This is a genomic window from Klebsiella sp. TF21-TM, from assembly GCF_019753495.1.
Taxonomy (GTDB): Bacteria; Pseudomonadota; Gammaproteobacteria; order Enterobacterales; family Enterobacteriaceae; genus Klebsiella; species Klebsiella quasipneumoniae.
In genome coordinates this window covers 57672-158797 of record NZ_JAIJYL010000013.1, presented here as the reverse complement: position 1 = coordinate 158797, position 101126 = coordinate 57672, and the positions used below count along the sequence as shown (strand labels likewise).

The following is a 101126-nucleotide window of genomic DNA, read 5'->3' as shown; positions in this document are numbered from 1 at the left end:
TCAGCAACGGCCCGCAGGGCGAGCCACGTAGTGGCGAGTCATCCTCTATCACCGACCAAATTCAAAAAGCCTGCTCAATGAGCAGGCTTTTTTGCATCTGTAGCCAGTGAGGATGAGAACCTCCGGGGGCAGGAGGTTCGACTCGAGCGGAGCGAGAGAACGTTGCGTCAGCAACGGCCCGCAGGGCGAGCCACGTAGTGGCGAGTCATCCTCTATCACCGACCAAATTCAAAAAGCCTGCTCATTGAGCAGGCTTTTTTGCATCTGTAGCCAGTGAGGATGAGAACCTCCGGGGGCAGGAGGTTCGACTTGTGTTCCGTAGGCCCGCGCAAGCGCAGCGCCGCCGGGCATCATCAGCGCGCTACAGGCCAAAAACCCCATCAAAATCACAAAAAACGTCTTTATCCCCATTTCCAGCCAGCTGTTCGCTATTTTGTGACATCTTCCATTGCATTTTTTTATCGATGAACAGATCTTTTTTCGCGAAGCTTATGGCTAAATGCAGCATTTTCCGCTGTGCGTTTTAACGTTCACGCTATTAATCGCTCACATATTGGTCACATAGTAAGAAATTTTTCTCATTTGCTGGCATTGTTTCCCACTGGGTGTCGCACCTTAATAAGGTCTTTATTCTGCATATTCGCCTGTAGCATAAATTTCTCTGCTGAAAATAGCGTCTTGAAGTTTTTTTAATCTTTGCCTGCCGTTTCTCACGCTGGATGTAAAACCCGGCTGGCTGTATTGACGTTTCCCCATTCTGTTGACAGATTGTAGGGCATGAGGGGCATTTCATGGAGAATCCGTACTGCAACTCAGTCGTTTTTGCGAAAGGAATCCCCATCTCTCTCTACGCCTTCGGGCACCACCGACCGGACCGGGTATATTCTAAATAGTTCGCGCTGCGGGAAGGCGGCAAGTTTGCGAATCCCCAGGAACATAGATAACGATGTGACTGGGATAATCGAGCGCAGCCAACGCATCCGTGGTTCGAAATATGACGAATAAAAATAAATAAAGGTCTGGCGGATATATGCAAACAACATCACAGTTTTGGAGCAGAATAATGAGTATTTCCTTGAAGAAATCAGGGATGCTGAAGCTTGGTCTGAGCCTGGTCGCCATGACCGTCGCCGCCAGCGTGCAAGCGAAAACCCTGGTTTATTGTTCAGAAGGCTCGCCGGAAGGCTTTAACCCACAGCTCTTCACCTCTGGCACCACCTATGACGCCAGTTCCGTACCCATCTACAACCGCCTGGTCGAATTCAAAACCGGTACGACGGAAGTTATTCCGGGACTGGCTGAGAAATGGGAAGTTAGTGCGGACGGAAAAACCTATACTTTCCACCTGCGTAAGGGCGTGAAGTGGCAGGATAATAAAGACTTTAAACCAACCCGTGACCTGAACGCCGATGACGTGGTGTTCTCCTTCGATCGACAGAAGAATACCAATAACCCGTACCATAAAGTTTCTGGCGGCAGCTATGAATACTTTGAAGGGATGGGGTTACCAGACCTGATTAGCGAAGTGAAGAAAGTGGACGATAAAACCGTCCAGTTCGTCCTGACCCGCCCGGAAGCGCCGTTCCTCGCTGACCTGGCCATGGACTTCGCTTCCATTCTCTCTAAAGAGTATGCCGACAATATGCTGAAAGCCGGCACGCCGGAAAAAGTAGACCTCAATCCTATCGGTACCGGTCCATTCCAGCTGCTGCAGTACCAGAAAGATTCCCGCATTCTGTATAAAGCCTTCCCGGGCTACTGGGGCACCAAGCCGAAGATCGATCGTCTGGTCTTCTCCATCACCCCGGATGCCTCCGTGCGCTACGCCAAGCTGCAGAAAAATGAGTGCCAGGTGATGCCGTATCCTAACCCGGCGGACATCGCGCGCATGAAGGAAGATAAAAACATTACCCTGCTGGAACAGCCGGGTCTGAACGTCGGTTATCTCTCCTTCAACACCGAGAAGAAACCGCTGGACGATGTGAAAGTTCGTCAGGCGCTGACCTACGCGGTTAACAAAGAAGCGATCATCAAAGCGGTTTACCAGGGCGCAGGCCAGGCGGCGAAGAACCTGATCCCGCCGACCATGTGGGGCTATAACGACGACGTCAAAGACTACACCTACGATCCGGAGAAGGCGAAGCAGCTGCTGAAAGAAGCGGGCCTGGAAAAAGGCTTCACTATCGACCTGTGGGCGATGCCGGTACAGCGTCCGTATAACCCGAACGCCCGCCGTATGGCGGAGATGATCCAGGCCGACTGGGCCAAGATTGGCGTCCAGGCCAAGATCGTCACCTACGAGTGGGGCGAGTATCTGAAACGCGCGAAAGCGGGCGAGCACCAGACCGTCATGATGGGCTGGACCGGCGACAACGGGGATCCGGATAACTTCTTCGCGACCCTGTTCAGCTGCGCCGCGGCGAAAGACGGCTCCAACTACTCGCGCTGGTGCTATAAGCCGTTTGAAGATCTGATTCAGCCGGCCCGCGCCACCGACGACCACAACAAGCGTATTGAACTGTACAAACAGGCTCAGGTAGTGATGCATGACCAGGCTCCGGCGCTGATCATCGCTCACTCCACCGTTTACGAGCCAGTGCGTAAAGAAGTCAAAGGCTATGTGGTGGATCCGCTGGGTAAACACCACTTCGATAACGTCTCTGTCGAATAATAAGCACGATGCCTGACCCCCTCTCCCCGTGTGGGAGAGGTGGGGGGCGTATTCCCGCTATTCCGGGGAATGCTTTTGTGAGCAATACAGACGCCCTGTCGCCAGGCGGGGCGTCACTAGAGAGAATCCGGGTTATGTTGCAGTTTATTCTCCGACGTCTGGGACTTGTCATCCCGACATTTATCGGTATCACCCTTCTCACCTTTGCCTTCGTCCATATGATCCCCGGCGATCCGGTGATGATTATGGCGGGCGAACGTGGTATTTCCCCCGAACGTCACGCGCAGCTGCTGGCCGAAATGGGCCTTGATAAGCCGCTGTGGCAGCAATATGCCCACTATATCTGGGGCGTGCTGCACGGCGATTTAGGCATCTCGCTGAAAAGCCGCATTCCCGTGTGGCAGGAGTTTGTCCCACGCTTTAAAGCCACCCTTGAGCTGGGCGTCTGCGCGATGATCTTCGCCGTCGCCGTCGGCATTCCGGTGGGCGTGCTGGCTGCGGTAAAACGCGGCTCCATCTTTGACCACACCGCGGTGGGCCTGGCGCTGACCGGCTACTCGATGCCTATTTTCTGGTGGGGCATGATGTTGATTATGCTGGTTTCGGTACAGCTGAACCTGACGCCGGTCTCCGGGCGCATCAGCGATACGGTGTTCCTTGACGATACCCTGCCGCTGACCGGCTTTATGCTGATCGACACCGCCATCTGGGGCGAGCAGGGCGACTTTATTGACGCCTTAATGCATATGATCCTGCCCGCCATCGTGCTGGGCACCATTCCGCTGGCGGTGATCGTGCGTATGACCCGGTCGTCGATGCTGGAAGTGCTCGGCGAAGACTACATCCGTACCGCGCGCGCCAAAGGCCTGACCCGGATGCGGGTGATTGTGATCCACGCGCTGCGTAACGCGATGCTGCCGGTGGTCACGGTGATTGGCCTGCAGGTGGGCACGCTGCTGGCGGGCGCCATCCTGACGGAAACCATTTTCTCATGGCCTGGTTTAGGCCGCTGGCTGATCGACGCGCTGCAGCGTCGCGATTATCCGGTGGTGCAGGGCGGGGTGCTGCTGGTGGCGACGATGATTATCCTCGTCAACCTGCTGGTCGACCTGCTGTACGGCGTGGTGAACCCGCGTATCCGGCATAAGAAGTAAGGGGCCATCATGTCACAAGTTACTGAAAATAAAGTTATCGCTGCACCGGTGCCCATGACCCCGCTGCAGGAGTTCTGGCACTATTTCAAGCGCAATAAAGGGGCGGTGGTTGGTCTGGTGTACGTGGCGGTGATGATCATTATCGCCGTGTTCGCCAACTTCCTCGCCCCGTATAACCCGGCGGATCAGTTCCGTGATTCGCTGCTGGCGCCCCCGTTCTGGCAGGAGGGCGGCAGCCTGGCGCATCTGCTCGGCACCGACGACGTGGGCCGCGATATTCTGTCTCGCCTGATGTATGGCGCGCGCCTGTCGCTGCTGGTGGGCTGCCTGGTGGTGGTCCTGTCGCTGATCCTCGGCGTGGTGCTCGGCCTGGTGGCGGGCTATTTCGGCGGGGTGGTGGACTCGATCATCATGCGCGTCGTCGATATTATGCTGGCGCTGCCGAGTCTGCTGCTGGCGCTGGTGCTGGTGGCTATCTTCGGGCCCTCCATCGTCAACGCCTCGCTGGCGCTCACCTTTGTGGCGCTCCCGCACTATGTGCGTCTGACGCGCGCGGCGGTGCTGGTGGAGGTCAACCGCGACTACGTGACCGCCTCCCGCGTGGCGGGCGCCGGGGCGATGCGCCAGATGTTCGTCAATATTCTGCCTAACTGTCTCGCGCCGCTGATCGTTCAGGCGTCGCTGGGCTTCTCTAACGCCATTCTCGACATGGCCGCGCTGGGGTTCCTCGGCATGGGCGCGCAGCCGCCGACGCCGGAGTGGGGCACCATGCTCTCCGACGTATTGCAGTTCGCACAGAGCGCCTGGTGGGTGGTGACCTTCCCGGGCGTGGCGATCCTGCTGACGGTGCTGGCATTTAACCTGATGGGTGACGGTCTGCGTGACGCGCTCGATCCCAAACTGAAGCAGTAAGAGGTTCGAGATGGCGTTATTGAATGTAGATAAATTATCGGTGCATTTCGGCGATGAAAACGCGCCGTTCCGCGCCGTGGACCGCATCAGCTATAGCGTGAAACAGGGCGAAGTGGTCGGCATCGTCGGGGAGTCTGGATCCGGTAAATCCGTCAGCTCGCTGGCGATTATGGGCCTGATTGATTACCCCGGCCGGGTGATGGCGGACAAACTGGAGTTTAACGGCCGCGATCTGCAGCGCATCTCTGAAAAAGAGCGGCGCCAGCTGGTGGGGGCGGAGGTGGCGATGATCTTCCAGGATCCGATGACCAGCCTCAATCCGTGCTATACCGTCGGCTACCAGATTATGGAAGCGATTAAAATCCATCAGGGCGGCAATAAGCAAACCCGCCGCCAGCGGGCCATCGACCTGCTGAACCTGGTGGGCATTCCCGATCCGGCGTCGCGGCTGGACGTCTATCCGCATCAGCTTTCCGGCGGGATGAGCCAGCGCGTGATGATCGCGATGGCCATCGCCTGTCGGCCAAAACTGCTGATTGCCGATGAACCGACCACCGCGCTGGACGTGACCATTCAGGCGCAGATCATCGAGCTGCTGCTGGATCTGCAGCAGCAGGAGAATATGGCGCTGGTGCTGATCACCCACGACCTGGCGCTGGTGGCCGAGGCCGCGCATAAAATTATCGTTATGTATGCCGGTCAGGTGGTGGAGACTGGCGATGCGAAGGATATTTTCCGCGCGCCGCGCCATCCATACACCCAGGCGCTGCTGCGCGCGCTGCCGGAGTTCGCCCAGGATAAAGCGCGTCTGGCGTCGCTGCCGGGCGTGGTGCCGGGGAAATATGACCGTCCCAACGGCTGCCTGCTGAACCCGCGCTGCCCCTATGCTACGGATAAATGTCGTAGCGAAGAGCCGGCGCTCGCGGATCTCACTGGCGGCCGCCAGTCTAAATGTCACTACCCACTCGATGATGCCGGGAGGCCTGGATTATGAGTACGCAAAAGGCCGCCACGCCACAACCGCTGTTGCAGGCCATTGATCTGAAAAAACACTACCCGGTGAAGAAGGGGTTATTCGCCCCGGAACGGCTGGTGAAGGCGCTGGACGGCGTCTCCTTTACCCTTGAGCGCGGTAAAACGCTGGCGGTGGTGGGGGAGTCGGGCTGCGGTAAATCGACCCTCGGTCGTCTGCTGACGATGATTGAAATTCCCACCGGCGGCGAGCTCTATTATCAGGGGCAGGATCTGCTTAAGCACGACCCGCAGGCGCAGAAGCTGCGGCGGCAAAAAATCCAGATTGTGTTCCAGAACCCCTACGGTTCTCTGAACCCGCGTAAAAAAGTGGGGCAGATTCTGGAAGAGCCGCTGCTGATTAACAGCAGCCTGAGCAAAGAGCAGCGCCGCGAAAAAGCGCTGGCGATGATGGCGAAAGTGGGCCTGAAAACAGAGCATTACGATCGCTATCCGCATATGTTCTCCGGCGGTCAGCGCCAGCGTATCGCCATTGCCCGCGGGCTGATGCTCGATCCGGACGTGGTGATTGCCGATGAGCCGGTCTCCGCGCTGGACGTTTCGGTACGCGCTCAGGTGCTGAACCTGATGATGGATCTGCAGCAGGATTTAGGACTGTCCTACGTGTTTATCTCCCACGACCTGTCGGTCGTCGAGCATATCGCTGATGAAGTGATGGTGATGTATCTCGGCCGCTGCGTGGAGAAGGGCACCAAGGAGCAGATCTTTAACAATCCGCGTCATCCATACACCCAGGCGCTGTTGTCGGCGACGCCGCGTCTGAACCCGGACGATCGTCGCGAGCGGATTAAGCTGACCGGCGAGCTGCCGAGCCCGCTGAATCCGCCGCCGGGCTGCGCCTTCAACGCGCGCTGCCGCCGGCGCTTCGGCCCTTGCACCCAGCTTCAGCCGCAGCTGAAGGATTACGGCGGCCAGCTGGTGGCCTGCTTTGCCGTCGACCAGGATGAGAATCCGCAAAAGCCCCACGCCTGATGGCACGCTCCCGGTCCGATGACCGGGAGCTTCTCTCCCGCCGGAGATGAAATCCGACGATATCGCCTTTTATCGCAGTGAATGCCACGCTCTCGGAGCATTCTTCGTCGATTATCCGAAAAAATAAGACTTTCAGTCCATTTTTATAGAATTAAAGAGAAATTAAAATGGTTCAGGTTTATTCTTTCGCTTATCTGACGCTATGATTCTATCATCGCGAAATACCTTTATATAAAAACGAATGGGAAGCGCGGTGGTTGCGGGGCTTGAGGATGTACGCATACCTAAAAAATGGGGCTATTCTTCTCAAAGGGAAATGTTAGTGTAGCGATACTTCTGCCGTGGAATCACACCGAAAATCAAAATCTAAACTATTATAACCCTGTCAATCGTGTGTATTGGTACGTCTCCACCGGCGCTTTTTCTGCCATACCAGAGACGTCACGATATTTTAAATATACCCAGAAAATAACAACAAACTTAATATGAAATTTTTAAAATCATGAGGTTATCAATGAACCATTATGATGATCTGCAGCGCTTTCAGGAAAAAACGCGGACGCAAAACCTCAAATTTCAGGATCTTTCATCGCAAGCCGCTACGCGGGAGCATGGAGACTGGGCGATCCTCAATCAGCTGAATCCCGGCGCAGAGAAACCCTCTTCCCTGGCGCTGGGAGGCTCGGTCTCCGCGCCGTTGCCGCAGTCGGTGCCTGCGGATCTGTTCCGCCAGGTAGAGGCGGCCGTAGCAGCGGCGCCAGCCTCTGATCCTGTTGCGTCTGCCGCGCCAGCGGCCCCGCAGCCGGTCGTGGAGACCGCCGGAGCCGCGCCGGAGCCGGTCAGGCAGGAGCCTGCGGTGGCCCCTGCGCCTCCCATCCCGGCGCCTGAACCGGCAATGGCTCCGCCGCCGAGAATGGCCCCCCGACCCGCGCCCGCCGCCGAGAACTATGCCCATCTGTTCGCGGCGAAAAGCGCAGAGCCGGTGACGAAAAATAAAGACCAGCCTTTGAAATCACTTCTGGAAAGGATCGCAACATGCCGTTGATTTGCGTCTGTTCACCGAAAGGTGGCGTAGGGAAAACGACCCTGGCGGCCAATTTAGCCTATGCGCTGGCGCGGACCGGCAGCAAAGTTCTGGCGCTGGATTTTGACGTCCAGAACGCCCTGCGTTTGCATTTTGGCGTGCCGCTGAACGATGAGCGCGGCTACGTGGCGAAGGCGCTGGAAATGCACGACTGGAGCCAGTGCGTGCTGAGCGCCGGCAGCAATATTTTCGTCCTGCCGTATGGCGAAGTGAGCGAAGCGCAGCGTCAGGCGTTTGATGAGCAACTGACTCACAACGACCATTTTCTCCAGCGCGGTCTCTCCGCGCTGCTGAATTATCCCGGGCTGATCACCATCGCCGATATGCCGCCAGGGCCTTCGCCGGCGCTAAAGGCGCTGACGGGTCTGGCGGACCTGCATCTGATCCCGCTGCTGGCGGATACCGCCTCGATGTCGACCCTGGCGCACGTGGAAAAACAGCGCCTGACCGGCGCGGCGCTGAATGACAAGCATGGGCACTATTTCGTCATTAACCAAAGCGATAGCCGTCGCCAGGTCAGCCGGGACGTCACCAGCCTGATGGAAGAAAAACTGGGCGAACGACTGCTTGGCATTGTCCATCGTGATGAAAGCGTGGTGGAGGCCAATGCGTCGCAGAAGTCGATTCTGGACTTTAACGCCTCCTCGGCAGCGGCCTTCGATATTGAAATTATTGCTAAAAAAATATCTTCGCTGTTGGGTATCCATATTGGCGATGGCACGGTGCACAGCCAGCCACGCATGTCAGGGCTTTAACTTATTGCAGGGCTGCTGAATGAAAAAATCTCTTTTTTGGTTGCTGGCGCTGGTGCTCTCTCCGGTCGCCGTGCTGGTAGTGATCACGCCGATGGACAGCCAGAAGCAGTACATCTTTGGTCTGCTGAGCATTGGTATTCTGTTTCTGATGGGTTTCAGCAAACGGAGCAGCATCTCGGTGATTATGGTCGTCGCTTCGCTGCTGATGTCCACCCGTTACATGTATTTTCGCCTCACGCAGACCCTGCACTTCAACTCAGCCATTGAAACCATTCTCGGCATGGGGCTCTTTCTGGCGGAAGTCTATATCTGGGTGATGCTGCTGCTTAACTATCTGCAGACGGTCTGGCCGCTGAAGCGCGGCATTGTTCCGCTGCCGGATGATATGAGCAAGTGGCCGACGGTCGATATCTATATTCCGAGCTATAACGAACCGCTGGAGGTGGTGCGTGACACCGTCCTCGCGGCACAATGTATTGATTATCCAAAAGATAAAATGAAAATCTATCTTCTGGATGACGGTAAGCGCAGCGAGTTTGCCGTGTTCGCCGCCGACGTCGGGGTGGGCTACATCACCCGCAACGACAACAAGCACGCCAAAGCGGGGAACCTCAACCACGCGCTGACCCTGACCCAGGGAGAGCTTATCTGCGTCTTCGACTGCGACCACGTCGCCACGCGCGTGTTTCTGCAGGCCACCGTCGGCGGCTTTCTGAAAGATCCGATGCTGGCGCTGGTGCAGACGCCGCACTACTTCTATTCCCCGGATCCGTTCGAGCGCAACCTCTCCGTCGGGCGCAATATCCCGAACGAAGGGATGCTGTTCTATGGCCCGATTCAGCAGGGTAACGATAACTGGAACGCCACCTTTTTCTGCGGCTCCTGCGCGGTGATCCGCCGCGAGGCGCTGGCGCAGATCGGCGGTTTCGCCGTCGAAACGGTCACCGAGGACGCCCATACGGCGCTCAAGTTCCAGCGCCTTGGGTGGAAATCGGCCTTTCTCGATATTCCGCTGGCGGCTGGCCTCGCCACCGAGCGCCTGGTGGTGCACGTTATCCAGCGTACCCGCTGGGCGCGCGGGATGACGCAGATTTTTCGCGTCGATAACCCGCTGTTTGGCCGTGGGCTGACCTTCCAGCAGCGCTTGTGCTATCTCAGCGCCATGCTCTACTACCAGTTCGCGCTTCCGAGGGTGGTGTTTGTCACCGCCCCGCTGGCTTACCTGCTGTTTAACCTCAATATTATTTACTCATCAGCGAGCCTGATCGTCTCTTATGCGCTGCCGCACCTGTTTCTCGCCATCTACGTCGGTTCGCGAATGAACGGCCGCTATCGCTACAGCTTCTGGGGGGAAATCTACGATATTGTGCTGGCTTTCCACCTGGTGCTGCCGACCCTGGTGACGATGATTTTCCCCAAGCGCGGCAAATTCAACGTCACCGATAAGGGCGGCCTGCTGGACGTCGGGTACTTCGATTTCACCGTGGTGCGCCCGCATCTGGTGGTGGCCTGCCTGCTGGCGCTGGGGGTGATCGTCGGCATCGTCCGGGCGATTGGCCATGACTACTTTGGCTCGGACCCCAACGTTATCGCCCTCAACGTCGGATGGGGGATCTACAGTCTGATCTTCCTGCTGGCGGCGATTGCCGTAGCGCGCGAAACGCGGCAGGTGCGCAAAACCATTCGTATCGATGTCGATATTCCGGTGGTGATCCATTACGCCAGCGGCATCGTTTCCCGCAGCCATACCGAGGATCTGTCGATGGGCGGCTGCCGCGTGGTGGCGCCGGATACGCGCCATCTGGAGGATGATATCGAAGAGATTGAGCTGATCCTGCAGTCCGGGGCTATTTCGATCCCGGCGCAGCTGGTCACCTCTGACGAGCGCTTCCTGCGCCTCAAGTTTGATGAAGATATTCCGCTTTCGCGCCGGCGTGAACTGGTGCGCGTGGTGCTGGCCCGCGCGGATGCCTGGATTAATCCGCCGCGCCCGCAGGATAACCCGTTCCGCTCCTTCTTCACCATTTTACGCTGCGTGTTCGAACTGTTCTGGCTGACGTGGAAAACCCGTCGCAGCCAGCGCAATCGGGCAACAGTGGCGAAAACGGCGCAGGAGGATGGCACGTTATGAAGCGATTAACGACGCTGGCGCTGCTGGCAGGGATGCTCTCTGCGCCTGCGCTGCACAGTGAAGAACCGGGCGCCGCCGCCCCGCTGAGCTTCCCGCAGCTCAACGGCGCGGCGGACAGCGAGCCAGGCGACGAACCCCCGGCTGCCTCGCCGGAGGAGGGCGCCTCTCCGGCAGCCCCCGCCACCGACGGCGATGCGGCGGCGACGGCCCCTGCGCCGGAGATGCCGGACTTACCCCCGCCGGTGAGCGGTACGGCCGCGCCGGAGGTCATTCCTGTCGCCCCGGTCTGGGGAGGCGACCTGAATCTGGCGCAGATGGGGATGCCGGACGGCATTATCCTCAGCGGCGGTCAGCGGCAGGGGGGCGTCAGCTTTACCCTGCCTTCCGATCAGGTGGTGATCCATTCGCAGCTCAGCCTTGCCGTTCGCGTATCGCCGGAAATGGCGAGCCGCAACGCCACCCTGCAGCTGATGCTCAACGGGCAACCGCTCGGCACCCTGCCGTTGGGCGCCGATGGCGAGGATGTCTCCCATTATCAGCTGGATATCCCGCCCGCGCTGATGGTCTCCAGCAATAATCTGAGCGTGAAGATCAACGATGGCGATACCCTGCAGTGCCAGCGTGACATTCATGATTCGTCGCGGGTCACGGTGCTGCCCACGTCGCATTTCAGCTGGGAAAGCCAGCAGTTGAACATCAGCGACGACCTGAGCCACTTCCCGCGTCCCTTCTTCGACAGCATGCAGATGACGCCGGCGGACATCGCCGTTTCCTATGGAGCGAAGCCGTCGGCCGACGTCTTCAGCGCCGCGGCGCTGGTCTCCTCCTGGCTGGGTATCCAGGCGGACTATCGCGGCATCGCCTTCAGCGCGCTGCGCGACCGCCTGCCGGAACGCCATGGCATCGTGATTGGCCATCCGGGCGAGCAGGTGGGCGGTATGACGCTGCCGGAAACCGATAAGCCGCTGCTGCGCATCATCGCCAATCCCGCCAATCCGGCCTATAAACTGCTGTTGATCGTCGGCAAAAACGATACCGCGCTGCGCATGGCAGCCTGGCGGTTAACCCGCGGCAACTTTGCGCCGCAAACCGCGACGCTGGATGTCGAGCCGCAGACTATCCCGGTTGGCAAAGCGTATGATGCCCCGCGCTGGATCCCCACCGATCGTCCGGTCAGGCTCAGCGAACTGCTGCGTAAGGATCAAAGCCCGACCGTCAGCGGCGTCTGGCATGAACCTTTACGTATCGCCTTCCGCGCCGCCCCGGACCTCTATCTGTGGGATGGCGAGACGATCCCGCTGCAGGTTGGCTACCGCTTCCCGTCGGAAAACTGGATCAATGAGGATAAGTCCCTGCTGAGCGTCACGCTCAATGGCACCTTCCTCAACAACCTGCCGATGAACAAGCAGGGGCCGCTGGAGAAAGTCTGGCGCCACCTCGGCGGGGATGCGCGCCAGGAGCGCTTTACCATCCCGCTGGCCCCCTACCTGATCTACGGCGATAACCAGCTGTCGATGTACTTCAATGTGGTGCCGAAGGACGATGTTCCGTGCCAGGTGCTGCTGAATAACAATATCAAGAGCCGCATCACTGACGACTCCTGGATTGATTTGAGCAAGACGCGACACTTCTCGCTGCTGCCAAACCTCTCCTATTTCGTCGGCGCCTCGTTCCCCTTCTCGCGGCTGGCGGACTATTCGCAAACGACGCTCCTGCTGCCGGCGGAACCGTCTGAGACCCAGGTGGCGACCCTGCTGAATCTGGCCGCGCGCTCCGGGAATGCGACCGGCACCGCGCTGGCGAATAACCGCGTCGTTCTCGGGATGCCCAACGGCGGCGGGGATTTGCAGTCGCTGCGCGAACGTGACGTGCTGGCGGTCACCGCTCTCGATCAGCAGGCCTTCAACCAGAGCCTGCTGGCCGATTCACCCTACCGCCCGGTGGATAATGTGCTGAGCGTCCGCGAGCCCGATCTGTGGCAAAAAGCGCAGCGCCGGCTCACCGGCGACTGGACCTCCGCCAGCCTCGACGCCGATCGCTACTTCTCGTCCAGCAGCGCCTGGCGCGGGTTTATCAGCTATCGTTCGCCGTGGAACCCCGCCCGGCTGGTGGTGGTGGCGATGGCCAGCAATGATGATCAGCTGGCGCGACTGAAAAACGATCTGGACTCACCGCGCATCAACGCCGGGATCCGTGGCGATACCGCGGTGATCACCAGCGATAACGGGGTGCGCAGTTTCCAGGTGAGTACGCCGTTCCCCAGCGGTCAGATGCCGTGGTACATGATGGCGGTCTGGTATGCCAGCCAGCACTCCGGTTTCCTCGCCCTGCTGGGGCTGATTGCCACCTCGATAATGGGACTGGCGCTGACCGCGATGTTTAAACGTCACGCCCGTAAGCGTCTGGGTTCGGGGGATAACCAATGAAAAGAAAGATAACGATAACGATGAAAAGCTCCCGGCGGCTCACCACATTCTGCCTCACCGGCGCCCTGGCTCTCGGCGCCTCTGGCGGCGCGCTGGCGGCGGGTAACGACGCGGCGCTGCAGGCGCTGTTCGCCCAGGCCAACTATTGGCATGAGAAATCCCATGACGAGCTGGCGATGGAGTCCCTGCAGAAGGTGCTCTCGGTGGATGCCAACAACACCCAGGCGCTGTATCTGATGGCGCTCTGGTCGCAGCAGGGCGGCGATATGCAGGCGGCGGCGCAGTGGCGCGCGCGGCTGGCGAAAGCGGCGCCGGATAGCCCGGGCCTGCAGGATCTGGACAACGCCAAAAAGATGTCGCAGGTGCCGCAGGGCCAGCTCAGCCTGGCCCGCCAGCAGGCGCGCGGCGGCAATATCCCCGGGGCGCTGGCGACCTGGCGCAGCATGTTCAATGGCAATACGCCGCCCGCCGGGCTGGCGGCGGAATATTACCTGACCATGGCCAGCGACAAATCGCTTTATCCGCAGGCCATCAGCGAACTGCGGCAGTACGTGGCGCAGCATCCGCAGGAGAACGCCCCGCGGGTGGCGCTGGGCAAAGCGTTAACCTGGCGGGAAGAGACCCGTCGGGAAGGGATCGCCCTGCTCGAACCGATGGCCAGCGGCAATAAAGAGGCGGACAGCGGCTTGCGTCAGGCCTTGCTCTGGCTGGGCCCGCAGGCCGGGGATGAGCAGTATTACGATACCTGGATGCAGCGGCATCCGCAGGATAGCGAAGTTCAGAATTACTTTCGTGAACGGCGCAGCGGTCAGGCGCGCGGCCAGGGCTACGCCAATCTCAACAGCGGCAATACCGCTGCCGCGAAACAGCAGTTTGAAGAGGTATTGCAGACCAACCCGCAGGATGCCGATGCGCTGGCGGGCATGGGCTATATCGCCCAGCGCAGCGGCGACTACCAGGCCGCGTCACAATATCTGAGCCGGGCGGCGGATCTCGGCGGCGACGCCTCGGCGACCCGCCGTCAGCAGGCGGCCGATGCCTTGTTCTACGGCCAGCTGGCGCAGGCCCAGCAGGCCTATAAGCAGGGCAATATCAGCCAGGCGCTGGCGCTCTCCGCGCCGCTGGCGCAGCAGAGCGGGGCGCGGGGCGCCTCGGCGAAGCTGTTTCGCGCCGATGTGCTGCGGCATAACAAAGATTTACCCCAGGCCGAGCAAACGCTGCGCTCACTGTTAAACGACGATCCGCAGAATGCGGCGGCGCGGGAAAACCTCTACTACGTGCTGCGCGAGCAGAATAAATCCGCCGAGGCGCAGGCGATGCTGCAGACGCTGCCGCAGAGTCTGCAGCAAAAACTGCAGCCGCGAGTGGTGGCCGGCGTCCCGGGCGACGCCCTGCGCCGTCAGGCCCAGGCGCAGGTCAGCAGCGGTAACCCAGCCGGCGCCATTGCCACCCTGCGCCAGGGCGTCGCCCGCTATCCGGACGATCCCTGGCTGCGTCTCGATCTGGCCCGACTGCTGCAAAAATCGGGTAACACCAGCGAGGCCTCTTCGCTGATGTCGGCGGCCTATCGCCCCGGCGCCAGCAACAGCGCGCTGTATGCCGCCGCGCTGTTCGCCAGCGAAAACGGCGCCTGGCAGCAGGCGCAGACGCTGCTGTCGCGCATTCCCGGCGGCAGCCAGACCAGCGACATGCGCGATTTACGTCAGCGGGTGAACTACAACCTGCAGCTGGTGACGGCCGAAAACTACCTGGCGCAGGGCAATACCATCGCCGCCAGCAATACCCTGCGGGCGATGGCCTCTACGCCGCCGAAAGCCCCGGCGGACGCCGGCAAGCTGGCGCGGCTGCTGGCCGAGAGCGGCGACCTGACCACCGCGGTATCGCTGGTGCGCAACAATATCAGCGGCGGGGTGTCCGGCAACGCCGGCGATTACGCCGATCAGATCGCCGTCCTGAACCAGGCCGGGCTGACCGGCGAGGCGCAGAACCTGATCAGCAATCCGCAGCTGCAGGCCAGCAGTACGCCGACGCAGCTGGCGAGCATTCGCAATGGCTATGTGATCAACGAGGCCGATCGCCTGCGCGAGCAGGGCAATTACGCCGCGGCGTATGACAAGCTGATCCGCGCCATGCAAAGCGATCCGCAAAACACCGATCTGATGTTCGCCATGGCGCGGCTGTACCAGAGCGGCAAAATGAACAAAGAGGCCGGGGTGGTCTATGACTACCTGATGACGCGCGATACGCCGAACCAGGATGCGCGCGCCGGGGCCATCGACGTGGCGCTGTCGGCGGGGAACAACGATCGCGCTGAACAGCTGGCCGGCGGCTTGCGTCAGGATAACTCCCCGGATCGCCTGCTGCTGCTGGCGAGAGTGGCGGAGGCCCAGGGTCATCATCAGCAGGCGATGACCTACCTGCGCAGCGCCCGCGGCAAACTGCTGGGCATGCAAAGCACCAACAGCAGCGAAACGCCGACCGTCGGCGGGGTGCTGGCGGCGGATAACCCCTTTATCGGCGTGTCGCAAACGTCGGCGCCGACGCGGACGGCCTCCGCCTACGGCCAGTATATGCCGTGGCAGGTCGCCCAGTCGGCCGCCGCGCCCGGCTCCTCGCTGCCGGGGATCCAGCGCACCGATTTGCCGGTGGACACCGCCCAGACGCGGATGCTGCGCCAGGTGGACACCATGATGGAGTCGCTGCAGGAGAAAACCGGCAGCTGGCTGCAGGGGGGAATGGACGTGCGCGGACGCGACGGCGAATCGGGCACCAGCAAGCTGACGGAGCTCAGAACGCCGCTGACCTGGTCCTCCTCGCCGTTTGGCGACTCGCGCTTTGACTTTACCGTCACCCCGGTGTCGTTAAACGCCGGGACCGCCAGCGGCGACGCCTGGCGTCGCTACGGCGCCAACCCGCTGGCCAATGCGGTCTCCAATATGGTGAGTACCGCCACCAGCGAGCAGGCGGCGATCGCCGCGATGACCGAGGCGGAGCGGACGGCCTATTTTGCCAGCAATCCGGGCGCTGAGGCGTTAAGCGGCCTCGGCACCCTGAACGCGGCGGATTTCAATCCGACCACCATCAGCGGGATGGAAAACCTGGCCAAGCTCGGGAGCTATGATTCGGGGCAGGTGGCCAGCTATCTCTCCTCGTCCAGCCGCAAGCCGAACGTTGACCAGACCAGCGGCTCGACCGATTCGCAGAAGGCCAACGGCGTCGAACTGGCGCTGGCGCTAAGCGGCGACGATTACCGGGTCGATATCGGCAGCACGCCGCTGGGCCAGGATCTTAATACCGTTGTCGGCGGGGTGAAATGGTCGCCCAAGCTGACCAACTATCTGTCGCTGATCCTCACCGGCGAACGCCGCTCGCTGACCGACAGCCTGCTTTCTTATGTCGGTCTGAAGGATGCCTATTCCGGGAAAAACTGGGGGCAGGTGACGAAAAACGGCGGCACCCTGCAGCTGAGCTATGACGACGGCGATGCGGGCTTCTACGTTGGCGGCGGCGGATACAGCTATCTCGGACAGAACGTCGCCAGCAACACCAGCATCAATGCCAATGCCGGGGTCTATCTGCGGCCCTATCATGACGAATACCGCCAGCTGCAGGCCGGGTTGAGCATGAGCTATATGGATTACTCCAAAAACCTCAGCTACTTCACCTATGGCCAGGGGGGCTACTTTAGTCCGCAAAACTACGTCAGCGTGTCGCTGCCGGTCAGTCTGACGGAGAAATATGATAACTGGACCATGAAGCTCGGCGGCTCGGTGGGCTACCAGTCTTACAGCCAGGATAAGAGCGCCTATTTCCCGACCAATTCGGAGTGGCAGCAAACCCTGGAGACGGCGGTAAGCAACGGGTTTGCCAAGGAAGCCTACTATTCCGCGACCTCGAAGAGCGGCATCGGCTATACCCTGCGCGCCGGGGCGGATTACAAGGTCAACAAACAGATGACGCTGGGGGGCCAGATTGGCTATGACACCTTCGGGGATTATAACGAAAGCACCGCCGGGCTCTATATTCGCTATATGTTAGGAGATCATTGATGATGACGGAGAACAATAACCCGGTGGTGATGACCTGGTTTCAGCAGCAGCAGACGCCTGCCGGATGGTTCGATCTGTTGATTATTATGGTCGAAGGTATGCTCAATAATGCCGGCGAGCTGGAGAGCCAGCCTTTCCTGCGTCAGATGGGCGCCTCGCTGGCGGAGACCCATCCGCTGCCGGCGTCGGAGACCGTGGGGGAGCTGGAGGCGAATATCAACCGGCTGCTGACCCATTTCCACTGGGGGGTGGTGACCATCGACGTCGGCGAGGACGGCCTGCGCCTGCGCCATCAGGCGTTGCCGGTCAGCCGCGACGACGCGGGGCGCGTGCGCTGGTGCAACGCGTTCTGTGCCATACTCGAGGGGTTATATTCTCGCTGGCTGCAGAGTCAGGGAGGCAGTGCTCACGTGATATTGCAGCGTGAGCGGGTGTTCTCCGTCTCTGACGTTCAGTTTCTTTACTACCATCCATAAAGAGTGAATTTATGCCCCTGCGTGCTTTAGTGGCGGTGATAGTGACAACGGCAGTGATGCTGGTGCCCCGGGCGTGGGCGGATACGGCATGGGAGCGCTATAAGGCCCGTTTTATGATGCCGGACGGTCGTATCATTGATACCGCCAATGGCAATGTGTCGCATACGGAAGGCCAGGGCTTCGCCATGCTCCTGGCGGTGGCGAATAACGATCGCCCGGCGTTCGACAAACTGTGGCAGTGGACGGACAGCACCCTGCGCGACAAGTCTAACGGGCTGTTTTACTGGCGCTATAACCCGGTGGCGCCGGACCCGATCGCCGATAAAAACAACGCCACCGATGGCGATACCCTGATCGCCTGGGCGCTGCTGCGCGCGCAAAAGCAGTGGCAGGACAAGCGCTACGCGACGGCCTCCGATGCCATCACCGCCTCCCTGCTGAAATATACGGTGGTGACTTTCGCCGGTCGCCAGGTGATGCTCCCGGGGGTGAAGGGGTTCAACCGCAACGACCACCTGAACCTTAACCCCTCCTATTTCATCTTCCCGGCCTGGCGCGCTTTTGCGGAGCGGACGCACCTGACCGCCTGGCGGACATTGCAGAGTGACGGGCAGGCGCTGCTGGGGCAGATGGGCTGGGGGAAATCGCACCTGCCCAGCGACTGGGTGGCGCTGCGGGCGGATGGCAAGATGCTGCCGGCCAAAGAGTGGCCGCCGCGGATGAGCTTCGATGCGATCCGTATCCCGCTGTATATCTCGTGGGTCGATCCGCATAGCGCCTTGCTCGCGCCGTGGAAAGCCTGGATGCAGAGTTACCCGCGTCTGCAAACCCCGGCGTGGATCAACGTTAGCACTAACGAGGTCGCCCCGTGGAATATGGCCGGCGGCCTGCTGGCGGTGCGTGATTTAACGCTTGGCGAACCGCAGGAAGCGCCGCAGATTGACGACAAGGATGATTATTACTCCGCCAGCCTCAAGCTGCTGGTCTGTCTGGCGAAACAGGATCAGCGCTAGCGCGGTGATGGCTTTGCAGGCCTCTCAGCCCGTATGCCTGCGGGCTGAGAGGGAAGAGCAGGAACGTCTCACGATGTCAGGCCGCCAGCATGGGCGGCCTTGTCGCTTATTGCGGATAAGGCACCCAGCTTCCGCCATTCAGCTGGACATACGGCTTGCCCTGATACTGGATAACGATGGCGTTGGCGTTTTCGGACACCGCCGCGCTCTGCGGCAGGTTGGCGACATACTGCTGCCAGTTGACGCTCTCTTCGCTGAACATTTTGCCGTCGAGGGCGCGCACCACCAGCTCCGACACCGCCAGGTAGCTGCTGGGCTGATCGATGATAATCGGCGCGCCTTCATGCGGCGCCTTCATGCCGAAGAATTTCACCGCCGTCGGGACGTTAGTGATCGACGGGCTCGGGATATCACGCAGGCCAGACACCTGCATCTTATCGCCCTTCAGCGCGCCGCCGTGTTCCGGCACCACCACCACCATCACCTTCCGCCCCGATTTTTCCAGCTCGGTGAAGAAGTTATCCAGGTCGTCAAACAGCTTTTGCGCGCGCACTTTGTAGTCCGCGGTTTTGCTTTGTCCCGGGAAGTGGTTGCCGTCATGCAGCGGCAGGGTGTTATAGAAGGTGGCGCTCCGCGGATTGCTGCTGGCCTCTTCGGTCTTCAGCCAGCGGTTGAGGACCGCCAGATCCTCGTACACCGGCGAGCCGTCAAACGCCTGCAGGCTGACCGGCAGACCGCTCTGGTCCATCAGCGGGCTCTGCATGCCGCCCAGTGAACGCAGCTCTTTCAGGAAGTCGCCGAACAGGCCGTTGTGGCCGAGCATCAGCTGCTGGTTGAAGCCGAGTTTCGCCAGGTTTTCAAACAGGTAGCAATCGGCGCCGGACGGCTGATACAGGTTGGTATGCGACAGCTGGCCGCAGCTGGCGCGCAGCAGGCGCACCGCCGCCGGTCCGCTGTAGGAGGTTGCGGAGTTAAAGTTTTTGAAGACGATATCGAAATGCTTCCACAGCGGGTGGTCCATCAGCCCGGCGGCTTCAATATCCGACCAGGAGAGCGAGCAGATATTGATCACCAGCAGGTCAAACGGCTGCGCATCCGCCGGCAGCTGGTCCGGGAACGGCGTCTTGCGCTTCTGCTCGGCGGCATAGAAACCGTTCAGCCAGTTGGTGAGGTTGGCCGAGGTCGGCGGCTCGGTCTGCGGCGGAATATCGCTGCTGGCCGGGCTGGCCGGGCTGGACGCGGCGCCAGCGGCGGCGTTGGTCCCGACGTTGGCCGGCGCGGTGGCGGCGGCGGTGGTGGGCTGACCGGCAGGCCAAATGGTAAAGGCCGGCAGCAACGGGCTGACCGCCTGCCAGACGACCATCGCGGAGACAAACACGGTAACGCGCAGCCACTGGCTGATAAACAGCCATAGCACCAGTAAAACAAAGAAGGCGCCGACCATGCTCCAGTTGATAAAGCGGACAATCAGATCCCAGATATAGCTGGCGCTGAAGCCGGCGATTTGCGAGCCCTGGCTAAGCAGCGTCTCCGGCCCGGGCAGCCAGGTATCATGCCAGAACAGCGCGAAGCCGAGCGGAATGGCGATCCAGTGGCGGATGCGGTGCAGCTTTTCACGCGGGATCGGCACCAGCAGAAAGGCGAGAAACACCAGGTTCAGCATCGGGTGGAAATTGAGATACCCGGCCCACAGCAGGGCAAACTTGACCAGAAAGTATAAGTTCCAGCCGCCAAGGCCGCGCCAGTACTGCCAGAGCGGAAGCGGTGCCGCGGTCGTTTTTTTATTTGTCATTTATTCGCTTTGCCTTGCTTAACCGTTGTTCCCCGGCGTAATACCCCTGCCGGTTTCACGTAACGGGGTTTAAAGAACATCAATCTTAACGTCGTGCGGATCCGGCGCTGATAGTGGCGCGTCAGGTAGCCCAGCGGAAAAAACAGCAGGGCGCAGAGCACCACCAGTTGCAGAATATCGGCGATAGACATCATCAGGCTTGCTCCTCACGGGTGGTTAACCGGTGTGGTTCGGGATAGCGTCGCCAGTGGCGTCCATCATGGGTGGCGTTGATGGTTTCGTTTTTACCGACCGAGAGGGGCAGCGGCGTGTTCCAGCGCGCCGGCTCGACGCCGCGCATGATCACGATTTCCGAGAGGATCTGTTTGTCTTCAAACCACACCATACGGTTAGAAAAAATATCGCCGGTCGGCAGCGGGAAAATATGATTTAGCGCGGTGTCGAGGTCATTGATTCGGCAAAATGATAAGAACAGCACCAGCCGGTTATTGCCGATGGTCATGATGTCGCCCATCCGGTTGGGTTTGCATAACGTCAGCGCCTGCTCGACGCGCAGCCCCGGCGCCGGGCGCAGGGCCACCATCACGCCTTTGCTGTCGGCCGGCAGCAGGGTATTGGTCATCACGTTGTGCACCGCTTCGCAAAAGGCGTCCCATTTCTGATAGCCCCGCAGCTTTAACGGCTGGCTCCAGGTGAGCAGGGTGGCAAAATCTTCCGGGATACGCCGGGAGAACTTTTGGTTCTGTACGCTTTCAATCAGCGTCAGGCAGCGGGAAAGCGACGCGCTGTTGGGGATCACCAGGCTGGCGCCGCTGCTGAGCAGCAGCCGCTCATCGGTCGCGCGCAGGCTGGGGGTTTGTTCGCGGACAATAATTTTCAGCGCGGTGCCGCGCTGACGACGCAGGGTATGAATATAGCGCCCCAGCTGTTCAATTTGCGTATTCTGGGTAATGGAGAAGAGGATCGTCGCCGCCTGCGCAGTGCGCCCGGCGTTGAAGACCTCGTCATTGGTATCGAACAGGGTCCAGTATTCCGAGAGCGGCGGGGCGCCTTCGAGGACGCGCACATGGCTGAGGATCGCTTTTTCGTCGCTACGCGGCTGCACGCTGGTTTCAGCATCCTGCGCTAATCGCCAGCCGGCGTCGTCGTGTTGCACCATCAGCTGCTGCTGGGCGCTGATGCCTTTATCGCTTCCCCACCAGGCAATATCAAAAAGATGGCGGTCGCCCTGGTAGCGAATACTTGCCAGACCGGAAAGGGATCGGTACGCGCGTAATAACGGGGTGAGCTGCCGATCGATATCCTGGGCGGGATTGATCGCTAAGAACGTGCAGCGATGATATTGCGCCCAGCGACTGGTTTTTTCCACCCAGGCGCATAACTTTTCATTATTTATATTTTGCCAGGCATTTTCAGCGCATAGCAGAATAAACAAATAATTGCCAGGCTCGAGGGAGCAGACTAAATCACGATGTATTTCTTCCAGCGCCTCCGGGCGATTCGGCAGGGTAAACAGCGCGATATTATTCGGGCCATGAATGCTATCTAATGAAATGATATCATCAGGTTTATCACCCATGACCAGCGCGGCAACTTTGCTGTTTTTCGCCTGCGCGGCCAGCGTCTGATTAACCAGACTGACGGCATCGGCATAACGGTCAACGTTGAGCCACCATACCCCGCCGACCGGCATATGGCACACTTCATCCCATAATGATGAAATACCCAAAGTAAATACACTATCCACGGCATCCCTCGTGCGCCCTGATTCACACTGGATAAGTTTACTAGCGAAACTGACAGAGTAAACCTAACATTGAAATTAAAGGTCATCAGTTTTAGCATGTACACCTGCTTTTTAAGGAAGCGCTGTATACGTCCTCTGGTTTAATAATAAATTTCGAACGGACAGAGATATGCCAGCAAAAGATCCTGTCGTACCCACGGACGCCACGCTGGGGTACACCTTTCAAAATGATTTTTTGGCGCTAAGCCGGGCATTTTCCCTGCCGGATATTGCTTATCATGATATTTCGAGGCGTGAACAGCTGAACGCAGCGCTGAAGCGCTGGCCGCTGCTGGCAGAGTTTGCAGAGAAAAAATAAGGAAGCCGGAGATGGCTATTCTGGGATTACAGGGCGTGCGCGGGGGAACTGGCGTCACGTCCATTACGGCTGCACTCGCCTGGGCGCTGCAATTGCTCGGTGAAAGCGTGCTGGCGATCGACGCCAGCCCGGATAATATGCTGCGCTTTTTTTTCAACACCGATATCCATCATCAGGACGGCTGGGCCCGGTCGCTGCTTGACGGCCGTGACTGGCGCGACGCGGGTCTGCGCTATACGCAACATATCGATCTGCTGCCGTTTGGCCAGCTCAGCGCGGGCGAAAGAGAAAACGTCGACCAGCTGCTGCCCACCCTGGGCGCGATGACGGAGGCGGTACAGCAGCTGCAGGGCCAGTACCGCTGGCTGCTGCTGGATCTGCCGGCGGGCTATTCGCCGTTGACCCGCGAGCTGCTGACGCTCTGCGACCGCTCGCTGGTGGTGGTCCATCCCGACGCCAACAGCCATATCCGTTTGCACCAGCAGCCCTTTCCGGCCAACAGCGATATTCTGATTAACGATCTGCGGGTCGGCAGCCAGCTGCAGGAAGATCTCTATCAGCTGTGGCTCGAGAGCCAGCCGCGGATCCTGCCGGTGACCATTCACCGCGACGAGGCGATGGCCGAGTGCCTGGCGGCGAAACAGCCCCTTGGGGAGTATCGCCAGGACTCTCTGGCGGCGGAAGAGGTGCTGACCCTGGCGAACTGGTGCCTGATCCACTATGCCGGCGGGAGGCCGGTATGATCCGCCTCAGCACGCTGCTGTTGGCCCCGCCGGTGGGGGAACGGCTGCGCGCGCGCTATGACGACTACCGGCAGCATGGCGCCTCCTGGCTGTCGGCGTCGCTTGGCTGCCTGTGGGCATCGCTGGTCTGGGCGCTCATGCCGCTGGAGACGCCGCGCTGGCAGGCGATTCTGGCGCACCATGACACCTATTTCCCCCATATTAATCCGCACCGGCCACGGCTCCTGGATCCGCTGCGCTATCTGTTGCAATCCCTGTGGCTGCTGGCGACCCGCGTGCCGGAGCCGGAGAAAAAGGTCAACTGGCGTTCGCTGGCGGCGCTGGAAGGGGTGCACGGTCGCTACGCGCAATGGATGGAGAAACTGCCTGAGCAGGTTAACGCCCGCACCCGCCATCTGGATAAACAGAAAGAGCTGGCGCACCTCAATCCTAAACTGCGCCGGGCAATCCTCGGAGTGGTGACCTGCTGCTCGCTGGTGCTGGCGCTGATGTGTATTACGCAGCCCTTTAACCCGCTGTCGCAATTTATCTTCCTGATGCTGCTGTGGGGCGTGGCGCTGCTGGTGCGGCGCATCCCCGGCCGCTTCTCGGCGCTGATGCTGATCGTGCTGTCGCTGACGGTCTCGTGCCGCTATATCTGGTGGCGCTACACCTCGACGCTGAACTGGAACGACCCGGTAAGCCTGGTGTGCGGGATTATTTTGCTGTTCGCCGAGACCTACGCCTGGGTGGTGCTGGTGCTGGGCTACTTCCAGGTGGTCTGGCCGTTGAACCGCCAACCGGTGCCGCTGCCGGAGGACATGGATCTGTGGCCGACGGTGGATATCTTCGTCCCCACCTACAACGAAGATCTCAACGTGGTGAAAAACACCATCTATGCCTCGCAGGGCATCGACTGGCCGAAGGACAAGCTCAACATCTGGATCCTCGACGACGGCGGACGGGAAGCGTTTCGCCAGTTTGCCAAAGATGTCGGGGTGCACTACATCGCCCGTACCAGCCATGAGCACGCCAAGGCCGGTAACATCAACAATGCGCTGAAATACGCCAAAGGGGAGTTTGTCTCGATCTTTGACTGCGACCACGTGCCGACGCGCTCGTTTCTGCAGATGACCATGGGCTGGTTCATGAAAGAGAAAGAGCTGGCGATGATGCAGACCCCGCACCATTTCTTCTCCCCAGACCCCTTTGAGCGCAACCTTGGCCGTTTTCGCAAAACGCCGAACGAAGGCACCCTGTTCTACGGCCTGGTACAGGACGGGAACGATATGTGGGACGCCACCTTCTTCTGCGGCTCCTGCGCCGTGATCCGCCGCGGCCCGCTGGATGAGATTGGCGGCATCGCCGTCGAAACGGTGACCGAAGATGCCCACACCTCGCTGCGCCTGCACCGGCGCGGCTACACCTCCGCCTATATGCGTATTCCGCAGGCGGCGGGGCTGGCGACGGAGAGTTTGTCGGCGCACATTGGCCAGCGCATCCGCTGGGCGCGCGGCATGGTGCAGATTTTCCGTCTCGATAACCCGCTGTTTGGCAAGGGGCTGAAGCTGGCGCAGCGCGTCTGCTACGCCAACGCCATGCTCCACTTCCTCTCCGGTATTCCGCGCCTCATCTTCCTCACGGCGCCGCTGGCCTTTTTGCTGCTCCATGCCTATATCATTTATGCGCCGGCGCTGATGATCGCGCTGTTCGTGCTGCCGCATATGATCCACGCCAGCCTGACCAACTCGAAGATTCAGGGCAAATACCGCCATTCGTTCTGGAGTGAAATCTACGAGACGGTGCTCGCCTGGTATATCGCGCCGCCCACCTTTGTGGCGTTGATTAACCCGCATAAAGGCAAATTCAACGTCACCGCGAAGGGTGGGCTGGTGGAAGAGGAGTATGTCGACTGGGTGATCTCCCGGCCCTATATCTACCTCGTGCTGCTCAACCTGGTCGGCGTCGCGGTGGGGATCTGGCGCTTTATATACGGCCCGGAAAACGAAATTCTCACCGTCTGGGTGAGTATTGTCTGGGTGTTCTACAACCTGATTATTCTTGGCGGCGCGGTGGCGGTCTCGGTTGAAAGCAAGCAGGTCCGCCGGTCGCATCGTGTCGAAATGAGCATGCCGGCGGCCATCGCCCGCGATGACGGCCATCTGTTCTCCTGCACCGTTCACGACTATTCCGACGGCGGCCTGGGGATCAAAATTCACAGCGACGCGCAGGTGCTGGAGGGGCAGAACGCCAGGCTGCTGCTCAAACGGGGACAGCAGGAGTATGTCTTCCCGGTGCGGGTCGCGCGGGTAAACGGCAACGAAGTGGGATTGCAGCTGCTGCCGTTGACCAACCAGCAGCATATCGATTTTGTGCAGTGTACGTTTGCCCGCGCCGATACGTGGGCGCTTTGGCAGGATAGCTTCCCGGAAGATAAGCCGATGGAAAGCCTGCTGGATATCCTCAAGCTGGGATTCCGTGGTTACCGTCACCTGGCGGAGTTTTCGCCGCCGTCGGTGAAGGTCATTTTCCGCGCGCTCACCTCGCTGGTGGCATGGATAGTGTCGTTTGTACCCCGACGCCCTGAACGCGCCGCGCCGACGCTCTCCGCAGACCCGGCAATGGCTCAACAATGATGATAATGCGATGAAAAGAAAACTTTCCTGGATGTGTGCAGTAGCGGTGGGCATGTGCAGCTGGTATCCGCTGGCCTCTTACGCGGCGCCGGCCGCCGTGGTGAACCCGGCTCCTGGCGTTCAGCCGCAGGCGGCCACCCCGCCCGCGCCGGTGACGATTGGCGAGCCGACGGCGACCCTCGCCGAACCGACCGCTCCGGCGGTGGTCGCCGAGAATATCCCGCAGCGGGAGGTGAAGCTGACCTTTGCCACCATCGCGCCGCCTCCGGGCAGCATTGTGCTGCGCGGCTCACGGCCTGACGCCTCGGTCGAATTCGGCATGCGCAGCGATGAGCTGGTCGCCAACGCGCTGCTCAATCTGGAATATACCCCGTCGCCCTCGCTGCTGCCCGTGCAGTCGCAGCTGAAAGTCTATCTCAACGATGAGCTGATGGGCGTTCTGCCCGTCACCAAAGAGCAGCTGGGGAAAAAGATCCGCGCGCAGCTGCCGATTGACCCGCTGTATATCACCGACTTCAACCGCATACGGCTGGAGTTTGTCGGCCACTATCGCGATGTCTGCGAAAACCCGGCCAGCAGCACGCTGTGGCTGGACGTCGGGCGCGAAAGCTATCTGGATCTCACCTACCAGTCGCTGAAGGTGCATAACGATCTGTCGCACTTCCCGGTGCCGTTCTACGATCCGCGCGACAACCGCCCGCTGACGCTGCCGATGATTTTCCCGGGTTCGCCGGCGGTGGCCCAGCAGCAGGCGGCGGCGATTATCGCCTCATGGTTCGGCAGCAAGGCCGGCTGGCGCGGCCAGCAGTTCCCGGTCTATTTCAACGAACTGCCGGATCGTAACGCCATCGTCTTCGCCACCAACGACAAGCGTCCGGATTTCCTGCGCGATCATCCGCCGGTCAACGCGCCGACCATCGAAATGATCGACAACCCGAACGATCCTTACGTCAAGCTGCTGGTGATTTTCGGCCGCGATGATAAAGACCTGCTGCTGGCGGCGAAGGGGATTGCCCAGGGCAATATTCTGTTCCGCGGCAGCAGCGTCACCGTGGACGGCATCAAAACCCTGCAGCCGCGGCAGCCATACGATGCGCCAAACTGGGTGCGCACCGACCGCTCGGTCACCTTTGCTGAGCTGAAAACCTATGAACAACAGCTGCAGTCCAGCGGGCTGGTGCCGGATGCCATCACCGTGGCGCTTAACCTGCCGCCGGATCTCTATTTGCTGCGGGCCAACGGCATCGATATGGATCTGAAATATCGCTACACCATGCCGCCGGTGAAGGACAGCTCGCGGATGGATATCAGCCTTAACGACCAGTTCCTGCAGTCGTTCAGCCTTAACAGCTCCCAGGACGTGAACAAACTGATCCTGCGCCTGCCGGTGCTGCAGGGGCTGCTGGACGGCAAATCGGAGGTCACCATCCCCGCGCTGCGTCTTGGGGCGGTGAACCAGCTGCGCTTTGACTTCCAGTACATGAACCCGATGCCCGGCGGCTCCATCGACAACTGTATTACCTTCCAGCCGGTGCAGAACCATGTGGTGATCGGCGACGATTCGACCATCGACTTCTCGAAGTATTATCACTTTATTGCGCTGCCGGACCTGCGCGTCTTCGCCAATGCCGGCTTCCCTTACAGCCGAATGGCTGACCTCGCTGACACCCTGGTGGTGGTGCCGAAGGCGCCGACCCAGGGCCAGGTGGCGACGCTGCTGCAGGCGCTGGGCGGCATCGGTTCGCAGACCGGCCTGGCGGCGATTAATCTGCAAATGACCGACGATGGCAACCAGATCAAGAATAAAGACGCGGATCTGCTGCTGATCGGCGCGATCCCCTCGTCTCTCAAGGACGATACCAAAATCAACCTGCTGGTCGAGGCGACCAAAAGCTGGGTGAAAATGCCGATGCGCCACTATGACCTGGCGAGCATTTATCCCGATGACGAGGCCCGCACGCCCAACACCCGCACCGACATCACCTCTTCCGGACCGATGGCGGCGGTGATTGGCTTCCAGTCGCCCTACAACGATCAGCGTAGCGTGGTGGCCCTGCTGGCCGACAGCCCGCGCGGTAATGAATTGCTGACCAACGCCCTCAACGACAGCGGTAAGCGGGCGGCGATGTTTGGCTCGGTGGCGGTGATCCGCGAATCCGGCGTCAACAGCCTGCGGGTGGGCGATGTTTACTATGTCGGCCATCTGCCCTGGTTCGAGCGCATCTGGTTCGCGCTCTCTAACCACCCGATACTGCTGGCGATCTTCGCCGCGGTCAGTATCGTGCTGCTGGCGTGGGTGCTGTGGCGCATGCTGCGCATTATCAGCCGCCGCCGCCTTAGCCTGGATGATGAATAAACGATGATGAAAGTACTTTGCGGCGCGGTGCTCTCCGCGCTGGTACTGGCGGCGGGCCAGGCGAGCGCCGCTTGCCAGTGGCCCGCCTGGGAGCTGTTTAAGAAAGCGTACGTCAGCCCCGAGGGGCGGGTGATCGACCCCAGCGATGCGCGCAAAATTTCCACTTCCGAAGGACAGAGCTATGGCCTGTTCTTTGCCCTGGCGGCCAACGATCGCGCGGGGTTCGACAAGCTGCTGACCTGGACGCAGAACAACCTGGCGGAGGGCGACCTGCGGCAGCATCTGCCGGGCTGGCTGTGGGGGAAAAAGGACGACGAACAGTGGACGCTGCTGGACAGCAATTCGGCATCCGACTCGGATCTGTGGATAGCCTGGGCGCTGCTGGAGGCGGGGCGCCTGTGGCAGCAGCCGCAGTACACCGAGACCGGGAAAGCGCTGCTGGCGCGGATTGTTGACGAAGAGACGGTGGCGGTGCCGGGCCTTGGCACGATGCTGCTGCCGGGAAAAGTCGGTTTTGCCGACGACAGCGGCTGGCGGTTTAATCCCAGCTATCTTCCGCCGCAGCTGGCCACCTATTTTGTGCGTTTTGGCGCGCCGTGGCCCACCCTGCGCGACACGAACCTGCGTCTGCTGCTGGAGACCGCGCCGAAAGGCTTTACCCCGGACTGGGTGCGCTATGAGAAAGGGAAAGGCTGGCAGCTGAAAACGGAGAAGCCGCTGATCGGCAGCTATGACGCGATTCGCGTCTACCTGTGGGTGGGCATGCTTCATGATGGCGATAAGCAAAAAGCGCGTCTGCTGGCCCGCTTTGCGCCGATGGCGGCGCAGACCACGGAACAGGGGGTACCGCCGGAGAAAGTGAATATCGCCACCGGTAAAACCAGCGGCCAGGGGCCGGTGGGCTTCTCCGCGGTGATGCTGCCGTTTTTACAGAACGACGAGGCCCGGTCGGTGCAACGACAGCGCGTCGCCGATAACTATCCCGGCGCGGATGCCTACTACAGCGCGGTCCTGACGCTGTTCGGTCAGGGTTGGGATCAACACCGTTTTCGTTTCACTGCGGGTGGCGAATTACAACCTGACTGGAACCAGGAATGCGCAAGCTCTCACTAAGTTTACTCACGCTGTCCCTCGGCGTTGCGCTGCTGCCGTTAGCGCAGGCGGCGACGACGCCCGCCCAGGAACATCTGCTGGAGCAGGTGCGCCTCGGCGAGGCCAGCAATCGTGAAGACCTGGTGCGCCAGTCGCTATACCGTCTGGAGCTGATCGACCCCAACAACCCGGACCTGATTGCCGCGCGGATGCGCTATCTGCTGCGCCAGGGGGATACCGCCGGGGCGCAAAAAGAGCTGGAGCGACTGACGAAGCTGGCGCCGGATTCCCCTGAGCTGAAGGCGTCGCGCAATGAGATGAAAAGCAACACCGGCGAGGGCCGTCAGGCGCTGCAGCAGGCGCGACTGCTGGGCGTGGCCGGGAAGGTCGATGAAGCCATCGCCGCCTATGAAAAACTGTTCGGCGGCGTGCCGGATGATGTCGATGCCGCTATTGAATACTGGACGCTGGTGGCGCGCCTGCCGGCCCGTCATAGCGAAGGCGTCAGCCAGCTGAAAAAACTGAACGCCAGCGCGCCGGGCAACGTCAGCCTGCTGACGGCGCTGGCGAAGCAGATGTTTGCCGATAACAAACCGCAGGAAGGGTTCGCCTATCTGGCGGAAATGGCCCGCTCAGCCTCAGGACGCGGTATCGCCGCCGATATGTGGTTCAGCGAAGTGAAAAGCATGCCGGTGAGCAAAGCCAGCGTGCAGGCGTTGCAGCAATTCCTGCTGCAGTTTCCTACCGGCTCGGTGGCGGCGAACGCCCGCGTCCTGCTTGACCAGCAGCAGGCGCAGCTGCAGGATCCGACGTTCCGCGCCCGCTCGGAAGGGCTGGCGGCGGTCAAATCCGGAAATACCTCGCAGGCGGTGGCGGATCTGCAGAAAGCCGTTCAGGCCGACAGCCGCGACAGCGATGCGGTGGGCGCCCTCGGCCAGGCCTATTCCCAGCGCGGCGATCGCGCGCGGGCGGTGGCCCAGCTCAATAAAGCGATTGCCATGGATCCCGACAGCCCGAATCGTGGCAAATGGGACAGCCTGCTGCAAACCAACCGCTACTGGCTGCTGATCAAGCAGGGGGATAACGCCCTGAAGGCCGGTCAGCTTTCACAGGCGCAGAATTATTATGCCCAGGCGCAGCGGGTCGATCGGACCGACAGCTATGCCGTGCTGGGGCTGGGCGACGTCGCGGCGGCGCGCAAGGCGTCGGCCGCGGCGGAGCGCTATTATCAGCAGGCGTTGCGCCTGGATCGCGGGAATAATCTGGCGGTGCGCGGCCTGGCCAACCTCTATCGCGCTGAATCGCCCGAGAAAGCCAGCGCCTGGATCGCTGGTCTTCCTGCCGCCCAGCGGCGCAGCATCGATGATATCGAACGCAGCCTGAACAACGACCGGCTGGAGAAACAGGCGCAGGCTCTGGAGAGTCAGGGCAACTGGGCGCAGGCGGCGGAAGTTCAGCGTCGGCGCCTGGCGCTGGATCCGGACAGCGTGTGGATAACCTACCGTCTGGCGCGGGATCTGGTCAGCGCCGGCGAGCGCCAGGAAGCCGATGCGCTGATGCGGGCGATGGTCAACCGCCAGCCGCAGGATGCTGAACGGATCTACGCCTCGGGGCTTTACCTGTCGGGGAACGACCAGGACGATCTGGCGCTGGCGCAAATCGCCGCCCTGCCGCGCAGCGCATGGACGGATAACATTCGTGAACTGGAGGCGCGTCTGCAAAGCGACCGGGTGCTGCGCCAGGCGAACCAGCTGCGCGACAGCGGCGAGGAAGCGCAGGCGATCGCCCTCATCAAACAGCAGCCGGCCTCGGTGCGCTATGACCTGACGCTGGCCGACTGGGCCCAGCAGCGCGGGGACAACCAGACGGCGATTGCCGACTATCAGCGGGTGCTGCGTCAGGAAGCCGACAACGGCGATGCGCGCCTCGGCCTTGCGGAAGTCTATCTGGCCGAGGGCGATAAACAGGCCGCCCGGGCGCAGGTCATGCAGCTGAAAGGCGCAGAGGCCGAATCCATGAATATGCAGCGGCGGGTCGCCCTGGCGCGAGCCGGCCTTGGCGATACCGCTGACGCCCAACAGATTTTTAACCAGATTGTGCCGCAGGCGAAGGCGCAGCCGCCCTCGATGGAGAGCGCGCTGGTGCTGCGCGATGCCGCGCGCTTTGCCACCCGGAACGGGGAGCCGCAGCAGGCGCTGACCCACTACCGGGAGGCGATGGTGGCCTCCGGCATCACCCCCGCACCGCCGCAGGATAACGATACCTTTACCCGGCTGACGCGCAACGACAGCCGGGATGACTGGCTGAAGCGCGGGATCCGCAGCGATGCTGCCGACCTTTATCGCCAGCAGGATCTGAACGTCACCCTGGAACACGACTTTTGGGGATCCAGCGGCACCGGCGGCTATTCCGACCTCAAGGCGCATACCACCATGCTGCAGGTGGATGCCCCGCTGGCGGATGGCCGGATGTTCTTCCGCACCGACCTGGTCAATATGGATGCCGGCAGCTTTTCCACCCACAGCGACGGGAGCTACTCGCCCAGCTGGGGCACCTGCGGGGAGATCGCCTGTACCAGCGGCAGTAAAAATCAGACCGACAGTGGGGCCAGCGTGGCGGTCGGCTGGAAGAATGACACCTGGAGCGGCGATATCGGCACCACGCCGATGGGCTTCAATGTCGTCGATGTGGTCGGCGGCCTGAGCTACAGCAGCGACGTCGGGCCGGTGGGATACACGGTCAACGTGCACCGGCGTCCCATCTCCAGCTCGCTGCTCTCCTTTGGCGGGCAGAAAGACAGCAACAGCCATACCGGCACCACCTGGGGCGGCGTTCGCGCCGACGGCGGCGGTGTGAGCCTCAGCTATGACCGGGGCGAAGCGCACGGTATCTGGTCCTCGCTGGGGGCCGACTCGCTGACCGGTAAAAACGTGGCGGATAACTGGCGCGTGCGCTGGATGACCGGCTACTACTATAAGGTGATTAACGAGAATAATCGTCGCGTCACCGTCGGCCTCAACAATATGATCTGGCACTACGACAAAGATCTCAGCGGTTACACCCTCGGCCAGGGCGGCTATTACAGCCCGCAGGAGTATCTCTCGTTCGCTGTGCCGGTGACCTGGCGTCAGCGCACGGAGAACTGGTCCTGGGAACTCGGCGGATCGGTCTCATGGTCCCATTCGCGTACCCAGACGCAAGCCCGCTATCCGCTGCTGAACCTGATCCCGTCCGACTACCGGCAGCGCGCCAGCGAACTGACGGAGGAGGGCGGCAGCAGCCAGGGATTCGGTTACACCGCCAGAGCGCTGGTGGAGCGGCGGGTGACCAGCAACTGGTTCGTTGGCGCCGCGGTCGATATTCAGCAGGCGAAGGACTACACCCCGAGCCATGCGCTGCTTTACGTGCGCTATTCGGCGGCCGGCTGGCAGGGGGATCTGGATATGCCGCCCCAGCCGCTGGTGCCTTACGCCGACTGGTAGCAGAATAGGCTGAATTACGTCACAGAGCACCACTCCACGGCGCGCTTCGCGTATACTCGTGAGGCGTTGCCCACCGTCGGCCGCCGGGGAGGTCTCTCCGGCGTCTGCGCCACCGCGCGGAGCTATCCCGTCACTTCATCCCTCGCGGGCGTGGGCGAAGGATTTAAGTATATAATCAGCCTGAAACGACCGGGATTGAAGGATTAATGCCGGGTATGCATTCAGTATCAGTGGAGAACACCGTTGCGCGTCAGCCGTTCACTTACAATCAAACAGATGGCGATGGTCGCGAGCGTGTCCATGGCCTTTGTATTGGTTTTTTGCACTATTTTGCTGTTTCACTTTGTGCAACAGAGTCGCTTTACCACGGCCACGCAGTTAGAAAGTATCGCGCGATCCGTTCGCGAACCGCTGTCTGCGGCTATTCTGAAAGCCGATATTCCGGAAGCGGAAGCCATTTTAAGCCGTATCCAGCCTGCTGGCATCGTCAGCCGGGCGGATGTCGTCTTGCCCAACCAGTTCCAGGCGCTGCGGATGCGGTTTATCCCTGAGCGGTCGGTGCCGGTGACCATCACCCGGCTGTTTGAGCTGCCGGTGCAGATTTCGCTGCCCATTTATTCGCTGGAGCGGCCGGCCAACCCGCAGCCGCTGGCCTATCTGGTGCTGCAGGCTGACTCCTATCGCATGTATAAATTCGTCATGAGCGCCCTTGCTACGTTAGTGACTGCTTACTTACTTCTGGTGCTGATGCTAACGGTGGCGCTCACCTGGTGCATCAACCGGCTGATGGTTCGCCCCCTGCGGCGTATCGCCCGCGAGCTGAACGATCTCTCCCAGCAGGAGCGTCTTGGCCATCAGCTGACCCTCCCGCGCCTGCACCATGACGACGAGATCGGCATGCTGGTGCGCAGCTATAACCGCAACCAGCAGAGCCTGGTGCGCCAGCATGATGAGCTGTCCATCCAGTCGACCCGCTTCCCGGTCTCCGAGCTGCCGAATAAAGCCTTTTTGCTGGCGATGCTGGAGCAGACGGTGGCCCGCCCGCAGAGCGCCGCGCTGATCGTCGTCGCCTGTGAAACCCTGCAGGACGCCGCCGGCGTGCTCAAGGAGAGCCAGCGCGAAATGCTGCTCCTGACGCTGGTGGAGAAGCTGCGCGCCGCGATCCCGCCGCAGATGGTGCTGGCCCAGGTAAGCGGCTATGACTTCGCCATTCTCGCCGATGGCCTCGCCGAATCCTGGCAGGCGGTGACGATAAGTAAGCAAGTGCTCACTATTATTAATGAACGTTTACCGCTGCATGGTCTGCAGCTGCGGCCCTACGCCAGCGTCGGGATCGCCATGTTCCACCCCGGGCTCAGCGCCGAACAGTTTTACCGGCGCGCGGTCTCGGCCGCGGTCACCGCAAGACGCAAAGGTAAAAATCAGATTGAGTTCTTCGATCCCGAGCAGATGGAAAAGGCTCAGCGCCGCCTGATGGAAGAGCACGAAATTATGACCGCCCTCGACAACCAGCAGTTCGCGATCTGGCTGCAGCCGCAGGTGGCCTGCGCCAGCGGCGAGCTCTGCGGCGCCGAGGTGCTGCTGCGCCAGCGGCAGGCGGATGGCAGCTGGTCCCTACCGCCGGCGCTGATTGAGCGCATTGAGTCCTGCGGGCTGATTATCCCGGTCGGCTACTGGGTGATGGAAGAGGCCTGCCGCCAGCTGGCCGCCTGGCAAAGCCAGGGCATTATGCTGCCGCTGTCGGTCAATGTTTCCCTGCTCCAGCTGCTGGAGCACGACCGTGGCGAGGAGATGCTGAAGCTGATCGCCCGCTACCGCATTGCGCCGGGCACCCTCATCCTTGAGGTGACGGAGAGCTGCCGGATGGACGATCCGCAGGATGTGATGGCGCGGTTGCGGCCTCTGCGCGAGGCCGGCGTGCGGATTGCGCTGGATGATTTTGGCATGGGTTATGCCGGGTTGCACCAGCTGCAGCAGATGAAGGCTCTGCCGGTGGATATTCTGAAAATTGATAAGGTATTCATCGATATGCTGCCGGAGGATGTCAGCATGGTGCCGGCGATAATCCAGCTCGCGCGCGGCCTGTCGCTGCGCATTGTGGCGGAAGGGGTGGAAACGGAAGACCAGTCTCGCTGGTTGCAAGCCGCCGGCGTCGAGGTGCTCCAGGGCCACCTGTTCGGTTGCGCTTTACCGCAGGAGGCGTTCAGCGCCCGCTATTTATCTCCGGTCCGCGAAGATGCAAATTTGTAAATGTTTTGTTGACTTGTGCGAGTCAGCTCAAAGATTTTAACAATCGCGTTGCACTTTCGGCGTTAGTTATTTCTGAAATGTTTCCAGGGTGTTATTTTTAAGCCACAGACGTCAAATATCCCTTCTTGCTCTGTGGTTATTCCCAAAGGACACCCTATGAAAACCTCTATCTTTAAAAGCCTCTATGTCCAGGTTCTGACGGCCATAGCGATCGGTATTCTGCTGGGCCATTTTTACCCGGAACTGGGCGCGCAAATGAAACCCTTCGGCGACGCCTTCGTTAAGCTGATTAAAATGGTGATTGCTCCGGTTATCTTCTGTACCGTCGTGACGGGGATCGCCGGAATGGAGAGCATGAAAGCCGTTGGCCGTACCGGGGCGGTGGCGTTGCTCTATTTCGAAGTGGTCAGCACCATCGCGCTGATTATCGGTCTGGTTATTGTCAACGTGGTGCAGCCGGGGGCCGGGATGAACGTCGACCCGTCGACGCTCGATGCGAAAGCGGTGGCGGTGTACGCTGAGCAGGCGAAAGACCAGGGGGTGGTGGCCTTTTTACTGGATGTGATCCCGGGCAGCGTCATTGGCGCCTTCGCCAGCGGCAACATCCTTCAGGTTCTGCTGTTCGCCGTTCTGTTTGGCTTTGCCCTGCATCGTCTGGGCAGCAAGGGCCAGCTGATTTTCAACGTCATTGAAAGTTTCTCGCAGGTCATCTTCGGCATCATCAATATGATCATGCGCCTGGCGCCGATCGGCGCCTTCGGGGCCATGGCCTTCACCATCGGTAAATATGGCGTCGGCACCCTGGTGCAGCTGGGCCAGCTGATCATCTGCTTCTATATCACCTGTATCCTGTTCGTGGTGGTGGTGCTGGGGTCAATCGCCAAAGCCACCGGCTTCAGCATCTTTAAATTTATCCGCTATATCCGCGAAGAGCTGCTGATCGTGCTGGGGACCTCTTCATCCGAATCGGCGCTGCCGCGCATGCTCGACAAGATGGAGAAGCTCGGCTGTCGTAAATCGGTGGTGGGCCTGGTGATCCCGACCGGCTATTCGTTCAACCTCGACGGCACCTCTATCTATCTGACGATGGCGGCGGTCTTTATCGCCCAGGCGACCAACAGCCATATGGATATTTTCCATCAAATCACCCTGCTGGTGGTGCTGCTGCTCTCCTCGAAAGGGGCGGCGGGAGTGACCGGCAGCGGCTTCATCGTGCTGGCGGCGACCATCTCGGCCGTCGGGCATTTGCCGGTGGCTGGCCTGGCGCTGATCCTCGGTATTGACCGCTTTATGTCCGAAGCCCGTGCGCTGACTAACCTGGTGGGTAACGGCGTCGCCACGGTGGTGGTCGCGAAATGGGTTAAAGAACTCGATGCCAAACAGATGGATGATGTGCTGAATAACCGTGTTCCCGCGAACAAAACGCACGAATTATCCTCTTAAATCCTCCTCTTAGGCCCGTACTCCCTTGCTGGAGTACGGGCTCCTGCGCATAATTAGAGGTCATTTCCGCCCGGCGGGAATGACACGAAATGATTATTTTACGTTGTCATGCGACATTTTCGTCTCCGTGTGGTCTAACCGACGTATTTCACTCTCACTTTTTTCGGCAGCCCGTCAGTGGGATGCTGTTGTAACCAGGAATGTTCATCAGGGGTTCACATGCAGGGCACAACAATTAAACTCTTAACGGGCGGTTTGCTGATGGTAGCGGCGGCCGGTTATGTGCAGGCAGAAGCGCTCCAGCCTGATCCGGCCTGGCAACAAGGGACCTTAGCGAATGGGTTGTCGTGGCAGGTGCTGGCCACGCCGCAGCGTCCCAGCGACCGTATCGAAGTCCGTCTGTCCGTGAATATTGGCTCGCTGAGCGAAAGCACTCAGCAGAGCGGCTTCAGCCGTTTTATTCCCCGTCTGGCGTTGACGCAAAGCGGCAGCCTGCCGACGATGCAGGCGCGCTCGCTGTGGCAGCAGAGTATTGACCCGAAGCGTCCTCTGCCGCCGGCCATCGTCTCCTACGATTACACGATGTTTAATCTCAGCCTGCCGAATAACCGCAACGATCTGCTGAAAGAGGCGCTGAGCTGGCTGGCGGACGCCAGCGGTAAACTGACCATTACGCCTGAATCGATCAATCACGCGCTGCAGGGCAACGACATGGTGGCGACCTGGCCGCTGGATACCAAAGAGGGCTGGTGGCGCTATCGCCTCAAGGGCTCCACCATGCTGGGCCACGATCCCGCCGCGCCGCTGAAGCAGCCGATCGACGTGGCGCATCTGAAAGACTTTTATCAAAAATGGTACACCCCCGACGCCATGACGCTGATCGTGGTGGGTAACGTCGACAGCCGCAGCGTCGCTGAGCAAATCAGCAAAACCTTTGGCGATCTGAAGGGCAAGCGGGAAACGCCCGCGGCGGTGCCGACCTTATCGCCGCTGCCCACCGTGCCGGTCAGCATCATGACCAGCGCCGTGCGCCAGGACAAACTGTCCATCATGTGGGACGCCCCCTGGCAGCCGATCCGCGACTCCGCGGCGCTGCAGCGCTACTGGCGCGACGACCTCGCCCGCGAAGCGCTGTTCTGGCACGTGCAGCAGAGCCTGAGCAAAAATAACGTCAAGGATATTGGTCTTGGTTTTGACTGCCGGGTGCTCTATCAGCGCGCGCAGTGCGCCATCAATATCGAATCGCCGGGCGAGCGCCTGAATAACAACCTGAGCGTGGTCTCGCGCGAGCTGGCGAAAGTGCGCGACAACGGCCTGCCGCAGGAGGAGTTTGACGCGCTTATCGCTCAGAAAAGCCTCGAGCTGCAGAAGCTGTTTGCCACCTATGCGCGCACCGATACCGACATTCTGATGAGCCAGCGCATGCGCTCCCTGCAAAATCAGGTGGTGGATATCGCGCCGGAGCAGTACCAGAAGCTGCGTCAGGAGTTCCTCAACTCCCTGACGGTGGACATGCTGAACCAGTACCTGCGTCAGCAACTGTCTCAGGATATGGCGCTGGTGTTGCAGCAGCCGAAAGGCGAACCGGAATACAACATGAAGGAGCTGCAGGCCACGTGGGAAAAACTGATGGTGCCGAGTCCGGCGACCGCAGCGACCAGCGGCAGCGCCGATACGGTTGACGCCCACAGCGAGGCCAGCGACATCCCGTCGGGGCAGTAACCTGACGCCTCTCCGGCGCGCCAGCGGCGGCCGGAGAGCGCTTACAGGTGAGGATTATTGCGGCATTGCTTCCCGGGGGATGATCGCCCCGCGATACTGGATCACCGTACTGGCGGTCAGATGTCCGCGTCTGGCGGCGGATTCAGCATCGCCGCCGGTCAGGCGCACGGCCAGATAGCCGGCGCTGAAGGAGTCGCCGGCGGCAGTGGTATCCACCACTTTCTCTTTGGCCAGCTTGACGGCCGGCACTTCCCGCAGCGGTTGCCCGCTCACCGAGACCAGGCAGGCATCCGCTCCGCGCTTCACCACCACCTCTTCCACGCCGGCGGCGTGGGTGCGGGCGATCACCTCGGCGACCGGTTTTTCCCCCCACAGCGCGTCTTCATCATCGAGGGTCAGAAACGCGATATCGGTGCAGGCGAGCATCTCCTGATAGACCTGCTGCGTCTCCGCCTGGCTGGCCCACAGGCGCGGGCGATAATTGTTGTCGAAGATCACCTTGCCGCCGTTGCCGCGGCACTCACGCAGCAGCGTGAACAGCCTGGCACGACTGACCGGGCTGAGAATGGCGAGGCTGATGCCGCTCAGGTAGAGATAGTCGAACGTGGCCAGCTCTTCGCAAATCGCCCCCGCGCGATCGCTCTCCAGCCAGAATTTTGCCGCCGCCTCGTTGCGCCAGTAGTAGAAGGTGCGCTCGCCGGCGTCATCGGTTTCAATGTAATACAGCCCCGGCAGGCGGTCGGCCATCCGCTGGATCAGGCTGGTGTTGACGTTTTCCTGCTGCCAGCTGTCGAGCATCTGCTGGCTGAACGCATCGGTTCCCAGCGCGGTGACGTAGTGGACGCTCAGCGCGCTGGCATCCGTCTGCCGCGCGATATAGACCGAGGTGTTTAAGGTATCGCCGCCAAAGCCGCGGTTAACGGCCCCGTTCTTCTCTGACAGCTCAATCATGCATTCGCCAATGACGGCAATTTTTTTAGACATAGCCAGAACCTGCAATGGAATCGATATAAGCGCTAGTGTGCGCTGCGCTGTTTTGCTGGTCAATCATATTAAAACATCGTTCCATTATTTTTTTGACCTGACGCGCGTAATGTGACGAAAAGCGCATTTCCAGGAGAAACGCCGCTTTTTGACTATATTCAGGACTGACGTGATGCAAAAGGAGCGGAGTAGGGATGAGCAGAACCCGTAAAACGTTGGTTATCATCACAGGAACGATACTGTTGCTGATCGTTCTCTTCTTTATCGTGTTGGCCACCTTCGACTGGAACCGGCTGAAGCCGACGATTAATCAGAAAGTGTCTGCCGAGCTGAACCGCCCGTTCGCCATCCGCGGCGATCTCGGCGTGGTCTGGGAGCGGCAGCCGGAAGAGCGCGGCTGGCGCAGCTGGATCCCGTGGCCCCATGTGCACGCGGAAGATATCGTGCTGGGCAACCCGCCGGCCATTCCCCAGGTGACCATGAGCCACCTGCCGCGGGTGGAGGCGACCCTCGCCCCGCTGGCGCTGCTGAGCAAAACGGTGTATCTGCCATGGATCAAGCTGGAACAGCCCGACGTGCGGCTGATCCGCCTGGCGGAAGACAACAATAACTGGACCTTTCAGCTGGCTGGCGATCAGCGTGCCGCGGGGGACAGCGCCCCCTCCAGCTGGTCTTTCCGCCTCGATAACATTCTCTTCGATCGCGGGACTATCGCCATTGATGACAAGATCACCCGCAGCGATATCACCATCCTCGTCGATCCCCTCGGCAAACCGCTGCCGTTCAGCGAAGTCACTGGCACGAAGGATCGGCATAGCGCGGCGAAACCAGGCGACTACGTCTTTGGCCTGTCGCTGAAGGGCCGCTATAAGGACCAGCCAGTCACCGGCAACGGTAAAATCGGCGGCATGCTGGCTCTGCGCAGCGCAAGCACGCCTTTCCCGCTGCAGGGCGACTTCCGCTCCGGCAATACGCGGGTGGCGTTCAGCGGCACGGTTAGCGATCCGCTCAACGTCGGCGGCATTGACCTGCGGCTGAAATTCGCCGGCGATTCGCTGCGCGATCTCTACGACCTGACCGGCGTGCTGTTGCCGGAGACGCCGTCGTTCTCCACCGACGGCCGTCTGCGCGCCGACTTTAAGCAGAAAAACAGCATGCGCTTTGACTATCAGAATTTTAACGGCCGGATCGGCGATAGCGACATTCATGGCTCTCTGACCTATACCACTGGCAAACCGCGGCCGAAGCTCAGCGGCGACATGGAGTCGAAGCAGCTGCGGCTGGCGGATCTCGGGCCGTTAATCGGCGTCGACTCCGGCAAAGGGACGAAGAAAAGCGCTGCGCGCCAGGCGGGCGATCGGCCGCAGCCGGCGGGTAAAGTGCTGCCGGCGGACCGCTTTGAAACAGATAAATGGCAGGTGATGGATGCCGATGTGCGCTTTAAGGGCCGGAGAATTGAGCACGGCGGTACGCTGCCGATCAGCGATCTGGCGACCCACGTGATCCTGGAGGATGGCGACCTGCGCCTGCAGCCGGTGCGCTTTGGCCTGGCCAACGGGTCGATTGCCGGCAGCGTGCACCTGCAGGGCGATAAAAAGCCGCTGCAGGGTGAGGCCAATCTGCAGGCGCGGCGACTGAAGCTGAAGGCGCTGATGCCGAACGTCGAGATGATGCAGAAAACCCTCGGCGAGATGAATGGCGACGTTCAGCTGCGCGGCAGCGGCAACTCGGTGGCGGCCCTGCTCGGCAACAGCAACGGCAACCTGAAGCTGCTGATGAATGACGGCCTGATCAGTCGCAACCTGATGGAAATTCTCGGCCTTAACGTCGGCAACTACCTGATCGGCCAGATTTTTGGCGATGAGGAGGTTCGGGTGAACTGCGCGGCGGCCAATATCGACGTGACCAACGGCGTCGCCCGGCCGCAGATTTTTGCCTTCGATACGGAAAACGCGCTGATCAATGTGACCGGGACCGCCAGCTTCGCCTCCGAGCAGCTGGACCTGACCATCGATCCGGAAAGCAAGGGCTTCCGGGTGATCACCCTGCGTTCCCCGCTGTATGTTCGCGGCACCTTTAAATCGCCGCAGGCGGGGGTGAAGGCCGGGCCGCTGATTGTCCGCGGCGCGGTAGCGGCGGCGCTGGCTACTCTGGTGACGCCGGCTGCCGCGCTGCTGGCGCTGATATCCCCGGCGGAGGGCGATAGTAACCAGTGCCGGACCATATTGTCGCAGATGAAAAAGTAGGGGAGAGCCCTGGCGCCAGCGGCGTCAGGGCGAAGGATCACAACGACTGGTGGCGGGTCTCGTGGGTCAGCAGCAGGGCGATCAGCGTCAGCGCCGCCATCGCCGCCAGATAGGTGCCGACCGCCGCGAGGCCATAGTTGCCCTGCAGCCAGGCGGCAATGTACGGCGCGACCGAGGCGCCGAGGATCGACGACACGTTATAGGAGAACGACGCCCCGGTGTAGCGCACTTCCGTCGGGAACAGCTCCGGCAGCAGCGCGCCCATCGGGCCAAAGGTCAGTCCCATCAGGCTTAAGCCCAGCAGCAGGAAGGCAAAGACCAGCAGCGGGTTACCGGAACCCAGCAGCGGTTTAAAGGCGAACAGGGCGAACAAAATAATCATCGTGGTGATGATAATCATGCTCTTACGACGACCAAAGGCGTCCGCCAGCAGGCCGGCGATCGGCACCATCACGCCAAAGCCAATCACCGCCATCATCAGCATCCACAGTACTTCGTTACGCGGCAGGCCCAGGCCATTCGGCGCCGCGCCGGTGCTGAAGGTCATCGAGTAGACGGTCATGATGTAGAACAGGGTATAGGTTGCCAGCATGATGAAGGTGCCCAGCACCGTCACGCGGACGTGTTTGGTCAACAGGGTACCCAGCGGGATTTTGACCTGTTTTTTCGCCGCCGCCACTTTGGCGAAGACCGGGGTCTCATGCAGCGAAACGCGAACATACAGACCGATGATCACCAGCACCGCGGAGAAGATAAACGGCACGCGCCAGCCCCACTCCATAAACTGCTGATCGGTTAACAGCCAGGAGAGCAGCAGGAAGGTGCCGTTGGCGAAGAAGAAGCCGATCGGCGCGCCCAGCTGCGGGAAGGAGCCATACAGGGCGCGCTTGCGCGCCGGGGCGTTTTCCGTTGCCAGCAGCGCTGCGCCGCCCCACTCCCCTCCGAGGCCAAGTCCCTGACCGAAGCGCGCCAGCGCCAGCAGCATCGGCGCGACAATGCCAATGCTTTCATAGCCGGGCAGCAGGCCGATCACCACAGTGGAGATCCCCATGGTTAACAGCGAGGCCACCAGGGTGACCTTCCGGCCGACGCGATCGCCGAAGTGGCCGAACAGCGCGGAGCCGATTGGCCGGGCGACGAAGGCGATGGCGAAGGTGGCCAGCGACTGCAGGGTGGCCGCGGCGGCATCGCCCTGCGGGAAGAAGATATGCGGGAAGACGATGACCGCGGCAGTGGCATAGATGTAGAAGTCGAAAAACTCAATGGCGGTGCCAATGAGCGAGGCGACAACGACTTTATTGCGTGAGTTGACCGGGGCGGTTTCCTGCGTGTTTTCGAGTGTGGTGGCTGTGGCTTGCATAGATCTTTCTTATTTTTGCGCGAACGAAAAGCCATATAGCCACAGCCACCGGGACATTTCAATCTGTAACAAACGCGGAAAATGAGCAAAAAAGAGGCAAAAAGCGGATAATTTTTACGCCAGAAAAAATAGTTCTATGAAATGCTTCACACAATTAAAAAGATAGAGAATAAAACCAGTTTTTCGTTAAATAAAAGTTACGTCCTGGATTTATCTGCTGAAATCAAGCGCGAGGATGAATTTTGCCTCTTTTATTCATCCTCGCAATACCTCAGCGGTGGGTTTTGCCCGGCATCCGCCGGTCGTCTTTATACTCCGCGGTGGCGATCCACGCGGCGCAGAACAGCGTCAGGCGGGCAAAGAAATAGAAAAAGGCCATCAGCCCCAGCACCGATCCGAACGCCGCCCCGGAAGGGGATTTCACCAGCGCCGGCAGCGTCCAGGTCATGACGATTTTGATGATTTCAAAGCCAATCGCCGCGATAAGCGTGCCGCGAAACAGGGCTTTGCGCCGCGGACGGTGGCGCGGCAGCCGCCAGAAGATCCAGAAAAAGAGCAGATAGTTGGCAAAAATCGAGATGGCGAGACCGATCAGCCGCCAGGCGGGTTTCAGCCATTCAATATTGTCCAGATACAGCGCGGAGATAATCAACTGCTGGGCGGAACCGGCGACAGAGGTGATCGACAGCGTAATAATCAGCGCCACCAGCAGACCGATCAGCGAGATAAGATCGCGGAAGTATTTTATCCAGATTTTCTCCTCGTCCTGCGGCCGGCGCTCCCAGACGTCGCGCGACTGAGCGCGGATCGCTTCGCGCAGGTTGCCCATCCAGTTAATACCGGAATAGAGCGCCACCAGCAGGCCGACGAGGCCGACGGCGGTGCGCTGCTGCACCGCGGTGTTGATGGTGTTTTTCAGCGTCGCCGCCAGCGTCGGGTCGCTGACGTTTTGCAGAATTTTGTCGAAAATGTCCTGCAGCAGGGTCGGATGCCAGGCCAGCACGAAGCCGGCGGCGGCAAACGAGACCATCAGGATCGGGATCATCGACAGGAACGAGAAGTAGGTGATGGCCGCGCCGAACTGATTGCCCAGCCGGTCGTTGAAGCGCTCTGCGGCGCGTATCAGGTGGGCGACTACCGGGTTGCGCTGCACTTTGGCCGCCGTTCCGGTGACGGTCTTCAGCGCCTGGCTGGCTTTTTGCCCGACGGCCGTGTCATTGAGAGCGTCGAGGGGGCTTTTGTTTTTCTCCGGCTGCGTGTCCGGTTCCTGTGGGGGGCGTCGATCGTCGTTTTCCGGCGTCATACGTGATTTCTTCCTTTTTTACCGCGAGATTCAGCAAAAAGTATACCTTAAATGCCGTATCCTGCAGGAACGCATCTGCCCGCCCACCGTTCACCCTCCGCGCGGATCAATCGACGTAATCTTTCATCAGCCCGCCCAGCCACTCCATAAACAGATGCACGCGGCGGGAGAGATTGCGCCGGTGCGGGTAGATAAGCGAGACCGGCAGCGGCTCAGCGCGGTACTGGGGCAGGATCTCAATCAGTTCGCCGGCGCGTAACGCCTCGCGCACGCCGGTGCGTGGCACCTGAATAATTCCCAGCCCGGCGATACAGGCCGCCTGATAGGTTTCCGTGCTGTTGACCGTCAATATGCCGCCGCTTTTTACCCAGCGCACGGCGCCGTCGATCACCACCTCGAAGCCGGAAGGACGGACCCCGAGGGTGCTGGCGTAGTGGATCAGGGCATGATCCGCCAGATCCTCCAGGGATTGCGGGTAGCCAAAACGGGTCAGGTAGTCCGGGCTGGCGCAGTTAATTTGCGTCAGCTTGCCCAGCGGGCGGGCGATAAGCCCGGAGTCTTTGAGCGCGCCGACGCGCACCACGCAGTCAAACCCCTCGCGGATCACGTCCACCAGCCGGTCGCTGCTGCTCAGCTCCAGTTCGATGCCCGGATACTGCTGCAAAAAAGCCGGCAGGTGCGGGATCACCAGCTTTTTGGCAAAACCGACCGGCATATCCACCCGCAGCCGGCCGCTGATGCTCGCCGGATCGTGCTGGAACATACCGTCCAGTTCGTCGAGGTTGCTCAGCAGATCCTTCGCCCGCTCGTAGTAGACCATCCCATCCTGGGTGAGCTGAACCCGGCGGGTGGTGCGGTGCAGGAGGCGCACGCCAAGATGGCTTTCCAGAGCCTGAATCTGCCGCGAGACGCTGCCTTTCGGCAGCGCCAGGGTCTCGGCGGCGCGGGAGAAACTCTCCAGATCCGCTACGCGAATGAATAACTGCATTGCATGAATTTTATCCATGCCGATGGCCTATTGTTGTTGTGAATGAAACAGTAAAACGTAATGTAGCGTATTTATTGTTTCACTGGCAGTTAATAAGCTAGAACACAATCACAACGCAACCTGAAAGGGGTCTTCTGATGACACAACGTATCGCTTTAGTGACCGGCGGCAGCCGCGGTCTGGGTAAAAACGCCGCGTTGAAGCTGGCGGCGAAGGGAACCGACATTCTTCTGACCTATCACAGCAACCGCCAGGCGGCGCTCGAGGTGGTGGCGGAGATTGAGCAAAAAGGAGTGAAGGCGGCAGCATTGGCGCTGAACGTCGGCGATCCTTCAACATTCGACGCTTTCGCCAGCGAGGTGGCGCAGGTGCTGGCGCAGAAGTGGGGACGCACCACCTTTGATTATTTACTGAACAACGCCGGGATCGGCCTCAACGTCCCCTTCGCCGAGACCAGCGAAGCGCAGTTTGACGAGCTGATGAACATCCAGTTCAAAGGCCCGTTTTTCCTGACCCAGCGGCTGCTGCCCCTCCTGCAGGACGGGGGGCGGATCCTCAACGTTTCCAGCGGCCTGGCGCGCTTTGCCCTGCCGGGCTATGCGGCCTACGCCGCGATGAAGGGGGCGATGGAGGTTCTGACCCGCTATCAGGCGAAAGAGCTGGGCGGACGGGGGATATCGGTGAACATCATCGCGCCGGGGGCAATTGAGACCGACTTTGGCGGCGGGGTGGTGCGCGATAACGCCGAGGTGAATCGGCATATCGCCGCCCAGACCGCACTGGGGCGCGTCGGGCTGCCGGATGATATCGGCGACGCCATCGCCGCCCTGCTCAGCGATGAGCTGGCGTGGATGAACGCGCAGCGCGTGGAAGTCTCGGGAGGGATGTTCCTCTGAACCCCGCTGTCGTCAGACCGTGAGCGGCGGTGCGCTAGGGCGCATCGCCCTCCGCGCGCAGCCGACCAAACAGCCAGTCGTTGTGCCAGCGCCCGTTGAGCCAGTAGTTCTCCCGCAGCTCCCCCTCCAGTCGGAACCCGGCTTTGAGCAGTAACTGCTTGGACGCCTCGTTGCCGGCGGTGACGCTGGCGGTCAGGCGGCGGACGCCGCCGGTAGTGAAGGCGTAGTCGCACAGCGCGCGCAGCGATTCGTAGCCGTAGCCACGCCCCTGCGCCGCCGGAGCGAAGAGAAAGCCGACCTCGGCAATGTCGCGCTGATGATGTTGGTAACCGGTGAGGCCGAGCGGGGTATGGGTCAGCCTGTCGCGCACCACCAGGCACAGCCAGTGTTCATCCCCGGGCGTCCACGGCGGCAGCCGCGAATCGAACGCCTCGCGGATGGCCGCCTGCGGCCTGGGGTCGGCCACGTAAAGCATGACCTGCGGATCCTGCTGCAGGGAAAGAAAAAACGACCAGTCGTCCAGCTGCAGCGGTGAGCAGCGCAGGCGCGGCGTCAGAAGTTCAGGCATAAGCGTCATTCCGGGCAGGGCGAATCCTCTGAACATAGCAGGAGAAGGCCGCCGGGAACAGCCCGACTAGGTTGGCTCGCCGTAGAGGCCAATCAGCCGGCGCACGACGCCGTTGGTCCAGCCGAAGCCATCCTGCAGGGGATACTCCCCGCCGCCGCCCTCATGCGGAACGCCGGTGGCGATGTGGTATTTCTCAATCAGCTTGTGGTGCTGCTTGTAGAAGTGGTTGACCGTCTGCAGCCAGCTCCAGGCGATTTCATCGCCCAGCGGATCCTGGCCGTAGCGTTTAAATCCCTGCACCGCCATCCACTGCAGCGGCGCCCAGCCGTTGGGTTTATCCCACTGCTCGCCGCTCTCGTATTCGGTGGCCATGATCCCGCCGGGGGTGAGCAGGCGGGCCCGAACCGCATCGGCAAGGCGTTCCGCCTGTTCGTGGGTCGCCAGGCCGACGTAAAGGGTGACAATGCTGGCGGCGGAAAACAGCGCCAGCTGTTCGCGGCGCCAGTCATAATCGCGAAAACAGCCGTTCTCATCGTCCCACAGATAGCGGTTAACCGCCGCCCGCCGATCCTGAGCCTTCTGGCGGAAGGCCGCTTCCGTCTCGCGATCGCCCTTCAGGCCGGAGAGGTTGGCGATGGTCGTCTCCAGCTTGAACAGGAAGGCGTTCAGGTCGATGGGGATAAACTGCGTGGTGCGAATACTGGCCAGTCGCGTGATATCCCGCAGCCAGCGGCTGGAGTAGTCCCAGCCGGACGCGGCGCCCGCCCGCAGGTCGCGGTAGACTTCATTGGCCGGCCGTCCCGAGTGTCGGGCGGTCTCCACGTCCTCGCGCCACGATTCATCCCGCGGCGTGTCCCGGTCGTCCCAGTAGCGATTGAGCAGGGAGCCATCCGGCATGCGCACCACGTGCCGATACGCCTGATGCGGGATCAGCGACTCGGCGCCGTCCATCCAGAAGGCATGCTCCATCTTCAGATGATCCAGATAGCGCTTCGCGCCACGCACGCCGTCCTCTTCAAAGAGTTCGACCATCAGGGCGAACACCGGGGGCTGCGAGCGGCTGAGGTAGTAGGTGCGGTTGCCGTTCGGAATGTGACCGTAGGTTTCAATCAGCCAGGCGAAGTTATCGGCCATGCATTTCAGCAGATCTTCCCGGCCGCTCTCCGCCAGCCCCAGCATGGTGAAATAAGAGTCCCAGTAATAGGTTTCGCTAAAGCGACCGCCGGGCACGATATAGGCCTGCGGCAGCGCCAGCAGCGATGACCAGGGGATATGATCCTGAGGCTCGCGGGTCAACACCGGCCATAGCTTATCGATATGCTCTTTCAGCGTCAGGCTGGGGTCGGAGGTGTAGACGTCGGTATGGCTCTCCGGCAGCCAGAAATTATCCTCAACGAACTGCCGCAGGTCGAAATCGGGCTGGCGTTTGACCTTCCGGTAGTTCCGCAGGATGTCCAGCGGGTCGTGTTTCGGCGCGCAGTCGGGAAAAGTTTTGCTGTCGGCAAAAATGCGTGATTTCTGCACGTTGGTAAACAGCTCAAGATAGCGATCCGCCGGGGTGAGGGCATCGGAGGCCGGAAGCCCCTCGATCACCTCAGGCTCCGGTTCAGCGTCAATCATCTCATCCAGCTTTAATTCGTACGGATCGGCTTCGTAGCAGGGATCGATGTCGATCCTTAACTCGTCGTCTTCAACGTGGCGTAATTTCTGGCTGAACATAGCGATACGGACCTCCGGATAGCGTGAGTTCGCGGCCGGGCGTACCCGGCCTTGTCTTTTAAGCGTAGACAGTCGCTTCGGTGAGTGTGAAGTAAACTGTGCGTTAGATCACGCTTTTCCGCCTGCAGGGGACGCCGTGATTTCTAATTAACACGTTGATAAATAATAAATAAGTCCGCGATTAGGTGAAGATAAAATTCGGAGCATTCATTATGCAACAAAATTTTATCCCGGCGCGCTCACTCCCACGCCGCCTCCAGCATCTCCAGCAGCTGTTCGCTGCTCAGGCTGACCGGATTAGCCTTCATCGACGAGGAGGTGCTGGCGGCCAGCGCCGCCGGCTCCAGGGCGTCGCGCGCCACGCCGAGGTCGCGCAGGGTGCCGAGACCGGCGCGATGGCTCCATTCCCGCAGACTGTCCCAGACCCGATCCGCCGGGACCTCCAGCCCCTCGGCCAGCCAGCGGCGAACGTCGTTGAAGCGCTGGCGCAGGGCGGGGTCGTTTATCTGCGACTCATTCAGCGCCAGCCCAAACGGCAGCAGGCTGCCGCATAAGGCGCCGTGCGAGGCGCGGCTCAGGCCGCCCAGCGGGCCGGCGAGGCCGTGGATCACCCCCAGCCCGGCGTTCGCCAGCGCCACTCCGCCGCACAGGCTGACCCAGGCCATCTCGTCGCGGCTGGCCGGGCACTCTTTTTCCATCAGAACTTTCAGCGCGCGGATGCCGCGCGGGATCGCCTGCTGACAGAGGGCGTCGGTGAAAGGGGTGGCCCGGCTGCAGAGCCAGGGCTCGATCACCTGGGTCAGGGCGTCGAGGCCGGAGCTCAGGGTGATGCTGCGCGGCGCGTTGTCGGTTAGCGCCGGGTCGACAATGGCCAGGTCAGGCAGCATCCGGTCGTCGCGCAGGCTCACCTTCCGCTGCTGTTCCACGACGTTGATCACCGCGTTTTTAGTGACTTCCGCGCCTGTGCCCGCGGTGGTGGGGATCGCCACGAACGGCAGCGGGCTGGCTTCCAGCTGACGGCCGGTTCCCACGACTTCCAGATAGTCGATCAGCGGGCCGGTGGCGGGCGCCAGCGCCGCAATCGCCTTACCGGCGTCAATCACCGCGCCGCCGCCGAGGCTGACCACCGCCCTGATCCCTTTCTTGCGCGCCAGCTGGACGCCCTGCTCAATATCGATAAGCCAGGGTTCGCGGCTTATCGCCAGCGTCGTGACCGCCAGCTGCAGCGCCTCCAGCTGATGGCGGAGAAACGCCGCCCGCTGCGGGCTGGCGCCATGCACCAGCAGAACAGGACCGCCCTGCTGCGCCAGCCAGGGGGCGGCGCTCTGGGCCTGACCGCGGCCAAAACGAATATTTGCAGGCATCAAAACGGTAAAAGGGGTCAACATGTCGGGTTCCTTTTCGGCAAACAGGCTGGAATCAACTATACACATTATCCAGCGCTCTGCCTTGTTGCTGGCTGGCAATAGAGTAGAGTGAATGAACTCTCTTTTATGGCTGAGGAATCGCTGACGATGCTAACAATTCTGGGCAAACGCTCTTCAATCAATGTACGGAAAGTGCTGTGGACCTGCGAGGAGATCGGGCTGGCGTACCAGCAGGAGGATTACGGCAGCGGGTTTAAGCCCCTGGACACCCCCGAATTTCAGCGCCTGAATCCTAACAGCCTGGTGCCGGTACTGCTGGACGATGACTTTGTGCTCTGGGAGTCGAACAGTATCTGCCGCTATCTGGCGCGAAAAGCGGAGCGCTGGGATCTGCTGCCCGCCGAGCCGCAGCCCGCCGCCGAGGTGGAGCACTGGATGGACTGGCAGGCGACCGAGTTCAATAATGCCTGGCGCCATGCTTTTATGGGGCTGGTGCGTAAAGATCCCCGCTTTCAGGATCCGGCGGCGATTAAAGAGAGCATTGCCGCCTGGACCCACTGCGTGCGCATTGTCGAAGCGCAGCTGCAGCGGACCGGGGCGTGGGTCGCCGGCGAGCGCTTCACCCTGGCTGATATTGTGCTGGGCCTGTCGGTGCATCGCTGGAAGATGACGCCCTTTGCCCATCCGGAAATGCCGGCCGTGGAGCGCTGGTATATGGCGCTCAATCAGCGCCCGGCGTTTATGCGCCATGGAAATAACGGCGTGGCGTAGCGAACGGGCCAGGGCCTTATCGATTTTTCAGCGTATTCGCTTTGCACTGGTGGGGTAATGCCGCTACGATCCCGCGTCTATTTTTTATCCCATCCCAAATAACGTGTGGCAGGCAGGTGCAGTTTGAAAAAACGGTTAGGCCTTGTGCTACTGGCATTACTGTTGATTTCAGGCTGTTCCGGCACGCTGTCGCAAATGAGCCCGCCCAGCAATGAAACCAGTCTGACAGGGCGCAACGGTCAGCGGCTTTCCGTCGATGATTATGTCAGGCATTACATGCGCGAGAAGCAGGTCAGCGGCATGGTGGTGGCAATTATTCATCATAACGGCCCGGCGGAGTTTCACTGCTTCGGCGTGACCGATGACCAACATCGCTACCCGATAACCCCGCATACGCTGTTTGCCCTCGGCTCGCTGAGCAAAGGGGTTACCGCCGAAGTGGTCACGATGCTGGTGAACGAGGGCCGTTTCCACTGGCACGACACGCTGCAGACCCTGCTGCCGCCGGGTACCGCGCTGAGTGAGGATGCCCGTAAGATAACCTTGCTGCAGCTGGTGACGCATACCTCAGGGCTGCCGCGGCAACCGATGAATATGCTGTCGCTTGAGCACCTGCTGGCCTATCTCAACGATGGCGAGAACTTCTACCATGAGCTCGATGCCGATGGCGTACTGAGTTATCTGCAGAATTTCCAGGCCCCGGCGGAACCGGCGCCGAGTTACTCCAACCTCGGCTACGCGATCCTCGGCTATCTTCTCCAGTACCAGACTGGCGAATCGATTGAGACGCTGGCCTCGCGGATGATCTTCCGCCCGCTGGGGATGGGGAACACCAGCTTCCTGCCGCAAACGCTGCGTGATTATCCGTGGCGGGCGCTGGGCCATGCTGGCGATCAGCCGAAATTTAAACCCCGCGGCGCGCTGACGCCGGACTGGCAGTTCCGTCATAACATGGTCGGCGCGGCGAGTTTGTACAGCGACGCCGGGGATCTGATTCACTATGCCCGCGCCCACTTCGCGCCCACCGGTCAGGCGGCGCTGGATCAGGCGTTCCGCGACGTTAGCGTCGACTATTATCCGCGACGGATTGAAGCGGCGAATATCGCCTGGGTAACAGACACGTTCGGCGAGCAGCAATTAACCTATCAGGTGGGATACATCGGCGGCTATTCGAGCTATATCGGTTTTGATAAAGCGAATCAGAATGCGGTGGTGGTGCTGCAAAACAGCTTTAACTGGAGCAACTATATCGGCCACCAGATCCTGCGTCACCTGGCGGCGCAATAAAAAAGCCCCGTCCGGAGACGGGGCTGCGCGCCTTAGCGCATGGTGACAAACTCTTCTGCCGCCGTTGGGTGAATGGCGACGGTGTTGTCGAAGTCTTTTTTGGTGGCGCCCATCTTCAACGCCACCGCAAAGCCCTGCAGCATCTCATCCATCCCGAAGCCGATGCCATGGATACCGACAATCTTCTCTTCCGGGCCGACGCACACCAGCTTCATGCGGCACGGCTGGCGGTGCGAGGTGACGGCGGTGTACATCGCGGTGAAGGAGGATTTGTAGACCTTCACGGCGTCGTCGCCATACTGCTCGCGCGCCTGCGGCTCGGTTAAGCCGACGGTGCCGATAGGCGGGTGGCTGAAGACCACGGTCGGAATGTTGTTGTAGTCCAGATGCTCTTCCGGTTTGTTGTTAAACAGGCGTTCGGAGAGACGACGGCCTGCGGCCACGGCCACCGGGGTCAGCTCAACGGCGCCGGTGTTATCGCCCACGGCGTAGATGCCCGGCACGCTGGTGTTCTGGAACTTATCGACGACGATGTAGCCTTTATCGTCAGTTTTCACGCCGGTAGCCGCCAGGTTGAAGTTATCGGTCGCCGGTTCGCGGCCAATCGCCCAGATCAGGCAGTCAACGGTCTGGCTGCGGCCATCTTCCAGCTCAAGGGTCAGGCTGCCGTCGGCATGCTTCACCACCGCTTTCGGGATGGCGTTGGTATGCAGCTGCGGGCCTTCGGCGTTCATCACTTCCACCAGCGTTTCGACGATCAGCGGATCGAAGCTGCGCAGCGGCGCGTGCTTGCGCACGAACAGGTGGGTTTCAGCGCCGAGGCCGTTAATCACCCCCGCCAGCTCAACGGCGATGTAGCCCGCGCCGACCACCGCCACGCGCTTCGGCAGCGCCGGCAGTTCGAAGAAACCGTCGGAATCAATACCGTATTCCACGCCCGGAATGTTCGGGTGGCTCGGACGGCCGCCGGTGGCGATCAGGATATGATCGGCCGTAATGGTCTCGCCGTTCACTTCCACTGTGTGGGCATCGACAAAGCGCGCAAAGCCTTTAATCACGTCGACGTTGTTCTTACCCAGCACGTTGTCGTAGGAGGTATGAATGCGATCGATATAGGCGCTGCGGCTGGCGACCAGCTTCTCCCAGTCGAAATGGTTGATGGTGGTATCGAAACCGTAGTCCGGGCCGTACAGATGAATCGCTTCGCGGATCTGCGCCGCATGCCACATCACTTTTTTCGGCACGCAGCCGACGTTGACGCAGGTGCCGCCCAGCGCTTTGGCTTCAATCAGCGCGCACTTCTGGCCGTACATGGCCGCACGGTTAATCGAGGCGATACCGCCGCTACCGCCGCCGATGGCGAGGTAATCATAATGTTTGCTCATGCCCATATGTCCTTAATCGTTGATTGCCGCGATTGTAACGCGAGGCGTAAAAGGTTCCACCGATGGTTGCGATTACTCCGGCACGATCCAGCTGACGGTCGTGTGACCGGTACCGGCCGGCACCAGCTTGCTGTGCAGCCACGGCAGCACATTGTTCATCTGCTGCTCCAGCTTCCACGGCGGGTTGATGACGATCATCCCGGAGGCGGTCATGCCGCGCTGGTCGCTGTCAGGACGTACCGCCAGCTCAATCTGCAGAATCTTGCGAATGCCAGTGGCTTCTAAGTCTTTGATCATGCGTTTGATCTGCGCGCGCAGCACCACCGGGTACCACAGCGCGTAGGTGCCGGTGGCGAAGCGTTTGTAGCCTTCGTTAATTCCGGTCACCACCGCCTGATAGTCGGTTTTAATTTCGTACGGCGGGTCGATCAGAATCAGACCGCGGCGCGAGACCGGCGGCAGTTTGGCTTTCAGCTGCTGGTAGCCATCGGCTTTATCGACGCGCGCGCGGCTGTCTTTCTGAAACTCGGCGCGCAGCAGCGGGAAGTCGCTCGGGTGCAGCTCGGTCATCTGCAGGCTGTCCTGCTCGCGCAGCAGCTGGCGGGCGATCAGCGGAGAACCCGGGTAGTAGCGCAGCTGGCCGTTACGGTTGAAGTGTTCGACCACCGAAATATAGGGCTCAAGCTCTGCCGGCAGGTCGTCCTGCTGCCAGATGCGGGCGATGCCTTCGAGATACTCGCCGGTACGCTCGGCGTGCTCGCCGCTCAGCTGATAGCGGCCCGCGCCGGCGTGGGTGTCCAGGTAGAGAAACGGTTTTTCTTTCTCTTTCAGCGCTTCAATGATCAGGCTCTGAACGGTGTGTTTGAGGACGTCGGCGTGGTTGCCTGCGTGAAAGCTGTGGCGATAACTGAGCATGGATGCAGAGATTCCGGGAAATAAACAAGTTAACCGATAGTTTACCGCAGATCGGCCGAGATTACCGCTGCGCCGCCGCGCTGTTTCATTTCTGCCAAAAGCGTTGCAAAACATAACACTGTCATAAAAGCGTCAAACGGCCGCGCTAGCGTCGGAGACAGGCAAGGTAATTGTTTGAATAAAAGGAAAAATAATGAAAAAGCAACTCTCGCTGCTGGCCGTCGCGCTGCTGCTGGCGCAACCGGTTCTGGCTAAAGACATCCCGCTGAACAGGGCGGCGGCCGTCGCCAATAGCGTGACGCCGGCTGCCTCCAGCCAGGCGTATGACGATCTTGAGCAACAGGCGCTGGCGCAGTTGCGCCACGCGCTGCAAGGGGATGCCGCGACGCTGACCCGCGATCGGCTGGCGCACACGAAACAAAACAAAACCCAGGCCGATACCGCCTGGCTGAAGGCCAGCGGCTACGACTTCCAGACACGGGCAAACCAGCAGGCGGATATTGCGCTATTGTCGGCGTTCAGCAGTCTGCCGGAGACCGTCGTGAAGCAGAACCTGGCGACGGTGACCGCCATCAACCGCGACGCCGTGCAGACCACCCGCCGTCAGGCGCTGGCCGATGCGCAAGGGATTAGCTACCTCTATTTCCTCAGCGACGCGCTGGGGCCTCGTCTGGGCAACGCGTTTCTGACCGCCTATGACCAGGGCGCGCTGGGGAAAGCGGCGGCGCTGATCAAAGCCTCGGAAGTCAGCACCGGCGAGGCGAAAAAGCACTTCCACAATCCGCGGCCGTTCCTGGTCCAGGGCAACACCATTCACCTGGTGCCGGACGACGTGGTGGTGAAGGATAACCAGCCCTATACCGCCGACGGCGGCTCGTTCCCCAGCGGCCACACCAACACTGGCTATACCGATGCGCTGCTGCTGGCGGCGATGATCCCGGAGCGCTACGACGCGCTGGTGGCGCGCGGCGCCCGCTATGGCTACTCGCGCATTGTGCTGGGCGTCCACTATCCGCTAGACGTGATCGGCTCGCGGATGGTGGCCGAGCGCAACGTGGCCCATTATCTTAACGATCCGCGCTACCGGGTATTATTTAACGAAGCCCGCGATCAGCTGCGCGCCGCGCTGGCGAAAGCCTGCGGTACGTCGCTTGCCGAGTGCGCGAAGAGCAGCGTGAAAGACGATCCATGGCGCGATCCGGCGATGCATGATTTCACTCGTTTCGCCATGACCTACGACCTGCCGCGGCAGAAGGGGCCGCAGCCGCGCCTGCAGGCGCCGGAGGGGGCGGAAGTGCTGCTGGAGGCTGCTCTGCCGCAGCTGTCAGCGGCCCAGCGTCGGGCGCTGATGGTCAACACCGCGCTGCCGGCGGGCTACCCGCTGTCCGGCGCCACCCCCGAACAGCAGTTCTGGCAGCGGCTGAATTTGTCGGCGGCCTGGGAGATGGCGCAAAAAAGGCATTAATGCGGTTTCCGGCACGCTGCGCCGCGTGTCGCGCTTTTCCGGCAACGGGCGGACTTATCGCAGCAATACCCAGGCTGACGCACCGCCCGTCATTGAAATTCCCCCAACTATCCCCCATTCTAGATCTCATGCATAAGCGCCGGACGCGCGCTTCACTCACCCTTTTCAACAGGACAGCGCATATGACCAATCCATTACTGACGCCTTTTTCCCTGCCGCCTTTTTCTGCGATCAAACCAGAGCACGTGGTCCCAGCGGTCACCAAAGCGCTGGAGGATTGCCGGGCCGCGGTGGAAAGCGCAGTGGCGCACGGCGCGCCGTATAGCTGGGAAAATCTTTGCCAGCCGCTGGCGGAAGTGGACGATGTGCTGGGACGCATCTTCTCGCCTGTCAGCCATCTCAATTCGGTAAAAAACAGCCCGGAACTGCGTGAGGCCTACGAACAGACGCTGCCGCTGCTCTCCGAGTACAGCACCTGGGTCGGCCAGCATGAAGGCCTGTATAAAGCCTACCGCGATCTGCGCGATGGCGATAACTACGCCACGCTGAATACCGCGCAGAAAAAAGCGGTGGATAACGCGCTGCGCGATTTCGAATTATCCGGTATTGGCCTGCCGCCGGAGGTGCAGAAACGCTACGGTGAAATCGCCGCGCGCCTCTCTGAGCTGGGCAACCAGTACAGCAACAACGTCCTTGACGCCACCATGGGCTGGAACAAGCTGGTGACCGACGTCGCCGATCTGGCCGGTATGCCGGAAAGCGCGCTGGCCGCCGCTCAGGCGCAGGCCCAGGCCAAAGAGCAGGAAGGATATCTGCTGACCCTGGATATCCCGAGCTACCTGCCGGTGATGACCTACTGCGACAATCAGGCGCTGCGCGAAGAGATGTACCGCGCCTACTCCACGCGCGCCTCCGACCAGGGGCCAAACGCCGGTAAATGGGATAACAGCCCGGTGATGGCGGAGATCCTCGCCCTGCGCCACGAGCTGGCGCAGCTGCTGGGCTTTGACAGCTACGCCTTTAAATCCCTCGCCACCAAAATGGCGGAGGATCCGCAGCAGGTGCTCGACTTCCTCACCGACCTGGCAAAACGCGCCCGTCCGCAGGGCGAAAAAGAGCTGGCCCAGCTGCGCGCTTTCGCTAAAGCCGAGTTCGGCGTCGAAGAGCTGCAGCCGTGGGACATCGCTTACTACAGCGAAAAACAGAAACAGCATCTCTACAGCATCAGCGATGAGCAGCTGCGCCCCTATTTCCCGGAAAACAAAGCCGTTAACGGTCTGTTCGAAGTGGTGAAGCGCATTTACGGCATTACCGCCAAAGAGCGTACCGATGTCGACGTGTGGCATCCGGAAGTGCGCTTCTTCGAGCTGTATGACGAACACAACGAGCTGCGCGGCAGCTTCTATCTCGACCTGTATGCCCGCGAGCACAAGCGCGGCGGGGCGTGGATGGACGACTGCGTCGGCCAGATGCGTAAGCTGGATGGTTCCCTGCAGAAGCCGGTCGCCTACCTGACCTGTAACTTCAACCGTCCGGTCAACGGCAAACCGGCGCTGTTCACCCACGACGAAGTGATCACCCTGTTCCACGAGTTCGGCCACGGTCTGCACCACATGCTGACCCGCATCGATACCGCCGGGGTTTCCGGCATCAGCGGGGTGCCGTGGGACGCGGTCGAGCTGCCAAGCCAGTTTATGGAAAACTGGTGCTGGGAGCCGGAAGCGCTGGCCTTTATCTCCGGTCATTATGAAACCGGTGAACCGCTGCCGCAGGCGCTGCTGGAGAAAATGCTGGCGGCGAAAAACTACCAGGCGGCGATGTTTATTCTGCGCCAGCTGGAGTTCGGCCTGTTCGATTTCCGCCTGCACGCGGAGTACAAGCCGGAGCAGGGGGCGAAAATCCTTGAGACCCTCGCGGAGATTAAAAAGCAGGTCGCCGTGGTGCCGGGCCCAACCTGGGGCCGCTTCCCGCACGCCTTCAGCCATATTTTCGCCGGCGGTTACGCGGCGGGTTACTACAGCTACCTGTGGGCTGACGTGCTGGCGGCAGACGCCTTCTCACGCTTCGAAGAAGAGGGGATCTTCAACCGTGAAACCGGTCAGTCGTTCCTCGATAACATCCTGAGCCGCGGCGGTTCTGAAGAGCCGATGGTGCTGTTCAAACGCTTCCGCGGGCGCGAGCCGCAGCTGGATGCGATGCTGGAGCATTACGGGATCAAGGGTTAAGTCTGCGGTGAAGATCTGCTTAATTGATGAAACGGGCGCCGGAGACGGCGCCTTATCTGTTTTAGCCGCCCGCTGGGGGCTGGAGCAGGATGACGATAACCTGATGGCGCTGGTGCTGACCGCTGAGCATCTGGAGCTGCGTAAGCGCGATGAGCCCAAACTCGGCGGTATCTTCGTCGATTTCGTCGGCGGGGCGATGGCCCACCGGCGCAAGTTTGGCGGCGGCCGCGGTGAAGCGGTGGCCAAAGCGGTCGGTATTAAAGGCGATTATCTGCCGGATGTCGTCGATGCCACCGCCGGATTGGGGCGTGACGCCTTTGTGCTGGCGTCGGTCGGCTGTCGCGTGCGGATGCTGGAGCGTAATCCGGTGGTCGCCGCGCTGCTCGACGATGGCCTGGCCCGCGGCTATGCCGATGCGGAAATCGGCGGCTGGCTGCAGGAGCGGCTGCAGCTGATCCACGCCTCCAGCCTGACGGCGCTGACCGATATTACACCGCGTCCGCAGGTGGTCTACCTCGACCCGATGTTCCCGCATAAGCAGAAAAGCGCGCTGGTGAAGAAAGAGATGCGCGTCTTTCAGTCGCTGGTGGGGCCCGATTTAGACGCCGATGGCCTGCTGGCCCCGGCGCGCCAGCTGGCGACCAAACGGGTGGTGGTGAAGCGCCCGGATTACGCGCCGCCGCTGGCGGAAGTCGCCACGCCGAACGCGGTGGTGACCAAAGGGCATCGGTTTGATATTTACGCCGGCACGCCGGAGTAATATTACGCCGTGGTGGTATCTCCCGGATAGCGGCGCAACGCGCCTTATCCGGGCTACCGCATTGTAGCCCGGCTCAGCGTAGCGCAAGCCGGGAACCGTAATATTTGAACAAACGGCGCCAGTGCGGATCGGCCATCTTAAACGGTTACTCGGCGCTGGCCGGGGTATTAATCATCCGGTTCAGCCACGGCACCATCAGCGCCATCACTACCGTGACCCCCAGGGTCACCAGGCCAATTTTACTGAACACGCTGGTGTAAACGGGCAGCGTCTGCAGCGGGTCGGTGATATTTTCCGGCACCGCGGTGAAGGTCGCCACATAGCCGCCGAGCAGGAACGCGGCGGCCTGGGTCAGGAACCACATCCCCAGAATAAAGCCCATCAGATGCTGCGGCACCAGCGCGGCGACCATCGCCAGCCCCAGGGCGCTGATCAGCAACTCGCCCAGGCTCTGGAACAGATAAACCAGCACAATAAACCACGGCGAGGTTAATCCCTGGGCGTCGGCGAACCACATCCCGGCGGCCGCGGCGGTAAGGAAGCCCAGCGCGCAGAGGAACATCCCGAGGGTAAATTTCACCGGCATGGTCAGGTCTTTACCCTTGTGGCCGAGATGGGTGTAGATCGCCGCCAGCACCGGGCTGGCCACCACCACCCAGAAGGGGTTCAGGGCCTGGAAACTGACCGGGTTGATGGTAAAACCCAGGATCTGATGATGGACGTTATTGATGGCGAAGAAGTTCAGCGAGGTCGGCATCTGGGCGTAGAGAATGTAAAACAGCACCGCCTCGATCATCAGGATAAAGGCGACGAACATTTTGTTGCGCCCGGTTTTATCAAGGCGAAACGCCTCGCGGAAAAAGAACGCAATGACCACGACCGACAGGACAATCAGCACCAGGTTGGCGATCATCACGTTATGCATCAGCCAGGCGCAGAGAAAAATCATTACCACCGTACCGGCCAGCACCAGCGCCAGATTGCGCAGGCTGAGGGGGCGATGATCGGGCTCGGAACCAATCTCTTTCACCATCCCGCGGCAGGCGAGGTAGACCAGCAGCGCGATAATCAGCCCCGCGCCGCACAGGTTATAGGTCACCGCGTAGCCAAACTTTTCCGCGATCACCGGCGCCAGCGACAGCGACAGCAGCGAACCGATGTTTATCGACATATAAAACAGGGTAAACGCCCCGTCGAGACGGGCATCCTTCGGCGGATAGCATTTTGACAGCAGGCTCGCCGGGTTGGCTTTAAACAAACCGTTGCCGACGGCGATGGTGCCGAGGGCGATAAAGATCAGCTGCGGTTTCAGCAGCGACATCCCGGTCATAAAGTAGCCGATGGCCAGCACAATCGCGCCGAGCACCAGCGTGCGTTTGGTCCCCAGCAGATGGTCGCCCACGTAGCCGCCGATGGAGATCAGCCCGTAAACCAGCGCCGCGAAGGCGCCGAAGGTGATAAAGGCCTGTTCCTGAGAGAAGCCCAACTGTTTAACAAAGAAGACCGCCAGGATCCCCTGAACGCCGTAATAGCCAAAACGTTCCCAGAGCTCCACAAAGAAGATCATAAAGAACGGACGAGGTTGCTGCAGCAAGCCCGTAGGTGCAGTTGTATTCATATTCCTTCGCCTTGTATTACTTTCCCAAAAAGTATGAACGCGTATGCCAGAACGCGCCGAAAATGTCTGATAACTCGCCATGCTGCGGTTATTGGCTTATTGAATAGATTATTATATAGATGTTTTAGTGAATAACTGGTTGATCACACTAATTGAATGGCTTTTTTATGGAGTTAAGCTCTATTGTCTGGCGAGGCGGAAGCGAAAATAAAAACGCCCGCAGCGGCGGGCGTCTGGCATGACACAACGGGACGGTTATTCGTCTTCTTCGTCGCGTAGCGGGACAATCAGCATGTCGACATGGACGGTGTTGATCAGCTGACGGGCAGAGGACATCAGCTTGCTCCAGAAGTCCTGATGGTGGCCGCAGACCACCAGGTCCATATCATATTTTTTAATCGCATCGACCAGCACCTGGCCCAGGTCGCCGCTGCCGCTCAGGGTCTCGGTGATCGGGTAGCCGGCGTTGGTCGAGAGCTCGGTCAGCGCGTGATGGGTCTCTTCGGAGATGCGTTTTTGCATGTCGCCGAGGTTCACGTCAATCAGCCCGGTGTAGAGGTCGGAGTAATTCACATCCACGTGGATCAGGGAGACTTTCGCGTTATACGGGCGGGCCATAGAAACGGCTTTTTCAACCAGTACTTTACTCTCCGGGGACAGGTCTACTGCAATCAGAATATGTTTGTAAGCCATAGTGTTACTCCTTCCATAAGTTTGTCGATGACCATTGGACCTGACAGCTGGCGCTGCCGTTTCGCCCGCGTCCTGCGTGCTACATTCGCGGGAGGGTAGCCTTTAAGGACTTCATTGTAGAAGATATTTCTTACCTTATAGCGCCCCCCGCACTCCGTCAATGCACTGGGTTCACCTAAAAGTTAAACAAATTTATCCGTCTTACGTATTGATAACGAATAACCTTGTGGTAAAAAAATTAATGGATCTCCTACACTATTTAATGAGCCGGTCGGAAAAATAAATGTGATCGGAATCGCACTCTTTACGGTATTGTCGTCGGTTATTTGGGGAGCGGTAGCCGCGGAGGGTTTCTCCGTGGGCGGGTCGCCGGGGAGGAGGTATGATCAGCACTATTGCGCTGTTTTGGGCCCTGTGTGTCGTTTGTGTGGTGAATATGGCACGCTACTTCTCATCGTTGCGTGCATTATTGGTTGTGCTACGTGGTTGCGATCCCTTGCTCTATCAGTACGTCGATGGCGGCGGCTTTTTTACCTCGCACGGGCAGCCCAGCAAACAGATGCGCCTGGTGTGGTATATCTATGCCCAGCGCTACCGTGACCATCATGACGATGAATTTATTCGTCGCTGCGAACGTGTTCGTCGCCAGTTTATTCTGACCAGCGCCCTGTGCGGCCTGGTGGTGGTGAGCCTGATTGCGTTGATGATCTGGCACTGACGGCATCTTCGGGATAAAAAAACGGGCCAGCAAGCTGGCCCGTTTTGAACGAATAACGCTTAAATCAGCTTCAGGGAGAGCCAGTAAAGGACGCCTGAAAGGATAATCGCTGCCGGCAGGGTCAGCACCCAGGCCATCAGAATGCTCGTCACCGTCTTTTTCTGCAGACCACCGCCATCCACCAGCATCGTCCCCGCTACCGAGGAGGAGAGTACGTGGGTGGTGGAGACCGGCATCCCGGTGTAGCTCGCCAGACCGATAGACACCGCCGCGGTCATCTGCGCCGACATCCCCTGAGCGTAGGTCATGCCCTTCTTACCAATCTTCTCACCGATAGTGGTCGCCACGCGGCGCCAGCCGATCATGGTGCCAATACCCAGCGCCAGCGCGACCGCCATGATAATCCAGATTGGCGCGTACTCGATGGTGCTCAGCATATCGGTTTTCAGTTTCTTCAGCAGACGCTGGTCGTCAGCGCTCACGTCCGGCAGTTTCGCCACTTTGTCGGTGGTGTCGGAGATGCAGAGCATGATACGACGCAGCTGGCCGCGCTGTTCCGGTTTTAGCGACTCGTAGTTCTCAACGCCGGTCAGCATGGTCTTCACGCGGTCAAGGGCGTTGATGGTGTTCGCCGGATGACAATGAAACTCGCCGTTGGCCGCGGTATTGGTGTCCGGAGAGGGAACCAGCTGGTCAACGCCGGTGGCTTTCTTCAGCAGGTCAGGGCGCTGCTGGAAGAAGGTTTCCACGTTGTTGACCGCATCGCGGGTACGGGTGATTTCGTAACCGGAGGCGTTCATATTCACCACGAAGCCCGCCGGGGCGACGCCGATCAGGACCAGCATCACCAGACCAATGCCTTTCTGTCCATCGTTAGCGCCGTGAGAGAACGACACGCCGATAGCGGACAGGATCAGGGCGATACGGGTCCAGAACGGCGGCTTTTTCTTGCCGTCTTTCTTTTCACGCTCCGCTGGGGTCAGGTGGATACGCGCCCGTTTCTTGGTGCCGCTCCAGTAGCGACGCAGCAGGAAAATCAGGCCGCCCGCGATCACCAGGCCGACGATAGGCGAGATAATCAGCGATCCAAAAATGCCGATGACTTTCGGGATATTCAGCGCGTCAACGACCGACGTACCGGTCATTAAGGCATTGGTGAGACCGATCCCGATGATAGCGCCGATCAGCGTATGGGAACTGGATGCCGGCAGACCGAAGTACCAGGTGCCGAGGTTCCAGATGATCGCCGCCAGCAGCATAGAGAACACCATGGCGAGGCCATGTGCGGAACCCATGTTAAGCAGCAGATCGGTCGGCAGCATATGCACGATGGCATAGGCTACGCTGAGACCCCCCAGCAGAACGCCGAAGAAGTTGAAGAGCGCCGCCATCGCCACAGCGAGCTGTGAGCGCATAGCGCGAGTGTAGATAACCGTAGCCACCGCGTTTGCGGTATCATGGAAACCGTTAATCGCTTCGTAAAACAGTACAAAAGCTAAAGCAAGCAATAATAATAGTCCGGTATGTAAATCCAGACCGGCAAATAAATGTAGCATAGGACGTTACGCCATTTTGAGGACATGAACGCGGCGCATTATCAGTGACTTTAGCGGCGCGGGCAAAGTGAAATATAGACTTTTTTTGATTTTCTTCCTGTTTAGGTTTTACCCTGTTGGGAGTAATCCTATATCTTTCAATGATGTATCTAATGCGGGATTTTTCCCGCTGGTGTGACCAGAGTGAAATATTTACAAAACCCGACAATTGGGGAACGAGGAATGCGCTGTGGAAAGGTTTGATGCCATTGTCGTTGGCGCCGGAGCGGCGGGAATGTTTTGCGCAGCGCAGGCGGGGCAGCTCGGCTGTCGCGTTCTGCTGCTCGACAACGGCAAAAAGCCGGGGCGAAAAATTCTGATGTCCGGCGGCGGTCGCTGCAACTTTACCAATATGTATGTTGAGCCGGCGGCCTATTTGAGCCAAAACCCGCATTTTTGCAAATCTGCCCTGGCGCGCTACACCCAGTGGGACTTTATCGAGCTGGTCGGCAAATATGGCATCGCCTGGCATGAGAAAACCCTCGGTCAGCTGTTTTGCGATGATTCGGCGGAACAGATCGTCAATCTGTTGCTGGCGGAATGCGAAAAGGGCGGCGTGCAGATCCGCCTGCGCAGCGAAATCCTCAGCGTCGAGCGCGACGAGCAAGGTTACCGGCTCCAGGTGAACGGCGAAACGCTGGCGACCAAAAAGCTGGTGATCGCCTCCGGCGGCTTGTCGATGCCGGGCCTTGGCGCCTCGCCGTTCGGCTATAAAATCGCCGAACAGTTCGGCCTGAAGGTGCTGCCGACCCGTGCGGGTCTGGTGCCGTTTACTCTGCACAAGCCGCTGCTTGAGCAGCTGCAGGTTCTCTCCGGCGTCTCGGTGCCGTCGACCATCACCGCCGAGAACGGCACCCTGTTCCGCGAAAATCTGTTGTTCACCCATCGCGGCCTTTCCGGACCGGCGGTGCTGCAAATTTCCAGCTACTGGCAGCCCGGCGAGTTCGTCACCGTGAATCTGCTGCCGGACTGCAATCTTGAAGACTTCCTTAACGAGCAGCGCGGCGCGCATCCCAACCAGAGCCTGAAAAACACCCTCGCGATGCAGTTGCCGAAGCGGCTGGTGGAGTGCCTGCAGCAGCTGGGGCAAATTCCTGATGTCACGCTGAAGCAGCTGAACGTTCGCGACCAGCAGGCGCTGGTGGAGACCCTGACCGCCTGGCGCGTGCAGCCGAACGGCACCGAAGGCTACCGGACGGCGGAGGTGACCCTCGGCGGCGTGGATACCAATGAGCTCTCGTCGCGTACTATGGAGGCGCGTAAGACGCCGGGCCTCTACTTTATCGGCGAAGTGATGGACGTCACCGGCTGGCTCGGCGGGTATAACTTCCAGTGGGCGTGGTCAAGCGCCTGGGCCTGCGCGCAGGCGCTGGTGGACGCTTAAACTAAGGGCCCGGGCATTCGGCGCCCGGGCGTGTAGGTTAGTTCAACCCAAGAAAATACTGGGCGATTTTGAAATAGATGATCAGTCCGGTGCCATCGATCAGCGTGGCGATAAACGGTGCGGAAACCACCGCCGGGTCGATGCCGATCCGTTTAAGCACCATCGGGATGACCGACGAGACAATCGCGCTCCACAGGGTAATGCATACCAGCGTCAGGCTGACGATCAGCGTGATTTCCATGCCGATGCCCATCATCCAGGCGCGCAGGCAGCCCGCCAGCCCCAGCGTTAAGGCAATCAGAAATGAGGTCGATACCTCTTTGCGGATCACCCGCCCCATATCGCGCAGCCGTACTTCTCCCAGCGCCATCGAGCGCACCAGCGTCGAGGTGATCTGCGTTCCGCTGTTGCCGCCGGTACCGATGAGCAACGGAATAAAGAAGGCCAGCGCGATGGCCGATTCCAGCGCCTCTTCAAAATGCTGCAGCACGCTGCTGGTGTAGGCTTCGGCCACGAACAGCAGCAGCAACCACACCGAGCGTTTCTTCCACAGCGTCCAGGGGCTGATGTCCAGATACGGTTTTTCCAGCGGCAGCGTCGCCCCCTGCAGCTGGGCGTCCTCGGTGACGTCATCCTCCAGCAGATGGGCGATCTCCTTTTCCATCAGGCAGCCGACCAGCTCGCCTTTATCGACGACGGGAACCAGGTCGAGGCCGCGCTCGTTGAGCTCGGCTATCACCTGCGGGCGTTCATCGTCAGGTTTGACGCGGAACAGGCAGCTGTCCATCAGGTAGCGGATAGACTGCCCGACATCCCCTTCCTGCAGTAGCTTTTTGACCGACAGGCTGCCGCGCAGCTTCTTGCCGGCGACCACAAACACCTGGCCGGGAATATCATCGCTGGTGAGCTGTGAGATAAAGTGCTCCCGCGCTTCATGGACGCTGAGATGTTCCTGCAGCGTAATAAAGTCGGTACGCATGTACTGGGCGATGGCATCGCCGTCGAAGCCAGAGGTCGCCTGATGGGCGGCGCAGAGTTGAATGGAAGACATGATTAAAATCCCTATAAAAAATCACTCATAGGGGCGAACAAGACAGGGTTAGCGCAGGCAGATCCCTACGTCCTGGTTTTAGCACTGCATAACGTATCTGAACGGTCATGACCGCCAGAAGTTACCTTGGCAACACCTTGATTCGATGGAAGCCTGTATTTCCCTGAGTGGTCTCTCTCGATACCAACAGGGCGGTAACTTGTATTTATGCAGGAGCCTCGCCATAACGAGATCGTTAAATGAGGCGCCATTATTGGCGAAGAGGGATAATTCACAAAGCGTATAGTTTAGGTGGTTTATCAACTGTTGATAAACCACCCACTCATTTTCAAATAGTTAATCATCCGCTAAACACTGCAAATGCCCATGGCGCACACCGCGCTGGGCAATCACGTCGTCGGCAAAATGCTGCACCTCGGCCATGTCTCCCTTCAGCACCGCAATCTCCAGGCAGTCGTCATGGCTGATATGCACATGCAGCGTGGCGACGGAGAGATCGTGATGATGATGCTGGGTGGCCACCAGCCGGCTCGCCAGTTCGCGTTTTTCATGCTCGTAGACATATGACAGGACGGCATAACCGCGCCGCGGCTCTGACGGCGCGGGATCCTGGTTGAGGGCGTCGCGCAGAATATCGCGTACCGCCTCCGAACGGTTATGGTAGCCGCGGCGGGCGCTGAGCGCATCGAGAGCGGCCAGCAGGTCATCATCAAGGGTCAGGGTTACGCGCTGCATGGCATGGCCTCGTTGAGCAGAGTGGCAGGAAAAGGTGGCAGCACCGCCTGCTGGAGCGTCTGTCCGGCAGGGGAGCGCAGGCGCAGCGGTAGACTGACCGTTGCGGTTTCGACGATGCGTCCGTGCTCCATCACCAGCACCCGCTGGCAAAAGCGCTCCACCAGCCGCAGGTCGTGGGTAATGAACAGGCAGGCGGTGCCAAACCGGGCCTGCAGGCGCTTCAGCAGGGCGATAATCTCCGCCTGCAGCAGCAGATCGAGATTCGAGACCGCTTCATCCAGGATCAACAGCTGCGGCCGCACCGCCAGGGCGCGAGCCAGGCAGACGCGCTGCAGCTGTCCGCCGCTGAGCTGTGCCGGGCGTTTATCGAGCAGCGTCGTGGAAAGGTCGACCGCGTGCAGCATCTCTTCCACCCGCCGTGCGCGTTCCTCGCGCGACAAGCGGAACAGATGGCGCAGCGGCTCGCTGACGATCTCGCGCACCGTTTTGCGCGGATTCACCGCGCTGAAGGCGTCCTGAAACACCAGCTGAATATCACGGCGGAAGGCGCCGACGGCCTCGCCCTTCAGGGCGGTCAGCGGTGTGCCGCGCCAGACAATATCGCCGTGCTGCGGCGTTTCCAGGCCCACCAGCATCCGCGCCAGGGTGCTCTTGCCGCAGCCGCTGCGCCCGAGCAGGGCCACCGTTTCGCCGGGGGCGATGGCGAGTTGGATCTCGTGCAGGACCCTGCCGTGGCGGGGGTAATCGTGGCTCACCCCGTTGACGCTGAGTAAATTCATGCTGTTTTCTCCAGTCCGTACAGCGCCAGATGCGCCGCCAGCAGGCGCTGGCTCAGCGGGTGCTGTGGGGCGCTGAACAGCGTGTTTACATCGCACTGTTCAACGAAGCGACCGTTCTCCATGACCATCACGTCATCCGCCAGCCGCGCTACAACGCCCATGTCATGTGTTACCAGCAGCAGCCCCAGACCGCGGCTGGCGACGATATCCGCCAGCAGATCGAGGATCCGCGCCTGGGCGATGGCATCGAGGTCGGTGGTCGGCTCGTCGGCGATGATAAAGGGCGCGCGGCTGAGCAGGGCGAGGGCGATCATCATCCGCTGCAGCATGCCGCCGCTCATCTCGAAGGGATAGCGGCTGAGCAGCGAGCGCGGATTATCCAGACCCACCTCTTCCATCACCGCCAGCAGGGCGGCGTCATTCGCTTCGCGTCCCGCCGCCCGGCAAGTTTCCCGAGCGTGGGCGGCCATGGTATGCAGCGGATTAAAGGCGCTGCGTGGGTTCTGCATGATGGTGGCGATAGTCGCGCCGCGCAGCTGTTCGCCGTGCACCGGCATGCCGTCAAGCAACACCCGGCCGGCGGTCTGGCTGACGCCGGGCGGCAGCAGGCCCAGCGCGGCGGCGCAGGTAAGCGATTTCCCGCTGCCGCTGCTGCCGAGCAGCGCCAGCACCTTGCCGCGGCGCAGGGTAAGAGAGACGTCGCTGACCAGCGGGCGGTCGGCGGCAAGGGCGATCTGTTGCAGTTGGATCTTTTGCGGCATCAGTGGCTATGCTCCGCGATCAGGTGAGGATCGAGGCGATCGCGCAGCGCGTCGCCCAGCAGGTTAAAGGCCATCACGCTGATGAACAGCGCCAGCCCCGGCCAGACCATCTGCAGCGGCTGGGTCCAGATATACTGCCGGGCATCGTTGATCATCACCCCCCATTCCGCCGTCGGCGCGCTGACGCCGAGGCCAAGGAACGACATGCCGGCCACGTGAAGCATCATATGGCCGATATCCAGTGAGGCGAGCACCAGCAGCGAGGGGATCACCGCCCCTGCCAGATGGTCGCTGAACAGCCGCCACTGGCTGGCGCCGCTCAGGCGGGCGGCGAGGATAAATTCGCGCTGGCGCAGGGAGACCACCAGATTACGCACCATTCTGGCGTACCAGGCCCAGTGCGATAGCGCAATGGCGAGGATCACGTTGGTCAGCCCGGTGCCGAGCACCCCCACCATAAAGAACGACAGGATCGAGGTTGGAAAGGTCATAAACAGTTCGGCGAGGCGCATCAGGCCGCGGTCAGCGCGGCCGCCCAGCAGCCCGGCGCTGCCGCCAACCGCCAGACCGATCAGCAGCACCAGCAGCAGGCAGGCCATTACCGCCCCCAGCGAGACGCGGGTGGCGGCCAGCAGGCGCGAGAAAATATCCCGTCCTAGATGATCGGTCCCCAGCCAGTGCGCTGCCCCTGGCGGCAGCAGTCGCTGCTGCAGGTTAATCGCCGCCGGATCCGAGGGGAGCCACCAGCCGCTGCCGATGGCGATGACCGCCAGCAGCGCAATAACCAGCAGGGCCAGTTTCACCGGCCAGCGGAAGTTTCGCAGCCATCTCATACGCTCACCTCCTCATGGCGGCGCAGGCGCGGGTCGAGCGCCGCGTTGAGCACATCCACCGCCAGGTTAGCCAGCACGAACACCGTGACCATCATCAGCGTAAAGCACTGAATCACCGGGTAATCGCGATTGAAGATCGCGGAAACCGCGTAGCGGCCGACCCCCGGCCAGGCAAAGATATTTTCAATAATCATGGTGCCGCCGATCAGCTCGCCAATGTGCATGCCCATGGCGGTCACCACCGGCAGGGTGGCGTTGCGCAGGATATGCCGCCGCTCCACCTGGCGCGCGCTCAAGCCGCGCAGCCGCGCCCACACCACGTGACGCTGGCTGGAGACCTCCAGCATGCTGGCGCGCAGCAGACGGGCGTTGATCGCCAGCGACATAAAGGCGATGGAGACGGCGGGCAATATCAGGTGCTGCCAGTCGCCGTACCCCATCGCCGGAAGCCACTGCAGATGCACGGAAAAAAGCATCACCAGCAGAAAGGCCAGCCAGAAGTTCGGCATCGACACGCCGAGGAAGGCAATCAGCCGCACAGCAAAGTCCGGCAGGCGATCGCGATGGCGCGCCGCCCAGATCCCCAGCGGCAGCGAGGTGACGAGGATCAGCGCCAGCGCCGCGCCGGTGAGCAGCAGGGTGGCCGGCAGGAAGTGCAGCAGGTCATCCAGCACCGGGCGCCGGGTGGCATAGGAGAGGCCAAAGTCCAGGTGCAGCGCCCGCCACAGCCAGTGCAGATACTGCATCGCCAGCGGCTGGTTGAGCCCCAGCAGTTCGCGGGTCGAGGCGACCATCTCTTCAGTGGGCGGCAGGTTTGACAGGCGTAAATAATCCAGCGCCGGGTCGCCGGTGCCGAGCCGCAGCAGCAGAAAGATGATGGCGGAGGCGGCGAGCAGCAGCGGGATCAGCAGCAGCAGGCGGCGTAAAATATAGCGTAGCATTATGGCGTTACCGGTTTAATCTGGTCGAAAGGGATCTCGGTGCTCACCGGCGCGAACGGGATCTCCCCGACTTCCCGGCGCGCAACCGACATCAGCGAGACATAGCTGATGGGCAGGTACACCGCGTCCTGATGCAGGCGGCTCAGCACATCGTGGTACAGCCGTTTCCGCTGCGCCTCGTCGCTGGTGGTCAGCACCTCGCTAATCTCTTTATCAATCAGCGCCTTGTCGGGCAGGCCGCGCTGGGCCTGATAATCGGCATGGGAGGGCACGCGCATCGAGCTTAAAAAGGCATGCGGATCGTAGGGCGCGCCCCAGGTGCGATTGAAGATCATGCCGAACCGCCCTTCGCGCTGGCGCGCATAGATGCTGCTCTCCTCCTCGCCCACCAGGGTGACGCGGACGCCGACCTCCCGCAGATTGGCCTGAATAATTTCGGCCATCGATTTAGCCAGCGCGTCGGTGCCGATAAACGCCAGCTCAATCGCCAGCGGTTGCCCGGCCTTTTGTCGCCAGGGCTGGCCTTCCGGTTGCTGCCAGCCGGCCTGCGCCAGCAGGGCGCGGGCTTTTGCCGGGTCGTAACGGCGCGGCGTCAGATCCTGCGGGGCGTAGGGGACCGAGGGCGCAAACAGGGTGTCGGCAACCTGCTGGGTGCCGTAGAGCACGCTATCGACGAGGGTCTGCTTGTCGACGGCGTAGTTGAGCGCCTCGCGCACCGCCTGCTCGCGGGTCGGGCCCTGGCTGGCGTTCAGCGCCAGCATCACCGTCTCCGCCGGGGCGGAGAGACGAGCCGCGTAGCCGGGGTGATGACGAAAGCGTTCGAAGGTATCCAGCGGCAGCAGCCCCTCGTCGCCGTAGAGCATGTCGATTTCCCCGGTTTCGAACGCCACCGCGCGGCTGGTGGCGTCGGGGATCACTTTGATGGTGATTTGCTGTAGCGCGGGTTTATTACCCCAGTAGCGTTCGTTGCGTACCAGCACGTCGCGCTGATTGAGCTGCGAACTCGCCAGTCGCCACGGCCCGGTGCCGATCGGGGCTTTGATGCCGTTGGCGGTGCCGCCATCGATAAACTGCGAGGGGGCGATAAAGCGGAACGGGCGCGGCAGGGCCAGCTCTTGGAGTAAGGGGGCGTAGGCGCTTTTCAGGGTGAGCTGCAGCTCGCTGGCGCTGAGCGCCCGCACGTCGGTTATCTGATTGGCGAGCTCAAGCCAGGCGTGGCGTTGGCGGTTGGCGAGCACCGCCTGGAAATTAGCCGCCGCGGCCTGGGCGTTAAAGGGTTCGCCGTTGGAGAAGGTCACATCCTCGCGCAGGGTAAACCACCAGGTTTTACCATCGGCGGAGTGGCGCCAGCGGGTCGCCAGCCAGGGCTGCACGCTGCCGTCAGCCTGATACTTCACCAGCGGTTCATAGACCATGCTTTGGGCAAACATCTGGTTGGGCGTATAGAGATGCGGATTCAGCGGGCCGACGTTCACCGGCCAGGCGGTAGTAAGCGAGTGCTGTGCGGCCTGAGCCAGCAGAGGGGCGCAGGCGATCAGCGCCAGCAGAGTGAGGCGGAAAATAGACAAGACGGCGTTCTCAGCGACAGGAAAGTATGACGATTTTAGTGATTCATCATACTTTCGGAGTAACCTGGATCAATATTGCGCCGGAAAGTATAAGTAATCCGTATGATTATGCGCAGGGGCAGGCGCCGACTTACCCCTCAGGGCGCCCGGAACAACCCCAGCAGCGTGGCCACCTGTTCGTCGATCGGCGCCAGATCCCGCTTGACGATCAGATGCAGCGGCGTCGCGCGGCGCGCGCCGTGGCTGAGGGGCAGCCGCTTCAGCACGCCCTGATCGAGATGGGAACGAATGCGCTCTTCCGGCAGCCAGCCGAAACCGACCTGATACATCACCGCATCAATGGCCGCGTCAATGGTGGAGAAGGTCCATGCGTCACGCGTCGCCTGGCCATCGCCGGTCTGGTCGGCAATGCGCACCAGCGGCCATGGCGCCAGCGCGCTATCCTCCAGCGGACCGTCGAGGGCGGCGAGAGGATGGTCGCGGTGGGCGACGGCGATAAAATCAATATTCATCAGCCACTCTCCGCGGCCGGTAATATCCTGGCGGCGGGTCAGAACCATGACATCGGCTTCCGTTCGCGCCGCGCCCTCGTCATCAATATTTTCCAGCACTTCGGTGAGTCTGACCTGAGTCTGCGGATAACGCTGCTGAAACTGGCGCAAAATGGCGAACAGCCGCTGGCGCGGGAAAATGCTGTCGACCACCAGGTCCAGACGGGTGCGCGCCCCGTTGCGCAGAGTGGCAGCATGCGTCTCAACGTAGGCGAAGGCCTGCAGCAACGGTTTGACCTGATTCAGCAGCAGTTCGCCGGCCGGGGTCAGCACCGCCCGCCGACCGGACGGCGCCAGCAGCGCCACCCCTAAGCGCTCCTGCAGCAGCGCGAGGTTATAGCTCACCGAAGACTGACTGCGGTTGGTCTCCTCCGCCGCTCTGGCAAAGCTCCCGAGTTCCACTACCTTTTCCAGTAATGCCCACTGCTCCAGGGTTGTCTTGTGCATAATCAATCTAAAATTTGGATGTATTTAATCCAAACATAGCGTTATTCATTCAATTTTTAAAGACGTATGCTGTCCTCAACAACACAGAGGAGAATAAATGATGAGCACTTTCGACAAACATGACCTCAGCGGCTTTATCGGTAAACATCTGGTCTACACCTACGACAACGGCTGGAACTACGAAATTTACGTCAAAAACGGCCACACCCTCGACTACCGTATTCACAGCGGCATCGTCGGCAATCGCTGGGTGAAAGATCAGGAAGCGTACATCGTGCGGGTGGGGGAAAGTATCTACAAAATCTCCTGGACCGAACCGACCGGTACCGACGTGAGCCTGATCGTCAACCTGGGCGATAAACTGTTCCACGGCACCATCTTCTTCCCGCGCTGGATCATGAATAACCCGGAAAAAACCGTCTGCTTCCAGAACGATCACATTCCGCTGATGAATTCTTACCGCGATGCCGGCCCGGCCTACCCGACAGAAGTGATTGACGAGTTCGCCACCATCACCTTCATTCGCGACTGTGGCGCAGATAATGATGAGGTAATTAATTGCCCGGCGAGTAAATTGCCTGCGGATTTTCCTGCAAATTTGTAATTAAGCAGAAATAACTTTGTGATCTGCGCTAACTTTTTGTCATCAAGCGTGACAAAGACAGCGTCATTAATTGTTATCTGGTTTAACCCCCGTTTACTTTCCGCGATAGCGTTCCTGTTTGCTTTTCCAGACAGGAACGTTTTTTTGTCAAAATTCTGCCATAAATAAAACCTATCATTCTGTTTATTAATGATTTATTTGGCTGTGCTGAGAAAAGATTAATTTCTTAATATTATCCTAAGCAAGGTCAACTACATTAATAGTGGTCGAAATACCCTGAAATGGAATGCCGCGCTGAACTCACTTCATTTTAATTTCGTTTAAGTCCACAGGCGCAGGATATTTTATTCTAACGACCCTGATTTGTGCGTGGGTCATCTACAGAACAGGATGATGATGAGCGATTTTTTGCCTTTTTCGCGCCCGTCGATGGGCGACGCAGAGCTGGCAGCGCTGCGTGAAGTTTTAGCGTCGGGCTGGATCACCACCGGGCCGAAGAATCAGGCACTTGAAGCGGCATTCTGCCAGTTGACCGGTAACCGCCACGCGATTGCCGTCAGTTCAGCGACCGGCGGGATGCACGTGACCCTGATGGCGCTGGGTATTGGCCCCGGCGATGAAGTCATTACGCCGTCCCAGACCTGGGTTTCCACCCTCAATATGATCTGCCTGCTGGGCGCCACGCCGGTGATGATCGATGTCGATAACGACAATCTGATGATCACCCCTGAGGCGGTGGCAGCGGCGATCACCTCGCGGACCAAAGCGATTATTCCTGTGCACTACGCGGGGGCGCCAGCCGATATCGACGCCATTCGCGCGGTGGGCGAGCGCCATGGCATCCCGGTGATCGAAGACGCCGCCCATGCGGCGGGGACCCACTATAAAGGCCGCCACGTAGGCTGGCAGGGGACCGCGATTTTCTCGTTCCACGCGATCAAAAATATGACCTGCGCTGAAGGCGGGCTGGTTGTCACCGACGACGACGAGCTGGCCTCCCGCATCCGTAGCCTGAAATTCCATGGCCTCGGCGTGGACGCCTATGACCGCCAGACCCACGGCCGCGCGCCGCAGGCGGAGGTGATCGCTCCGGGCTTTAAATACAACCTTGCCGACATCAACGCCGCGCTGGCGCTGGTCCAGCTGGAAAAACTGCCTCACGCCAACCAGCGGCGGGCGGAAATTGCCCAGCGCTATCTGCGCGAACTGGCGGACACGCCGTTTACGCCCCTGACCGTCCCGGCCTGGGATCACCAGCACGCCTGGCATCTGTTTATCATCCGCGTCGATGAGGCTGCGTGCGGCATCAGCCGCGACGCGTTGATGGAAAAGCTGAAGGCGATGGGTATCGGCACCGGTCTGCACTTCCGTGCGGCCCATACGCAAAAATATTACCGCGAGCGCTTCCCTGAGGTTTCCCTGCCGAATACCGAATGGAACAGCGCCCGCATCTGTTCTCTCCCGTTGTTCCCGGACATGACCGATGACGATGTCACTCGCGTCATTTCCGCACTGCGCCAGCTGTCAGGACGTTGATATGCTTACTTACCCTCCCGTGAAGAAGGTCTCGGTGGTTATCCCGGTTTATAACGAACAGGATAGCCTGCCGGAGCTGCTTCGTCGTACGGAAACCGCCTGCGCCACGCTGGGGCGGCAATATGAAATTCTGCTGATCGACGATGGCAGCAGCGACGATTCCGCGCGCATGCTCACCGAAGCCGCCGAGGCGGAAGGCAGTCACGTCGTCGCCGTGTTGTTAAACCGTAACTACGGCCAGCACTCGGCGATCATGGCCGGCTTCAGCCATGTGACGGGCGATCTGATTATTACCCTTGATGCCGACCTGCAAAACCCGCCGGAAGAGATCCCGCGGCTGGTGGCGAAGGCGGATGAAGGTTACGACGTGGTGGGCACCGTCCGTCAGAACCGTCAGGACAGCATCTTCCGCAAAACCGCCTCGAAGATGATCAACCGCCTGATCCAGCGCACCACCGGCAAAGCGATGGGCGACTACGGCTGCATGCTGCGCGCCTACCGTCGCCACATTATCGACGCGATGCTCAACTGCCACGAGCGCAGCACCTTTATCCCGATTCTGGCGAATACCTTCGCCCGTCGCGCGGTGGAGATCCCGGTGATGCACGCTGAGCGTGAATTCGGCGACTCCAAATACAGCTTTATGCGCCTGATCAACCTGATGTACGACCTGGTGACCTGTCTGACCACCACGCCGCTGCGTCTGCTCAGCATTTTCGGCAGCGTGATAGCCCTGCTGGGCTTCGCCTTCGGCCTGCTGCTGGTGGTGCTGCGTCTGGCCTTCGGCCCGCAGTGGGCGGCGGAAGGGGTGTTTATGCTCTTCGCCGTGCTGTTTATGTTCATCGGCGCCCAGTTTATCGGTATGGGCCTGCTCGGGGAGTATATCGGACGCATCTATAACGACGTGCGCGCGCGTCCCCGCTACTTTATTCAACGTGTTGTTCGCCAGCCGGAAACGGCATCTAAAGAGGAAGATCGTTCATGAAAGCCGTAGTCTTCGCTTATCACGATATGGGCTGCACCGGTATCCAGGCTCTGCTGGACGCCGGGTATGATATCGCTGCTATTTTCACCCACCCGGATAACCCTGGCGAAAACCATTTCTTTGGCTCCGTGGCGCGCCTTGCTGCCGAGCAGGGCATTCCGGTGTGGGCGCCGGAAGACGTGAACCATCCGTTGTGGATTGAGCGTATCCGCGAGATGAAGCCGGACGTGCTGTTCTCCTTCTACTACCGCAATCTGCTGGGCGATGAGATCCTCCGTCTCGCGCCGAAAGGGGCGTTTAACCTGCACGGTTCGCTGCTGCCGAAATATCGCGGCCGCGCGCCGCTGAACTGGGTGCTGGTCAATGGCGAAAGCGAAACCGGCGTCACCCTGCACCGGATGGTGAACCGCGCCGACGCGGGGGATATCGTCGCCCAGCAGGCCGTGGCGATTGGCCCGGATGACGCCGCCCTGACGCTGCACCGCAAGCTGTGCGCCGCCGCCACCGGGCTGCTGGGCCAGGCGCTGCCGGCGATCCTCGCCGGAACCACCGATGAACGTCCGCAAGATCACAGCCAGGCGACCTATGTAGGGCGTCGTACCCCGGAAGATGGCCGCCTCGACTGGGGGCAGCCGGCGCAGACCCTGCACAATCTGGTGCGCGCCGTCTCCGATCCGTGGCCGGGCGCCTTCGGCTACGCCGGCGCGAACAAGTTTATCGTCTGGAAATCCCGCGTCCGTCATGATCTGCCGGCAGCCAGGCCGGGTACCGTTATCTCCGTTGCGCCGCTGATCGTGGCGTGCCAGGAGGGGGCGCTGGAGATTGTCACCGGCCAGACCGAACGCGGGGTGTACATGCAGGGCGCCCAGCTGGCGCAGGGGCTGGGCCTGGTGTCCGGGGCGGTGATCAGCAGCAAACCGGTGGTGGCGGTTAAGCGTCGCACCCGGGTGCTGATCCTCGGCGTCAATGGCTTTATCGGTAACCATCTGACCGAACGCCTGCTGCAGGACGACAACTATGAGATTTACGGCCTGGATATCGGCTCCGACGCCATCAGCCGTTTCCTCGACTGCCCGCGTTTCCACTTTGTGGAAGGCGATATCAGCATTCACTCCGAGTGGATCGAATATCACATTAAGAAATGCGACGTGGTGCTGCCGCTGGTGGCCATCGCCACCCCTATCGAGTACACCCGCAACCCGCTGCGCGTCTTCGAGCTGGATTTCGAAGAGAACCTGAAGATCATCCGCGACTGCGTGAAATACAATAAGCGCATCATCTTCCCGTCGACCTCGGAGGTGTACGGCATGTGCACTGATAAAAACTTCGACGAAGACACTTCCAATCTGGTGGTCGGGCCGATCAACAAACAGCGCTGGATCTACTCGGTCTCCAAGCAGCTGCTGGACCGCGTGATCTGGGCCTACGGCGATAAGAATGGCCTGAAGTTCACTCTGTTCCGTCCGTTCAACTGGATGGGGCCGCGTCTGGATAACCTCAACGCCGCGCGTATCGGCAGCTCCCGCGCCATCACCCAGCTGATCCTCAACCTGGTGGAAGGGTCGCCGATCAAGCTCATCGAAGGCGGTAAGCAGAAGCGCTGCTTCACCGACATCAGCGATGGTATCGAAGCGCTGTTCCGCATCATCGAGAACAAAGACGGCCGCTGCGACGGGCAGATCATCAACATCGGTAACCCGGATAACGAAGCAAGCATCAAAGAGCTGGCGGAGATGCTGCTGGCCTGCTTCGAACGCCATCCGCTGCGCGATCGCTTCCCGCCGTTTGCCGGCTTCCGCGAAGTGGAAAGCAGCGACTATTACGGCAAGGGCTATCAGGACGTTGAGCATCGCAAACCGAGCATCCGCAACGCCAAACGCTGCCTGAACTGGGAGCCGAAGGTGGAGATGGAAGAGACCGTTGAGCATACGCTGGACTTCTTCCTGCGCACGGTTGAACTGGTGGACGCTAAACATCCATGAAACAGGTCGGCTTACGCATAGATGTCGATACCTTTCGCGGCACGCGGGACGGCGTTCCGCGGCTGCTGGACCTGCTGGGTCAGCACGGGATCCAGGCAAGCTTCTTCTTCAGCGTCGGGCCGGACAATATGGGGCGCCACCTGTGGCGCCTGGTAAAACCGAAGTTTCTGTGGAAGATGCTGCGCTCCAGAGCGGCCTCGCTGTACGGCTGGGATATTCTGCTGGCCGGCACCGCGTGGCCGGGACGCCGCATCGGCGCGGGGAACGAGGCGGTGATCCGCGCCGCCGCCGAGTCTCATGAAGTGGGCCTGCACGCCTGGGACCACTACAGCTGGCAGGCGTGGAGCGGCGTCTGGCCGCAGGAACGGCTGACGCTGGAGGTTGAGCGCGGCCTGCTGGAGCTCGAACGCATTATCGGCCGGCCGGTCACCTGCTCGGCTGTCGCCGGCTGGCGCGCCGATCAGCGAGTGGTAAAAGCCAAAGAATCCTTCGATTTCCTCTACAACAGCGACTGTCGCGGCACGCGGCCGTTTCTGCCCCAGCTCGGCAGCGGCGTCTCCGGTACGGTGCAGATCCCGGTCACGCTGCCGACCTGGGACGAGGCGGTGGGCACGGCGGTGGATATCGCCGGCTTTAACCGCTATCTCCTCGACTGCATCCATCGCGACCCGGGCGTGCCGGTCTATACCATTCACGCCGAAGTGGAAGGCATTGCCTACGCGGATCAGTTCAATGAACTGCTGACCATGGCGGCGGAAGAAGAAATTCAGTTTTGCCCACTGAGCCAGCTGTTGCCCGCTGACTTTAGCGAGCTGCCGTCTGGCAAAGTGGTTCGGGGTGAACTGGCTGGCCGGGAAGGCTGGCTCGGACGTGAACAATTACTGACTTCGGGTGTTTGATGAAAAGCATTCGCTATGGCGTCTCTCTGATTGCGCTGTTTGCGCTGTATTACCTGCTGCCGCTTAATTTCCGTTTGCTCTGGCAACCCGATGAAACCCGCTACGCGGAGATCAGCCGTGAAATGCTGGCCACCGGCGACTGGGTGGTGCCGCATTTTCTCGGATTGCGCTATTTCGAAAAGCCGATTGCCGGTTACTGGATCAACAGTATCGGTCAATGGCTGTTTGGCCATAATAACTTCGGCGTACGCTTTGGGTCGGTCTTCGCCATCACCATGACCGCCGTGCTGGTGGCCTGGCTGGCGTGGCGCGTCTTTCGCGACAAAAAGGTAGCTGTCCTGTCGCCGGTGATTTTTCTCACCGCGATGCTGGTGTATGCGATTGGCACCTATGCGGTGCTGGACCCGATGATCACCCTGTGGCTGGCGCTGGCGATGTGCAGTTTCTGGGGCGCGACGCAGGCGCAGAGCCGCAGCGGCAAAATACTGGGTTACGCGCTGCTGGGCGTCGCCTGCGGTATGGGGGTGATGACCAAAGGCTTCCTTGCGCTGGCGGTGCCGGTAGTGGGCGTTCTGCCGTGGGTGATAGCCCGTCGACGCTGGCGTGAAGTGCTGACCTACGGTTGGCTGGCGGTGGTCGTCTGTACGCTGGTGGTGCTGCCCTGGGGGCTGGCTATCGCCCAGCGCGAGCCGGACTTCTGGCGCTACTTCTTCTGGGTCGAGCATATTCAGCGTTTCGCCGAAAAAGACGCCCAGCACAAAGCGCCGTTCTGGTACTACATCCCGTTCCTGATCGCCGGCAGCCTGCCGTGGCTGGCCCTGCTGCCGGGGGCGCTGAAGCGCGGTTGGCTTGAGCGCGATGAGGCCCGCGGCGCGCTGTATCTGTTAGGCTGGGTGGCGATGCCGCTCCTGTTCTTTAGTATCGCCAAAGGCAAACTGCCGACCTATATCCTGCCGTGCTTTGCGCCGCTGTCGATCCTGATGGCGCGCTACGCGCTGGAGGCGGCGAAGACCGGCGCGAAAGCGTTACGGGTCAACGGGATTATCAACCTGGGCGTCGGCCTGCTGGGGCTGATCGCCGTGCTGGTGGTCTCGCCCTGGGGCGTGATGCACAAGCCGGTGTGGACCAAGATTGAGCTGTATAAATGTCTGCTGGCGGCGATCGCCTTCGCCGTCTGGGCGCTGATGGGCTGGCTGGCGATGAAAGACGCTGGCCGCCGCTGGAGCCTGGCGGCGCTTTGCCCGCTCGGCCTGGCGCTGCTGGTGGGCTTCGCCATCCCGGACCGGGTTATCGACAGCAAACAGCCGCAGTTCCTCGTGGATATCGTCAGCGAATCCCTGCAGCCCAGCCGCTACGTCCTGACCAACAACGTCGGGATCGCCGGCGGCCTGGCCTGGGAGCTGAAGCGAAGCGATATTATTATGTTCGACAAACAGGGTGAGCTGAAGTACGGTCTCGACTGGCCGGACGCTCAGGGAAGCTTTGTCAGCCAGGCCGGGTTTGCCGACTGGCTGGCCGCGCATCGTCAGCAGGGGCCGGTCTCGCTGGTGCTGTTGATGGATAAAGGAGAGAGTATGCTCGACTTACCGTTACCGAAACCCGATAACGCTTACGAGCTGGGGCGGGTCGTTTTCCTTCAGTATCTGCCGCAATGAGCGTCTGGATCTGTCTGGTGTTCGCCAGCCTGCTGAGCTGCGCCGGACAGCTGTGCCAGAAACAGGCGACCCGCCCGTCCCGTCGCGGACGGCGGAGTCGTCATATACTCTTCTGGCTGGGGATGGCGCTGTTATGCCTCGGCTGCGGCATGCTGCTGTGGCTGAGCGTCCTGCAGTCAATTCCGGTGAGCATCGCCTATCCGATGCTGAGTCTGAACTTCGTCTGGGTCACCCTCGCGGGCTGGGGCATCTGGCATGAGCCGGTCGCTCCCCGCCATTGGTTTGGCGTCGGGTTGATCGTCGTGGGTATTGTCATTCTGGGGACCAGCGTCTGATGGGCTTTCTCTGGGCATTATTCAGCGTCGGCCTCGTCAGCGGCGCGCAGCTGCTGCTGCGCAGCGCTATGGTGGTGTTGCCGCCGCTGACCGATATTCTGGCGTTTCTCCAGCATCTGTTGCATCTCCAGCCCGGCACCTTCGGCCTGTTTTTCGGCCTGCTGGGCTACCTGCTGTCGATGGTCTGCTGGTACTTTGCCCTCCACCGTCTGCCGCTGTCGAAAGCGTATGCGCTGCTGAGCCTGAGCTATATCCTCGTTTGGGCCGCCGCCATCTGGCTGCCCGGCTGGCATGAGCCGTTCCACTGGCAATCGCTGCTGGGCGTGGCGGTTATCGTCGCCGGCGTATTGACCATCTTCTGGCCGGTGAAACGCCGCTAGCCGGGGAGCCGGCTTTTGGGGCGCCCCGGGCCGAGCAGGATCGCCAGCTTGCTGCCCCCGACGGTGGTCTCCATCCAGATTTTACAGACGCTGGTTAACGGCACCGAGAGCAGCATTCCCACCGGCCCCAGCAGCCAGCCCCAGACCAGCAGCGACAGGAACACCACCAGGGTCGACATCCCCAGCCGGTGGCCCATCATGCGCGGCTCCACCATGTTGCCCAACACCATATGCACCACCAGAAACAGCGCCCCGACCAGCAGGCACTCATAGATGCCGCTGAACAGCAGCGCCTGCAGCATAGGCGGGATGGCGGAGATGGCGGATCCGATATTCGGCACATAGTTCAACAGGAACGCCAGCACCCCCCACATCAGCGCGAACTGCACCCCCATCGCCAGCAGCCCCAGCCAGACAATCAGGCCGGTCCACAGGCTGATCAGCGTTTTCAGCGCCAGATAGTGGGTGACGCCTTTCAGCGCCCGGTGCAGCCCGGCGATATGCAGGCGAGGGTTATTGAGGGCAAAACGCAGTTTGTAGGGCAGGTGGCGAACCTCAAACAGCATAAAGATCACCGTCATCACCAGCAGCACAATGCTGGCCATCGCCCCGGAAAGCTGGGTCATCAGCGTCGTGGCCCAGGTCATCAGCCGTTCTGAATCCATACGTCGCAGCATGCGCTCCGGATTGATATGCAGGTTGAGAAAGGGGAGATACTCCTGGAGCTGGACGATCTTACGCGTCAGGGCGCGGTTGAAATCGGGCAGCATGGCGACAAAGTCATTGAGCGACGCCGCCAGCACGCCAAGCAGCGCGGTCAGCATGACCAGCATTGCCGTCACCACCAGCGTAATGGCGAACGGGCGCCGCACCCCGCGGCGAATGAACCAGGTGACCAGCGGGTTGAGGACGATAGCGAAAAACAGCGCCAGCAGGAGCTGCACCAGAATATCGGCGGCGGCGTGGATCCCGGCGAGGATAATCACCAGCGCCGCCAGCTTAAGTAAAATATGGAGCCCGGCTTTATCAGCCTGCGGAGGGGACATAGGTATTCCTTTTGTGAGTCGCGCCTGATAAGTGTAGCGGTTCGCTGGCTGCCAATATTCCGAAAGGCGAGCGGCTTTTCCGCCATCATCTTTTGATCGCTTAAACCACGCCGCTGAAATGTTGAATGCGCGCGTCCGTCAGCGTGAACGGCGTCGGCGTACAGACCGCAATACTTAACCCATCGTGCAGAATCTGGCTGAGCGACAGCGGGCCGTGACAGGCGCTGTCAACGGAGGCCATTTGCCAGGCGCTGCCGCCGCGCTGTTTCACCAGCGCCTCTTTGCGCGTCCAGATACGCCAGAAGACCGTGAGCTGCTGCGCCGGCGAAGCCTGCGCCAGTTCCTGGTGCTCGCTTTCGCTGAACAGGGCGTTAGCCAGGCGGCGCCAGCCTTCGCGCGGGCGAATCACTTCGATGTCGCAACCCACCTCGCCTTTATCGCTGAGCAGCAGGGCAATATCGTCGCCGCTGTGGCTAAGGTTAAACCACAGCCTGCGCGCGACGGGGAAGGCAGGCTTGCCCTGTTCGCCAAGCTGAATGTCCGTCAGCGGGGCACCCGCCTGCGCCAGCAGCGCGCGGCCGGCAAGCCAGCTGGCTCGTCGCGGTCCGTCCGGCGCCTGCGCCATCAACGCAGGCGGTAACGGCAGGGCGCTAAGGGCGGAGATCTTACCCAGAAAAAGCTGATACATTTCAAGGCCAGCGTCGAATAATGATCGAGGTGTTAATGCCGCCGAAGGCGAAGTTGTTGCTCTGCAGGAATTCACACTCCAGTTTGCGCTTTTCCCCCATGATGTAATCCAGTTCGCCACAGTTGGCGTCCGGTTTATGGAGATTCAGCGTTGGCGCAAACCAGCCTTCGCGCATCATCTGCAGGCTCATCCACGCTTCTAACGCCCCGCAAGCGCCAAGCGTATGGCCGAAATAGCTTTTCAGCGAAGAGATCGGCACGCTGTCGCCGTAAACGGCCGCCGTTGCCTGGCTTTCCGCGATATCGCCGCGATCGGTGGCGGTGCCGTGGGCCGAAATATAGCCGATATCCCGGGGGCTTAAGCCCGCCATGTTTAGCGATTGTTCCATGCAGATCTGCATGGTTTCGCGCTGCGGCTGGGTAATATGGGCCGCATCGCAGTTAGTGGCGAACCCGACGATTTCACCGTAGATGGTTGCGCCGCGCGCTTTGGCATGCTCGAGATCTTCAAGGATCAGCGTGCCGGCGCCTTCGCCAATCACCAGACCATCTCGCTGTTCATCGAACGGAGAGGGGGTGAGGGCCGGTTCGTCATTGCGTTGGCTGGTGGCGAAGAGGGTATCGAATACCGCGGCTTCCGAAGGGCAGAGCTCCTCGGCCCCGCCGGCCACCATCACCGTTTGGTAACCGTGGCGAATAGCTTCCCAGGCGTAGCCAATCGCCTGGCTGCCGGAGGTGCAGGCGCTGGAGGTGGGGATCACGCGCCCCCGCAGACCGAAGAATAATCCGGTATTCACCGCGGTGGTATGCGGCATCATCTGCACATAGGTAGTGCCGGTGATATTGTTGGTATGTTTCTCCGTCAACATGGTGGCGAACTCGCTCACCGGACCGGTACTACCGGTTGACGAGCCGTAAGCGATGCCGGTTTGGCCGTTGGTCAGCACGGTGTCGCCGATAAGCCCGGCCTGCTCCAGCGCGAGCTCAGTGGCGCGGGTGGAGAGCCGCGATACCCGCCCCATCGCGCGGATACGCTTGCGGGTATAATGCTCCGGCAGGGTGAAATCGTCGATTGGCGCCCCCAGCAGCGTATGCAGTCCGTCATACGCCAGCCATTCAGGCATCTTACGCACCGCATTTTTATATTCCCGCAGCCTGGTGGCGACATCCTGCCAGTTTTCGCCAAACGCGGTCACCCCGCCCATCCCTGTAATGACCACCCGGCGTATCATAGCATCCCCCCGTTGATGGAAATGACCTGGCGGGTGACGTAGCCCGCGATATCCGACATTAAATAGCTGGCAAGCCCGGCCACCTCGTCGGCCTGACCCATGCGTTTCATCGGGATCATGGTCATCGCCTCTTGCAGCGCGCGCTCTTCCATGTCAATCATCCCGGTGTCGATAAGACCCGGCGCAATACAGTTAACGGTGATTTTGCGTTTTGCCAGTTCTATCGCCAGCGCTTTGGTGGCGCCGATAATGCCCGCCTTGGCGGCGCTATAGTTGACCTGGCCGCGGTTGCCCATGACGCCGGAAACCGAGGAGAGGGTGATGATACGTCCGCCCTGGCGCGCGCTAATCATCGGCATGATGCAGGGATGAATGACGTTATAAAAACTGTCGAGGTTGGTGTGGATCACGGCGTCCCAGTCGTCATCGCCAAGCGCCGGGAAGGCGCCGTCGCGGGCGATGCCGGCGTTGCTGACAATGCCATACCACGCGCCATGGTCGGCCATATCCTGCTCCAGTACCTCGCGGCATTGCTGACGATCGGCGACGTCAAAACTCAGCAGCCGGCCGTCGCCGCCGGCGGCGGTTATCGCCTCCAGCGTCTGTTGCGCCCCCGCGCGGTCGCGATGAAAGTGGACGCCCACCACAAAACCGTCCGCTGCCAGCTGGCAGGCGATAGCGCGACCGATGCCTTTGCTGGCGCCGGTAACCAAAACTGAACGACTCATTCTGACGCTCCTTGTTGAAATAAAGTGCTAAGTTCTTCTGTTGTGGGCTGGAAGGTGTTGACCCGCCCGCTGGCCAGGACGTCATCGTCCACCATAATGGTGCCTTCGAAGCTGCCGAAACGTTCATCCTGCATCAAGAGCTTCACGCTGATGGACAGCGTCTTTCCGCCCGGCAGGCTCCCGGCCGCGCAAACCAGTTCGCGCGCGCCCAGCACCATGCCTAAAGCGAGCGACGTTTGTCCTTGCTGCTGGCGGTGCCAGCCGGACCAGACGCCGACGGTCTGCGCCATTAATTCAAGGGCGAACCAGCCGGGAAGATCGCCGTTGGTATCGAGAAATGGCGCCAGAACGCTGCCGGGTGAGACCGCGACGCGGCAGGTGGCGGTGTCGGCAGTCACCGCCTCGACCTCTTCCAGCAGCAGCATCGGCGCGTCGTGCGGCAGGTAACTGCCGGGTGATAAAAAGTGGCTCATGACATTCTCCCGAGCAGGATGCTGGTGTTATTGCCGCCAAAGGCAAAAGAGTTCGACAGGATAACTGGCCGCGACAGCGGCTGCGGATGTTCAATGAGCCCGCACGGCGGTAGCGTGTCATCCTGCGGAGACTGACTGAAATCCTGTGCCGGTAACAACAGATTGCGCTGCAGGATCAGCATGCCGATGGCGGCCTCGGTGATCCCCGCCGCACCCAGCGTATGTCCGGTCAGATGTTTGGTGGAACTACAGGGCACCCTTTCGCCAAACAGCGCGTTGATCACCCGGGCTTCTATCTGGTCGTTAAGCCGCGTAGCGGTACCGTGCAGGTTAATGTAACCCACCTGCTCCGGCATGATGCCCGCGTCGTCCAGCGCCTGCTGAATGGCGCGCATCGCCCCTTCTCCTTGGGGATGCGGGGCGGAAATATGCCAGGCGTCGCTGGATTCGCCGATACCCAGCAGCGCGATGGGCTGCGGCTCGCGGGTCAGCAGCATCAGCGCCGCCCCTTCGCCGATGGTGATCCCGCTGCGGTCGCGGCTAAACGGCTGGCACTGCGTCGTGGAGAGCGACTCCAGGCTGTGAAAGCCGTTGATGGGCATCCGGCTAAGGGTATCCGCGCCGCCGACGATCGCCACATCCGCCAGTCCCGCCTCAATGAGCCGCCGTCCGCTGATTATCGCCCGCGCGCTGGAGGAGCAGGCGGTTGACAGGGTATATGCCGGACCATCCAGCGCCAGCCAGCGGCTGAGAAAACGCGACGGGTCGCCCAGCTCCTGCTGTGGATAGCGCCAGGCCTCGCTCGCCTTGCCGTTAAGCGTCAAATTAACGTGTACGTCGCCTTCATCCAGCCCTGACGTACTGGTGCCCAACACCACGGCGACCCGATCCCGGCCATAGCGGGCGATAGCGCGATCCACCTGCGGCCGGATCTGCGCCAGCGCCGCCAGCAGCAGCTGATTATTGCGCGAACGATGGTCGCGAAAGGTATCGGGAATGGCGGGTAGTTCGCCGTCCACCCCCGCGAAAATCGCCTGCGGATGCCCCTGTAACCACCCTTCACGCGGGCGCATGCCGGGCGCTATACCGCGGGCCAGATTGGCGGCGATTTCATCATTATCGCGTCCCAGGGCGTTAATCATGCCGACAGCAGAAATGAAGATCATCTCAGTCACCCAGGTATTGAATGGTGATGTGGTATTTAAAGACGTGCTGCTCGATGCTAATCGGCACGCGCTTGCCTTTGCGGTTGATATAGGTGATGTCGGTGACCAGTTTTCCGCGCGCGTTACGCAGTTCGCGTTTGTCGCCGCGGTCGGTTAGCGTCCAGCCTTTCGGCAGCTGCGGCAGCCATGCGCTAAGCGGCCAGTGGCTGAGCATCACATCGGCCAGCACCTGGCTGGCGGGCGGCAGTTGCGGGATCACCATCGACTGTTCCGCGCGCAGCCCTTGTTGATCATAGGTCACCAGGAACAGGCGGATACCGACGGACGACAGGCCCGCCAGCGTGAGCTTTTTATCATCGGCATTGAGCAGCACCAGCAGCGACTGGGTTTGGCCGTTGAAGCGGCCGGTCAATAACTGCTGGGAACTGATGGCCGGCGAGATGCCCGGCGGCGGCAACGTGACGCGCGTACCCGGCTCCAGCCACGCCTGCGGACGGCCTTGCGGCTCCGGCGGCGAATGACTGCAGCCGGCCAGCAATAAGGCGGCGAAGAGCGCGAAGGCGCGCCAGAATGATGGTCTTCTCATCGTCTTTTTTTCTCTTTTTTGCTCGGCATCGCCAGCGGCGACAGCAGGAAAGCGGTGAAAATACCGCTGACCAGGACAGTGCCAAAGCTGCTGATGGCCTGGGTGGCGCTAAACACCAGCATGCCAAGCGTTAATAAGGTGGTCATCATCGCCAGGGTAACCGCCAGCAGCGATGTCAGCGGCGTGCCGCGCGGGTTGCTGAAAAACAGGGTGTAGTTGATGCCAATCCCAAGTACCAGCACCAGCGCCAGTAAGGAGAACAGGTTAACGGCGTGGCCGATGAGCGCCAACGCCCCCAGGCCGCATCCCAGCGACAATACCGACGGCACCAGGCTTATTAAGCCCTTGCGCCAGCCAAGGCGGATAGCGGCGCCGCAGGCAATCACCGCCAGCGCAACGCCCAGCAGCCCGGTTAAAATATGACGGTAGAGCGCGAAAAGCTGGTCGAAATCGCTTTTACGATCGACCCACGCCACGCCAGTCTGGGTTGTGCTGAGCGCCTTCAGCGCCGGGCTATCTTTCACCCCGCTCACTGGCACCAGTACGCCGCTTTCGCCATCCGGCAGCGTCAGCCATAGCAGCCGCCAGCCTTCGCTGGCCGGACTGGCAAGCCAGTCGCCGACTGTCACCGGCATCGGCCGCAGGTCGGGGTGAACAGCGGTGAGTCCGGCGTTATTCAGCGCCTGGCCGATGGCCGGCGCCGCCTGCTTCAGCAGGGCCAGATCCTGCTGCTGGCGGGCCAGTGAATTGAGCGGAATGGCGCGATACCCGCCAAGCATACCGTCGGTTTGCGCTTTAGCCAGTGCGGGCATAAAGGCTTCAAGCCGCTGCAGCGTTTGTTGCGCCGTGTCGCCGTAAACCACGAACCACTTTTGATCGACGCTTTGGCCAGTGAGCGCGGTGATGGCATGCTCCTGGGAGAGGATATTCTGCGGTAGCGCCTGCAGCTGTGAGATATCGTCATCCACCCGCAGGAGAGCGAGCCCCGTCAGGGAGAAAATGGCCAGAACCACCGGCAGACCGATGGCGAGTTTTTTGTTACGCCGCCATGCCGCGAGCCAGCGCGACATCAGCACCATCGCTGGAACGGGACGCACCGGGAGCCCATGGCACAGCCATGGCTGCCAGAAAATCACCGTCAGGCATGAGGCGCTTAGCCCCACGGCCGCAAATAGCGCCATCTGGCGAATGGCCGGGAAGGGGGCCAGCATCATGATTAAATAAGCCGCCACGGTGGTAAGCAGCGCCAGCAGCAGCGCTTTCCGTACTTTAACAAGGCTTTGCCACGGTGAAGCCGCTGCGCCATGGACCATCCGTTCTGTCAGGTAATAGAGCGTGTAATCTGCGGAAATGCCAATAATGCTCATGCTCATCACCAGGGTCATCAGATGCAGCTCGCCAAACAGCAGCAGCGTGGCAACGGTGCCGGCCAGTGCGCCGATAGCGATAGAGATCGCGCATAACAGCAGCGGACGCAGCGAGCGGAACACGGCCACGATCAACAGGATGACGCCGAACAGGGTGGCCGCGCCGAGAGTGGAGATATCGCGCTTCGCCTGCTGGCTGGCGTAATCACTGTAAAATACGGTGCCGCGCGACAGCAGCTGCGCCTGCGGGTGGCGCGCTTTTAATTCCTTTTCAAGCTGCGCGAGGGTGGTCACCAGGCGGTGCGTCTGTCGCATATCGAACGACGAACCCGCCAGCTCGCCGTGCAGCAGATACCAGACGTTACCTTGCGCGTCTTTGCTGGTCAGCCACCCGTCCTGCAGCTGCATCCGCTGGCCGCTATTCGCCATCGCCAGCTGTGAGCCGCGCATCAGCATCAGCGGGTCGTTTTGTAACTCTTTACCGCTGACCCCGGAAAACGCCGAATAGAGCTGCGAAAGGATCCACTGGGCCTGCGCTTCGCCGCCCTCCTGCAGACGTGCGCGGGTGGCGGGGTCGATTAACGCATTGCGATGTTGCCAGAAAAACGTTCCCCAGGCCTGCTGACTGGCGGCATCCATTGGGCCTTTGACCTCGGCCAGCGCGTCTGAGGTTTGCAGCAACCGCAGCCAGTCGCGAGCCACCTGCGGGTCGGCCTGTTTACCGGGACTGACCAGCCAGACCAGCTGGCGATCCAGACGCTGCATAAAGCCGTCGTTCAGCGCCGGGGGGATCGCGCCGAGCGTCTGTTTGGGCAGCATCGCCAGCACGCTGCTGTTGAGCCGGGCCTGCGGCAACAGCGCCAGCAGCGCGCCCGCCAGTATCAGGCAGACGACGCCCCAGATCAGCGCAGGACGTTTACTGGGCGGCAAAGCGTTGGCGTTCGTCATCGGTCAGTTGCACTGGCGTCAGTTGATGTTGGGAAAGGGCGATATCGGTGCGATCGCCTTGTTTATCGTTGAGTTGAATATGCTCCAGGTAGGTTTTTCCGGCGAGATCGATGCTGGCGAAAATCTTATCCAGCGGCGTGGTGACAGGCGTCAGGCGCAGCGTCCATCGCCCGTCGCCTTTATCGGCGAATTCCACGCGGAAGTTCTCCTCCAGCACGTTACGATCGGCCTGGAACAGCGCGCGCAGCAGATGGTTGAACTGGAACATCTGCGGGTTGTTTTCGGCGGTGACGGTCTGCGGCGGCTGGCCGTTAATCGCCTGCACCATCCGTTTGTCATCCAGCAGCAGTTGCATCGGGAACGGTGAGGTTTGATCCCACAGCAAGCCCTGGTCGCGGGCGATCAACATCCGCCCCTGGGATCGCAGCGGCTGCGGAAGATCCTTTATGGTGCGGGTTTGATCGAAGTGGGCGCGCACCACCGGCTGTTCGCTAAATTGTTTTTGCAGGTCATCGAGCGTCAGCGCGCTGACCAACGGACTGATGAACAGTCCCACCAACAGCAGCAATCTCATGGCGTGACCCCCATGCGTTCAAACAGAACTTGCGGGCTGACAAAACACATCTCGCCGCTTTTTTCGTCCACCGCGACCTGGATGGTGTAGCCGGTGGTGGTGCGTTTGCCGCTCTCGGCGGCAAAAATTTCATAGCCAATGCGCAGGCGGTTTTCGAACTCTTCCAGACGCGCGCGGACGCGAATACGCTGCTCGAAGGTGATAACGTCCCGGTACTTCACGCGGGTATCCACCACCGGCCACAGATAGCCGGAGGCTTTCATCTGCCGGTAGCCGTAGTTGAACTGGTTAAGCAGCGCCTCGCGGGCAATTTCGAAGTAGCGGAAATAGTTGCCATGCCAGACGACGCCCATCATATCGACGTCGTGAAAGGGAATGGTTAGCTCTACTTCAGCAGTAAAACGGGGATCGTTAAGCACCCTTTACTCCTTATCTTTGGGCTCCGGCAAACGCCAGAAATCGAAAAAGTTAAACCAGTCGAGCGGCGACTGCAGCGCGTAATATTCCAGCCGTTCGGCGTAGCGATCGATGATATGTTGCAGTGCCTGCTGGCGATTGGCGCGCGGCAGCGGCAGCGGGTCAGCGAACGGCTCACAGTAAATGCGCAGCTTGCCCTGCTGACGCAGAGCGAACATCAAATTGACCGGGCAGCGCAAAATAGCCGCGAGGATAAAGGGCCCCTGCGGGAAGGGGGCCGGTTGCCCCATAAAACGGCTCCAGCAGACGCGCCACTCGCCGCCGCGCTGCGGATTGACCGCAATACGATCGCCGACAATGGCGATCCATTCTCCGCGATCCAGTTTTTCCTGCAGCAGCATGGCGGTCTCCGGGCCGATATCGGTGACCGGCAGCAGGTTGAGTCCGGCCTGCGGGGCCATCTCCGCCATAATCTGCTTAAAGCGTTGGGCATTGTCGCTGAACACCAGCGCGTTGATGGTCTTGCTGCCCTGCAGCTGCGCCAGCGCACGGCAGGCTTCAACATCGCCGAGATGTGAGGCCAGCAGTAGTTTGCCGCGCGGATCGTCGATATTGAGCGTCTCTTCGGCACCTGCGGCAAACACCACATCGCGACCAAACTGCAGTTCGCCGCGCCAGCTGGCGATTTTATCCAGCATCGCGTTGCCAAAGCGCAGGAAGTGACGATAGCTACTGAGTTCGCCCGGCTCCGGCAGCTGACGAGCGGCTAACTGGTCGCGCACGCGGGTAAGCCAGTTTTGTGAAGCGCGGCGCGCGGTGCTGGCCGTTAGCCAGTAGACGCCGACCACCGGGTAGAGCAGCAGCGAAAACGCGTGTCGTCCCAACAGCCGCCACACCAACAGCATCAGGCGCATGCCCCATAAGCCTTTGACCTCCTTCTGACGCGCCCAGTGCGGCGAAGCGCGGCGAAACAGCAGCGAGGGGATCCGCGGCAACATGCCGAGGAACAGTCGGGTATGCATCAGCGAGATGCGGCAGTTATCTCTGAGGGCATCGAAATGCGACAAACCGTCCGGCGGATAGGTCACGCGGGTCGGGACAAAGTAGCTGGTGTTCCCCTGCCAGTAGAGGCGCACCATCACTTCGGTATCAAAATCCATCCGCTTGCCGAGGGGCACGCGCTTAGCCAGCTGCAGCGTCGGCGCCAGCGGATAGACGCGAAAGCCGCACATGCTGTCTTTTAGCTGCAGCGATAGCGTTTCAATCCATACCCAGACGTGGGTGATCCAGCGTCCGTACAGGCGCGAGCGCGGGATTGAGTCGTCGTAAACCGGCTGGCCGGAGATCAGCGCCTCGGGATGCTTCTGCGCCAGCGCCAGCAGCTGCGGAATATCTTCGATGGCGTGCTGCCCATCGGCATCGACCTGCACCGCGTGGCTGAACCCTGCTTGCGCTGCGGCCTGTAATCCGCAGATGACCGCGGCGCCTTTTCCGGCGTTCTGCGGTAAGCGGAGCAACGTCAGATCCGGGGTTTCCAGCGCCAGTCGCTCCAGCTCCAGCTGTGTGCGACGGTCGCTGCCGTCGTCCACCACGATACAGGGAAGATCAAACGGCTGCAGGCGCGCCAGCACCCGCGACATCATCGCGCCGTGGTTATAGCACGGGATCACCACGCAGGGGGAAAAGGTTAGCGACATAAGCGAATCTTCCCGCTGCTGGCGGTATGTCGTGTTTCGCCATCGTGGCGCTGATAGCTGAAGGTGATGAGCTGACGCGCTTCCTGCCAGCTAAGAGTGAGCGTCACGATCGCCCCCGGCAGGAGCGGCGACTGGAATTTCACATTGTGAATATCGTGAAAGCGCCAGCCGGGCGCCAGCAAGGTGGTAGCGTAATGCATCGCCCAGTCAATCTGCGCGACGCCTGGCAACAAGGGCTGAACGGCAAAGTGGCCGCGAAACCAGAATAACGCCGGATCCACCGATAAAATGATTTCAACCCGATCGGCTTGTGGCTGACGGCGCTCAATTTCATGGGGCTGCATGAAATAACTCCTGTAACTGCGTGTAGACACGCTTGTTCATACTATTGACGGGGATCTCGTCGATAACCCGCCAGTAGCGGGGAATGGCGACCGGTTCCAGCAGAGGGCGCAGTGCTTTTCGCCAATGAGTCTCCTGGCTTTTTCCCCAGCGCTGGCGGGCATGGTTATCCAGCACCAGCAATACGCCAATACTCTGACGGCTGCCGCGGGTGATGGGTAACACGGCGGCATCAATGATGCCTTCAAGTTCCAGCAGGCGCTGCTCCACTTCGCTCAGCGATATGCGCTTCTCTTCAATTTTGACCACGCGATCCCGACGGCCTGCCAAATGGAAGTGGCCACTCTCGCTAAAATGCAAAATATCCTCGAGCAGCTGGCCGCGGTTATCGGTAATAAGCGGAGAAAAGAGGCGGAACGCATCGCCTTCTGGCTGAAAGCGGATGCCAGGAAACGGTTGCCATGGCGCCTCATCCTGCACGCGCTGGCGGCAGGCGATGACGCCGCTTTCCGTACTGCCGTATATTTCATCCGGCCAGGTATTGCACCAGCGGGCGGTTTGCACGGCATCCTGCCAAAGCAGCTTGCCGCCTGCGGACACGATCATTTCGATCGGCGGAGGGGTAAGCCGGTGGTCGAGACGTTTAAGGAAGGCCGGACTACTAATAAACAGATAGCGATGCTTCCGGCTTAACGCCGTTAACTGTTCGGTGTACTCCAGCATGTCCGCGTGAAGCGGTAAACCCAACGCCATTGGCAAGAACAGTCGAAACGTCAGGCCATACATATGCTGCGGCGCTACGGATGCCACCACCCGACAGCCTGCCAGACGCCCGGCATAGCAGGCGGATAACAGCGCCGCCTCGCGGTCGAGCGAGCCGATCGGTTTGCAAATTCGCTTCGGTTGACCGGTGGAACCGGAGGTGAATAATTCAATGCAAGCCTCTTTGCCTGGCGCGGGAAAATGCATCTGGCCGCTCGTTACCACCATCGTGGACTCGACAATCACCAGCGCGCCATCCCATGCCAGCGCTTTATCGCTGAGAATGCCGTCAAACAGCGCCTTCTGCTCATTTAACAGCGAAATACGGCCGTGGCCGGGAAGGACCGGCGTTTTGCCGGCATGCAGGGTTGCCAGCAGAGCGACGATAAACAAGTAGCTATTTTCAATGCACAACGCCCAGCGCATGGCTGGCTGCTGACGCAAGTGCGTGAGCAGGTGGGCGACATCATGGCGCAGATGTGCAAGCGTCCAGAGGTGCGTGTCCTGCCAGGCGATCGGCGTTTCCGGCGAACGCGCGGCGCTGAGCCACTGGTCCAACGGGAGAGGCTGCTTCATGGTTTATCTCGTTTTATCACCCGCTGGCGCACCAGCCACTCGCCGGCCATGAGCGTGCCCATCAGCAGATAGGAAATCATGCCGTTCCACGCCGTCCACAGGGACAGATCGCCATACAGCGCGGTAAAAAGCGCAATGCCACCGTTAATGATGAAAAAGGCGCACCAGATTTGGGTGACGCGCCGGGTATAGCGTACAGCCCGCTCCGGAAGATCCGGTTCACGCAGTCGCGCCAGACGCTCGATTATCGGCATCGTGGACCATAGCGAACCGCCAAACACCGCCAGCATCACGCTGTTCACCACCACCGGGTAAAATAGCAGTAACTGATGGGTTTTCAGCAGGTAGCTGGCAATACACAGCGTCATGCCGGCCACCGCCACAATCTGAGTGACCACGCTCAGCGCTCCCGCTCGTCGCCGGGTCTGACGAAAGCGTAAAAACAACATCAGCGCCATGAGCGGTAACAACCCTTGCAGGCTGTTATGCGCGAGGCCGAACCAGATTATAAACGGCCAGGCCAGCAGCAATATGCCCGTCAGCAATGGCACAACTGGCAGTGAGCGAATGCCCGACACGGTGAATTATTCTTCTTTGAACAGGCGTTCTACCGCATCGACCACATCCTGCACGGTGCGGACAGTTTTGAACTCTTCTGGCTTGATTTTCTTGCCAATTTTCTTTTGCAGATGGACGATCATGTCGATGGCGTCAATACTGTCCAGTTCGAGATCTTCGTACAGACGGGCCTCAGGCGTAATATCCTGCGGATCGATTTCAAACACGTTCACCAGCAGCGCGGAGATTTCTTCGTAAATGGCTTGTTGTTCATTCATAACCACTCTCCTCAGGCGCGCTGTGCTTGAATAAATGCCGCCAGCGTGGCGACAGAGTAGAAATGCTGACGCATCTCTTCACTTTCAGCCGACAGCACCACGCCGTACTGATTTTTCACCGCCAGACCCAGCTCCAGCGCATCAATTGAGTCCAGGCCCAGACCATCGCCAAAAAGCGCGGCGTCGGTGTCGATATCATCAGCGGACAGCTCGTCCAGGTTCAATGTACTGATGATCAGATTTTTAATTTCAAGATAGAGCGCTTGCATCATTCATTCCTGTTTCAGGGAGAGTGCCTGTTTCTAATTTAAGCAAAATATGACGGTTCAACTGTCTTGCGGCCAGCGCCGGTTCTTGTTTATTGGCATCATAAAACTGATGTATTGGCAGCCGCTCTCCAACCTCGACGGTAAACTGCGGCTTAGTTGGCGGCGCGTCGTACCATTTGCTTTGTTTACCCAGCATATGCTCGGTACAGCGGATGACGACAATGCGTAAATCGCTGCCACAGCGTACCGCGATATTAGCCGCCCCCCGCTGTAGCTGCATTTTTTTCCCCGGCACGGTGCGCGTGCCTTCAGGGAAAATCAAAATCGTATCGCCTTGCTGTAAACGCTGCCGGCTTGCCGGCAGCAGGGCATCGGCCTGATCGTTAATCAGATAATCGGCGGCGCGGATCACGCCGCTGACGAATGGATTTTTCAGCAGCGCGCTTTTTACCATGCAGTCGGTCTCCGGCATCACCGAGGCCAGCATCACGTAGTCAATAAGGCTGGGGTGATTGGCGACCACCAGGCAACCGCGCTCCGCGCGCAAAATATCGCGGCCATCGATACGGTAATCGAGAACCCCGACGCTTTTCACCACGCTGAGGAATACGCGAAAGCTAACGGAAATGCTGCGCCGCGCGATGCGGCGTCGGCGGGTTTTATTACGTACCAAAACCAGCAGCAGATTAAACCAGATGAGCGAGAGCAGCAGGCCGCCAATGCCAAACAGTGCGAAGCAGAAACCGGTCATCGCTGCGCGCCAGAGCCGATTAAGCCGGTGGAAAAACGGCTTCATGCGCGGCTCCATTGCCATTGCACGCGATCGCCGGGAAGCGTGAACGTGCGGGCATTCTGCAAATAGTACTGCAAGAACAGTAAACTTTGCGGTAATGGACTTTCAGCAACGGCTGCATGAGGCTGGGCGTGGCATTGCCACTGGCGACCGGGCTCAATCACCCAGGCTGCCGCATAGGGCCAGGTGGTGATACCTGGCGGCAACTGAGCGTGGTAAAACTCAGGGAGAAAACCGTCGAAATCAACCATCAACACGCGCTGATAACCCGCCTGTAGCAGGCCCATCACTTCGTATAATCCCTGCTGAAACGTATCGCGTCCGGCAGAAAGGGATGACGACATAATCGCTTTTTTTGCAGCAATCGTCAGATTACCCACGGCGGAATTATGCACCGATAAGGCGAAATCGGTCGGCGAGATCGCTTGCTCCATAGCCAGCGCATGGAGGATCCGATAGTTGCGCTCCAGTTCGCCGTGACGGCTGGTATAAAGAACGGCATCGATTTCATGGCGACGGAGCATAGCCAGACCGCATTCCACAGCCAGCTTACTTCCCGAGCTGAGTCGGCGTGCGGTCATCATCGGCAATTCGTTGAGTTTGGGTGGCGCCGCGGCGGGATCGATGGCGTGCAAATGCTGTGACCACCGTTGCCATTGCTCGGGGCCACTGACGCCAGGCGCGAAGGCCTGCCAATCAACAATGTTAAATGAAAATGTCATCCACTCGCATCCGCGATCAATCAATTATTCTTGTGGCATATCAACAAGGTATGCCCAACGCCTAAATTATCGTGACGCTGTTCTACTTCGAACCCCGCCATTTCAAGATAGCGGTAAAACTTCTCTACGCTGTAGAAACGGCTGTTGCCGTTGGCCATACAGGTAAAATAGAGTGAAGACGCATTCAGACTAAATGATGCTGCTTCAAATTTCTGCGCATCCCAGAACAATTCCAGAATGTACAGGCGGGCGCCAGGTTTCATGACCTGTGCCACATTACTGAGTATGGTGATGATTTGTTCTGGCGAGAAACAGTCCAGGAACTGACTCATCCACCAGATATCCGCTTCGCCGGGTAGGGGGGCGTCACTCAGCATATCCACAGCATGAAAATCGATGCGATGGGCAAGGCCAGCATTTTCTATATTTTCCCGTGCCAGTGCAATTTGTTGCGGTAAATCTAATAACGTGACCGCGATATTTTCATCGTACTGGCAACAGCGTAGCGCCCATTTCCCGGTATTACCGCCTACATCGTACAGCCTTGCGGGCTGGCTGGCGAATACATAGGGCAGCGCTGCAGTGAAGGCGCCATCGGAATAGTAATGGTCGAAGGCAAACCAGCTTTTGCGCGCCGCGGGTGGTAGCTGTGACAAGGCAGGGTAAATCGTTGGCCACTCACCAAAAACTTTTAACCCTGAAGGCTTTCCCTCCTGGAGCGCATTTTCCAGAAAGAATAATCCTTGATAACAAACGTCTTGAGTAAAATCCATATTTACTCGCGTCATCGGATCATGAAGTAAGAAATGTCCTATTTTAGAGAGGTGGTAGCGTTCCTCTTTATAGGTCAGGATACGACCGCTTAATCCCATATCGAGCAAAACGCTAACGGCATATTCTTTTCCGTCGAAAATTTCACTGATGGCTGCAAACGTTGCACCGCGTTTACCTTGTTGGTCCAGATAACCCAGAATACCTGAGTTGCGTAGACATAATGCGGTTTGAAAGAGCATGGGGGCAAAAGCAATACGCTGCGCTTCAGTAATGGCATCAAGTGCGCTGAGAGAATCCTTTTGGTACACGTTCGGTACAACCTTATTACAAATAATCGGCGAAACGGGTCAGTAGTGACCCGTATGTATATTTATTGTTGCAGAGCGGTGTTTGCTGCCAGCGTAACCTGAATATCTTTATCGAGGTTGTGTACCCAGCGGTTATAGTTTCTGTGAATTTTTCCGTTGGCGGCCATGAGATTAATGCTACTCACATAGACAATAGAATAACTTGTTGCGGAGTAGTTAATTTTAATATCCGCGACATGGTCGCGATTTTGCAATTTACCTTTTATGACGCCAGGGCCCGCGTCAGACATAATCCATTGGCGCTGAGCACCTGCTTTGATAATGGCATCCTTGACCTGCGCTTCCGTATGGCCGGCGCTCACTATCGCATTGACCTGTTCAATAGGGGCTGTCCGTGCGCAACCGGCGAGCGCACCGACAACCGTAGCGGCAATCATCCAGTGAATAATTTTTTTCATGAATACTCCATGTCAATATATTGGCTACTGGCATTAACTTATGCCACGTAAGAAACTTTTATATAGGCTGATATGCTGTGGTTGTTCTGTCAGGCAATATGTTCATCTGTATTAAAACAGGCCGGAGAGGGAAATATGATGTTATAGAAATATTAACATCATGATAAACAATGAGGCGCTATCAGAGCCGTGAGGAAGTATAAGTAATTTAACCCTGCTCAGGCAATAGCGATAATTATTAATATGTATTTATCCTTCCATTAAGGAAAGTCGAATAATCGTCGCGGCAATTTATGCTGATGAGCGCGGCGATGGCGCCGCTGAGGTTATTGCCATCGGAAGGCTGCTTTTCAACAGAAGTCGTGGTAATAGTGGCTCTGTATAGTACAAATCTGGTGGAACCTGATGCCCGAATCCGTCGCCGAACCGGCGCTCAATGGACTGCGCCTCAATCTGCGGATTGTCTCCGTGGTTATTTTTAACTTTGCCAGCTACCTCACCATCGGCTTGCCGCTGGCGGTACTTCCTGGCTATGTGCATGATGTAATGGGCTTTAGCGCTTTCTGGGCCGGCCTGGTGATTAGTCTGCAATATTTCGCCACGCTGCTCAGCCGCCCGCACGCCGGGCGCTACGCTGACCTGCTGGGGCCCAAAAAGATTGTCGTCTTCGGCCTCTGCGGCTGCTTTTTAAGCGGTCTGAGCTATCTGCTGGCCGCCTGGAGCAGCGGCTGGCCGCTGGTTAGCCTGCTGCTGCTATGCCTCGGACGAGTCATTCTCGGCATCGGCCAGAGCTTTGCCGGCACCGGCTCGACGCTGTGGGGCGTCGGCGTTGTTGGGTCGCTGCATATCGGGCGGGTGATCTCATGGAACGGCATTGTGACCTACGGGGCGATGGCGATGGGCGCCCCGCTCGGCGTGCTGTGCTATTCGCAAATTGGCCTCAGCGGCCTGGCCGGGGTCATTATGGCGGTTGCGCTGGTGGCTATCCTCTGCGCGCTGCCCCGCGCAGCGGTGAAGGCGGCGAAAGGCAAAGCAATGTCGTTTCGCGCGGTGCTCGGGCGGGTGTGGCCCTACGGCATGGCGCTGGCCCTGGCCTCCGCCGGTTTCGGGGTTATCGCCACCTTTATCACGCTGTTTTATGACGCCAAAGGCTGGGACGGGGCGGCCTTCGCCCTGACGCTGTTCAGCTGCGCGTTCGTTGGCGCTCGGCTGCTGTTTCCCAACGCCATTAACCGCCTCGGCGGGCTGAACGTGGCGATGCTCTGCTTTATCGTGGAGATCATCGGCCTGCTGCTGGTCGGCTTTGCCGATACGCCGCTGCTGGCGAAAATCGGCACCTTTCTTACCGGGGCCGGGTTCTCACTGGTCTTTCCGGCGCTGGGCGTGGTGGCGGTGAAAGCGGTGCCGCAGCATAACCAGGGGTCGGCGCTGGCCACCTATACCGTGTTTATGGATTTGTCGTTAGGCGTCACCGGGCCGCTGGCCGGCTTGCTGATGGCGTGGACCGGGATCCCGGTGATATATCTGGCGGCGGCAGGTCTGGTGATGGCGGCGCTGCTGCTGGGCTGGCGGTTAAAAAAACGGCCCCCGGTCAGCGAACCGGAGGCCGTCGCACCAGGCCAGTAATTACTGGATGGTGAGGGTGCTGATGATGCTTTCCGCTTCGGTCTGCGCCTGCTGCTGGTTGTCCGCCGGCAGGGTGACCTGCAGGGTCAGCAGTTTGTCATCCACTTTGCCGAGGAGCACGGAAGACCAGGCGGTCTGCCCCTTGGCGGAGATGATGCTGTCCAGCTGCTGCAGGGTGTGACCTTTGATCTCCAGCGATTTATTGCTCACCACCTGCAGCTGCGGGTCGCGGCTACGCTGCTGATCTTCCAGGCGTTTCGCCAGCACCGCCAGGTCTTCATTAGTGCTGTCGCCGACGATGACGATGACTGCTTTCTGGCCGGTGGCGTCAGAATAGACGTGCATGTTGTTCGCCTGAGTACCCAGTTTGCCGCTCTGGTCGGCCATGCCCGCAGGCAGGGTGAAGCTCAGTTTGCCATCCAGCAGGCTGATCGCCTGGCCGCTGGTGTTGCTCTCCGCTGCTGCCCCAACGGTTGGCGCTTTTGAATCGCTGTTATCGCAGGCGGCAAGCCCCATCACCAGCAGGCCAATACCGACATATTTAACCAAATTGCGCATTGACATCTTCCTTTCGATAAACGGCCACTAATGGCTCATCCGGCTATCTTAACACATCAGCCCGCGAGTACCTTTAACTCGGCTGCAATGCCGACAAATCAGATTTATCCGCCAGCCTTTTCAACAGCATATTTAACAGTACGCCGTACATCGGCAGGAAGAAAATGATGCTGATAAGCACTTTAAAGCTGTAGTCGACGAGGGCGATTTCCCCCCAGTGGGCGGCCATAAATGGATCCGGGCTGCGCCAGAAGGCGATGAAGAAGAACGCCACGGTATCGCTGATGTTGCCGAACAGCGTCGAGGCGGTGGGGGCCAGCCACCAGCGGCGGCTCTGCCGCAGGCGGTTGAAGACGTGGACGTCGAGGATCTGCCCCAGCGCATAGGCCATAAAGCTGGCGATGGCGATACGCGCGACGAAGAGATTAAAGGTGCCCAGCGCCGCGAAACCCTGCCACTCGCCCATGTAAAACAGGGCGGAGATGGCGTAGGAGATGACCAGCGCCGGGACCATCACCGCAAAAATAATGCGTCGCGCCAGCGGCGCGCCAAAAATTCGCACCGTCAGATCGGTGGCGAGGAAGATAAACGGAAAACTGAACGCCCCCCAGGTGGTATGGAAACCAAAGATGGAGATCGGTAGCTGAACCAGATAGTTGCTGGAGGTGATCACCAGCAGATGAAATAGCGAAAGCCAGACGAGCGCTTTTTTGCGCTGTACGGTAGTAAACGGATTCATATTGTGACCTTTTTATGCCCGTCATGCTTCAGGTAAATGAGCAATCGGCAGCGGAACGTTGGGGTGAGGGAACCCAATGAAAAACGGCTGCATGATACTGCGTTGCCGGCGTAATGCAATGGTTGTTTTTCGCGCAAACGTTAACCTGGCTTGCGTACTGGCGAACTGGGGGTAAACTAGGGCCGTTTTGTTGATGTGAGACTAAAATGAGCGAACTTTTCTCCACTCCAGACCACACTCTGGATGCCCTGGGACTGCGCTGCCCGGAGCCGGTCATGATGGTGCGTAAAACCGTGCGGACAATGCCCGTCGGCGAGACGCTGCTGATTATTGCTGACGATCCGGCCACCACCCGCGATATCCCGGGATTCTGCCGCTTTATGGAGCATGAGCTGGTGGCCCAGGAAACCGAAGCTCTGCCGTACCGCTACCTGATCCGCAAAAGCCACTGAGTCTCTCCCGGATAGCGGCGCGTAGCGCCTTATCCGGGCTACCCGACGGTCTGGAACCGTAGCCCTGCTAAGCGTAGCGCGAGCAGGGAATATCCCGGATGGCGGCGCGTAGCGCCTTATCCGGGCTACCCGACGGTCTGGAACCGTAGCCCTGCTAAGCGTAGCGCGAGCAGGGAAGCCGGTATCTATGCTACAACTTCTTACGCAATAACCGCAGCGCGTTAGCCGTTACCAGTACGGTGGCGCCGGTATCCGCCAGCACCGCCAGCCACAGGCCGGTCAGGCCGAGCAGGGTGGTGACAAGGAAAATCCCCTTCAGCCCTAAGGCAATCGCGATGTTCTGGCGAATATTCGCGTGGGTCGCCCGCGCCAGGGAGATCATCTGCGCCAGGCCGGTCAGACGGTTGTGGGTCAGCGCGGCGTCGG

At 60.1% G+C, this 101126-nt stretch carries 85 protein-coding genes, 1 other RNA gene, 2 pseudogenes and 1 riboswitch (1 of these 89 only partly in view); of the genes and pseudogenes, 42 read left to right on the top strand and 46 right to left on the bottom strand.

Features of this window, described 5'->3' with window-relative positions; translation table 11 throughout:
- The first annotated feature begins 92 nt into the window (after nucleotides 1-92).
- The 14 genes and pseudogenes from K5R89_RS14630 to K5R89_RS14565 all read left to right on the top strand — a co-directional run bounded on the left by K5R89_RS14630 (nucleotide 93) and on the right by K5R89_RS14565 (nucleotide 18675).
- Nucleotides 93-225, top strand: a non-coding RNA gene (locus tag K5R89_RS14630) — RtT sRNA.
- Nucleotides 226-1063: 838 nt separating this feature from the next.
- Complete coding sequence (gene dppA, locus K5R89_RS14625) at nucleotides 1064-2671, top strand: dipeptide ABC transporter periplasmic-binding protein DppA (RefSeq protein ID WP_217259322.1); 1608 nt, start codon at nucleotides 1064-1066, stop codon at nucleotides 2669-2671.
- A 134-nt stretch (nucleotides 2672-2805) separates the two neighbouring features.
- Nucleotides 2806-3825 (top strand): dipeptide ABC transporter permease DppB, encoded by a 1020-nt coding sequence (dppB, locus tag K5R89_RS14620; RefSeq protein WP_002921786.1) that lies wholly within the window; start codon nucleotides 2806-2808, stop codon nucleotides 3823-3825.
- 9 nt (nucleotides 3826-3834) lie between these two features.
- Nucleotides 3835-4737, top strand: a complete 903-nt coding sequence (dppC, locus tag K5R89_RS14615; protein WP_032454328.1) for a dipeptide ABC transporter permease DppC — start codon at nucleotides 3835-3837, stop codon at nucleotides 4735-4737.
- A gap of 10 nt (nucleotides 4738-4747) precedes the next feature.
- Nucleotides 4748-5731 carry a dipeptide ABC transporter ATP-binding protein gene (gene dppD / locus K5R89_RS14610; RefSeq protein ID WP_217259323.1) on the top strand — a complete coding sequence of 328 codons (984 nt, stop codon included), beginning with the start codon at nucleotides 4748-4750 and terminating at the stop codon, nucleotides 5729-5731.
- On the top strand, nucleotides 5728-6741 hold the full coding sequence (dppF, locus tag K5R89_RS14605; RefSeq protein ID WP_023291307.1) for a dipeptide ABC transporter ATP-binding subunit DppF: 1014 nt from the start codon (nucleotides 5728-5730) through the stop codon (nucleotides 6739-6741). The genes dppD and dppF overlap by 4 nt, the downstream gene beginning before the upstream one ends.
- A gap of 18 nt (nucleotides 6742-6759) precedes the next feature.
- Nucleotides 6760-6939, top strand: a pseudogene (locus K5R89_RS14600) (hypothetical protein).
- Between the two features lie 316 nt (nucleotides 6940-7255).
- Nucleotides 7256-7786 carry a cellulose biosynthesis protein BcsO gene (locus tag K5R89_RS14595; RefSeq protein WP_217220277.1) on the top strand — a complete coding sequence of 177 codons (531 nt, stop codon included), beginning with the start codon at nucleotides 7256-7258 and terminating at the stop codon, nucleotides 7784-7786.
- Between the two features lies 1 nt (nucleotide 7787).
- A pseudogene (locus K5R89_RS14590) lies at nucleotides 7788-8580 on the top strand (cellulose synthase operon protein YhjQ/BcsQ).
- A gap of 19 nt (nucleotides 8581-8599) precedes the next feature.
- Complete coding sequence (gene bcsA / locus K5R89_RS14585; RefSeq protein ID WP_217220276.1) at nucleotides 8600-10711, top strand: UDP-forming cellulose synthase catalytic subunit; 2112 nt, start codon at nucleotides 8600-8602, stop codon at nucleotides 10709-10711.
- Nucleotides 10708-13137, top strand: a complete 2430-nt coding sequence (gene bcsB / locus K5R89_RS14580; protein ID WP_065812604.1) for a cellulose biosynthesis cyclic di-GMP-binding regulatory protein BcsB — start codon at nucleotides 10708-10710, stop codon at nucleotides 13135-13137. Before bcsA (K5R89_RS14585) ends, bcsB (K5R89_RS14580) begins: the two co-directional genes overlap by 4 nt.
- The gene (locus K5R89_RS14575) at nucleotides 13134-17186 is read left to right on the top strand and encodes a cellulose biosynthesis protein BcsC (RefSeq protein WP_217220274.1); all 4053 of its coding nucleotides are present in this window, start codon (nucleotides 13134-13136) and stop codon (nucleotides 17184-17186) included. The genes bcsB (K5R89_RS14580) and K5R89_RS14575 overlap by 4 nt, the downstream gene beginning before the upstream one ends.
- Nucleotides 17186-17662: a cellulose biosynthesis protein BcsD gene (bcsD, locus tag K5R89_RS14570; RefSeq protein ID WP_004204979.1), complete on the top strand. Its 477-nt coding sequence runs from the start codon at nucleotides 17186-17188 to the stop codon at nucleotides 17660-17662. The genes K5R89_RS14575 and bcsD overlap by 1 nt, the downstream gene beginning before the upstream one ends.
- Before the next feature lie 11 nt (nucleotides 17663-17673).
- On the top strand, nucleotides 17674-18675 hold the full coding sequence (locus K5R89_RS14565) for a glycosyl hydrolase family 8 (protein ID WP_217220273.1): 1002 nt from the start codon (nucleotides 17674-17676) through the stop codon (nucleotides 18673-18675).
- Nucleotides 18676-18781: 106 nt separating this feature from the next.
- Here K5R89_RS14565 and bcsG read toward each other — a convergent pair whose 3' ends face one another.
- Genes bcsG through bcsE form a run of 3 tightly spaced genes read right to left on the bottom strand, consistent with a single transcriptional unit; the run spans nucleotide 18782 to nucleotide 22214 of the window.
- Nucleotides 18782-20467, bottom strand: a complete 1686-nt coding sequence (gene bcsG / locus K5R89_RS14560) for a cellulose biosynthesis protein BcsG (protein WP_048298548.1) — start codon at nucleotides 20465-20467, stop codon at nucleotides 18782-18784.
- Nucleotides 20464-20661, bottom strand: a complete 198-nt coding sequence (gene bcsF / locus K5R89_RS14555) for a cellulose biosynthesis protein BcsF (protein WP_004204976.1) — start codon at nucleotides 20659-20661, stop codon at nucleotides 20464-20466. Before bcsF ends, bcsG begins: the two co-directional genes overlap by 4 nt.
- Nucleotides 20661-22214, bottom strand: a complete 1554-nt coding sequence (bcsE, locus tag K5R89_RS14550) for a cellulose biosynthesis protein BcsE (RefSeq protein ID WP_023291298.1) — start codon at nucleotides 22212-22214, stop codon at nucleotides 20661-20663. Before bcsE ends, bcsF begins: the two co-directional genes overlap by 1 nt.
- Nucleotides 22215-22383: 169 nt before the next feature.
- Here bcsE and bcsR point away from each other — a divergent pair, with 169 nt between their 5' ends.
- From bcsR to K5R89_RS14505, 9 genes are all read left to right on the top strand, one after another.
- Nucleotides 22384-22572 (top strand): cellulose biosynthesis protein BcsR, encoded by a 189-nt coding sequence (bcsR, locus tag K5R89_RS14545; RefSeq protein WP_048298546.1) that lies wholly within the window; start codon nucleotides 22384-22386, stop codon nucleotides 22570-22572.
- An 11-nt stretch (nucleotides 22573-22583) separates the two neighbouring features.
- Entirely contained in the window at nucleotides 22584-23315 is a 732-nt protein-coding gene (bcsQ, locus tag K5R89_RS14540) for a cellulose biosynthesis protein BcsQ (RefSeq protein ID WP_023291296.1), read from the top strand.
- Nucleotides 23312-25930 carry a UDP-forming cellulose synthase catalytic subunit gene (gene bcsA / locus K5R89_RS14535; RefSeq protein WP_049013020.1) on the top strand — a complete coding sequence of 873 codons (2619 nt, stop codon included), beginning with the start codon at nucleotides 23312-23314 and terminating at the stop codon, nucleotides 25928-25930. Before bcsQ ends, bcsA (K5R89_RS14535) begins: the two co-directional genes overlap by 4 nt.
- 10 nt (nucleotides 25931-25940) lie before the next feature.
- A complete protein-coding gene (gene bcsB / locus K5R89_RS14530) occupies nucleotides 25941-28286 on the top strand; it encodes a cellulose biosynthesis cyclic di-GMP-binding regulatory protein BcsB (RefSeq protein WP_032429225.1) in 2346 nt (781 codons plus the stop codon).
- A 3-nt stretch (nucleotides 28287-28289) separates the two neighbouring features.
- Nucleotides 28290-29399 (top strand): cellulose synthase complex periplasmic endoglucanase BcsZ, encoded by a 1110-nt coding sequence (gene bcsZ / locus K5R89_RS14525; protein ID WP_101989348.1) that lies wholly within the window; start codon nucleotides 28290-28292, stop codon nucleotides 29397-29399.
- Nucleotides 29381-32860 carry a cellulose synthase complex outer membrane protein BcsC gene (gene bcsC, locus K5R89_RS14520; RefSeq protein WP_101978229.1) on the top strand — a complete coding sequence of 1160 codons (3480 nt, stop codon included), beginning with the start codon at nucleotides 29381-29383 and terminating at the stop codon, nucleotides 32858-32860. Before bcsZ ends, bcsC begins: the two co-directional genes overlap by 19 nt.
- A 243-nt stretch (nucleotides 32861-33103) precedes the next feature.
- The gene (gene hmsP / locus K5R89_RS14515) at nucleotides 33104-35110 is read left to right on the top strand and encodes a biofilm formation regulator HmsP (protein ID WP_064154933.1); all 2007 of its coding nucleotides are present in this window, start codon (nucleotides 33104-33106) and stop codon (nucleotides 35108-35110) included.
- A 156-nt stretch (nucleotides 35111-35266) separates the two neighbouring features.
- Entirely contained in the window at nucleotides 35267-36553 is a 1287-nt protein-coding gene (locus K5R89_RS14510) for a dicarboxylate/amino acid:cation symporter (RefSeq protein WP_023291290.1), read from the top strand.
- A 219-nt stretch (nucleotides 36554-36772) separates the two neighbouring features.
- Complete coding sequence (locus K5R89_RS14505) at nucleotides 36773-38275, top strand: pitrilysin family protein (RefSeq protein ID WP_101990860.1); 1503 nt, start codon at nucleotides 36773-36775, stop codon at nucleotides 38273-38275.
- A 54-nt stretch (nucleotides 38276-38329) separates the two neighbouring features.
- Here the strand turns inward: K5R89_RS14505 and K5R89_RS14500 are convergent, their stop codons facing one another.
- Nucleotides 38330-39259: a sugar kinase gene (locus K5R89_RS14500; RefSeq protein ID WP_217259324.1), complete on the bottom strand. Its 930-nt coding sequence runs from the start codon at nucleotides 39257-39259 to the stop codon at nucleotides 38330-38332.
- Between the two features lie 194 nt (nucleotides 39260-39453).
- Between K5R89_RS14500 and K5R89_RS14495 the strand changes: the two genes are divergently transcribed.
- The gene (locus K5R89_RS14495; protein WP_217259325.1) at nucleotides 39454-41505 is read left to right on the top strand and encodes an AsmA family protein; all 2052 of its coding nucleotides are present in this window, start codon (nucleotides 39454-39456) and stop codon (nucleotides 41503-41505) included.
- A 37-nt stretch (nucleotides 41506-41542) separates the two neighbouring features.
- On the opposite strand, the gene K5R89_RS14490 is transcribed toward K5R89_RS14495, so the two are convergent.
- The 3 genes from K5R89_RS14490 to K5R89_RS14480 all read right to left on the bottom strand — a co-directional run bounded on the left by K5R89_RS14490 (nucleotide 41543) and on the right by K5R89_RS14480 (nucleotide 45174).
- Nucleotides 41543-42865 carry an MFS transporter gene (locus tag K5R89_RS14490; protein ID WP_017900001.1) on the bottom strand — a complete coding sequence of 441 codons (1323 nt, stop codon included), beginning with the start codon at nucleotides 42863-42865 and terminating at the stop codon, nucleotides 41543-41545.
- A gap of 271 nt (nucleotides 42866-43136) precedes the next feature.
- Entirely contained in the window at nucleotides 43137-44168 is a 1032-nt protein-coding gene (gene yhjD / locus K5R89_RS14485; RefSeq protein ID WP_023291286.1) for an inner membrane protein YhjD, read from the bottom strand.
- A gap of 106 nt (nucleotides 44169-44274) precedes the next feature.
- Nucleotides 44275-45174 carry a LysR family transcriptional regulator gene (locus K5R89_RS14480; protein WP_023291285.1) on the bottom strand — a complete coding sequence of 300 codons (900 nt, stop codon included), beginning with the start codon at nucleotides 45172-45174 and terminating at the stop codon, nucleotides 44275-44277.
- A gap of 119 nt (nucleotides 45175-45293) precedes the next feature.
- Here K5R89_RS14480 and K5R89_RS14475 point away from each other — a divergent pair, with 119 nt between their 5' ends.
- Entirely contained in the window at nucleotides 45294-46052 is a 759-nt protein-coding gene (locus K5R89_RS14475) for an SDR family NAD(P)-dependent oxidoreductase (protein WP_023291284.1), read from the top strand.
- A gap of 34 nt (nucleotides 46053-46086) precedes the next feature.
- Here K5R89_RS14475 and K5R89_RS14470 read toward each other — a convergent pair whose 3' ends face one another.
- The 3 genes from K5R89_RS14470 to K5R89_RS14460 form a co-directional block, all read right to left on the bottom strand.
- Nucleotides 46087-46620 carry a GNAT family N-acetyltransferase gene (locus K5R89_RS14470; protein WP_023291283.1) on the bottom strand — a complete coding sequence of 178 codons (534 nt, stop codon included), beginning with the start codon at nucleotides 46618-46620 and terminating at the stop codon, nucleotides 46087-46089.
- A gap of 66 nt (nucleotides 46621-46686) precedes the next feature.
- The gene (locus K5R89_RS14465; RefSeq protein WP_023291282.1) at nucleotides 46687-48339 is read right to left on the bottom strand and encodes an alpha,alpha-trehalase; all 1653 of its coding nucleotides are present in this window, start codon (nucleotides 48337-48339) and stop codon (nucleotides 46687-46689) included.
- A gap of 239 nt (nucleotides 48340-48578) precedes the next feature.
- Nucleotides 48579-49727 (bottom strand): iron-containing alcohol dehydrogenase, encoded by a 1149-nt coding sequence (locus K5R89_RS14460; protein ID WP_217259326.1) that lies wholly within the window; start codon nucleotides 49725-49727, stop codon nucleotides 48579-48581.
- A 126-nt stretch (nucleotides 49728-49853) separates the two neighbouring features.
- On the opposite strand from K5R89_RS14460, the gene K5R89_RS14455 reads away from it, so the two are divergent.
- The gene (locus K5R89_RS14455) at nucleotides 49854-50477 is read left to right on the top strand and encodes a glutathione S-transferase family protein (RefSeq protein ID WP_048298718.1); all 624 of its coding nucleotides are present in this window, start codon (nucleotides 49854-49856) and stop codon (nucleotides 50475-50477) included.
- 195 nt (nucleotides 50478-50672) lie between these two features.
- Nucleotides 50673-51764: a serine hydrolase gene (locus K5R89_RS14450; protein ID WP_171005044.1), complete on the top strand. Its 1092-nt coding sequence runs from the start codon at nucleotides 50673-50675 to the stop codon at nucleotides 51762-51764.
- A gap of 32 nt (nucleotides 51765-51796) precedes the next feature.
- On the opposite strand, the gene gorA is transcribed toward K5R89_RS14450, so the two are convergent.
- Both gorA and K5R89_RS14440 read right to left on the bottom strand, forming a co-directional pair.
- A complete protein-coding gene (gene gorA, locus K5R89_RS14445) occupies nucleotides 51797-53149 on the bottom strand; it encodes a glutathione-disulfide reductase (protein ID WP_023291278.1) in 1353 nt (450 codons plus the stop codon).
- Between the two features lie 72 nt (nucleotides 53150-53221).
- Nucleotides 53222-54064 (bottom strand): 23S rRNA (adenine(2030)-N(6))-methyltransferase RlmJ, encoded by an 843-nt coding sequence (locus K5R89_RS14440; RefSeq protein WP_004204945.1) that lies wholly within the window; start codon nucleotides 54062-54064, stop codon nucleotides 53222-53224.
- Between the two features lie 193 nt (nucleotides 54065-54257).
- On the opposite strand from K5R89_RS14440, the gene K5R89_RS14435 reads away from it, so the two are divergent.
- The 3 genes from K5R89_RS14435 to rsmJ all read left to right on the top strand — a co-directional run bounded on the left by K5R89_RS14435 (nucleotide 54258) and on the right by rsmJ (nucleotide 58514).
- Nucleotides 54258-55529, top strand: a complete 1272-nt coding sequence (locus tag K5R89_RS14435) for a phosphatase PAP2 family protein (RefSeq protein ID WP_048298538.1) — start codon at nucleotides 54258-54260, stop codon at nucleotides 55527-55529.
- Between the two features lie 182 nt (nucleotides 55530-55711).
- Nucleotides 55712-57754, top strand: a complete 2043-nt coding sequence (prlC, locus tag K5R89_RS14430; protein WP_101989353.1) for an oligopeptidase A — start codon at nucleotides 55712-55714, stop codon at nucleotides 57752-57754.
- Between the two features lie 7 nt (nucleotides 57755-57761).
- Complete coding sequence (gene rsmJ, locus K5R89_RS14425; RefSeq protein ID WP_004204942.1) at nucleotides 57762-58514, top strand: 16S rRNA (guanine(1516)-N(2))-methyltransferase RsmJ; 753 nt, start codon at nucleotides 57762-57764, stop codon at nucleotides 58512-58514.
- 145 nt (nucleotides 58515-58659) lie between these two features.
- On the opposite strand, the gene dtpB is transcribed toward rsmJ, so the two are convergent.
- Both dtpB and uspA read right to left on the bottom strand, forming a co-directional pair.
- Nucleotides 58660-60132, bottom strand: a complete 1473-nt coding sequence (gene dtpB, locus K5R89_RS14420; protein WP_049013010.1) for a dipeptide/tripeptide permease DtpB — start codon at nucleotides 60130-60132, stop codon at nucleotides 58660-58662.
- A 255-nt stretch (nucleotides 60133-60387) separates the two neighbouring features.
- Entirely contained in the window at nucleotides 60388-60825 is a 438-nt protein-coding gene (uspA, locus tag K5R89_RS14415) for a universal stress protein UspA (RefSeq protein ID WP_004145166.1), read from the bottom strand.
- 382 nt (nucleotides 60826-61207) lie between these two features.
- On the opposite strand from uspA, the gene uspB reads away from it, so the two are divergent.
- Entirely contained in the window at nucleotides 61208-61543 is a 336-nt protein-coding gene (gene uspB / locus K5R89_RS14410; RefSeq protein WP_002921203.1) for a universal stress protein UspB, read from the top strand.
- Between the two features lie 59 nt (nucleotides 61544-61602).
- Here the strand turns inward: uspB and pitA are convergent, their stop codons facing one another.
- Nucleotides 61603-63099: an inorganic phosphate transporter PitA gene (pitA, locus tag K5R89_RS14405; RefSeq protein WP_004204940.1), complete on the bottom strand. Its 1497-nt coding sequence runs from the start codon at nucleotides 63097-63099 to the stop codon at nucleotides 61603-61605.
- A 229-nt stretch (nucleotides 63100-63328) separates the two neighbouring features.
- Here pitA and K5R89_RS14400 point away from each other — a divergent pair, with 229 nt between their 5' ends.
- Nucleotides 63329-64522 (top strand): NAD(P)/FAD-dependent oxidoreductase, encoded by a 1194-nt coding sequence (locus tag K5R89_RS14400; RefSeq protein ID WP_080820584.1) that lies wholly within the window; start codon nucleotides 63329-63331, stop codon nucleotides 64520-64522.
- Between the two features lie 37 nt (nucleotides 64523-64559).
- Here the strand turns inward: K5R89_RS14400 and K5R89_RS14395 are convergent, their stop codons facing one another.
- From K5R89_RS14395 to K5R89_RS14360, 8 genes are all read right to left on the bottom strand, one after another.
- On the bottom strand, nucleotides 64560-65573 hold the full coding sequence (locus tag K5R89_RS14395; protein ID WP_023291272.1) for a magnesium transporter: 1014 nt from the start codon (nucleotides 65571-65573) through the stop codon (nucleotides 64560-64562).
- A 56-nt stretch (nucleotides 65574-65629) separates the two neighbouring features.
- A riboswitch (M-box (ykoK) riboswitch) is annotated at nucleotides 65630-65811 on the bottom strand.
- Between the two features lie 98 nt (nucleotides 65812-65909).
- A complete protein-coding gene (gene nikR, locus K5R89_RS14390) occupies nucleotides 65910-66308 on the bottom strand; it encodes a nickel-responsive transcriptional regulator NikR (RefSeq protein ID WP_023291271.1) in 399 nt (132 codons plus the stop codon).
- Nucleotides 66296-67087, bottom strand: a complete 792-nt coding sequence (gene nikE, locus K5R89_RS14385) for a nickel import ATP-binding protein NikE (RefSeq protein ID WP_087827789.1) — start codon at nucleotides 67085-67087, stop codon at nucleotides 66296-66298. Before nikE ends, nikR begins: the two co-directional genes overlap by 13 nt.
- Complete coding sequence (gene nikD, locus K5R89_RS14380) at nucleotides 67084-67848, bottom strand: nickel import ATP-binding protein NikD (protein WP_087827788.1); 765 nt, start codon at nucleotides 67846-67848, stop codon at nucleotides 67084-67086. Before nikD ends, nikE begins: the two co-directional genes overlap by 4 nt.
- Complete coding sequence (gene nikC, locus K5R89_RS14375) at nucleotides 67848-68681, bottom strand: nickel ABC transporter permease subunit NikC (protein WP_048298537.1); 834 nt, start codon at nucleotides 68679-68681, stop codon at nucleotides 67848-67850. The genes nikD and nikC overlap by 1 nt, the downstream gene beginning before the upstream one ends.
- On the bottom strand, nucleotides 68678-69622 hold the full coding sequence (nikB, locus tag K5R89_RS14370) for a nickel ABC transporter permease subunit NikB (RefSeq protein WP_023291267.1): 945 nt from the start codon (nucleotides 69620-69622) through the stop codon (nucleotides 68678-68680). Before nikB ends, nikC begins: the two co-directional genes overlap by 4 nt.
- The gene (nikA, locus tag K5R89_RS14365; protein WP_087827787.1) at nucleotides 69622-71190 is read right to left on the bottom strand and encodes a nickel ABC transporter substrate-binding protein; all 1569 of its coding nucleotides are present in this window, start codon (nucleotides 71188-71190) and stop codon (nucleotides 69622-69624) included. Before nikA ends, nikB begins: the two co-directional genes overlap by 1 nt.
- 137 nt (nucleotides 71191-71327) lie before the next feature.
- Nucleotides 71328-72188: a LysR family transcriptional regulator gene (locus K5R89_RS14360; protein WP_050534014.1), complete on the bottom strand. Its 861-nt coding sequence runs from the start codon at nucleotides 72186-72188 to the stop codon at nucleotides 71328-71330.
- 97 nt (nucleotides 72189-72285) lie between these two features.
- On the opposite strand from K5R89_RS14360, the gene K5R89_RS14355 reads away from it, so the two are divergent.
- From K5R89_RS14355 to arnF, 8 genes are all read left to right on the top strand, one after another.
- Nucleotides 72286-72792, top strand: coding sequence for a phenolic acid decarboxylase (locus K5R89_RS14355; protein WP_171005040.1), 507 nt, complete (start codon nucleotides 72286-72288; stop codon nucleotides 72790-72792).
- A 396-nt stretch (nucleotides 72793-73188) separates the two neighbouring features.
- A complete protein-coding gene (gene arnB, locus K5R89_RS14350) occupies nucleotides 73189-74328 on the top strand; it encodes a UDP-4-amino-4-deoxy-L-arabinose aminotransferase (protein ID WP_023291264.1) in 1140 nt (379 codons plus the stop codon).
- A 1-nt stretch (nucleotide 74329) separates the two neighbouring features.
- Complete coding sequence (gene arnC / locus K5R89_RS14345) at nucleotides 74330-75313, top strand: undecaprenyl-phosphate 4-deoxy-4-formamido-L-arabinose transferase (RefSeq protein WP_023291263.1); 984 nt, start codon at nucleotides 74330-74332, stop codon at nucleotides 75311-75313.
- Nucleotides 75310-77295: a bifunctional UDP-4-amino-4-deoxy-L-arabinose formyltransferase/UDP-glucuronic acid oxidase ArnA gene (arnA, locus tag K5R89_RS14340; RefSeq protein WP_087827785.1), complete on the top strand. Its 1986-nt coding sequence runs from the start codon at nucleotides 75310-75312 to the stop codon at nucleotides 77293-77295. Before arnC ends, arnA begins: the two co-directional genes overlap by 4 nt.
- Nucleotides 77292-78194 carry a 4-deoxy-4-formamido-L-arabinose-phosphoundecaprenol deformylase gene (gene arnD / locus K5R89_RS14335; protein WP_048298527.1) on the top strand — a complete coding sequence of 301 codons (903 nt, stop codon included), beginning with the start codon at nucleotides 77292-77294 and terminating at the stop codon, nucleotides 78192-78194. Before arnA ends, arnD begins: the two co-directional genes overlap by 4 nt.
- On the top strand, nucleotides 78194-79849 hold the full coding sequence (gene arnT, locus K5R89_RS14330; protein WP_087827784.1) for a lipid IV(A) 4-amino-4-deoxy-L-arabinosyltransferase: 1656 nt from the start codon (nucleotides 78194-78196) through the stop codon (nucleotides 79847-79849). The genes arnD and arnT overlap by 1 nt, the downstream gene beginning before the upstream one ends.
- Nucleotides 79846-80184 (top strand): 4-amino-4-deoxy-L-arabinose-phosphoundecaprenol flippase subunit ArnE, encoded by a 339-nt coding sequence (gene arnE, locus K5R89_RS14325; RefSeq protein ID WP_023291259.1) that lies wholly within the window; start codon nucleotides 79846-79848, stop codon nucleotides 80182-80184. Before arnT ends, arnE begins: the two co-directional genes overlap by 4 nt.
- Nucleotides 80184-80564, top strand: coding sequence for a 4-amino-4-deoxy-L-arabinose-phosphoundecaprenol flippase subunit ArnF (arnF, locus tag K5R89_RS14320; RefSeq protein WP_050534009.1), 381 nt, complete (start codon nucleotides 80184-80186; stop codon nucleotides 80562-80564). Before arnE ends, arnF begins: the two co-directional genes overlap by 1 nt.
- Here the strand turns inward: arnF and K5R89_RS14315 are convergent.
- From K5R89_RS14315 to K5R89_RS14220, 20 genes are all read right to left on the bottom strand, one after another.
- Nucleotides 80561-81610: an AI-2E family transporter gene (locus K5R89_RS14315; RefSeq protein ID WP_004202085.1), complete on the bottom strand. Its 1050-nt coding sequence runs from the start codon at nucleotides 81608-81610 to the stop codon at nucleotides 80561-80563. The two genes, arnF and K5R89_RS14315, sit on opposite strands and share 4 nt — an antisense overlap.
- A gap of 100 nt (nucleotides 81611-81710) precedes the next feature.
- Entirely contained in the window at nucleotides 81711-82298 is a 588-nt protein-coding gene (acpT, locus tag K5R89_RS14310) for a 4'-phosphopantetheinyl transferase AcpT (RefSeq protein WP_221853868.1), read from the bottom strand.
- Nucleotide 82299: 1 nt separating this feature from the next.
- Nucleotides 82300-83529, bottom strand: coding sequence for a beta-ketoacyl-ACP synthase (locus K5R89_RS14305; RefSeq protein ID WP_023291256.1), 1230 nt, complete (start codon nucleotides 83527-83529; stop codon nucleotides 82300-82302).
- Entirely contained in the window at nucleotides 83526-84257 is a 732-nt protein-coding gene (locus tag K5R89_RS14300) for a 3-ketoacyl-ACP reductase FabG2 (RefSeq protein ID WP_087824970.1), read from the bottom strand. Before K5R89_RS14300 ends, K5R89_RS14305 begins: the two co-directional genes overlap by 4 nt.
- Nucleotides 84254-84730: a 3-hydroxy-fatty acyl-ACP dehydratase gene (locus tag K5R89_RS14295; RefSeq protein ID WP_032454951.1), complete on the bottom strand. Its 477-nt coding sequence runs from the start codon at nucleotides 84728-84730 to the stop codon at nucleotides 84254-84256. The genes K5R89_RS14300 and K5R89_RS14295 overlap by 4 nt, the downstream gene beginning before the upstream one ends.
- A complete protein-coding gene (locus K5R89_RS14290) occupies nucleotides 84727-85896 on the bottom strand; it encodes a beta-ketoacyl-[acyl-carrier-protein] synthase family protein (RefSeq protein WP_195805673.1) in 1170 nt (389 codons plus the stop codon). The genes K5R89_RS14295 and K5R89_RS14290 overlap by 4 nt, the downstream gene beginning before the upstream one ends.
- A gap of 1 nt (nucleotide 85897) precedes the next feature.
- Entirely contained in the window at nucleotides 85898-86482 is a 585-nt protein-coding gene (locus tag K5R89_RS14285; RefSeq protein WP_023291252.1) for a DUF3261 domain-containing protein, read from the bottom strand.
- Complete coding sequence (locus K5R89_RS14280) at nucleotides 86479-88797, bottom strand: MMPL family transporter (protein WP_049014524.1); 2319 nt, start codon at nucleotides 88795-88797, stop codon at nucleotides 86479-86481. Before K5R89_RS14280 ends, K5R89_RS14285 begins: the two co-directional genes overlap by 4 nt.
- Entirely contained in the window at nucleotides 88766-89371 is a 606-nt protein-coding gene (locus tag K5R89_RS14275; RefSeq protein ID WP_217259327.1) for an outer membrane lipoprotein carrier protein LolA, read from the bottom strand. Before K5R89_RS14275 ends, K5R89_RS14280 begins: the two co-directional genes overlap by 32 nt.
- Nucleotides 89368-89790: a thioesterase family protein gene (locus K5R89_RS14270; RefSeq protein ID WP_032454265.1), complete on the bottom strand. Its 423-nt coding sequence runs from the start codon at nucleotides 89788-89790 to the stop codon at nucleotides 89368-89370. The genes K5R89_RS14275 and K5R89_RS14270 overlap by 4 nt, the downstream gene beginning before the upstream one ends.
- 3 nt (nucleotides 89791-89793) lie before the next feature.
- Nucleotides 89794-91485 carry a glycosyltransferase gene (locus K5R89_RS14265; RefSeq protein WP_217259328.1) on the bottom strand — a complete coding sequence of 564 codons (1692 nt, stop codon included), beginning with the start codon at nucleotides 91483-91485 and terminating at the stop codon, nucleotides 89794-89796.
- Nucleotides 91476-91829 (bottom strand): beta-hydroxyacyl-ACP dehydratase, encoded by a 354-nt coding sequence (locus tag K5R89_RS14260; protein WP_023291247.1) that lies wholly within the window; start codon nucleotides 91827-91829, stop codon nucleotides 91476-91478. Before K5R89_RS14260 ends, K5R89_RS14265 begins: the two co-directional genes overlap by 10 nt.
- Nucleotides 91816-93165: an AMP-binding protein gene (locus K5R89_RS14255; RefSeq protein WP_217259329.1), complete on the bottom strand. Its 1350-nt coding sequence runs from the start codon at nucleotides 93163-93165 to the stop codon at nucleotides 91816-91818. Before K5R89_RS14255 ends, K5R89_RS14260 begins: the two co-directional genes overlap by 14 nt.
- Nucleotides 93162-93743: a hypothetical protein gene (locus K5R89_RS14250; RefSeq protein WP_023291245.1), complete on the bottom strand. Its 582-nt coding sequence runs from the start codon at nucleotides 93741-93743 to the stop codon at nucleotides 93162-93164. The genes K5R89_RS14255 and K5R89_RS14250 overlap by 4 nt, the downstream gene beginning before the upstream one ends.
- Before the next feature lie 6 nt (nucleotides 93744-93749).
- The gene (locus K5R89_RS14245; protein WP_023291244.1) at nucleotides 93750-94001 is read right to left on the bottom strand and encodes an acyl carrier protein; all 252 of its coding nucleotides are present in this window, start codon (nucleotides 93999-94001) and stop codon (nucleotides 93750-93752) included.
- 11 nt (nucleotides 94002-94012) lie between these two features.
- Nucleotides 94013-94270 carry a phosphopantetheine-binding protein gene (locus K5R89_RS14240; protein ID WP_023291243.1) on the bottom strand — a complete coding sequence of 86 codons (258 nt, stop codon included), beginning with the start codon at nucleotides 94268-94270 and terminating at the stop codon, nucleotides 94013-94015.
- Nucleotides 94251-95084, bottom strand: a complete 834-nt coding sequence (locus K5R89_RS14235) for a 1-acyl-sn-glycerol-3-phosphate acyltransferase (protein ID WP_176694383.1) — start codon at nucleotides 95082-95084, stop codon at nucleotides 94251-94253. Before K5R89_RS14235 ends, K5R89_RS14240 begins: the two co-directional genes overlap by 20 nt.
- On the bottom strand, nucleotides 95063-95785 hold the full coding sequence (locus K5R89_RS14230) for a beta-ketoacyl synthase chain length factor (protein ID WP_064158305.1): 723 nt from the start codon (nucleotides 95783-95785) through the stop codon (nucleotides 95063-95065). The genes K5R89_RS14235 and K5R89_RS14230 overlap by 22 nt, the downstream gene beginning before the upstream one ends.
- 20 nt (nucleotides 95786-95805) lie before the next feature.
- Entirely contained in the window at nucleotides 95806-96867 is a 1062-nt protein-coding gene (locus tag K5R89_RS14225) for a methyltransferase (protein ID WP_032454260.1), read from the bottom strand.
- 62 nt (nucleotides 96868-96929) lie between these two features.
- Nucleotides 96930-97325 (bottom strand): lipoprotein, encoded by a 396-nt coding sequence (locus K5R89_RS14220; protein WP_023291239.1) that lies wholly within the window; start codon nucleotides 97323-97325, stop codon nucleotides 96930-96932.
- Between the two features lie 405 nt (nucleotides 97326-97730).
- On the opposite strand from K5R89_RS14220, the gene K5R89_RS14215 reads away from it, so the two are divergent.
- Complete coding sequence (locus K5R89_RS14215) at nucleotides 97731-98951, top strand: MFS transporter (RefSeq protein ID WP_065883181.1); 1221 nt, start codon at nucleotides 97731-97733, stop codon at nucleotides 98949-98951.
- On the opposite strand, the gene K5R89_RS14210 is transcribed toward K5R89_RS14215, so the two are convergent.
- Together K5R89_RS14210 and K5R89_RS14205 are read right to left on the bottom strand one after the other, a co-directional pair.
- Entirely contained in the window at nucleotides 98952-99509 is a 558-nt protein-coding gene (locus tag K5R89_RS14210) for a DcrB family lipoprotein (protein ID WP_023291237.1), read from the bottom strand.
- A 73-nt stretch (nucleotides 99510-99582) separates the two neighbouring features.
- Nucleotides 99583-100248 (bottom strand): 7-cyano-7-deazaguanine/7-aminomethyl-7-deazaguanine transporter, encoded by a 666-nt coding sequence (locus K5R89_RS14205; RefSeq protein WP_023291236.1) that lies wholly within the window; start codon nucleotides 100246-100248, stop codon nucleotides 99583-99585.
- Nucleotides 100249-100454: 206 nt separating this feature from the next.
- Here K5R89_RS14205 and tusA point away from each other — a divergent pair, with 206 nt between their 5' ends.
- Nucleotides 100455-100700 carry a sulfurtransferase TusA gene (tusA, locus tag K5R89_RS14200; RefSeq protein ID WP_002920858.1) on the top strand — a complete coding sequence of 82 codons (246 nt, stop codon included), beginning with the start codon at nucleotides 100455-100457 and terminating at the stop codon, nucleotides 100698-100700.
- A gap of 190 nt (nucleotides 100701-100890) precedes the next feature.
- Here tusA and zntA read toward each other — a convergent pair whose 3' ends face one another.
- Nucleotides 100891-101126 carry the end of a Zn(II)/Cd(II)/Pb(II) translocating P-type ATPase ZntA gene (zntA, locus tag K5R89_RS14195; protein ID WP_217259330.1) on the bottom strand. The gene runs 1975 nt beyond the window's last position, so only the last 236 of its 2211 coding nucleotides appear in the window; its start codon lies beyond the right edge, outside the window — the gene reads right to left on this strand; its stop codon occupies nucleotides 100891-100893.

What these genes read in the sequence shown, in the direction of transcription:
- nikC (WP_048298537.1), bottom strand. Translation starts at nt 68,681, where the DNA reads ATGAGATGGCTGCGAAACTTCCGCTGGCCGGTGAAACTGGCCCTGCTG.
- arnF (WP_050534009.1), top strand. Translation starts at nt 80,184, where the DNA reads ATGGGCTTTCTCTGGGCATTATTCAGCGTCGGCCTCGTCAGCGGCGCG.
- arnB (WP_023291264.1), top strand. Translation starts at nt 73,189, where the DNA reads ATGAGCGATTTTTTGCCTTTTTCGCGCCCGTCGATGGGCGACGCAGAG.
- uspA (WP_004145166.1), bottom strand. Translation starts at nt 60,825, where the DNA reads ATGGCTTACAAACATATTCTGATTGCAGTAGACCTGTCCCCGGAGAGT.
- K5R89_RS14205 (WP_023291236.1), bottom strand. Translation starts at nt 100,248, where the DNA reads ATGAATCCGTTTACTACCGTACAGCGCAAAAAAGCGCTCGTCTGGCTT.
- K5R89_RS14505 (WP_101990860.1), top strand. Translation starts at nt 36,773, where the DNA reads ATGCAGGGCACAACAATTAAACTCTTAACGGGCGGTTTGCTGATGGTA.
- dppD (WP_217259323.1), top strand. Translation starts at nt 4,748, where the DNA reads ATGGCGTTATTGAATGTAGATAAATTATCGGTGCATTTCGGCGATGAA.
- dtpB (WP_049013010.1), bottom strand. Translation starts at nt 60,132, where the DNA reads ATGAATACAACTGCACCTACGGGCTTGCTGCAGCAACCTCGTCCGTTC.
- K5R89_RS14595 (WP_217220277.1), top strand. Translation starts at nt 7,256, where the DNA reads ATGAACCATTATGATGATCTGCAGCGCTTTCAGGAAAAAACGCGGACG.
- K5R89_RS14210 (WP_023291237.1), bottom strand. Translation starts at nt 99,509, where the DNA reads ATGCGCAATTTGGTTAAATATGTCGGTATTGGCCTGCTGGTGATGGGG.
- K5R89_RS14235 (WP_176694383.1), bottom strand. Translation starts at nt 95,084, where the DNA reads ATGGCAATGGAGCCGCGCATGAAGCCGTTTTTCCACCGGCTTAATCGG.
- K5R89_RS14285 (WP_023291252.1), bottom strand. Translation starts at nt 86,482, where the DNA reads ATGAGAAGACCATCATTCTGGCGCGCCTTCGCGCTCTTCGCCGCCTTA.
- K5R89_RS14260 (WP_023291247.1), bottom strand. Translation starts at nt 91,829, where the DNA reads ATGCAGCCCCATGAAATTGAGCGCCGTCAGCCACAAGCCGATCGGGTT.
- K5R89_RS14355 (WP_171005040.1), top strand. Translation starts at nt 72,286, where the DNA reads ATGATGAGCACTTTCGACAAACATGACCTCAGCGGCTTTATCGGTAAA.
- nikB (WP_023291267.1), bottom strand. Translation starts at nt 69,622, where the DNA reads ATGCTACGCTATATTTTACGCCGCCTGCTGCTGCTGATCCCGCTGCTG.
- K5R89_RS14575 (WP_217220274.1), top strand. Translation starts at nt 13,134, where the DNA reads ATGAAAAGAAAGATAACGATAACGATGAAAAGCTCCCGGCGGCTCACC.
- K5R89_RS14440 (WP_004204945.1), bottom strand. Translation starts at nt 54,064, where the DNA reads ATGCTCAGTTATCGCCACAGCTTTCACGCAGGCAACCACGCCGACGTC.
- K5R89_RS14280 (WP_049014524.1), bottom strand. Translation starts at nt 88,797, where the DNA reads ATGACGAACGCCAACGCTTTGCCGCCCAGTAAACGTCCTGCGCTGATC.
- K5R89_RS14360 (WP_050534014.1), bottom strand. Translation starts at nt 72,188, where the DNA reads ATGCACAAGACAACCCTGGAGCAGTGGGCATTACTGGAAAAGGTAGTG.
- bcsG (WP_048298548.1), bottom strand. Translation starts at nt 20,467, where the DNA reads ATGACAAATAAAAAAACGACCGCGGCACCGCTTCCGCTCTGGCAGTAC.
- K5R89_RS14215 (WP_065883181.1), top strand. Translation starts at nt 97,731, where the DNA reads ATGCCCGAATCCGTCGCCGAACCGGCGCTCAATGGACTGCGCCTCAAT.
- bcsB (WP_032429225.1), top strand. Translation starts at nt 25,941, where the DNA reads ATGAAAAGAAAACTTTCCTGGATGTGTGCAGTAGCGGTGGGCATGTGC.
- gorA (WP_023291278.1), bottom strand. Translation starts at nt 53,149, where the DNA reads ATGAGCAAACATTATGATTACCTCGCCATCGGCGGCGGTAGCGGCGGT.
- dppB (WP_002921786.1), top strand. Translation starts at nt 2,806, where the DNA reads ATGTTGCAGTTTATTCTCCGACGTCTGGGACTTGTCATCCCGACATTT.
- K5R89_RS14275 (WP_217259327.1), bottom strand. Translation starts at nt 89,371, where the DNA reads ATGAGATTGCTGCTGTTGGTGGGACTGTTCATCAGTCCGTTGGTCAGC.
- K5R89_RS14455 (WP_048298718.1), top strand. Translation starts at nt 49,854, where the DNA reads ATGCTAACAATTCTGGGCAAACGCTCTTCAATCAATGTACGGAAAGTG.
- bcsA (WP_049013020.1), top strand. Translation starts at nt 23,312, where the DNA reads ATGATCCGCCTCAGCACGCTGCTGTTGGCCCCGCCGGTGGGGGAACGG.
- K5R89_RS14490 (WP_017900001.1), bottom strand. Translation starts at nt 42,865, where the DNA reads ATGCAAGCCACAGCCACCACACTCGAAAACACGCAGGAAACCGCCCCG.
- bcsC (WP_101978229.1), top strand. Translation starts at nt 29,381, where the DNA reads ATGCGCAAGCTCTCACTAAGTTTACTCACGCTGTCCCTCGGCGTTGCG.
- dppA (WP_217259322.1), top strand. Translation starts at nt 1,064, where the DNA reads ATGAGTATTTCCTTGAAGAAATCAGGGATGCTGAAGCTTGGTCTGAGC.
- dppC (WP_032454328.1), top strand. Translation starts at nt 3,835, where the DNA reads ATGTCACAAGTTACTGAAAATAAAGTTATCGCTGCACCGGTGCCCATG.
- bcsQ (WP_023291296.1), top strand. Translation starts at nt 22,584, where the DNA reads ATGGCTATTCTGGGATTACAGGGCGTGCGCGGGGGAACTGGCGTCACG.
- bcsA (WP_217220276.1), top strand. Translation starts at nt 8,600, where the DNA reads ATGAAAAAATCTCTTTTTTGGTTGCTGGCGCTGGTGCTCTCTCCGGTC.
- bcsF (WP_004204976.1), bottom strand. Translation starts at nt 20,661, where the DNA reads ATGATGTCTATCGCCGATATTCTGCAACTGGTGGTGCTCTGCGCCCTG.
- K5R89_RS14255 (WP_217259329.1), bottom strand. Translation starts at nt 93,165, where the DNA reads ATGAAGCAGCCTCTCCCGTTGGACCAGTGGCTCAGCGCCGCGCGTTCG.
- K5R89_RS14230 (WP_064158305.1), bottom strand. Translation starts at nt 95,785, where the DNA reads ATGACATTTTCATTTAACATTGTTGATTGGCAGGCCTTCGCGCCTGGC.
- K5R89_RS14240 (WP_023291243.1), bottom strand. Translation starts at nt 94,270, where the DNA reads ATGCAAGCGCTCTATCTTGAAATTAAAAATCTGATCATCAGTACATTG.
- K5R89_RS14300 (WP_087824970.1), bottom strand. Translation starts at nt 84,257, where the DNA reads ATGAGTCGTTCAGTTTTGGTTACCGGCGCCAGCAAAGGCATCGGTCGC.
- K5R89_RS14465 (WP_023291282.1), bottom strand. Translation starts at nt 48,339, where the DNA reads ATGTTCAGCCAGAAATTACGCCACGTTGAAGACGACGAGTTAAGGATC.
- K5R89_RS14265 (WP_217259328.1), bottom strand. Translation starts at nt 91,485, where the DNA reads ATGTCGCTAACCTTTTCCCCCTGCGTGGTGATCCCGTGCTATAACCAC.
- K5R89_RS14460 (WP_217259326.1), bottom strand. Translation starts at nt 49,727, where the DNA reads ATGTTGACCCCTTTTACCGTTTTGATGCCTGCAAATATTCGTTTTGGC.
- bcsR (WP_048298546.1), top strand. Translation starts at nt 22,384, where the DNA reads ATGCCAGCAAAAGATCCTGTCGTACCCACGGACGCCACGCTGGGGTAC.
- K5R89_RS14220 (WP_023291239.1), bottom strand. Translation starts at nt 97,325, where the DNA reads ATGAAAAAAATTATTCACTGGATGATTGCCGCTACGGTTGTCGGTGCG.
- K5R89_RS14495 (WP_217259325.1), top strand. Translation starts at nt 39,454, where the DNA reads ATGAGCAGAACCCGTAAAACGTTGGTTATCATCACAGGAACGATACTG.
- K5R89_RS14510 (WP_023291290.1), top strand. Translation starts at nt 35,267, where the DNA reads ATGAAAACCTCTATCTTTAAAAGCCTCTATGTCCAGGTTCTGACGGCC.
- K5R89_RS14290 (WP_195805673.1), bottom strand. Translation starts at nt 85,896, where the DNA reads ATGATCTTCATTTCTGCTGTCGGCATGATTAACGCCCTGGGACGCGAT.
- K5R89_RS14315 (WP_004202085.1), bottom strand. Translation starts at nt 81,610, where the DNA reads ATGTCCCCTCCGCAGGCTGATAAAGCCGGGCTCCATATTTTACTTAAG.
- bcsB (WP_065812604.1), top strand. Translation starts at nt 10,708, where the DNA reads ATGAAGCGATTAACGACGCTGGCGCTGCTGGCAGGGATGCTCTCTGCG.
- K5R89_RS14450 (WP_171005044.1), top strand. Translation starts at nt 50,673, where the DNA reads ATGAGCCCGCCCAGCAATGAAACCAGTCTGACAGGGCGCAACGGTCAG.
- arnT (WP_087827784.1), top strand. Translation starts at nt 78,194, where the DNA reads ATGAAAAGCATTCGCTATGGCGTCTCTCTGATTGCGCTGTTTGCGCTG.
- arnA (WP_087827785.1), top strand. Translation starts at nt 75,310, where the DNA reads ATGAAAGCCGTAGTCTTCGCTTATCACGATATGGGCTGCACCGGTATC.
- acpT (WP_221853868.1), bottom strand. Translation starts at nt 82,298, where the DNA reads ATGTATCAGCTTTTTCTGGGTAAGATCTCCGCCCTTAGCGCCCTGCCG.
- K5R89_RS14395 (WP_023291272.1), bottom strand. Translation starts at nt 65,573, where the DNA reads ATGTCTTCCATTCAACTCTGCGCCGCCCATCAGGCGACCTCTGGCTTC.
- yhjD (WP_023291286.1), bottom strand. Translation starts at nt 44,168, where the DNA reads ATGACGCCGGAAAACGACGATCGACGCCCCCCACAGGAACCGGACACG.
- K5R89_RS14500 (WP_217259324.1), bottom strand. Translation starts at nt 39,259, where the DNA reads ATGTCTAAAAAAATTGCCGTCATTGGCGAATGCATGATTGAGCTGTCA.
- pitA (WP_004204940.1), bottom strand. Translation starts at nt 63,099, where the DNA reads ATGCTACATTTATTTGCCGGTCTGGATTTACATACCGGACTATTATTA.
- arnD (WP_048298527.1), top strand. Translation starts at nt 77,292, where the DNA reads ATGAAACAGGTCGGCTTACGCATAGATGTCGATACCTTTCGCGGCACG.
- arnE (WP_023291259.1), top strand. Translation starts at nt 79,846, where the DNA reads ATGAGCGTCTGGATCTGTCTGGTGTTCGCCAGCCTGCTGAGCTGCGCC.
- K5R89_RS14295 (WP_032454951.1), bottom strand. Translation starts at nt 84,730, where the DNA reads ATGAGCCACTTTTTATCACCCGGCAGTTACCTGCCGCACGACGCGCCG.
- arnC (WP_023291263.1), top strand. Translation starts at nt 74,330, where the DNA reads ATGCTTACTTACCCTCCCGTGAAGAAGGTCTCGGTGGTTATCCCGGTT.
- nikD (WP_087827788.1), bottom strand. Translation starts at nt 67,848, where the DNA reads ATGCCGCAAAAGATCCAACTGCAACAGATCGCCCTTGCCGCCGACCGC.
- tusA (WP_002920858.1), top strand. Translation starts at nt 100,455, where the DNA reads ATGAGCGAACTTTTCTCCACTCCAGACCACACTCTGGATGCCCTGGGA.
- K5R89_RS14305 (WP_023291256.1), bottom strand. Translation starts at nt 83,529, where the DNA reads ATGATACGCCGGGTGGTCATTACAGGGATGGGCGGGGTGACCGCGTTT.
- bcsZ (WP_101989348.1), top strand. Translation starts at nt 28,290, where the DNA reads ATGATGAAAGTACTTTGCGGCGCGGTGCTCTCCGCGCTGGTACTGGCG.
- K5R89_RS14470 (WP_023291283.1), bottom strand. Translation starts at nt 46,620, where the DNA reads ATGCCTGAACTTCTGACGCCGCGCCTGCGCTGCTCACCGCTGCAGCTG.
- nikE (WP_087827789.1), bottom strand. Translation starts at nt 67,087, where the DNA reads ATGAATTTACTCAGCGTCAACGGGGTGAGCCACGATTACCCCCGCCAC.
- uspB (WP_002921203.1), top strand. Translation starts at nt 61,208, where the DNA reads ATGATCAGCACTATTGCGCTGTTTTGGGCCCTGTGTGTCGTTTGTGTG.
- K5R89_RS14435 (WP_048298538.1), top strand. Translation starts at nt 54,258, where the DNA reads ATGAAAAAGCAACTCTCGCTGCTGGCCGTCGCGCTGCTGCTGGCGCAA.
- prlC (WP_101989353.1), top strand. Translation starts at nt 55,712, where the DNA reads ATGACCAATCCATTACTGACGCCTTTTTCCCTGCCGCCTTTTTCTGCG.
- K5R89_RS14480 (WP_023291285.1), bottom strand. Translation starts at nt 45,174, where the DNA reads ATGGATAAAATTCATGCAATGCAGTTATTCATTCGCGTAGCGGATCTG.
- dppF (WP_023291307.1), top strand. Translation starts at nt 5,728, where the DNA reads ATGAGTACGCAAAAGGCCGCCACGCCACAACCGCTGTTGCAGGCCATT.
- K5R89_RS14245 (WP_023291244.1), bottom strand. Translation starts at nt 94,001, where the DNA reads ATGAATGAACAACAAGCCATTTACGAAGAAATCTCCGCGCTGCTGGTG.
- nikR (WP_023291271.1), bottom strand. Translation starts at nt 66,308, where the DNA reads ATGCAGCGCGTAACCCTGACCCTTGATGATGACCTGCTGGCCGCTCTC.
- bcsD (WP_004204979.1), top strand. Translation starts at nt 17,186, where the DNA reads ATGATGACGGAGAACAATAACCCGGTGGTGATGACCTGGTTTCAGCAG.
- K5R89_RS14475 (WP_023291284.1), top strand. Translation starts at nt 45,294, where the DNA reads ATGACACAACGTATCGCTTTAGTGACCGGCGGCAGCCGCGGTCTGGGT.
- K5R89_RS14565 (WP_217220273.1), top strand. Translation starts at nt 17,674, where the DNA reads ATGCCCCTGCGTGCTTTAGTGGCGGTGATAGTGACAACGGCAGTGATG.